The organism is Rhodococcus sp. CH91 (assembly GCF_022554085.1).
GTDB lineage: Bacteria > Actinomycetota > Actinomycetes > Mycobacteriales > Mycobacteriaceae > Rhodococcus.
In genome coordinates this window covers 230,687-345,749 of record NZ_JAKFYR010000001.1, presented here as the reverse complement: position 1 = coordinate 345,749, position 115,063 = coordinate 230,687, and the positions used below count along the sequence as shown (strand labels likewise).

Sequence of the window (115,063 nt, the reverse complement as noted above, 5' to 3'; positions counted from 1 at the left end):
GCGCGAAGCCGGTGACCGAGAAGCCCGGGTTGCTGTAGAAGTCGCGGTCCTCGGCGGCAAGCACAGCGTTGCGGACATGCTCGGGGATCGCGTCGAGTTCGACCTCGGAGCGATTGCCCTCGGGAGGGATCACCTTGGTGATGACGCCCTGACCGTCGGAGTTGTAGATGGTCGCGGCCTGGTTCGTCTGCAGCTCACCGGGACGCGGCACGTCCTGCACGATGTACGCCAGCATGAACGCGAGGACGGGAACGAGGATGCCTGCGGCGACCACGCCGTAACCGATCCGCCGGATCGCGCGCCAGCGGGTGCTCTTGCCGCCGTTCCTTCCACCACCGGCGCCACCGCCCTTTCCGCCACCGCCGGCACCGCCTCCGGGCGGGACGGTGGGCGGCCCGCCCGCGGGTGGGCCGGCGGCGACACGGCTCGTGGCCGGGGCGTCGGATCCCGGGCGCATCGCGACCGTCGGCTCCGACTGCGGAGAGCGCTGGACCGGGGGAACCACACCGGGGGGCAACGTGCCGGGACGCTGAGGCGGAACCGGCTGGTTCGGATTCCGGGGCGGGTTCATACCCCGTGGGTTCGCGCCCGGAGCGGGCGGTGGGTTCACGCCCGGAGCGGGCGGTGGGTTCACGCCCGGAGCGGGCATCGGCCCACGCGGAGGAAAGGGTTGCGGCGGACGGCCCTGCGGCGGACGCGGCCCCTGACCGGGAGCCTGAGGCGGAAACGGCGGCCGGTTGCCGGGGCGCGGCTGCTGGCCGGCCGGCCCACCCGGCATTCCCGGTTGTCCCTGGCCCCCCGGCTGACCCTGCGGTCGCGGTTGCGGTGGCAGCGGACGACCCTGCATCGGTCCCGGTGCAGGACGCTGCTGTCCCGGGCCTGCGGGAGGGGCGGGGCGCTGCACCGGCGGCGGACCCGCGGGCCCGTTGCGGTGGGGCGGGACGGCCTTGTTGTCCTCTGGTTCGTTGTCGGGGGAACTCACGTACTCATCTCCAACTGTTCTCGCGACGCATCACGCCGCGGCCTCGACACTGCTCCACTGCAATCGATCGACACCCGTGCAAGGGCTGCCGTTCGACGACGTGAGCAGCCGTCGACGCGACGATCAGGTCGTGCGGGTCGGACGCAGGAGCGAACTCCACGGGAAAGCGTACGGTCACGTCGCAGGTGCCCGTTCACTCGCTGGCGGTACGACGGCTCGATCCCGTCGACCGGCGACGCGGGCTCTTCGGGGCAGGTTGCGATCCCAGGACGTACGACTGGACCAGGTGGTTCCAGCTGCAGGTACGGCACACCTCGACCACGTGGACCGAGAATTCCTCCTGGCTGGCGGCCAGGCGCACCAGCTCCTCGGGAGTGCGCGCCGACCCGGACACCGGGCCCAGCTTGTCTCCGAAGACCCACGAGACGAGGGTCAACTGTTCCTTCCGGCAGATGGGGCACACGACGTCGCTGCCCCGTCCGTGGAATTTCGCCGCCCGCAGCAGGTAGGGGCTCGCGTCACAGACCTCGCTGACTCCGCGCCGCCCCGAGTAGACCTCGGCGAGCAGCGAGCGCCGCTGCAACGCGTAGTCCACCACCTGCCGCTGAATTCGCACGGCTCCAGAGTACGTGCGGGCGACTGCGGCAGGGGCGTGGAGTGGCCCACTGACCCACACGGAAGTGACCCGAGGGGTCGTACGAGAAGATATCCACCCCGTACCCCGCGTGACATATATCGCGTGCAGCGTATCGTCGTATATATCGGCGCGATATAGTTGCGCGTCGTATCAGTCGGTTGGTTCGAACGGACACAGGAGGTGACCCGTGCTGGAACTGGCGATACTCGGGCTCCTCCTCGAATCGCCCATGCACGGCTATGAGCTGCGCAAGCGTCTCACCGGGCTTCTCGGTGCATTCCGCGCCTTCTCCTACGGGTCGCTCTATCCGACCCTGCGGAGAATGCAGGCGGATGGGCTCATCGAAGAGGATTCGGGAGCTCCCGGTCCCGTGAAGCGTCGTGCTCGCCGCGTGTACCAGCTCACACCGAAGGGTCGAGAACGCTTCACCGAGCTGGTCGCCGACACGGGGCCGCAGAACTACACCGATGACGGATTCGGCGTGCACCTCGCCTTCTTCGGTCGCACTCCCGCCGAAGCGCGGATGCGAATTCTCGAAGGCAGGCGCCGCCAGGTCGAGGAGCGCAGGGAAGCGCTCCGCGATGCGATCGGACGGGCCAGCGGCACTCTCGATCGTTACACCCGTCAGCTCCACCAGCTCGGCCTCGAGTCCAGTGAACGCGAAGTGCGCTGGCTCAACGAACTGATCGCCGCCGAGCAGTCGTCAGCAGCACGCAACAAAGAAGGAGAACCCGACCATGGGTGAGAACAGCACCGCGGTGCGCGTGGCCATTGTGGGCGTGGGGAACTGTGCCTCTTCCCTGGTCCAGGGCGTCGAGTACTACAAGGATGCGGACGCCGCGACCACCGTTCCCGGCTTGATGCACGTCGAATTCGGTCCCTACCACGTGCGCGACGTCAAGTTCGTCGCCGCCTTCGACGTGGACGCCAAGAAGGTCGGCTTCGACCTGTCCGAGGCGATCCTCGCAAGCGAGAACAACACGATCAAGATCGCCGACGTGCCGCCCCTCGGCGTGCCCGTCCAGCGCGGTCACACGCTCGACGGCATCGGCAAGTACTACTCCGAGACCATCGAGGTCTCCGACGCCGAGCCCGTCGACGTCGTCCAGGCCCTCAAGGACGCCGAGGTCGACGTTCTCGTCTCCTACCTGCCCGTCGGCTCCGAAGAGGCGGACAAGTTCTACGCGCAGTGCGCCATCGACGCGGGCGTCGCCTTCGTCAACGCCCTTCCCGTCTTCATCGCCTCCGACCCCGAGTGGGCACAGAAGTTCGCCGATGCCGGTGTTCCGATCGTCGGCGACGACATCAAGTCGCAGGTCGGCGCCACCATCACCCACCGCGTGATGGCGAAGCTCTTCGAGGACCGCGGTGTCGTGCTCGACCGTACGTACCAGCTCAACGTCGGCGGCAACATGGACTTCAAGAACATGCTCGAGCGGGAGCGTCTCGAGTCGAAGAAGGTCTCGAAGACCCAGGCGGTCACGTCGAACCTCACCGGGCCCCTCGCCGGCAAGGTCCACGACCGCGATGTGCACATCGGCCCCTCCGACTACGTGCAGTGGCTCGACGACCGCAAGTGGGCGTACGTCCGCCTCGAGGGTCGCGCCTTCGGCGATGCACCGCTCAACCTGGAGTACAAGCTCGAGGTCTGGGACTCCCCGAACTCGGCCGGCATCATCATCGACGCCATCCGTGCGGCGAAGATCGCCAAGGACCGCGGCATCGGCGGCCCGATCCTCCCGGCTTCCGCATACCTGATGAAGTCCCCGCCGGTCCAGATGGCCGACGACGACGCGCGCGCTCAGCTCGAGGCGTTCATCATCGGTGCGGACGCGTAACGGTCGTATCGGTTACGCACACACACGAAGACGGCGAAGGCCGCGCCCCTCTGCGGGGCGCGGCCTTCGCCGTGCGGCGGCCCGCCTACGCCATCTTCCGGATCACCGACAGCGGTAGCACCCTCATCGCGTAGGCCAGTGGAATCCACGGCCAGCCCGGCACATACGCCTTCGCGGGTTCCTTCTCGATCGCAGCAGCCAATGCGCGACAACCCGTTTCGGTGTCCACGATGAACGGCACCTTCTTCACCTTCTCGTTGATCTCCGACCGGATGTAGCCCGGGAAGATCGTGCTCACCCGGATGTCCGTGCCGGCGAGATCCGCGCGCATCCCCTCACCGAGCGAGGCGACGGCGGCCTTCGACGCCGCGTAGGTCGTCATGTTCCGCGGCATGCCGCGCAGGGCGCTCATCGACGAGATGAGCACGACATGACCGCGTCCGCGGGGCCGCATCAGTTCGAGCGCAGCTTCGCTCTGCGCCAGCGCCCCGAGAAAGTTCGTGTTCGCGGTCTCGGCGTTGGCACGGAAGTAACCGGTGCCCAGCGGTTGTCCCTTGCCGAGGCCGGCGTTCACGACGACCCTGTCGAGACCGCCGAGCTCGTCGTCGAATTCCCGGAAGACCTCGAACACGTCGTCGTGCCGGTTCACGTCGAGGGCACGCACGCTCACGGTGATATCCGGATGCGCGGCGAGCAGTTCCGAGCGCAGTTCCTCCAGTCGCTCGACCCGCCGTGCAGCGAGCGCCAGATTGCTTCCGCGTGCGGCGAATTCACGTGCCATCCCGGCCCCGAGTCCGGAACTCGCTCCGGTGACGAGGATGTTCCGTCTCTGCGGGCGGCTCATCGGTTCTCCTTCTGGTATCGATCGATCAGTGTGCTGCAACGAGATTCGAGATATCCGACCACGACCCAGAAATCCTTGAAGGCCGGGTTCGTGGTGTGGCCGTGGTGGTAGCGGTAGTAGATCTGCTGGGCGATCACGGCGAGGCGGAACAGGCCGAACACCTCGTAGAATCCCCAATTGCCGACCGGCAGTCCGGTTCTCTCGGAGTAGTATTCGACGATCTCTCGCCGGGTCGGCATGCCGGGAAGATCGGAGGGTTGCCTCTTGGTGAGCAGCATCATCGGTTCGTCGTCCGCCTGCACCCAATAGGCCAGCGACGAACCCAGATCCATGAGCGGATCACCGATGGTCGCGAGTTCCCAGTCGAGCACCGCGACCGGTTTCAGCGGATCGTCGTCGTCGAGAACGATGTTGTCGAGCCGGAAGTCGCCGTGGATGACGGTCTGCGCGACATCCTGCGGCTGGGCACCGGCCAGCCATTCCGTGACCTTCGCGAAGTCGGGGACGTTGTCGGTGCGGGCTTTGGCGTAGCGGTCGGTCCAGCCCGCGACCTGCCGCGCGACGTATCCCGGCCCACGTCCGAGCTCGGACAACCCGGCGGCTTCCGGGTCGATACCGTGCAGCTCGACGAGCAGGTCGACGATCCGGAGGGAGAGCGTGCGGGTGTCCGCCTCGGTGAGAGGGAGATCCGTGGGCGGATTCGTCCGCAGGATCGTGCCCGGCACCCGGTCCATGACGTAGAAATCGCTGCCGAGCACGGCGTGGTCGGTGCACAGACCCACCATCCCGGGAACGTACGGATAGACCGGCGCGAGCAGCGACTGGATACGGTACTCGCGGGCCATGTCGTGACCCGACGACGGTTTCGCCCCCGCAGGAGGGCGACGCAGCACGAGATCGCGATCGGGATAACGCAGCAGGTAGGTGAGATTTGATGCGCCGCCGGAGAACTGGCGGACGTCCGGGATTCCGCGGAGTCCGGCGGTCTCGGTGAGCCACGCGGCGACCGCCTCGACGTCGAATGCGTCCTCGTCGCGGACCTCGCGGGCGTTGCCGGGAAGTGTGGTCACGGTCGGAAACTCCTGTCTCACGCGTACTTGCCGAGTTCGAATCGCGCGACGAGCCCCTGGTGCACTTCGTCGGGCCCGTCGGCCAGTCGCAGCGCACGTGCCGCGGTCCAGGCGCCGGCGAAGGGGAAGTCCTCGGACAGTCCCCCACCACCGTGGATCTGGATCGCGAAGTCGACGATCTGCTGAGTGACGCGGGGAGCGACGACCTTGATCTCCGAGACCGCCGAGCGCGCACCGGCGAGTCCTTGCGTGTCGAGCAGCCATGCGGCGTGCAGGACCAGCAGCCGCAACTGGTTGACGGCGATCCGCGCGTCGGCGATCCGTTCGCGGTTACCGCCGAGGTCGACGAGCCGTTTGCCGAAGGCGGTGCGTTCGAGACCGCGGCGACATGCGAGTTCGAGTGTGCGCTCGGCGAGGCCGACGAGGCGCATGCAGTGGTGGATGCGGCCCGGGCCGAGGCGGCCCTGCGCGATCTCGAATCCCCGCCCGGGGCCCGCGATGACGGCGTCGAGCGGCAGGCGCACGTCGGTGAAGGACACTTCGCCGTGGCCTCCCGGTTCGTCGAAGAAACCCATGGTGGGCAGCATGCGCTCGATCTTCACGCCCGGTGTGTCGATGGGCACGAGGACCATCGAATGCCGTTGGTATTTGTGGGCTTCCGGATCGGTGAGCCCCATGAAGATGAGAACCTTGCAGTCGGGATGCCCGATACCGGTGCTCCACCACTTGCGTCCGTCGAGCACGATCTCGTCACCGTCGACCACGGCGGTCGCGGCCATGTTGGTGGCATCCGACGACGCGACGTCGGGTTCGGTCATGCAGAAGGCGGAGCGGATCTCCCCGTCGAGCAGAGGGCGCAGCCACTGTTCCTTCTGGGCTTCGCTGCCGTAGTGGTAGAGCACCTCCATGTTGCCGGTGTCCGGGGCGTCGCAGTTGAACACCGCGGAAGCGAACGGGGAGCGCCCCATCTCCTCGGCGAGCGGCGCGTATTCGACGTTCGACAGGCCGGCACCGAGTTCGGCGTCCGGCAGGAAGAGATTCCACAGGCCCGCCTCACGGGCCTTGCGCTGCAGGTCGCGGAATTCGGAGGAGACCGCCCATCTCTCGGCTGCGGTCACGTCGCGGCGTCCTTCACCGGGTGCGCGCCGGGCGGTGCGCAACCGCTGTTCGACGGGTTCGACCTCGGTGGCGATGAAGGCGCGGAGTCTGTCGAGATAGTCGCGACTGCGCTCGGACTGTGCGAAATCCATCGGATGCCTTCCGTCGAGTACGACCGGGCGTTCCCGGTCGAGCGGCTGCAACTGAGCAATGCTCAGTTAGGCTATCGAGGTGAGCACCTCACCACAAGAGTCCGCCGGAGGCCGGCGTCGTCTGCCGCCGGAGGAACGTCGCCGTCAACTGGTGGCCATCGGCCTGCAGGAACTCGCGACCCGCCCCATCCACGCCCTCTCGATCGACCGGGTGGCCGAGATCGCCGGGATCTCCCGGGGTCTGCTGTTCCGTTATTTCCCCACCAAGCAGGACTTCTACGTCGCGGTCGTCGGTGCCGCCTCCCGCCGGATGCTCCGCGCGGCGAATCCCGACCCGGGGGAGGACGATCCGCTCCGTGCCGTGCTGCAGGCCTTCGTGTCCTTCATCGACCGGCACGGTGACAACTACCAGGCGTTCTTCCACAGCGGGTTCGGCTCCGACCCCCAGATCCGTGCCATCCACGATTCGATGCGCGACACCATGGTCGAACGCATCATCGTGGCGACGTCCGGGGAGGACGGGGCACTCACCCGCATCCGGCTCCGAGCGTGGTGGGCGTTCGTGGAGTCGCTGGCGATCGACCGGTTCCGCGACCGCATCCTGAGCGTGGACGAGGTGGTCGACTACGCCGCCGCGCTGCTGCCGGCCGTATTGGACGGGCCGGTCACAAACCCGGAATCTGGATCGTGACCCCGGGGAACACCTCGATCTGAGACGGAACCTCGACCGGCAGATCGACCGGCGGCGCGGGGATCGTGATGGGCGGCAGCTCGGGCAGCCGGAAGGACGGGGGCGGCGGCGGGGGAGTAGTGGTCCCGATACCGGCATCCTCCGGAACACCGGCCTGCCCGTCGATCGGCTCCGGCCACGGGAAGCTCTCGACCGGTGTGCCCTCGAGCGCACCGTCCATCGTGCTCTTCCAGATGTCCGAGGGCAGGCTCGAACCGTAGATCGAGCCGCCCCAGCTGTTGGTGATGGGTCCGCCGTCGGGGGTTCCGATCCACACGGCCGTCGACAGCGACGGGGTGTAACCGACCATCCACGCGTCCTTGTTCAGACCGGTGTCGCCGAGCTGAGTGGTACCGGTCTTCGCCGCGGAGGGCCTGCCACCGGCGAGCGCGTGCCCCCGCGAATACCCGGCGATCGGCATCATGGCCTGGGTAGCGTTGTCCGCCACCGCGGCATCCAGACGCCATTCCCCGGGCGACGGTGGGCGCTCGAACAGCACCACCCCGTCGGCCGTGACCACCTTCTGCACGAAGTACGGCTCGTGGAAGATCCCGGAGGCGGCGATCGTCGCGTACGCCGACGCCATGTCGATCACCCGCGACTGGTATTGACCGAGGACGATGCCGCCTTCGGGAGACCCACCGTTCTCGCTCAAGGTCTGCCCCTCGACCCCGGGGATCGTCTTCGGAATGCCCGCCGCGTGCGCGGCGTCGGCGATCTTCTGCGGCCCGTTCGACATCGACATCATGAGCCGGTAGAAGCTGGTGTTCAGCGAACGTTTGAGAGCCTCGGCGATCGTGCAGCGCCCGCACGACTCGCCTTCGACGTTGCCGATCCGGACGTTGCCCACCGTCAACGGAGAACTGTCGAACCGGGCGTTCAGGCCGATGCCGTCGTCGAGCGCGGCGAGCAGTCCGAAGACCTTGAACGCCGAACCTGTCTGCAGGGGCGCTTGCGCGTAGTCGAAGCCGGCTCCGTCCTCCCCGCCGTAATAGGCGCGCACCGCTCCCGAGCGAGGATCGACGGACACCACCGCGGTCCGCAGGTTCTCGGGCTCTCCTGCCAGGGTGGACCGGGCGGCTTCGATCGCCGCCTGCTGCGCCTTCGGGTCGATGGTCGTGATGATGCGCAGTCCCTCGGTGTTGAGGACCTGTTCGCTGATCCCCGCCGCCGACAACTCGCGCAGCACCTGCGAACGGATCAGCCCTTCCGGTCCGGTCGCCTCCGTGGCCCGTGCGAGGGTGTCGGACGGCACCGTCTCGGGAAAGACCTGCGCGGATCGCTCCGACGAGTCGAGAACGCCCATGTCGGTCATGCCGTCGAGCACATAGTTCCACCGCTCTTCGATCGCCGGCCGGTTGTACTCGGGATCGAGCGAGGAGGGTGTCTGGATCACCCCGGCCAGGACGGCTCCCTCGGACAGCGTCAGTTCCTCGACGGGCTTACCGAAATACGCCTGCGAGGCCGCCGCGATGCCGTAGGCGCCACGACCGAAGTAGATGGTGTTGAGATACGCCTCGAGGATCTCGTCCTTCGACCACTGCCGGGCCATCTTGGTGGAGATCACGAGTTCGCGCATCTTGCGTTCGAGCGTGCGGTCGGCGCCGACCAGCACGTTCTTGACGTATTGCTGGGTGATCGTGGAGCCACCTCCGGCGGTCTCCTTACCCAGGACGTTGTCGCGGGCCGCACGCGCGAAACCGGTGATCGAGAAGCCCGGATTGCTGTAGAAGTTGCGGTCCTCCGCGGACAGCACGGCATTGCGGACGTGCTCGGGAACCTGCGCCAGCCCGACCTCGAGCCGGTTGCCCTCCGGCGGGACGACGCGAGTGATCTCGGTTGCGTCGTCGGCCGCGTAGACACGCGCGATCTGATTCGTCTTCATGTCCGACGGTGTGGGCACCTCCACCGAGACGTACGCGGTGGCGAAGACACCGAGCGGTACGAGTACGAGGAGGAGCAGACCGACGAGCACGGTGTAGCGGACGATGCGCCCCCGGCGATTCTTCGCCGCGGCCGCGGCGGCGCGTGAGGGGGTCGACCTCTTCGGGCTAGTCACTCGTTCCACTTTCTCGGTGCCGGAAATCCGGGTGGGAGGATCCCCCGCCCACCGTATGGTACGGAAACGACCGACAGACGCGCCGGATCGAGGCCCCGGCCGGCTGCTGCCCGCTCCCTCACCCCGATCGACGCCAGGCGCGGAAGGCGAACCCCCACCCCACGACGAACCCGAGGAGTACGAGGGACGGCACGATGCCGGGTTGCGGCGACGTCAGCTCGGCGACGGCTCCGATCACGGCCATCACCGTGAACACTGTGAGGAAACCGAGGAGCATCTCCAGCCTGTTCCGGTGCGGAACCTTCCTCACGACTTGACGCCGCCCGCGGTCAGACCCGAGATGATGCGCCGCTGGAAGACCAGCACCATCACCACGAGCGGCACCATGACGAGGGTGCCACCCGCCATGATCGACGCGTACGGGGTGACGTACGGATCGGTGCCGGTGAACCGTGCCATCGCGACCGTCACGGGGGCGGTGCGCTCGCTCGACAGCTGCGACATCAGCAGATATTCGTTGACGGTCGCGATGAACGCCAGGATCGCCGTGGTGAACAACGCCGGTGCTGCCAGCGGCAGCATGACCAGACGGAAGGCCTGACCGCGCGTCGCACCGTCCATGCGGGCGGCTTCCTCGAGTTCCCACGGCAGTTCCGAGAAGAACGACGTGAGCGTGTACACCGTCAGGGGCAGCACGAACGAGATGTTCGGGATGATGAGTGCCTGATAGCTGCCGATCCAGCCGATGTCGGTGAACAGCTGGAACAGCGGGGTCACCAGCGCGACGACGGGGAACATCGACGCGCCGAGGATGATGCCCGTGACGAAGTACCTACCGCGGAACTCGAATCGCGACAGGGCGTAGGCCGTGAACACGCCGAGCAGGAGAGCCACCAGGGTGGTCGCGCCGGCGATGATGACGCTGTTGAGCAGCGCCCGGGAGAAGTTGACCTTCGCGTCGGGGTCGAGTGCGTCGGCGAAGTTCTGCAGGGTCGGATTCGACGGCCACAACGTCGTACTGAACGTCTCGGACGGATCCCGCAGGGCCGTGACGATCATCCAGTAGCACGGGGCCAGGCCCCAGACGACGATCAGCGCGACACCCACATATGTGCCGACCGTGCGCAGTCGGCGCTGCAGCGGCACCTTGCGGACCGTCACCGGCCGCGATTCGGTGCGTTCCGCTTCGGCGGTGGCGGTCATACTGTTTCACCCTTCCGCTGCTTCTCCTGCGTACTCACGGCGTTGGCGCCGAGGAACCGAACCAGCACGAATGCGACTGCGAAGATGAGAAGGAAGGTGATCGTCGACAGCGCGGACGCCGAATTCGTACCCTGCCGCATCTGGTCGACGACGAGTACCGAGATCGTCGAGGTGGCCGGGTTCGAGCCCATCATGATCGCGGGCAGGTCGTACATGCGCAGCGCGTCCATGGTGCGGAACAGGATCGCCACCATCAACGCCGGTTTGACCAGCGGCAGGGTGATCATCTTGAAACGCTGCCACGCATTGGCCCCGTCGACCTTCGCCGCCTCGTAGACGTCCTGCGGGATCATCTGCAGTCCCGCCAGGATCAGCAGCGCCATGAACGGTGCGGTCTTCCACACGTCCGCGATGATGATCGCGAACCGCGCCGGCCACGGATCGGCCGTCCACAGGTAGTCGGTGCCGAGCAACTTGTTGGCGGCACCGTCGTTGGCGAAGATGAAGAACCAGAGCTTGGCGGTGACGGCGGTGGGGATCGCCCACGGTACGAGAACCGAGGCGCGCAGCAGCCCGCGGCCACGGAACGACTTGGCCATCACGACCGCCATCGCGAAGCCGATCACCGTCTCGAGTCCCACCGTGACGACGGTGAAGAAGAAGGTGTTGAAAATCGACTGCCAGAACTGGGAGCCGAGGGTACCGGGAGGACACGGAATCGATCCGGTCGCCGTTCCGCAGGTCTGGGTGATCCAGCGGGTGTAGTTCTCGATCCCGACGAAACCGCCGGTGACGAATCTCCCCGTCTCGGGATCGAGGGTCTTCGCGTCACCGTGCAGCGACATCCACACCGCTCGGCCGAGCGGATACAGGATGATCACGGCGAGGACGAGCATCGACGGCGCGATGAACATCCACACGGGGATCGTGCGCCGCTTCTTCACCTCCGGGGCCGGGATTCCGGGCACGCGGTGACGTCCGCCGACACGTCCGCGGTCGGGACCGGACACGGTCCCGACCGCGGGGGCGTGTGGCGGATCCGCGGGATTGTCGACCTGCGGGTCAGCCATGTACTGCTCCTAGAGCATCAGTTGCCGGCGGTCTCGATGCCGGCCTCGGTGTCGTCCAGCGCCTGCTGGACGGTCTTCTCGCCGCGGATGGCAGCGTAGGCGTTGTCGGCGATCGCCTTCGAGACGGTCGAGTAGTACGGCGATGCCGGACGCGGCTTCGCTGCCTCGAGCGCTTCCTTCAGGGTCGAGAAGTAGGGGTACTGCTCGAGGATCGTCGCATCGTCGTAGATCTCGGCCAGGACCGGCGCTCCGCCCGCCTCGGCGTAGTACATCTGCGACTGGCGGTTCTGCATGAACTCGAGGAAGTCGCGCGCGGTGGCCGGGGCGTCGGAGAACGCGCTGATACCGACGTTGTAACCACCCAGCGTGGACACGCCCGGTCCGTCGACACCCGGGAGGACCGCGATGTCGTACTTACCGGCGACCGAGGAGGCCTCGCCGTCGGTGTAGAAGCCGGGCCAGGTGCGCATGAACAGTGCGTCACCGTTGCCGAAGGCCGTCTGCGACTCGCCCTCGGAGTAGGTCTGCGCAGCGGCCGGGATGGTGTTGTCCGCGAACGCGTCGACGACGAACTGCAGGCCTTCGGCGGTCTTCTCGTCGATGGCCGCCGTCAGGCCGTCCGCGGACACGAAGCTTCCGCCGAATCCGTTGACGATCTCGGTGACGTTGACCGTCAGACCCTCGTAGTTCTTGAACTGCCCGATGTAGCAGGCGATGCCCGCCTCTTCGGCCTTGGGGCACTCGGCCTTCAGTTCGTCCCAGGTCGTGGGCGCCGTGTCGACGAGATCGGAGCGGTAGTAGAGGAACGCGCCGTTGGTGTTCTTCGGCGCCGCGTAGAGCGTGCCGTTGTAGGTCCCCGATTCGACGGTCGCCGGGAGCAGGCCCTCTGTGTCGATGGCGAACTCGTCCTCGAGGGGGAGCAGCCAGCCGTTCGCGGCGAACTCGGCGGTGTTGGTGACGTCGACGGCGATGAGGTCGTACTCGTCGCTGCGAGCCTGCATACGCTGGGCGATGTCGTCGTACTGGTCGTTCGCCTCGGCGGCGAGCGGCTTGAAGGTCACCTGCTCGTCGGGATGCTCGGCGTTCCAGTCCGCGATGATGCTCTCGAGCGCCGTGTTCAGGGGATCCTGCCCCTCGACGATCGTGATCGGGCCGCGGCCGTCACCGCCGTTGCCCTCGCCGCCGGCCGCGGTGTCGCTGCCACCGTCGTCCGACGAACAACCCGCGAGAACGAGTGCGGTCGCGGCCGTTGCGGCGACCGCGGCCCTCCGCATCGCCTTCGTATTCAGAACCATCAACAACTCCCCATTCGAGGTCGAAAACACTCGTCGGTGACCAGGCGCACCGACACCGGCCACCACTGTGGCATGCAACACCGGTAAAAGTCGGCATTCCGCCCATCCTGAATCGGTCGAGTGTCGGGTCGGCGACCGATTCCGGGGTGCCTCTCAGCCGATCCGACGCCCGTCGGACATCCCGAAGACGTGCACGTATTCGGGGTCGAATCGCAGGTACAGCCGATCACCCTTCTGCGGCGGATTGCGCCAGTCGCTGCGTGCGACGATCTGATGGTCGAGGCCGCCCACGTCGGCGCGGCCGTAGACATAGGCCTCGGAGCCGAGTTCCTCGACGACGTCGACGTCCATCGCCAGACCGTCGTTCGAGATCTCGAGATGTTCGGGCCGGATACCGAGCACGACCTCGGTCTCGGAGACCTGACCGAGGACGTCGCGGGGAATGGGCACGTAGGTGTCGCCGATCATGGCCCCGCGTTCGAAGACGGGCAGACGGAACAGATTCATCGCAGGCGAACCCATGAAGCCGGCGACGAAGACGTTCGCGGGCCGGTTGTAGAGCACGCGCGGAGAGGCGCACTGCTGGAGGATGCCCTTCTCGAGCACGGCGACGCGGTCGCCCATCGTCATCGCCTCGACCTGATCGTGCGTGACGTACACCGTGGTGGTGCCGAGGCGACGCTGCAGTTGTGCGATCTGCGTGCGGGTCTGCACGCGCAGTTTGGCGTCGAGGTTCGACAACGGCTCGTCCATCAGGAAGACCTGCGGCTGGCGGACGATGGCCCGGCCCATGGCGACACGCTGGCGCTGGCCACCGGACAGCGCCTTGGGCTTGCGGTCGAGGAAGGGCTCGAGGTCGAGCATCTTCGCGACCTCGACGACCCGCTCCCGGATCTCGTGCTTGGGGGTCTTGGCCAGTTTCAGCGCGAAGCCCATGTTCTCCGCGACCGACATGTGCGGGTAGAGGGCGTAGTTCTGGAACACCATCGCGATGTCGCGTTCCTTCGGATCCTCGGCGGTGACGTCCGCGTCGCCGATGAGGATGCGCCCGCTGTGCACCTCCTCGAGTCCTGCGAGCATGCGCAGCGAGGTCGACTTGCCACAGCCGGAGGGCCCGACGAGGACGAGGAACTCACCGTCCTCGATCTCGAGGTCCAGCGCGTCCACCGCGGGCGTGCTCGAGCCGGGGAACAGACACGTGGCCCTGTCGAAGGTCACCGACGCCATCTCGCAGATCCTTTCCGAAGCGGAACACGCTCGTGCGGTAGGGGAATCTACCGTGCCGGGCGCTCATCGCGGTCGAACCCCGCAAGGTCCTCGTCGGTCCACACCTGGATTCCGCGTATTCCGGGTACGTCACCGGCGCGGAAGACGGGATCACGGCCCTGTTTGCGCTGCGCTGTGTAGTTGTGGAAGAGGGCGTACGCGATGCCCGACAGCGGGATCAGTGCGATGAGGTTCACCGTGGCCATGATTCCCATGGCGAGGTCGGCCAGCGCCCACACGAGAGGAAGCGAGCCGACGGCTCCGAGGAACACGCACACCACGACCGCCGTCCGCAGGTAGGGGAGGATTCGGCGCGAACCGGTGAGGAACTCCATGTTCGATTCGCTGTAGTAGTAGTTGCCGATCACGGAGGTGAACGCGAGGAAGAAGATCAACACCGCCAGGAAGTGGACCGTCCAGTCGCCGAGTTGCAGAGCGAGCGCGTTCTGCGTCAGGGCGGCCCCTTCGAGGCCGCTGCCGAACTCGGGGTCGGACAACAGGATGATGAACGCGGTGATCGAGCAGACCAGCCAGGTATCGAAGTAGACACCGAGGCTCTGGACGAGACCCTGCTTCACGGGATGCGACACCGCGGCGGTGGCGCCCGCGTTGGGAGCCGAGCCCATGCCGGCCTCGTTGGAGAACAGACCTCGTCGAATGCCGTTCATGAAGGCCGCCGCGAATCCGCCGCCGACGATCTCCTCCACGCCGAATGCGTTCGCCACGATCAGCCGGAACATCTCCGGAACCTCGCCGATGTTGAGGGCGACGACGATGATGCCGATCACCAGATAGGCGAGCGCCATGACCGGCACCACGATCTGGGACACCGCAGAGATCCGCCGGACACCACCGAAGATCACCACACCCACGAGCAGGGAGACGACGAGACCGACGCCCACCTGCACTCCCGTGGTCTTCTCACCCACGGAACTCGACACGGCGTCGACGATGGAGTTGGTCTGTACCGCGTTGAACACGAAGCCGTAGGTGATCGTGATGATGACCGCGAAGATCATCCCCATCCATCGTTTCCCGAGGCCGAACTGCATGTAGTAGGCGGGCCCGCCGCGGAAGGCGCCTTTGTCCCGCACCTTGTACAGCTGGGCGAGTGTGGACTCGAGGAACGCCGTGGCTGCGCCGATCAGTGCCATCACCCACATCCAGAACACCGCTCCCGGCCCGCCGAGGCTGATCGCGATCGCGACCCCCGCCACGTTGCCGGTGCCCACACGTGAGGCCGCCGACACGGAGAAGGCCCGGAACGCCGAGATGCCCTTCTCTCCGTCGGGCATCGTGGCCGGTTTCTCCACGACCGAACGCAGCATGTCCGGCACGAGCCGGATCTGTATGAACCGCGACCGCACGCTGTAGTACAGACCCGAACCGATGAGCAACGCGATGACGGCGTACCAGAAGGTGTCGTTGATCTCGGTGACGAAATCGACTGCAGTGTCCATCTTCACGATCTTGGTGGGTGGTGGGTGGTTCCGCAGGAGATTCGGCCGTGTTCTCGCTCTCGTGGGCGCGGCGGTCCCGTGTGCGGTGTCGGTGTGACGCTCTACGCTCTCGGAGTGAGTTCGGAGAAGATGCTGAGCCGTATCGGGGGGCTGCTCCGCCAGGCGGAGTCCACCGACAACGCGCACGAGGCCGACGCCTTCCTCGCCGCGGCACAAAGGCTCGCGACGTCCGCCTCGATCGATCTGGCGGTGGCGCGCAGTCACACTGCGGCGAAGGAACGGCGCGCCGCACCGGTGCAGCGGTTGATCACCATCGGTGAGACAGGAAAGAAGGGACTGCGCACCTATGCGCAGTTGTTCCTCGCCATCGCCGCGGCCAACGACGTCCAGTGCGACATCACCGCGACCTCCACGGTCGTCTACGCCTACGGCTTCGCCGACGACATCGATGTCTGCGAGGCCCTGTACTCCTCGCTGCTCGTACAGATGGTGCGTGCGTCCGACGCGTACCTGCGCCAGGGCACCTACCGGACCGAGACCACCGTGCGCACGGTGGTCGAGGAGCGCGGTGGCCGGCGCGTGCGCACCCGTGTGCGCAGACCGGTCGCCGCGGTGACCGCTCGCCTGAACTTCCAGTCGGCCTTCGCGGCCCGGATCGGTGCCCGACTGACCGAGGCCAAACAGGAGATCGAACGCGAGGTCGAGACGTCCGCGCCGGGCACGACGTTGGTGTTGCGAGGGAAGAGCATGGAACTGCAGGACTTCTACCGCAGCACCTCGCAGGCGCGGGGCAGTTGGCGAGGTAGCCGGGCACCATCGGCCCGGTCGACCGACGCGCGACGTGCGGGCGACCGCGCCGGACGGGCGGCACGACTGGGAACTGCGCCCGAACTGCCCTCGGCACCGAGGAGACTGGAACCGTGAGCAAGGTGCGCGATACCCGCAGAAACGCTGTCTACGAAGCGGAATCGATCGTGCGGAAGATGCTCGACCGGGCCGACGAACGCGGATTGCGGACCGTGGAGGTCGCCGGATCCCACGTGACCCTGCCGGTCGAGAGACGTTTCGCATCCATCGAATCGGTTCACGACTACGTCGCTGCCGTCCTCGCCCTCGACTGGGTGCGCTCCCGCTGGGAACGCGCGGCAGTGCCGGTGCACGTGCGGGCCCGGGCAGGAAACGCCGCCGCCCATTACGAACGCGACTGCGCGACGATCGCCCTGCCGGAGCATCGTGCCAACACCGCGTGGGCCTTCCGCGAGATGGTCGTACTGCACGAACTCGCGCATCACCTCGATCCTCGGGAGCCGGACGATGCCACCGAAGGTGCACACGGCCCGGCGTTCGTCGACCGCTTCCTCGCCCTGATCGGCGGAATCGTCGGTCCCGAGGCCGCATTCGTCCTGCAGGCGTCGGGAATCGCCGATCCGGCAGGTCCGCAACGATAGCCCCGCTTCCGGACCCGATTCCAGGCGAAGCTCGCACCGAATCCGTTCGCCCCCACCGGATCGGTTGTGTAGCAAACCTCGTATTCCCCTGCAGAACATACTGATTGGTACTTTTATCACTCGGCCGATCACTCTCACGACCACACGGCGACGAAGCGTGGGAATCACGGACCGAAGTGCCGTACTGTGGTTTGCATCACACCATATGCGCGTCGATTGCGTGCCGCACCGAGACCTTCCGGCCCCTTCCGAGCACGCCTGGATGCGCCGCACACGAAGGAGCACGGTGATGAAACCCGGAGCACGAGTCGCCCTCGGGGTGGGCATCGGATATTTCCTCGGACGCACGAAGAAGATGCGGCTGGCCATGATGCTCGCCGGTGCCGGAGTCACCGGCAAACTGCCCGCCAATCCTCAGGAACTTCTGCAGCGAGGGTCTTCGATGATCGGCTCGTCTCCCGAGATCACCAAGATCACCGACTCCGTTCGCGGAGAACTCGTCAACGCGGCTCGTGCCGCAGCGGTGACTGCGGTCAGCAGCCGCATCGACGCCCTCAACGATCGTCTCCAGACCCGCACAGACGGTGACAGCGCGGAAACCCGGTCCGACGAGGAAACCGAACAGCCCGACTACGAAGACGAATACGACGAAAGCCCTGAGACGGACGAGGATCGGGACGACCAGGACCGCGACGAAGAACCGGAGTACGACGAGACGGACGAAGAGGATTCCGGCGCCGAGGAAGAAGCCGAGGAAGAAGCCGACGAGGAACCCGAGGAAGAACCCGAGGAGGAAGCCGAGGAGGAACCGGAACGTCCCGCACCCCGGCGCCGCGCCGCCCGCACGACCTCCCGTCCTCGCGCTTCCCGTAGCAAGAAGGCGCCGGCGGCAGAAGAAGCGGACGACAAGGAGGAAGCACCTCCCAAGCCCCGCAAGCGGGCCGCACGCAGCAGTACGTCGTCTTCCGGCCGTGCTCCTGTACGTCGAAAAGGACGGTGAGAACGATGGCCAAGACGTTGAAGGACCTCCCGGGTGAGGCCGCCGACGCAGTCGGCAAGGCAGGAAAGAGCGCGACCGGCAGTGTGCAACAGTCGTTGCAGGGCTTGGCAGGAACGGTTGCGCAGAACGCGCTGTCGAAACTGTCCGACAGAGTCACCGGCACGACAGGCCGCCTACAGGATTACTCCGAAGGCAAGGGTGGGAGTCTGGCAAGTGCGCTGACGGGTGTCGAGAAACTCGCCCAGGGTGAATCGCCGCTGAAGGCCGCGGCCAGCTCGGGATTCGACCATCTCAAGAACACCGCGAAGGACAAGTTCGGCGATGTGAAGGAGTCGATCACCGGAGGGGAGAAGGGCAAGGGCGGTGGCGGCAACAAGAAACTCAAGCTCACCAACATCGTCGAATACATCGACGTAGGGGTGCCGGCCGACCTGGCCTACGACCAGTGGACACAATTCGCCGACTGGCCGAAATTCATGAAGAAGGTCGAACAGGTCGAACAGGTCGAAGACGAGAAACTCCACTGGACCGGCAAGGTGTTCTGGTCTCGCCGGAACTGGGAATCCACCATCCTCGAACAGGTTCCGTTCGAACGGATCATCTGGCGGTCCACGGGAGGGAAGGGATACATCGACGGTGCCGTCACCTTCCACGAACTCACACCCGATCTCACCCGGATCATCATGGTCCTCGAATATCACCCTCGTGGCCTGTTCGAACGCACCGCCAACCTCTGGCGCGCCGTCGGGCGTCGAGCACGACTGGAACTCAAGCACTTCCAGCGTCACCTCATGACGGACGCAGTCCTGCATCCCGACGACATCGTGGGCTGGCACGGGGAGATCCACGAGAGTGAGGTCGTCAAGGACGACGAGACGGCACGAAGGGAAGAGGAAGAGCAGGACACCGATGAGAGCGCCGAAGAGGACGGCGACGACGAAGAACTCCGGGACGAAGACGAAGACGAAGACGAGGATTCGGACGAGGACGAGGACGAGGAGGAAGACGAGGACGAGGAGGAAGACGAGGACTCGGACGGCGAAGAGATGTCCGACGAGGATTCGGACGACGAAGGTGACGAGGCCGACCGGGAACCTGCCCCGGCGAAGCGGTCCCGGGCGAAGACGAGCACCGGCACTCGCACGACACGGTCGAGAGGATCCCGATCATGAGCATCCAGCCCGCCGGAGGAGGAGGAGGTGGCGGCGGCGGGATGGCTCGCCCGAACTCCTCCGGCCTGGCCGACGTCATCGACACCATCCTGGACAAGGGACTCGTCATCGACGCGTTCGTACGGGTGTCGCTCGTCGGTATCGAACTTCTCACCATCGATGCGCGCGTCGTCGTCGCCAGTGTGGACACCTACCTCCGGTTCGCGGAAGCGGTGAATCGGCTGGAGATCTCCGACAACGAACCCAAGGGTCTGCCGGATCTCGTCGGTGACATCACCTCCGGTGGTGCCAAGCACAAGACCAAAGGGGCGCTCGAGGCGGCAGGGGAGAAGGTCGGCGACTTCCTCGGGGAGGTGCAGGAGCAGCGACAGACTGCTCGCCGCCCACGCAAGGGGGAGGATTGATGTCCACGGAGCAGACGGAACGACCGGAACAGGGCGACGACGACACCGTCACGGCCACTGCGATATACGTCTACGGCATCGTCCCCTCCGATGTGGAGCCGGAAGAGCACGCCGAGGGTGTGGGAAATCCACCCGCGGAGATCTCGGTCGTCCGTTCGGGCGACATCGCCGCTCTGGTGAGCGAGATCCCGATCGATCGCGCCCTCGGCACACCCGACGACCTCAAGGCGCACGCCGAACTGCTCGACGGGACGGCGACCGTCGCGCCCGTGCTCCCGCTCAGGTTCGGTGCGGTCCTCACCGACCGCAATGCCGTAGCAGAAGAACTGCTCGAGGGGCACGAGGACGAACTCGCAGCGGCACTCGAGCAACTCGAAGGCCTCGCCCAGTTCGTCGTCAAGGGGCGATATGTGGAGAGGACCGTCCTGCAGGAGATCCTGGACGAGAACCCCGAGGCCGCACAGTTGCGAGAACAGATCCGCGGACAGTCCGAGGACGCTACCCGCGAAACGCGGATGGCACTCGGAGAGATCATCGAAGCGACGATCGAAGCCAAACGTGGTGAGGACACCCGCCGCACGATCGAGGCACTGACCTCGCTCGATCCCATGGTCAACGAACGGCAACCCACCCACGAACAGGATGCGGTCCATATCGCCGTCCTCGTCGAACTCGACAGGCAGGACGAACTCGAGCGCATTCTCCGCGAACTGGGTGACGAATGGGACGACCGGGTGGAGATCTCGCTGCTCGGTCCGATGGCGGCCTACGACTTCGTGGCGAAATCCGATTCGGGCGAGGAGGATTGACCGATGGGACTGTTGACAACACTGGTCACCCTGCCACTCGCTCCTGTCAAGGGAGTGATGTGGCTCGGGGAGATCATCGAGGAACAGGTCGACCAGCAACTGCACGACCCGGCGAACGTGCGTCGCGAACTCGAGGAGATCGAGGAAGCTGCGGCTGCGGGCGCACTGTCACCGGAGGAGAAGGACGAGGCGCAGCAGGCCGTGCTCAACCGCATGATCTCGCGTGGCAGCGCCGGCGCCGACAGGACGAAGGAGTGACCTCGTGGCGAGAGACACCGGCCCGCCGCCGATCTCGGCAGCCGAGGCTGCGTCGGCGGCTCTCACGCACCTCGGGGAACTGACCTCGAAGGAAGCCCAGGGTGTCACCTCGATAGAACCCACCGAGGACGGCTGGGTCGTCGAAGTGGAAGTGGTGGAGGACAGGCGGATCCCCTCGTCGGCGGACATGCTTGCGCTCTACGAGGTGGAGATCGATCTGGACGCGAATCTGCTCGCGTACCGGCGGACCCGGCGTTACGGTCGCGGTAGCAGTGACATCGGGGCGAGGACCGGGACATGACGGTCGTGGGCGGAGGAGGCACCTCGTCGCCGCAACCCTACGGGGGCGGCAACCGGTCGACGAATCTCGGCGACATCCTCGAACGGGTGCTCGACAAGGGTCTCGTGATCGCCGGTGACATCCAGGTGAACCTGCTCGACATCGAACTCCTCACCATCAAACTCCGTCTCGTCATCGCGTCGCTCGAGACGGCGAAAGCCGTCGGAATCGATTGGTGGGAGAACGATCCGTGGCTGACGAGCAAGGCGCGCGCACCCGAGGTCGACACGAGCCGGGCAGAACTCGAGTTGGAGAATCGGCGGCTGCGCGAGCGGCTGGCCGCACTCGAGGCGGCGGGGTCGGCGGAACCCGCGGAGATCGTGGACGAGGAGGAACGTGACTGACACGACCGGGGTCTGGATGTACGCGGTGACCGACGAGCCTCTCGCCGACCGCGAGGCGGAGGCCGCATCCGGCGTGGCCGGCGAACGGACCCGTACGGTACACGAGGGCGGATTGACCGCCGTGGTGGGAACGGTACCCCTGGACGGTTTCGGCGAGGCCGCCCTGGCCCGCAACCTGGAGGACCTGGACTGGCTCGAAAGAATCGCTCGCGCACACGATTCGGTGGTCGCCGATCTATCCCGGCAGGTACCCGTTGTGCCGCTGCGACTGGCGACCGTCTGCCTCGACGACGAACGGGTGAGAGAACTCCTGACCGAGCACGGGGAACAGTTCTCGTCGGCACTCGCGCTGGTGAGGGGACGCACGGAGTGGGGCGTCAAGGCATTCGCGGACAGGAAGGAACTGAAGCAGGCCTCGGCCGAATCACGCACGGAGGAATCCGGTTCCGGAAGCGGGACCGCCTATCTGTTGCGGCGCCGCGCGCAATTGGCAGCACAGGAGAACGTCGAGCGAGATGCCGCTGCCCGTGCGGACGACATCCACGACCGGCTGCTGCGCAAGGCCGCTGCGGGGCGCCGCGGCGCACCGACCGATCCGGCGCTGAGCGGCAGTCACGAATGGATGCTGCTCAACGGAACGTATCTCGTCGACGACGACCGGGCAGGCGAATTCCGTGGCGAGGTGGACGAACTCGGAGCACGGTTTCCGGGGATACGGCTCGAGATGAGCGGTCCGTGGCCACCCTATTCGTTCGCCGGTGCCGAACGGATCTCGCCGTGAGGTACGCGGACGGCTCGGTGGACGAGGAGCGGCGGATCGCACTGATCGATCTGCTGGATCGGGTGCTGTCGGGGGGTGTGGTCATCACCGGCGACATCACGTTGTCGATCGCGGAGATCGACCTGGTGCGGATCTCGCTGCGCGCGCTCATCTCGTCGATCAGCACCCTGTCCGCTCAGGGAATCGATGCCCCCGTTCCCCGTGGGGTCCGGGAGGGGCCATGAGCGAGTCCGCGAGCTTTCCCCCACGTATCGACGCCGATCCCGAATCCGTGGAGCGGGGATTGGTGACGCTCGTGCTCACCCTGGTCGAGTTGCTCCGGCAACTCATGGAGCGGCAGGCCCTGCACCGTGTCGATGCGGGCGATCTCAGCGACGAGCAGGTCGAACGCCTCGGGACGACACTGATGCTGCTCGAAGAACGCATGGCGGAACTGCGCGACCATTTCGGGCTCACCCCCGAGGATCTCAACATCGACCTCGGTCCGCTGGGGACGCTGCTGCCCCGGGAGTGAGCCCGAACGTTCACATCCCGGTGATCTCCACCAGGTCGTAGTTTTTCACGCCGCCGGCGAGCACCCGCAGGTGGTCGTCCATCGTGCCGAGGGTGTGCTCGATCGCGGTCAGGCGGCTGAGGTAGTGACCGATGGAGTGCTCGGCGGTGACACCGATGCCGCCGTGCATCTGCACCGATTCCTGGCCGATCTTGCGTGCGGACCGGCCGACCTGCAGCTTGGCCCGCGATGCGATCGCCGGATCGACGATGCCGTCCGCGAGCGCCATCGTCGCGTACAGGCTCATGCTCGACGCGAGTTCGTACAGCACGTACATGTCGGCCGCGCGGTGGGTGAGCGCCTGGAACATCGACAGCGGAACACCGAACTGCTTGCGCTGCTTGAGATATCCGGTCGTCAGCTGCACCGAGGCATCGAGCGCGCCGACCGTTTCGGCGCACAGTGCCGCCTGGGCGTGTACCTGCGCCGCGGTGATCGCGGCGGACGCGTCGCCCGCCTCGCCGAGCGGTGCGGCCGCGACGTTCTCGAGCACGATCTGCGCGCCCCGACGTTCGTCGTTGGTGCGGTACGGCGTACGAGTGAGACCGTCCACGCCCGGATCGACGAGGAAAAGGCCGACGCCTCCCTCCGGCAGGCTCGCGGAGACGATCAGCGTGTCGGCGCAATCACCGTGCAGGACAGGGTTCTTGCGACCGGACAGTGTCCACCTGTCGCCGTCGCGCGCGGCGGTGGTACCGACGACGGCGTGCGGCCAGCGGCTGCCCGGCTCGTCGTGTGCGAACGCGAGGAGCAGGGTGCCCTCGGACAGTCGCGGGAGGATGTCGGATCGCTGCGCGTCGGTACCGACCTCGGCGACCAGCCGGCCGGGCAGGTAGACCGCATCGAGCACGGGTTCCGGCGCGAGGGCTCGGCCGATCTCGGTCATGACGGCCATGACCTCCACCGGCCCGGCACCCATGCCGCCGTGCTCCTCCGCGAAGGGCAGACCCAGCACGCCGAGTTCGGCGAGCTGCTTCCACACGTCACGGTTCCAGCCCAGGTCGCTCTCGGCTACCCGATTGCGTGCCTCGACGTCGTACACGCCCGAGAGGAGGTCGCGGACGGTAGCGCGGAGCATGTCCTGTTCGGTGTCGAGTTCGAAATTCATGTCCGGGGCCTCACAGTCCGAGAATCGAGGAAGCGATGATCGAACGCTGTACCTCGTTCGATCCGCCGTAGATGGTGACCTTGCGGTTGTTGAGGTAGGTCGGCGTCGTGAGCTGCGCCCACTCCGGCGAGTCGATGCCGGACGCCGCCGTGGGGAGCGAGTCGGGGCCCGCGATGTCGACGAGCAGTTCGGTCGCGGCCTGCTGGAGTTCGGAACCGCGCATCTTCAGCAGCGACGACGCCGGGTTGGGCTTACCGTCTGCGGAGCTCGCGACGACGCGGAGCTGCGTGAGCTCGAGAGCGAGCAGTTCGTTCTCGAGTTCCGCCAGGCGCGCGGCGAAGATCGGGTCGTCGAGCAGGGATCCGCTACCGTATCGGATCTCGGCGGCGAGAGACTTCGCCCGCGCGAGCTTGACCTTGGTCGCGCTGACGCGCGCGATACCGGTGCGTTCGTTGCCGAGCAGGAACTTGGCCTGCGTCCACCCGGTGTTCTCCTCACCGACGAGGTTCTCCGCGGGAACCCGCACGTCTTCGAAGAAGACCTCGTTGACCTCGTAGCCTCCGTCGATCAGCTTGATCGGACGACGGGTCACGCCCGGAGTGTCCATCGGGAAGAGCAGCATCGAGATACCGGCCTGCTTCTTCGCGTTCGGATCGGTGCGGACGAGGCAGAAGATCCAGTCGGCGTGCTGTGCGAGCGTCGTCCACGTCTTCTGCCCGTTGACGATGTAGTCGTCGCCGTCGCGCACCGCGCGGGTCTTGAGAGAAGCGAGGTCGGAACCGGCCTCGGGTTCGGAGAAGCCCTGGCACCACCAGATGTCGAGATTCGCGGTGGCGGGCAGGAAGCGTTCCTTCATCTCCTGCGAACCGAACTGGGCGATGACCGGGCCGATCATCGACGCATTGAACGGCAGCGGGTCGGGTACCGACGCGAGCTGCAGTTCGCTGAGCCAGATGTTGCGCTGCATCGGGGTCCAGTCCTGGCCGCCCCACTCGACGGGCCAGTTGGGGACCGCGAGGCCGCGGGAGTGGAGGATGCGCTGGGTGGCGACGTAGTCGTCCTTGCCCAGAGGGGTGCCGGATGCGACCTTCGCGCGCACCTCGGCGGGGATCTCGGTGGTGAAGAAGGTGCGCAGCTCGTCGCGGAACGCGCGCTCCTCCTCGGTGAGCTTCAAGTTCATGGAGAGGCCTTCCAGGGATGCCGGCGCCGTAGCGTTTCTCGCACGTCCAAACTAACCTTACATTGTTAGCTCGTCCAGGCCGGGCCGGAAGGAGGTCGACGGATGGCACGCCCACGCACGCCTCTGCTCAGTCGCGAACTCATCCGCGACGTCACGTTGCGGCTCGTCGACGAACACGGACTCGACGCCGTGTCGATGCGCCGGATCGCCGCCGAACTCGGTGTGCGCGCCCCCTCGCTGTACAGCCATTACTCCACCAAGGAGGAGTTGCTCGACGACATCGCCGACGCCATCGGCGAATCGGTCGACGTCAGCGGGTTCGCCGGCGACGACTGGCAGGAGGCACTACGACGCTGGGCCCGCACCTATCGCGACGCGCTCGCCGCACACCCGAACATGGTTCCGTTCCTCGCCGCGAGCCCCGGAACCCGGCCCGTCTCGCTGCAGGCGTCCGACGCGATCCACGGGGGTCTCACGCGGGCCGGCTGGCCGCCGCGGTTCGCGACGATGATCGGCGCCTCGATCAAATACATCGTCATCGGTTCCGCGATCACCTCGTTCGCGGGGGGATTCGACGATCACATCGACACCTACAACGAGCGTTATCCACATCTCTCGCAGGCACATCGGCTCCGCGAGTATGCGGCCGAGATCGACTCCGACAGCTTCGATCTCGTCCTCGAGTCCTTCCTGCGCGAACTCGCCCGACGATACGAGAGGCTCACCGCGGACCCCTCGTCCGCCTCCTCGCCCGACGGTGCGACGCAGGTCCGTGGAGGGGACGACGAGACATGACGACCGGCCCCGCCGTGCAGTCGGCGAGGCCGGTCGTGTCGGAGCCCGGGGCTTCAGGTATTGCGCCCGCCGTTCACACCGAGGATCTGGCCGGTGATGTACCCGGCTTCGCCGGAGGTGAGAAACGAGCACGCCGCCGCGATGTCTTCGGGACGGCCGGCCCTGCGGACCGGGGTGCGCAGGATGTGCTCGTCGACAGTTCCGCCGAGCAGTCCCTTGCCCTCTGCACGACGCAGCATCGGGGTGTCGACGAAGCCCGGCGGCACCGCATTGACAGTGATGCCGGACGGCCCGTACTCGAGTGCCAGTGATTTCGTGAGGCCGTTGACGCCGGTCTTCGCTGCGACGTAGGCCGACATGAACGGTTGCCCCGAATGGGTACTGGACGACGAGATGTTGACGATGCGCCCCCAGCCGGCATCGAGCATGTCCGGCAGTACCGCTTGGGTGCAATGGAATACACCGTGCAGATTGACGTCGAGTGCGCCTTCCCACTCTTCGAAGGTCAGGTTGAGGAAGCGCTTGTAGACCTCGACCCCGGCCCCGTTGACAAGGATGGTCACCGGGCCGAGCCGGTCGCGTACCTGCATGAGCGCTTCGTCGATCTGCGCACGGTCGGTGACGTCGACGGCGAACTCGAGTTCACCTCCGGAGGGCCGGATATCGAACACGGCCACCTGATGGCCGTCCTTACGCAGTCGCTCCGCAACCGCCTGCCCGATTCCGGACCCCCCTCCGGTGACGACAGCAGTCCTCACGACCATGCCTCGTCGCCGACGATCGTGGTGCGCTGCATCAACCTGGGGGAGTCGGCGTCGTAGCGCTGCGCGCGATGCAGCATCCCGGTGTTGTCCCACATGACGAAGTCTCCGACCTCCCAGTCGTGCAGATACGAGAACTGCTTCTGCGTGGTCCAGGCCAGTAGGTCGTCGAGCAAGGTGCGACTTTCGTCGGGATCCATGCCGACGATGTGATCGGCGGTAGCGCCGATGACGAGCGACCGCCGCCCGTCACGCCGCTTCCACACCAGCGACGATTCGTGCTCGGGCAGGGTGCGCCAGAACGCAACCTGCTCGTCGGTGGGATCCGGATAGACCGTCCTCTGCGCCGCCTCGAAAGAATGGACCACGCGGAGCCCCTCGTAACGCTTCTTCTCGTGCTCCGGCAGATATTCGTAGGCCGCGTAGGTACTGGCGAACTCCGTACCGCCTCCCTCCTCCGCCACCTGCCGCGCGGTGAGGGTGGTGGCCTTGGCCGGGATGTCGTTGGTCGTGTCGTCGATGTGCCAGCTGAAGGTTCCCTCGAGGTACTCTGCGGCAACCGTTTTCGCCGGGTCGAGCGAGACCGTCATGATCTCCTCGTTCGGCAATGGTGTGACGAGTTCCCCGAAGTGGCGGCTGAACGCGATCTGCGTCTCGTTGTCGAGGTTCGCTCCGCGGATGAGAACGACTCCGCGCCAGCGCAGTGCTTCGGCGATGCGAGCGACGGCGATCTCGTCGTCGAGGCTCTCGATTCCTCTGAACTCGGTGCCGAACAGGGGAGTGATTGCTACGGACTCCATGTCGGAGATGTCCTTTCGTGCAACACGAGAAGTCGGGTTTCGGCTCGGGGATGTCAGACGGTGACGCCGGCCCGCTCGAGACATGCGGTCAGGGCATCGAGGTACTCGGCATTGCCGTGGAACGGTCCGCTCCTGCCGATCGCGACGTCGAGGAACGGTCCGTACTCGTCGTTGACGTGCGTTTCCCAGCGGGTGATCTCACCGAGGTCGTTCGTTTCGATGAAGCTGTAGGAATAGAAGCCCATGACGGTTCCGTCGGTGGCGGTGCCCTGCCACCGCGTCTTCATCACCAGTCCGTTCGCGGCCGGCCAGTACTTGAAATCGGCCGGCTTCCAGTCGGGGAAGGTGAGGGAATACGCCTTGGCTTCCATCGTGGCCGCGCGACCGGTGTCGGCGAGGGCCTCCTTCATCAGGATGACCTCCTCACCCGTGAAGTAGGGGGAGGTGTAGATCGCGTCGTCCGCGAATTTCCAGGCATCCTGGCCACTTTCGTCGACGTACTCCTCACCTTCCTGTACGCCTTGACGCAGATAGGCGTTGCCGTACGCCTTCGCCATCCGAGTGTGGTGTGCGATGCGCTCGTCGATGTTCACCGATGTTCTCCTGAAGGGGTCGTGTGTGGGGGAGATCCGGCCCCCGACGAAGGGGGCCGGCCGAGAAGTCATTCCGAAATGCGTACGTCCTCGTAACTGCCGAGCATCGCGTTGTCGGGCAACGCCATCTGCAGGTAGACGTCGATGCGGCGGATCTTGTCCGCCTCGTCGAACTCGTAGACCGACACGGAGTTCACGACGTTGCTGAAATCACCGACACTGCTGCGTTCCTCCAGTTCGAGGAAGACCAGGTCGGGGGTTTCGGTGACGCGTTTGAAGACACCTTCCCACTGGGAGGCGGAGGCCCAGCCGGTCAGGAAGTCGACGTACTCGGTCCAGTTCATGACCTCTTTGAAATTGCCGACCCGAACGAATTCGTCGATGGCGACGAGTTCGGCGAGCGGCGCCCAGCTCTCGGTCGTGAAGCCGGGCTCCTTGGCACGATCGACCAGCGACTTCGTGATCAAACCGTACTCGAGTACCGTGCGTGCACGGCCTGTGTGATCGTCGATGACATCGGCGATGTCGCGCAGTTCCATTCGTATGTCTCCTTGAGCTGGTCAGGCGTCGTGAACAGGCAGATCACGAACGGGAGGATGCGGCGAGGTATCTGTCGAGAACCGAATGGAAGTGGGCCACGACTACTTCCTCGGACACGAGCATCATGTGATCGAGACGCTTGTTGCGCAGGCCTCGTTGCTGCCTGGGCATCTGTTCGTAATCCTGTTGCAGTGCCAGGAAGTACTTGAACTCGCCGGGTGCCTTCACCTCGATGGGTTCGGCACGGAGAGCGTCCTTCATCTCGTCCGGCAGCCACATCAGGCTGATGATCTGCCAGACACACCGGTTGGGATCGCCTCCGGGGTCGGGCTGCGCGAGGATGACGGTCGCTTCACCGGCACGAACGGTCATGAAGAAGTTGGGAAACAGGACCCAGCCGTGGTTGTCGCTCATCTGAGCGTCCGTGAGTCCACTGACGTCCAGGCCCGCTTCCGTCAGGACCTCGCGCGTGGCCTTCTGCAGGATCGTCCGCGCGGTGACCCCCTCGGGGAACGTGAGCGCCTGCCCTTCGACCCGGTATTCGTCGACGAGTTCGTCGAATCTGGGGAGTACACGCATGAGGGACGGGAAGGTCTCGGGAAGTTCGTGGATTCCGTCGACCTGTTCCTGTGGACCGTACTTCGCAGCGTTCGCGACCTCGAACGGCGAACAGGCGACCGAATGGCGATCCAGGAGCCGGTATCGGCTGGCTTCGGATTCGATAGTGATCGCCCGCAACAACTCCGGGTGGATTCCGGAGATGTGGTAACCCTCCGAGAAGGCGTCCACCACCACCTTCCAGTTGCAGTCGAGGGCTTCCCGCACGTCCATCACGGTGACCATCTCGTCGAGCCGATACGGCGCGAGCATCTCGAGTACCTCGGCCCCGAGGTAGTCGTCGAGGGGTTCGGCATCCGGGTCGGGGTTGAGGAAGACGAAGCCGGCGCAAGTGTCGACCGAGACCTGGAGCAGGGAGTTCTCGGATTTGTCGATGGGATCGAGGGCCTTCTCGTGCAGGATGCCCCGAAGAGTTCCGTCCAGGTCGTAGGACCAGAGGTGGTACTGGCACAGGAAGCGCTTGGAATTTCCGCTCCCGGTACACAGAGGATTGCCTCGGTGCCTGCACGCGTTGACGAAACCGCGTATGCGGTCGTCTTTTCCGCGAACGATGATGTACGACTGGTCGAAGAGCGTGAAGACCTTCCAGTCACCGGCTGCCGGGAGATCCGCCACCCGCCCGACGACCTGCCACACCTTCTCCCAGACGGCCTCGCGTTCGCGTTCGTGGATCTCCGGCGACACGTAACGGTCGGTCGGGATCTTCATGTTGTAGCGGCCCGGTTCGATGTCGGCGAGCCCTTCGGCGGTCTCGACCCAGCTTCCGGGCAACCCGGAAGGATCCCGCTCGGTGCGGGGTTGTGTGGACGTCATGATGCTCGTACTCCGTTCACGTGGACGACGCAGTGCTGTGAGTCAGAAGTGAGTCAGATGTGAAGCAGCAGGCAGAGTGTGGGCGTGAGTCGGCGGGACACCGTCGCGAAGACACCGATCGGGATCCGTTCGGCACGCGCCGCGGTCGATCCGGAACAAAATCAATCACGTGATTGATTCCATATGATGCAGCTCACACCGAGGCGTGTCAATGGGCCCTGCCGGCTATCTCGAATCCCGATTCCTCCTATGGAGAGCGCCGTTTCTGCCGTGCGCCGGAGACCGCACCCGGCACCTGCGGCCGAGACATGCCATGCTCGACAGCAACTACCAGCCCCTCGGAGGTGTCGTGCCGTCGACCTCAGCGCATCTGGGCAGGCCCGTCGGGGCCCGGAGCGACGAAACGCGGCGCCGCATCCTCGCCGCCACCATGCGCTGCGTCGCGGAGGTGGGGTACTCGGGAGCCACGATCCGAGAGATCGCGCGCACCGCCGATATCACCAGCGGCACTCTCTACCACTACTTCCCCAACAAGGGAGAGCTCGTCCGGGCGGCATTCGCGGAGATCGCCGATGTGGCGCTGCCCCGGCTCGCCGCCGCGGCCGACGGAGTCGACGGCGTTCTGGACAAACTGATGGCGGTACTCGACGAGGGCGCCGCGCTGGTGCAGGAGAACCCGTACGCAGTCGCCTTCGACCGTGCGCTCCGGAGCGAGGGTGCGGCCTCCCTCCGACTGGACGAGGACAGCGACATGATCTTCGTATCGTTGCGGCAGGTGGTCGCCGGGATCGTCGAGCAGGCCCGCAGCGAGGGCATGCTCCACACCGATGCGGACCCGAGCGGGACCACCGACGCGATCTTCGCCATGCTTCGAGGCCTGTACGACCACGCGGCCACCGCCACTCCGGATCAGTATGTCGCGACACACCACGCGATCGGCCTGCTGATCCGAGGTTCGTTGTTCGGCGGCGCCCGGCGGGCGTGACCCCATAACGTGGAATCCATGACACGCCCCATTCGCATCGGACTCCAACTGCAACCCCAGCAGCAACCCGACTACGGCGTCATCCGCGACACCGTGCTTCGCGCCGAGGACGCAGGCGTCGACATCGTGTTCAACTGGGACCACTTCTACCCGCTCTACGGCGACCCCGACGGCGCCCACTTCGAATGCTGGACGATGCTCGGAGCCTGGGCCGAGCAGACCGAACGCGTGGAGATCGGAGCCCTCGTCACCGGCGGCGGATACCGGAATCCCGATCTCCTCGCCGACATGGCACGCACCGTCGATCACATCAGCGGTGGCCGTCTCATCCTGGGGATCGGCTCGGGCTGGTTCGAACGGGATTACGACGAGTACGGCTACGAATTCGGTACCAAGGGCTCCCGGCTGGACCTGCTCGCGGAGTACATGCCCCGGATCACCGGTCGTCTCGGAAAACTGAATCCTCTGCCCACCCGGCACATTCCGATCCTCATCGGCGGTGGTGGCCCGAAGAAGACGCTGCCGCTGGTGGCAAAATACGCCGATATCTGGCACAGCTTCGGTGAGATGGACACCCATGCCGAGAAGTCCGAGATTCTCGCGCAACGATGCGCCGAGGTCGATCGTCGACCCGAGGACATCGAACGGTCCACCTCGTGGCCGGGGGTCGAGGCGGCACCGTCCTACGTCGAACTGGGCATCACGCAGTTCACCGTGGGCGCCGGTGGCCCCGACTACGACCTCGGGGAGTTGCGGGAAGCGATCGCATGGCGGGACGAGAACTCGGCGACGCCGTTGACGGGCCTCAGCTGATCGTCGTCGTCAGTACCATCGGTGGTGCATGTCGAACGCACCATGGCTTCCGCTCTGCACCGCCGGCGACTGGGACGACAGTCGCCGGCGGCAACGTCTCCGCGACACCCGGACCGGCCACGGATGGGTCCGGTTCGGGCGGCTCCGACGCGCCCTCGCGCGCACGGCGCTCGCCGCGCTCCCACTCCTCACCCTGTTCACTCAGTACTGGGCCTGGGACGTCGCGCCGGTCCGCGAGCGACTCGCTCTCACCCAGCCGCAGATCCATCCGATCTACGACGCGGCATCGAGGGCGGACCGCGACACGGCCGTCGTCGACCTCGTAGGACTCGGCAATCTCGACGCCACCGACACCGCCGCCGCACTGCCCGCACTGCGCGAACTCGGGCAGGTATGGGCTGTGGAATACGACAACAGCGGTCTCGACACCGCCGTCGTCAGCCGCCTGATCCAGGAACAGGCAGCCTGGTCCGGAATCGAGAACATCGTGCTCACCGGACACAGCATGGGCGGAATCGTCGCCCTCGAGGTCGCCCAGCATCTCTATCAGGACACCTCGCTCGAGGTGACGGGAGTGATCCTGGACTGCACTCCGCTCGACCTGCACGCCGTACGTGCCGACGCACGCGACACCGGTGAGGAGCTGCTGCGCTGGATCGGCTGGCTACCCGGCGCGCGGGAGAGTCGCACCCTGCGGGTGCTCGTCGAGGTCGCCGCCCGGAAGGATCGGTTCGTCGTGCCGTCCGACAGGTGGTACCGCCGAATCGACTCCGACGAGTTGCGGAAGGCCGGAAGCGAAGTACTGCACGACAAGATCTTCTCCACGAATGCCGCGAGCAACGGCCTGATCGAATCGCAGTTCCGGGCGATCGTCGCATCCGGTGCGGCCGACAACCTGAACGCCCTCTCCGAGGAACGCGACGACAAGATCCGTCCGGCCATGGTGTTCCTCCGGCCTCGGAATCCGCTTGCCGACAACGTCGTCGACGTCGAGTACAGTCGCCGGATCCTCGTCGAGAGGTCCGGCGGGGCCGACGGCACGCTCCTGGTGTCGAAACTCGACCGCACCGGACACGCGAATCCGATCCAGGCCGCGGAGTCGTACAACAGGGCGATCATCGACCGGGTGGTGCCCTTCGTCGACGCGAGACCGGGAGAGATCGACGAGGAGGATCGCTCGTCGGACGAGTCCCCCGACGAACGTCCCGGCGTGCGTCCCGTCGTGGACCTCGACCGCATCACCCCGGGCTGACGTACTCCCGTTCACGAACCTGCGTCCTACGGTCTCCGAATCCTCACCGCGTGTTCACCTTCTCGTTCCGATCGGCTCGCCTGCCACTCCTACGGTGCCGGTATCGATCCGATTCCGAGGAGTGACCGTGTCCCGTAGAACTCTGCCGTTGTTCGTCACGCACGACGGTATATCGTCCCGTTCCGACATCACCTGCAAGTACAAGTGCGGTGATGCCTGTTCGCACGCCGTCCCCAACACCTCGCCCGGCGAGTACTTCGGTGACATCGTGCGTACCGCCCTCTCGCGCCGCGGAGTTCTGCGTGGAGGCGCCATGGCGGTGCTCGCCGTGGGTGCAGGGGGCGTCCTGACGGCCTGTGCGAACGATTCGGCCGCCGCCCCGGTGAGCGACGGTGCCGCGGCCGGAGCCGGTGACCTCGGGCCGGTGCCCGACGGCACGAACTTCTCGCCGGTCGCGCCGAACACCGACGACGCGGTGACCGTGCCGGACGGCTACGAGCAGGAAGTCGTGATCCGGTGGGGCGATCCGGTACTACCCGATGCACCCGCCTTCGACATCGGCAACCAGACCGCGGCGGCGCAGGAGAAGCAGTTCGGATTCAACAACGATTTCGCCGGCCTGCTCCCGGTGGACGGATCGCCCGACACCCATCTGCTCGTCGTCAGCCACGAGTACACCACCGAGCCGTTCATGTTCGCCGGCTACGACGCGGACGATCCCACCGAGGAACAGGTACGTATCGGCATCGCCGGCCACGGCCTGTCCGTCGTCCAGGTGAGGGGTGAGCCCGGGACCGGGCGCCTCACACCGGAATTCGGACCGTACAACCGGCGGATCACCGGCACCACGGAGTTCCTCGTCACCGGCCCGGCCGCCGGTAGCGATCTACTGAAGACCACCGCCGACCCGACGGGCACACGGGTCGCGGGCACGTTGAACAACTGCGCCGGCGGCGTCACACCCTGGGGCACCGTGCTCTCGGGCGAGGAGAACTTCGACCAGTATTTCGCCAACGCCGACACCGTGACCGACCCTGTCCTCGCGGAACGTCTGGCCCGGTACGGAGTCGAGGGCACGGAAACCGAACGCAAGTGGGAACGCTTCGACCCGCGCTTCGACATCGCAGCGGAACCCAACGAGGTCAACCGATTCGGGTGGATCGTCGAGATCGACCCCTGGGACGCGACGTCGGTGCCGGTCAAGCACACGGCACTCGGGCGCTTCAAGCACGAAGCGGCCACCATCCACGTCACTGCGGACGGCACCGTCGTGGCCTACAGCGGCGACGACGAGCGTTTCGACTACATGTACAAATTCGTGTCGTCGAGGAAGATGCAGAACGGGAACTCCCGGGCTGCCGTGCGGCACAACATGACCCTTCTCGACGCCGGGACGCTCTACGTGGCGAAGCTCACCGGCGATCATCCGGACGCGATCGACGGATCCGGAAAGCTCCCCGAGGGCGGGAAGTTCTCCGGCACGGGGGAGTGGATCCCGTTGCTTCGCGCGAACGAGGACGGCAGTGCCGAGTCGCTGGTCGACGGCATGAGCGCGGAGGAAGTCGCGGTGTTCACGCGCCTCGCAGGCGACAGGGTCGGCGCGACCAAGATGGACCGGCCCGAAGACTTCGAACCCAATCCTGTCACCGGCAAGGTCTACGTCGCCCTCACCAACAACACCAAGCGCGGCGTCGACGGTGCCGCGCCGGCCGACGAAGCGAATCCGCGCGTGAACAACAAGAACGGACAGATCCTCGAGATCGACGACGACCACGCCGGTAGGTCGTTCACATGGACACTGCTGCTCGTGTGCGGAGACCCGGACGAGGCCGACACCTACTTCGGTGGATTCGACAAGTCGCAGGTCAGCCCGATCTCGTGCCCCGACAACCTCGCGTTCGACACACACGGCAACCTGTGGATCTCCACCGACGGCAATGCGCTCGGTTCCAACGACGGTCTGTTCAGCGTCGTCCTCGACGGACCTCGGCGCGGGGAGACGAAGCAGTTCCTCAGCGTGCCGGTCGGGGCGGAGACCTGCGGTCCGATCGTCCAGGACGATCGGGTCGTCGTGTGCGTACAGCACCCCGGCGAGACGGACGAGTCCTCCTGGGCGTCGCCTGCCTCGCACTGGCCCGACGGAGGTGCTTCCCAGCCCCGTCCCGCCGTGGTCGCGGTGTGGAAGTCGGGCGGCGGGCGGATCGGGATCTGACCCTCGCAGGCGGCGGCGCCTCCTATCCGAGCCAGTCCAACACCGATGCGGCAGTCCACGATTGCTGCATGCTGCCGAGCGGGTCGCCGGTGAACGGTTCGTAGTACTCGGCGAAGCTGCCGTCGCTGGCCTGCCGGAGTCCTTCCGCACGCAGGACGTTCGCCCGCTCGGCCCACCCACGGCGGGCGAACGCCCACGAGAACAACCAGGTCATCACCGGCCACACCGGCCCACGCCAGTACTCCCGAGACCGGAAGTCACCGGACACCGGCGAGGTCGACGGCGGCACTGCATAGCGCAGATCCGGATGCCCGCAGAACTTCGGGCCTTCGAAGGTGCGCAGCAGTGCCCGTTCGGCCTGCCGGTCCAGGCCACCGCACAGCAACGGCGCGAACATGGCGAGAGTGTCGGTGGCAACCCATTTTCCACTGCGCAGATCGAAATCCTTCGCAGCACCCGTACGGGGATCGGTCGTGTCGACGACCCCTCGCCGGAACCGTTCGGCCCACGAGTAGAGCTCGCGCACATCGGAGTTGGGGCGTGAATGCTCTTCTCCGATGGTCGCGAGCACATCGCACGACAGTGAGAAGACCGCACTGACGAAGACGTCCTCGACCGCGAAGCTCATGGCCTTCGCCAGCACACCGTCGTCGTAGCGGGCGCTCTTCATCTCTTCGAGCAGCCACAGATAACGCGCGTACTCGCGGTCGGTGGGCCGCTGGTCGGGATCGGCGACGTGCTCGAGATCCTCCCGGTGGAAGGCCGGTACGGGACCGGCGACGACATTGGCGTACGCCGCGTCCCAGCGCGGAGAATTGTCCATCCCCGATTCCCACCCGTGGTACAGCGCGATCCGGCCGTTACCGTCGAGGTCACGGGCGTGGGCGAGCCACCGGTGCCACCGCACCAGATCCGCCCATCTGCGATCCAGGAACTCCTCGGCGACGGCACGCGTCGACCGGCCGTGCCGTCGTGAATGCTCGAGAATCCGCTGCACCGCGATGGCGTGCACCGGCGGCTGGGTGATACCCGAGGTCCGTACCCGGGCGGGTGCATGCGCAGCCAGTTCGGACACCGCCCAGCGCGCCGGTCCGGGGAAGTATCCGTCGACCCCGTTGGCGAAGACGATGTGCGGGATCATCCCGTTCTTCCACTGCGCCGACAGCAGGGTGTCGAGTTCGACGACTGCACGTTCGACGCTCAGCGGAGCGAGCCCCACAGCGACGAAGGCCGCATCCCAGCTCCACATGTGCGGATAGAGCTTGGGAGCGGCACTCGTCATGGTGCCCAGGTCGTTGCCCCGCAACAGGTACGCCGCGCGCGCGGCGAGCTGTGTGGGCGTGAATCCTCGGTCCGGCATCGTCCCATTCTCGACCCTGCTGCCGAATCCGCACGGGAAGGACCGCAGCTGTAACAGCGACGACACATTCGGTGCGGTGCGGTGCGGTCGGTGTGCGCGACCGCGGTGCGGTCAGTGTGCGCGACCGCGGTGCGGTCAGTGTGCGCGACCGCGGTGCGGTCAGTGTGCAGAGGGTAGGAAAGCGGTCGAACCCGAGAGCTCGCCCGCGCTGGGGGCAGCCGGGGCGACGAGTCCTCGGCGTTCGAGAACGGGACGCACCCCCTCGCCGAAGCGGTACGCCTCCTCGAGGTGCGGGTAGCCCGAGAGCACGAAATGGTCGAGTCCGATCGCGGCGTACTCGGCGATACGATCGGCGACCTCCTCGTGGGAGCCGACGAGTGCGGTACCCGCACCGCCACGGACGAGACCGACACCCGCCCACAGATTGGGGGAGACCTCCAGGCTGCGGGCGTCCTTGCTGCCCTGATAGGCAGTGCCACCGCCGTGCAGCTCGACCATCCGCCGCTGCCCCTCCGAACCGGATCGGGCCAGACTCTGCTGGGCCTTCTCGATCGTCGCAGGATCGAGCGCGGAGAGCAGGCGATCGGCCTCGGCCCACGCCTCCTCCGAACTGTCGCGGCTGATGACGTGCAGGCGGATGCCGTAGTCGAGGGTGCGTCCCTGGATGTCGGCGAGGCCACGGATCCACGCGATCTTGTCGGCGACCGCGGCAGGTGGTTCGCCCCAGGTGAGATAGGTGTCGCAGAACTGCGAGGCGACGGTGCCGGCCGCAGGGGAGGAGCCGCCGAAGAACAGCGGCGGCAGCGGATCGGGGATGCGCTGGAGCTGTGCGTTCTCGACCCGGATGTACTCGCCCTCGAAATCGACGGGACCGTTGCCGGCCCACAGACGCTTCAGCACGTCGAGATATTCGCCGCAGCGCGCGTACCGCTGGTTCTTGTCGAGGAAGTCGCCGAAGGTGCGCTGTTCGTGGTCTTCCCCGCCGGTGACGACGTTGAGGAGCAGACGTCCCTGCGACTGCCACTGGAAGGTCGCAGCCATCTGCGCGGCCAGGGTGGGGCTGATCAGACCGGGACGCAGGGCCACGAGGAACTTGAGCGACTCCGTGGTGTCGATGAGCATCGCGGTGGTCAGCCATGCGTCCTCACACCACGCGCCGGTGGGGGTGAGGACCGATTCGAATCCGCTCGATTCCGCCGCCGCGGCGATCTGGTTCAGATACCGCAGGGTGGCCGGACGATCGCCCGCCATCGAACTGCCGTGACCGCCGGCCATCAGGTTTCGCGAGTCGCCGTAGGTGGGCAGGAACCAGTGCATATGCAGAGACAAGACGAAGTCCTCGCGTCGACGACAGGCAGAGCGTGGAGTCCACAACATCAGGCCTCGCGGGGACCGGGCAACGGTTGCGATCAGCATGATCCGAACCCGTGTGCCGGCGCGACCGAGGTGGTTAGCGTCGGCGGGTTACGAGCCGTCCACCACCGGGAATCGAATCATGACCACGCTGTCGCAGCCCAGTTCCGCGCCCGAATCCGATCTCGAGCGCCGCAAGAGATTACGCACTGTAGTCGCAGCCAGCCTGCTCGGAACCACGGTGGAGTGGTACGACTTCTTCCTCTATGCCACGGCCGCGAGCCTCGTCTTCAACCAGTTGTTCTTCCCTGACCAGAGTTCGTTCGTCGGGACGATGCTCGCATTCGCGACCTTCGCCGTCGGTTTCGTCGTCCGCCCGATCGGCGGTGTGGTCTTCGGCCACATCGGCGACCGCATCGGCCGTAAGAAGACCCTCGCTCTCACGATGTTCGTCATGGGCATCGCCACGGCACTGATGGGGGTGCTGCCCACTCACGCGCAGGTGGGTGTGATCGCACCGATCCTGCTTCTCCTCCTGCGCATTCTGCAGGGCTTCGCCCTCGGTGGCGAATGGGCCGGAGCCGTCCTGCTCGCGGTCGAGCACAGCCCGGAGAAGAAGCGCGGCCTGTTCGGCAGCATTCCCCAGGTCGGGCTCGCACTGGGTCTCGCGCTGGGCACCGCGGTCTTCGCGATACTGCAGGTGGTCTTCGACGAGGAACAGTTCCTGTCGTACGGCTGGCGGATCGCATTCCTGTTGAGCCTCGTCCTCGTCGCCGTCGGCTTCGTCGTGCGCTTGAAGGTCGACGAGACTCCCGCCTTCCGCGAGGTGCAGGAACTCGCGAAGAAGTCATCGGCTCCGCTCGTGGACGTGTTCCGTCCGGGGGTGCGCCGCAGCACGGCACTGGGGCTGCTGTCCCGGTGGGGTGAGGGCGCTGCGTTCAACACGTGGGGCGTGTTCGCCATCACCTACGCCACCCGGGACCTGGACTTCGAGAAGGTGCCGGTGCTCCTCGTCGTCACCTTCGCGGCGCTGGTCATGGCCGCATTGCTCCCTCTCTCGGGTCTGCTGGTGGATCGCTTCGGTGCGAAACAGGTCTACACGGTCGGCATCGCGGCCTACGGGGTCGCGGTGTTCCCGGCCTTCGCATTGTTCGGTACGAACGACCTGCTCTGGTTCACCGTCGCGATGGTCCTCGTGTTCGGTGTCGTCCACGCTCTCTTCTACGGGGCACAGGGAACGCTGTACGCGAGCCTGTACCCGGCGGAGATCCGGTACACGGGCCTGTCCGTCGTCTATCAGTTCTCGGGCATCTACGCGTCGGGTGTCACACCGATGATCCTCACCGCACTCATCGCCGTGGCCGGCGGTCCATGGCTCGCCTGCGGTTATCTCGTGGCCACCTCGGTGATCAGTGTGATCGCGACCTCCATGATCCGCACGCAGGATCTTCGGCTGTGACGGGACGGTACTAGGCTCGTCCGCATGAGCAGGCAACGAGGTGGCCGCGCCGCGTCGTCGCCGCGCAAGGACAGGCCGGGCGCATCGGGCGGTCCCGCCGAAGGGCTGTACGACATCGACACGGGTACGTGCGAGCTGGTCAAGGACGGCTATCTCGCCGACGGGTGGGTGCTCGAGATCAACGGAGTGCCCAGTTCGCACATCGATCTGAGCGATCCGGGACTGCTCGAGTTCGAGTACATGCGGTGGATCGCGATGCTCGTCGAGAGCAGGTTCGACGTCGACTCGCGGCTGCGGGTGCTGCATCTCGGTGGGGGTGCGTGCACGATGGCCCGCTACTTCGCAGCGGTCTACCCCGAGGCGCGGCAGGTGGTCGTCGAGATCGACGGCCGACTCGCCGAACTCGTGCGCCACTGGTTCGACCTTCCGCGAGCGCCGCTGCTCCGTATCCGGGTCGGGGAGGCCCGGCAGGTCCTCACGTCGCTCTCCGACGGTACGCGGGATGTGATCGTGCGGGATGTCTTCGCCTACAGCCGCACTCCCGTCGCGCTCACGACCGTCCAGTTCACGCGGCACGCACGACGTGTGCTCGCCCCCGGTGGTGTCTACGTGGTCAACTGCGGTGACTTCCGCGATCTGACCGTCGCCAAGCGCGAGGCCGCGACGATCGGCGAGGTCTTCGAGCACACCGCGATCATCGCCGATCCCGCGATGCTCAAGGGCCGCCGCTACGGCAACGTCGTCATCGCCGGCAGCGACCTGCCTCTCGGTGATTCGCCCGCACTGGCCCGCGACCTGCTCGGCGGCGCCGTACCCGCACAGATATGGCAGGGCGAGCAGGTGCTGAAGTTCGCCGCCGGAGCGCGCGTGCTCGACGACAGCGAAGCCACGACACCGCCCGGAACAAAGAGCACCGGCACGTAGTTGCACCGGTCATGACCTCTGCAGCCTCCACTCCGGTACTCCAGGTGTTCCGGCTCGGTTCGCCCTGGCAGACGATCGATCCGTTCCTGTTCGTCGCGCACCACCGCGATGCGTACCCGGCGGGCAACGACGACCTCGGACCCGCCGCATCGCTCGACGGCCGGCCGTTGGGGCAGGACTTCGGCAATCCGTCGGGTTGGAGCATGTACCACGGCACCACCGTCCCGGGCTTTCCCGGCCACCCGCATCGCGGTTTCGAGACGGTGACCTTCGTGCGGTCCGGATTCGTCGATCATTCCGATTCGGTGGGGGCCGCGGCACGTTTCGGCGACGGCGACACCCAGTGGCTCACCGCCGGCAACGGGATCGTCCACAGCGAGATGTTCCCTCTGCTGAACAAGGATTCCGGCAATCCACTCGAGTTGTTCCAGATCTGGCTGAATCTGCCGGCCGGATCGAAGACCGTCGAACCTCACTTCTCCATGCTGTGGAACGAGGACACCCCCATCGTGACCGCCGTGGACGGGGAGGGGAGGACGGTCTCCGTCCGAATCCTCGCAGGCGAGCTGGACGGCTCGAATCCTCCTCCGCCCCCACCGAATTCGTGGGCGTCCCGGCCCGACACCGATGTGGCGATCTGGAATGTCGATCTCACGCCGGGCGCCCGCTGGGAGCTTCCGGCCGCTCGTGGTGAGAACACGCAGCGGGTGCTCTACGTGTACAACGGTTCTCCGGTACGGATCGGCGACCGCACGATCGAGTCCGGGCACGGTGTCGTCGTCGACGCGTCGGTGCCGGTCGACATCACCGGTGGCGACACGGGAACGCAGATACTGATGCTGCAGGGACGCCCGATCGGCGAACCGGTCGTCTCCTACGGTCCGTTCGTGCTCAACGACGAGGCGGGTGTCCGCACAGCATTCGAGGACTACCGCCGCACCGGTTTCGGTGGATGGCCGTGGAACAGCGACGGGCCGGTGCACGATCGGGACGCGGGCCGGTTCGCACGCTATCCGGACGAGCGGCTCGAGGAACGCTGAGTCGCTACGCGTCCGGGAGGCGATAGTCGGACACCGCCGTCGAACGAATCCACCGGGCCTGATCGTCGTCGGGGCCGCTGCCGCGGAAGTCGTCGAGCTGCGCCTGCGACTCCCACCGTTCGTAGACGTAGATCCGGTCCGGTTCGAGCAGATCCGCGGTGACGGCGAAGTCGAGGCAGCCCGGCGTTCTGCGGGCCGCCTCGACGACGGCTTCGCAGTTCGTCAGGTAGGACTCGCGCCGTCCGACGTCGACGGTGAGATGCCCTGCAACGATGATCATGGTTTCCCCTACCGTGGTGCGTGGGTCGTTTCCGATACGACCTGCGAACGAGGCGGAATTCATCGCTCTCCGTCGTAGCATCGCGTGGTGACCCAGCCCGGATACGACGCTCTCGCCGATCTGTACGCCGAGATGTTCCCCGATCCGTACCTCACACCACTCGAGCGTCACGCCGTCGCCACGTTCGCCGAGACGGTCCGGCGCAGTGCGTTGCGCGGGATCGTTCTGGACGTGGGGTGCGGCACCGGGGGCGTGACGGCGGACCTCACCGGGGCCGGTCTCGAGGTCGTCGGTGTCGATCCCAGCGTCGAGATGCTGCGCATCGCCCGCGCCGGACATCCCTCACTGCGGTTCGTCCGGGACGATGCGCGGCTGCGCTCGGACGAGCTCCGCACCGCAACCCCGATCGCGATCATCGCGAGGTTCAGCTTGATCCACGTGCCCCCGTCCGAGCTCCGGACGGTGCTCGACGTCTGGTCCGAGAGGATCCCGCCGGGCGGGACGGTCCTGATCGCCTGCCAGACCACCGACACTCCGGGCGAAGCCGAATTCGACCATGCCGTCGCACCCGCCTGGCGCCGGCATCCCGACCATCTGTCCTCGATGCTGGCGGAATCCGGTTTCGACGAGGTGTGGCGGATGATCAGCCGTCCCGACGCCGACCATCGCTTCCCCGACGTCCATCTCGCGGCGCACCGCCGGCGCAGCTAAGGGGTGAACACCATCGACTCGTCGATACGCCCGAACCGCATCGTGGGGAGGTCGAGCAGATAGTTCTGCCGCATCAGCCAGGGACTGCGCGAACCCTGCTTGGGCAGTGAGCCTTCCGCCCGGTGGATGTAACCGGAGTCGAGACCCAGCAGCGGTCGCGTGCGCCCGTCTCCCGAATAGGACGGAACCGCCGATCGATACCCCCGGCGTCGCATGTGCCGGAGCACACGGCACACGTACAGGGACGCGAGGTCTGCGCGCAGCGTCCACGAGGCATTGGTGTAGCCCACGCACATCGCGGCATTGGGCACGCCCTCGAGCATCGTGCCCCGGTAGATGAATCTCTCCGAGAGGTCGACCTTCTCACCGTCGACGACGAACTCGACACCACCCGCAGGCACCAGCCTCAGACCGGTTGCCGGAATGAGTATCTCGGCCTCGAGTTCTCGACCGGATCCGAGCCGCACCCCCTTCTCGGTGACGGTGTCGATCCGGTCGGTGACGATCTCGGCCGACCCGCTGCGCAGGGTCCGGAATAAATCGGAGTCGGGCACCACACACAGCCTCTGGTCCCACGGGTCGTAGCGCGGGGTGAAATGCGGGTCCACCGGCACGGCACCTCGCAGCCTCCGCGCGGTGAGCGTCCTCAGCACCCGCCGCGCGAGGGACGGGAATCGTCGGCAGAACTGGAAGAAGCCGAGATTGGTCACCACGTTCTTCGTCCGCACGACACGATGGGCGAGATCGTCGGGAAGGACACCGCGTATCCGTGCGGCGATCGCATCGTGCTCCGGCAACGACATCACATAACCGGGGGAGCGCTGCAGCATCGTCACGTGCTCGGCCTTCTCCGCGAGTGCGGGCACGAGGGTCACCGCGGTGGCACCGCTGCCGATCACCACGATCTTCCTGCCCTCGTAATCGAGGTCGTCGGGCCAGAACTGCGGATGCACCACCCTGCCCGCGAAGTCCTGCAGACCGGGAATGTCGGGGAGGTAACCGGATTCGTAACTGTAGTACCCGCCGCACAGATAGAGGAAGGTGCAACCGAGCTCCTCGACACCGCCGGCGGTCGACACCCGCACGGTCCAGGATGCCCGCTCCGACGACCAGGACGCGTCGATCACCCTGTGACCGAATCGGATCCGTCGATCGATACCGAATTCGGAGGCGGTGTCGCGGATGTACTGCAGGATGTCGGCGCCGTCGGCGATGGACTTCTCCCCCCGCCAGGGCCTGAACGGATAACCGAGGGTGTACATGTCGCTGTCCGATCGAATTCCGGGATAGCGGAACAGATCCCACGTGCCGCCGATCGCGTCGCGACTCTCGAGAATGACGTAGTCGAGTTCCGGGCACTGCGTCTGCAGTCGATAACCGGCGCCGATACCGGACAGTCCGGCCCCGACGATCAGTACGTCGACGTGTTCCACGTGCATCCCCCTACCTGTCGGTCCACGCCAGCAGGTCGCCGACCTCCCAGGTGTTGATCACCTGCTCGGGTTCGACGCCCCGCTCGGCGGCGCGTTCGCAACCGTACCCGAGCCAGTCGAGCTGTCCGGGTGCGTGCGCGTCGGTGTCGATGGAGAACAGGCACCCGGTCGCGAGGGCGAGATCGATCAGACGTGACGGCGGGTCGCGTCGTTCCGGCCGGCAGTTGATCTCGACGGCGGTGTCGTGATCGCGGCACGCGGCGAAGACCGAGTCGGCATCGAACGTCGATTCGGGCCGGCTTCCACGGCCACCGGCGACGAGCCGTCCGGTGCAGTGCCCGAGTATGTCGACGTGTGGGTTCGCCACCGCACGGACCATCCGTCTCGTCATCGCCGATCGATCGGCCCGCAGGTCGGAGTGCACACTCGCGACCACGACATCGACCTCGGAGAGCAGGCCCTCGTCCTGATCGAGCGAACCGTCGTCGAGGATGTCGACCTCGATCCCGGTGAGAATCCTTGTGCCCTGGGCAGCCTCGTTGAGCGTCGCGACGATGTCGAGCTGGGAACGCAACCGCTCCGCACTCAGTCCGTTCGCGACCTTCAGCCGAGGGGAGTGGTCGGTGAGCGCGAAGTATTCGTGTCCGATCATCGTCGATGCGACTCGCTGCATCTCGTCGATGGGACTGCCACCGTCGGACCAGTTCGAATGGGTGTGCAGATCGCCGCGCAGCGCCTCGAGCAGATCCCGCGCACCGCGACCGATCGGTTCGGCCTCCTCACGCAACTGCACGAGATAGGCGGGTTCCCCGTCGAACGCCTCGCGGACGACGGACGCGGTCTTCTTACCGATGCCGGGCAGGTCGGTCCACGAGTCCGTTCTGCGCAACACCTCGCGCCGGGCGTCGCTCACCTCGGCGAGCACCTCGGCCGCACGTCGATAGGCCTGCACCCGATAGGTGTCGGCATGCTCGCGTTCGAGCCAGAAGGCGACTTCGCGCAGTGCGTCGACCGGGTCCACCCCTCCATTGTGGCCACCGGGCCTCCGTAGCCTGGGGCGCATGCGTAAATCCGTTCGACTCTCGCGCGTGCTCGGCGCGATTCCCCTGCTCGTCCTCGGCTCGGCCTCCGCGCTCGCTCTCGTCTCCTCGCGTGTGGCGGCGGAAGCGCAGGGCCGCATGTACGAGCTCGGCGATGCGCCCCCGGCACCCGTGGTGATCGTTCCGGGTGCGCGGGTGAAGGAGGGCCGGCCGATGCGGATACTACGCAGCCGTCTCGACGTCGCGATCGCACTGATGGAGCAGGGGCGGGCGCGGGCCGTGCTCGTCTCCGGGGACGCCCGGGGCACCTCCGGTGACGAGATCGACGCGATGATCACCTATCTCGTCGCGCGAGGAGTGAACAGGGAGCGGATCGTCGCCGATCCCTACGGTCTCGACACCTACGACACCGCCCGGCGGGCGGTGACCACCTACGGGGTGCGCCGGGCAGCGATCGTGACGCAGGCGTTCCACCTGCCGCGCGCGGTGGCGTTGTGCGGACGGGCGGGCATCGACATCGTGGGGGTGCGCGCTCCCGACGCGATGCGAGTGCGCACCCGGATCAGGAATCTGGCCCGCGAGTTCGTGTTGTCGCGGCCCAAAGCGTTTCTCGAGCTCCGATTCCCCCGCGACCCCGCGGTCTCGACGCCTCCGGACGACCGGCTGGCCGAGATCCTCGCCGATCTCGAACACGGCCGGGTGGCCGCTGCGCCGGTGGATTCCTAGGCTCGTGTCCATGCGTCCTACTGCTCTCGTCACCGGTGGTGGTCGTGGCCTGGGTGCCGCGATCGCCCGTGAATTCGCGCCCACCCACGATCTGCTCCTCGGCGGCCGCCGTCGCGAATCTCTCGACGCGATCCTCGAGGAGTTACCCGACGCCACGCCGTGGCCGGTGGATCTGCTCGATCACGAGGCCGTCGCGGCGGCCGTCGCGAACATCGAGCGTCTCGACGTCCTCGTCCACAATGCCGGTATCGCCGAATTGGGCACCGTCGCCGACAGCGAGCCCCGGCAGTGGAGGGAGACCTTCGAGGCCAACGTCGTCGCGGTCGTCGCCCTCACCCGCTTCCTGCTTCCGGCGCTACGTGCCGCCAACGGGCACGTGGTGCTCGTCAATTCGGGGGCGGGCCTGCGCGCCCGTCCGGGCTGGGGCGCCTACGCAGCGAGCAAGTTCGCCTTGCGCGCCTTCGGTGATGCGCTCCGGGAGGAGGAACCCTCCCTGCGTGTGACGTCGATCCATCCGGGGCGGATCGACACCGACATGCAGCGGGCGATCGTCGAGTCCGAGGGCCGCGAATACGACCCCTCGCAGTTCCTGACTCCCGGCTCGGTGGCCCGCGCGGTGCGGCAGGCGGTCGAGTCGCCGGGTGACAGCCATCCGACCGAGATCGTTCTGCGTCCCCGCTGACAGGTCGGTCCGCACCGGTCAGAAGGGTAGCGGGATCACCACCGGGGGAACGCCCGGAATCGGGATCCGGATCTGTGGTGGAGGTGGTGGGGGCGGCGGTGCAGGTGCCGGGGCGGGTGCGGGAGGCGGTTGCGGAGCCGGCGCGGGCAGAGGCGGCGGAGCGGGACGGGGAGCAGGCGGTGCCGGCAGGATCTGCGGGGCCGGTACCGGCGCGGGTGCAGGCAGCGGTTCCGGAGCAGAGATCGCCGGCGGTGGGGCAGCGGCCTCCGGTACCGGATCTCCTCGTGGAGCCTCGGGCGCCGAAGGCGCGTCGTTCTCCGGCGGTGATGCGTCGGCAGTGTCCTGCTCGTCCGGGACGGTCTTCGGCAGTGCCTCACCGACCGGGACGGGAACCATCGAGCCGGTCGTGATGTCGACGACCTTCAGTTCTCGCACGGGTACGACCGCAGGGTGCACGACGAACATCCGCTCGGCATCGAAGCCGGGCCACTTCGGCCCTTCGAGCTGGTCGTTCGCTGTGAGAACGGGCGCGGAGAGCGGGGTTCCCCGCACGCAACGGACGCGGGGTACACCGAGGTCGTCGACGAGCACGATCGTTCCGCGCTCGAGCAGCGACTGCACCGGCCGGGCCGCCCCGTCGCGGTATTCGTACATCGTGACCCGGGTGTCCGCGCGCAGCAGGACCGGCGACAGCGCCTCGGTGTATCCGCGGACATCGGGCACGTCCAGCACGTCGCGCCACGCCTCGGACTTGGCCCGGTCCCCGTCGAGATGACGTACGAGTGCTTCCTTGTCGCACAGCGGCCGCTCGAGGCTTCCCCCGTACAGCGCGGCGCGGTCGCCCGGAACGGCCGGAGTCCCGGCCGCAGCGACGACCGGGTCGCCCGCGTCGGCGACGGCATCGGGACGGGGTGGGGGGACGGTGACCGGAAGCTGAGGCGGTACCAGACGTGGCGTCCAGGGATCGTCCTGCGCGGTGGCCACCTGGAGTTGCACCGGGACGGACGTCTCGACGGGATCGGACGACGAGCAGGCACCCGCCCCCAGTGCCGTCAGCGCGAGTGCCAGACCGAATCCACGAACCGCGTCGCTGGCCACGCCGTCATGTTAGGTCGATGTTCGTGTGCGAAAGGGGTGTTCGGCGGTTTCCGGCGCCGGGAGCCGAACCGAACGGACCGGTCGCCGAGCAGCTCCCGTTCGGTCGGTGCGCGAAATGTCCGACTCCGTCGAGCCGGTGACGGGCGGACGGTTCTCGTGACGACGGATCGTTGCGAGGGGGCCCGCGCCGCGGTCCGGCCGGGTAGCGTCGACTCCTGAACCACGGGAGGCATCGTGAGCGAATCTTCGGACATCCCCGGTGAGGAGTGGCCGAGCCTGCGCGTGGCCGACTGGGCCGCGACGCGCGACAGCCTGCACATGTGGCTGCAGATCGTCGGGAAGATCCGGTTGATCAACTCACCGCCGGTCAATCACTGGTGGCAGACGACCCTGTACGTGACGCCACGTGGATTGGGCACATCGTCGATTCCCTACCGCGGAAGCATCTTCGACCTGGAATTCGACTTCCGCGACCATGCGCTGCGCATCCGCACGAGCGAGGGCGGCAGGAGTGCCGTCCCGCTCACTGCGCAATCCGTGGCGGACTTCCACTCCCGCACCTTCGAAGCCTTGGACGAGCTGGGCATCCACACCCGGATCCACGGGGCTCCCAACGAGGTGGAGCCCGCCGTCCCGTTCGCACAGGACGAGGAACACCGCACGTACGATCCCGATGCTGCACACCTCTTCTGGCGTCAGCTGCTCCGAGCCGACCATGTGATGCAGCAATTCCGGGCCGAATACCTGGGCAAAGTCAGTCCGGTCCATTTTTTCTGGGGAGCAATGGATCTGGCCTGCACCCGGTTCTCGGGGCGGGCCGCGCCACCGCATCCGGGTGGGATCCCCAACTGTCCCGACCGGGTGATGACCGAGGCGTATTCACACGAGCTGAGCAGCTGCGGGTTCTGGCCGGGCGGCAGCGACGAAGGTTCCTTCTACTCCTACGCGTATCCCGCGCCGGACGGCTATGCGGATCGGCCCGTCCGTCCGGACGCCGCGTATTACGCCGCCGAGCTCGGTGAGTTCGTGTTGCCGTACGAGGCGGTGCGTACCGCCGCCGACCCCGACGCGGAGCTGCTGGGATTCCTACGCAGCAGCTATGACGCCGCAGCCGACCTCGGACATTGGGATCGAGTCCACCTCGAGCGGCAGGACTAGCGTCCGGCCACCCCCGAGACGAAACGTACGAGCAGGTCGTTCACCCGATCCCACCGCTCCATCTGCACGAAGTGTCCGGCCCCCTCGAGCAGGTGGACACCCCGTAGATCGGGGACCGACGCACGCATGCGATCGAGTGCCGCAGCTCCCGCCATCGCGATCACGGGATCGCGGTCGCCGGCCACGAACAATGTGGGCACCTGCACCCGGGCCCCCTCGTAGGAGCGCGAGGCCTCCCAATTCGCGTCGTAGGCGCGATACCAGGACAGGCCCCCGCCGAATCCGGTCCGGGCGAACTCGGCCGCATAGTGCTCGAGTTCGTCCTCGGTGAGCCAGGACCACGGCAGGTCGGGAGCCTCGGGAAGGACGTCGAGATAACCGTGTCCCTCGGACGGATGAGTCCACACATCGAGATATCGGTATCCACCCGAGAGAGCGAAGAACAGTCGCTGCAGGAACTCTCGCGGCCGCGTGTCGAGTTCCGCTTCCGCGACCCCCGGCTCCTGGAAGTAGTGCAGGTGGAGGAAATGCTCGTCCGCGAGTGCGCGGAAGATCTCACTGGGCCGTGCCGGCATGCGATCGGGGGCGTACGGCACCGCGAGCAGGACGAGCCCTGCCACGCGATCCGGATGCCGCAGGGCTGTCGTCCACGCGACGGGCGCACCGAAATCGTGTCCGAGGAACACCGCGCGGTCGATCTCCAGCACGTCGAGCAGGCGGATGAGGCGGTCGGCCACCGCGACGTTCGTGTATTCCTCGATCGCACCGGGGCGGTCGGTACGCCCGTAGCCGGGCATGTCGGGAGCGACGGCGCGGTGCCCGGCGTCCGCGAGCGGGGTGAACTGATGCCGGAAGCTGTAGCCGAGGCCGGGGAATCCGTGACACAGGATCACGGCGGGACCGGCACCGTGATCGTGAATGTTCCACGTGAAACCGTCGATGTCGATGCGGCGGCCCCGCCGAGGGTCGGAGGCGGTCATTCGCCGGCCGGGGTGCTCTGCATGTCCTCCTCGCTCCAGAACGCCCTCATGCTCGTGATCTTCGCATCGTCGTCGAAGGTCATCACGTCGATGACCTCCATGACCAGATCCTGGTCGCCGAGGTGGGTGACCAGACGGAACAGAAAGGCGGCATTGTTCTGTGCGATCTTCAGGGTGACCACCCCGCCGGTCTGCGTGAGCGGTTCGACCATCCCGTAGAACTCGCGGATCTCGGCCTCGGTGGTGCGTACCGGCGTGCCGACGGGGTCCTCGACCGTCGCGCCCTCGGCGTACAGGGCGAGAACGTCGTCCACCGTGCCCGTGGCGATCGCTTTCACGTAGTTCTCGACGGTGGCGCGCACGGCCTCGCGACTCGGTGCCATGGATATCCCTTCGCTCGCTCGAATCTGGAACACGTTTCAATTCGAGGCTAGTGGACCGTATCCTGCGATGCACCCTCGATTTCCGCTCGCGGGACCGGTCGCCGGAGGACGATGACTACGCCATCACCTCGAACGACTGGAGAATCGATGATCGACGCCGTGGCCTTCACCCTCGACGGGCACATCGGTGCCCTCGCAGCCAGGAAACGGGAGGCCGATTCCCCTCGATATGTCGCCCTGGTGTGCCACGGCTACGGTGAGCACTCCGGGCGGTACGAGTACGTCGCGACGCGTCTCGTCGCGGACGGGGCAGCCGTCTACGCGGTGGACCACGCCGGTCACGGGCTCAGCGACGGCGAACGCGTCCTGATCGACGACTTCGAGAAGGTCGTCGACGATGTCCACCTGCTCGACCTCACCGCGCGACGCGAACATCCCGGCCTGCCCGTCGTGCTGATCGGCCACTCGATGGGCGGGATGATCGCCGCCCGGTACGCACAGCGATACGGATCGGAACTCGCCGCCGTCGTCCTGTCCGGACCGGTACTCGGCCACTGGGCGACCGTCGACTCGTTACTTGCGGCCGACGAGATGCCCGACACGCCGATCGATCCGTCGACCCTCTCCCGCGATCCCGAAGTGGGGCGCGCATACGTCGCCGACCCGCTCGTCTGGCACGGACCATTCGAACGGGCCACGGTGCAGGCCCTGAAGATCTGTCTCGACACGATCACCGCAGCAGGCAGCGTGGACAGCGTGCCCGTGCTGTGGCTGCACGGGGAGGACGACCGCCTCGTCCCACTCGACAGCACCGCGACGGGCTGGTCGTCGTTCGCAGGCCGCAGTTCGTCGTCGAAGTTCTATCCCGGAGCCCGGCACGAGATCTTCAACGAAACCGACCGCGACGAGGTCCTCGACGACGTCGTCGACTTCGTCGGCGCACACCTTCGCCCACTCGAGACTCTCGAGGATTGAAGTGCACCGCCTGCGGTTATCCCGTGCCAGGGGGAAGTCCCCTTCGTGTTCCGCCCGGAAGGAGTTGATCCTGTGGCCGAAGAGAACGCATCCGACAAGGCCCGCAGCGGACTGAAGAAGTCCGTCCTCGGCAAGGCGAAGGAGGTCGCCGGCGCCCTGACCCGAAACGACTCGCTGACCACCGAAGGGCGTCTCGAGCAGGAACAGGCGCGGCAGGCGAGGAAGGCCGACACCCTCAGCCACATGGCGGAGGCAGAGAGCGAAGAGGCGGCCGAACACCTCGACGCCGTGCGCCGGGCCGGGCAGCAGGAACGTGAGGAGTCGCAGCGCCGAGCCGAAACTACGGCGTCACAGGCCGAGCGCGAAGCGGAGATCCGCAAGCATGCTGCCGAATTGGAACGGCAGGAAGACGTGGTGCGGGGACAGGCCGGTGCCGCCCGTGAAGCGGCGGCCGCCGAGCAGGACGCACGACGCGAAGAGAACGCCGAGGTCGCAGATGCTGCCGCCGATGTGGCCGCTGCGCAGGAAGAACACCGCGATTCCGCTCGCGACGCCGAGCGCGCACGGCTCGAGGCCGAACAGGAACGGCGCAGAGCCGAAGTTCTCGACCGGACCCTGAACGACCGGGACCGCTGAGGTCACCCCACCGAATCTGGAGATGCGTACATGAACCTCATTGCACTTCCGAGAAATGTTCTGCGGCTGCAATATCGAATAGCCCGTTTCCCCCTCGGGCTGATCGAGCAGCAGTTGCGCTTCCTGCCCACCGATGCCCCGCCGCGCCTCGTGTACGAACGGGGACTGGGCATGCTGGACGGCATCGTCGGTAGCCTTCTCGACGACCGCGACATCGCGACCCGCGGCGCCCTCGCCACCGAACGCGCCGATGCCGTGCGCCGCGCGGACAAGCTCGATGCGCAGGCCGCCGCCGAGAAGCGAGCAGCGGACGCGGAGCTGCGGCGCACCCGCGAACGGGCCGCCGCCGAGCAGGAAGACGCGCGCCGGCAGCGGGAAGAAGAAGTCCGGCAGGCCCGGGAACGTGCTCAGGAACGTGCGCAGCAGGCGGAGAAGGAGGCCGAGCAGAAGAAGGCCGCCGAGACCGCGAAGGCCGAGCAGGAGGCCCAGGAACGACGCCGGGCCGCCGAGGCCGAGAAGAAGAAGGACGACGAACGCATCCGCGAGGCCGAGAAGGACGCCGCCGAGCCCGCCAAGATCTCCCTCAAGGATGCCGTGGCGAAACAACTCGAGGCGAAGGAAGCGGAAGAGCGCGCGCACGACGCGGGCGAACTCGTCGACTACGAAAAGATCGAACACAAGCACCACTGACCCGGCGCTCGGCGCGAGAACGAGCACAGGAATGTGAAACCCCGGTGCACAGGGTGCACCGGGGTTTCACGTGTGGAGGCGATCTCCTACTCCACGGTGTCTACTTCACGACGTTGACCATCTTGCCCGGCACCACGATCACCTTGCGGGGTGCTGCGCCACCGAGCAGGTCGGCGATCTTCTCGTCGGCGAGCGCGGCCGCCTCGATCGCATCCGGAGCAGCATCGGCCGGAACGGTGATGCGGCTGCGCACCTTGCCGTTGACCTGGATCGGATACTCCACGCTGTCCTCGACGAGCCACTTCTCGTCGGCGACCGGGAAGGGGCCGCGGGCGAGCGATTCCTCGTGCCCGAGCCTCGACCACAGCTCCTCCGCGAGGTGCGGGGCGACCGGCGCGAGCATCAGCACGAGCGGCTCGACGGCGCTGCGCGGCGCACCCGAGGGGTACTGCTTCGTCAGATGGTTCGTGTACTCGATGAGCTTGGCGATCGCCGTGTTGTCGCGCAGATGCGCGTAGTCGTCGGAGACACCCGCCACGGCCTTGTTGAGGGCGCGCAGAGTGTCGTCGACCGGCGTGTCGTCCGTGACGCGCACGGCGCCGGTCTCCTCGTCGACGACGAGGCGCCATGCCCGCTGCAGGAACCGCTGGGCACCGACGACGTCCTTGGTCGCCCACGGACGCGACTGGTCGAGCGGGCCCATCGACATCTCGTAGACACGGAGGGTGTCGGCACCGTAGTCGTCGCAGATCTGGTCGGGGGCAACGGAATTCTTGAGCGACTTGCCCATCTTGCCGTATTCGCGGGCGACTTCCTGCTCACCCTCGGGGCCCGTCCGGTAGAACCTGCCGTCGCGCTCGACGACCTCGTCCGCGGGCACGTAGACACCACGAGCATCGGTGTAGGCGTAGGCCTGGATGTAACCCTGGTTGAACAGGCGACGGTACGGCTCCGACGAGGTGACGTAGCCGAGATCGAACAGCACCTTGTGCCAGAAGCGCGCGTACAGCAGGTGCAGCACCGCGTGCTCGACACCGCCGACGTACAGGTCGACCCCGCCCGGATCGTTCGGGCCGTGCACGTCCGGGCGCGGGCCCGTCCAGTAGGCCTCGTTCTCCTTGTCGCAGAACGAATCCGAGTTGGTCGGATCGATGTAGCGCAGCTGGTACCACGAGCTTCCGGCCCACTGCGGCATGACGTTCGTGTCGCGCGTGTAGCGCTTCAGGCCGTCACCGAGGTCGAGCTCGACGTTCACCCAGTCGACCGCCTTCGCGAGCGGCGGCGACGGCTCGGAGTCGGCATCGTCCGGATCGAACGAGACGGGCGCGTAGTCCTCGACCTCCGGGAGCTCCACCGGCAGCGCGGATTCGGGCAGAGCGTGCGCCCGGCCCTGCTCGTCGTAGACGATCGGGAAGGGTTCGCCCCAGTATCGCTGCCGCGCGAACAGCCAGTCGCGGAGCTTGTACTGGATGGTGCCGCGACCGGCGCCGTCGGCCTCGAGCTTCGCGACGATCGTCTTCTTCGCCTCGGCGACGTCGAGACCGTCGAGCAGGCCGGAGTTCACCAGCACACCGTCGCCGGTGTAGGCCTCCGCCGTGACGTCACCCCCGGAGATGACCTCGCGGATCGGCAGACCGAAGGCGGTGGCGAACTCCCAGTCGCGCTGGTCGTGGCCGGGGACGGCCATGATCGCACCCGTGCCGTAACCCGTCAGCACGTAATCGGCGATGAAGATCGGCAGTTTCTCGCCGTTGACCGGATTCACGGCGTAGGCGCCGAGGAAGACTCCCGTCTTCTCCTTCGACTCCTGCCGTTCGAGATCGGACTTGGCGGCGATCGACGCCCGGTAGGCCGCGACGGCAGCAGCCGGATCGGCCGCGCCGCCGGTCCAGCGCTCGTCGACGCCCTCGGGCCAGGACGCACCGGCGATCCGGTCGACGAGTTCGTGCTCGGGAGCGAGGGTCACATAGCTGGCACCGAACAGGGTGTCGGGACGGGTGGTGAACACCTCGATCGCCGAATCATGATCGGCCACAGCGAACTTCACCTGAGCACCGTGCGAACGGCCGATCCAGTTGCGCTGCATCGACTTGACCTTCTCGGGCCAGTCCAGATACTCGAGATCGTCGATGAGGCGATCGGAGTATGCGGTGATGCGCATCATCCACTGCCGCAGGTTCTTCCGGAAGACAGGGAAGTTGCCGCGCTCGGACCGGCCGTCGGCCGTGACCTCCTCGTTCGCGAGCACCGTCCCCAGGCCGGGGCACCAGTTGACGAGCGAATCCGACCGGTACACCAGACGGTACGAATCGATGACGTCGGCACGTTCGGCATCCGACAGCGACGCCCAGTCGCGTCCGTCGTCGAGACTGCGGGTGCCGTCCGCGAACTCGGCCTCGAGTTCGGAGATGCGACGGGCGCGGCCGGCCTCGCGGTCGTACCAGGCGTTGTAGATCGTCAGGAAGATCCACTGCGTCCAGTGGTAGAAGTCCACGTCGGTCGTCGCGACGGAGCGGCGCTCGTCGTGCCCGAGTCCGAGGCGGCCGAGCTGGCGCTTCATGTTCGCGATGTTCGCCTCGGTGGTCGTGCGAGGGTGGGTCCCCGTCTGCACGGCGTACTGCTCGGCCGGCAGGCCGAAGGCGTCGTAGCCGAGGGCGTGCAGCACGTTGCGGCCCTGCATGCGATGGAACCGCGCGTACACGTCGGTGGCGATGTAGCCGAGCGGGTGCCCGACGTGCAGTCCGGACCCCGAGGGGTAGGGGAACATGTCCTGCACGAACAGCTTGTCGGCCGGAACGTCGCCGGCGAGATCGCCCACCGGGTTGGGGGCGTGGAAGGTGCCGCGCTCGCGCCACAGCTCCTGCCAGCGCTGCTCGATCCGCCCCGCGAGCTCGGCGGTGTACCGATGCTGTGGGGTGCTGCCGGGTTCCTGCTGGGAAGTCTGTACGGGACGGGTCACGATGATCACTATCTACTCGGCCGGGCGTGTGAGGGCTCCCACCAGGGTAGAACGTGCCCCCACCCGCACAGACCGGTGGCACCGCCCGGCGCGTATCCTGGTCGGGTGCTGATCGTCGCTGTCCTGCTCTTCGTGCTCGCTCTCGTCGTCGGCGCGGTGGGGGTCGCGGCACTGACCGGGAAGCTGCCTCGCAATCGCTGGGCCGGTGTGCGCACCCCGGAGTCCCTGCGGGACGACACCACCTTTGCGCTGGTCAACAAGGTCGCCGCACCCAGCATGCTCGGCGCTGCGGTGCTGCTCGCCGTCGGTGGCGTCGCATCGCTCACCCTGCCCACCGTCGCCGGGATCATCGCGGTCGTCGTCACCGTCGTGGCCGCCCTGGTCACGGCCGGTGCCGGTGGATCCGTCGCAGCGCGGGTCGCTGCAGCGACCAAGACCGAGGAGACGGCCGGCTGCGGCACCTCGTGCGGTGCGTGCAGCCTGCGCGGAGCGTGTGAGCCGACGGCCTGACCCGGCCCTCCGCACGTACCGGCGCGCCCACCCCCGGCGGAATGTGATCCGCGCCCTAGGCTGACCCCATGACGACGCGTCAGGTCGATCCTGTCGGCGCACTGCTCGGACTTGTCGTTCCGTTGCTGTGTGCCGGGGCTGTGCTGCTGCTCACCCGTTCGTGGTCGCTGCGACTGCCCGACGAGGTCGCCACCCACTGGTCGGGCACGACTGCCGACTCCTTCGGTTCACCGATGTCCTCGGCGTGGACCGCAGCCCTGTTGATCGTGCTGATCGGAGGTGGCTGCTGTGCCATCGCCGCGCTCGCTCAGGCACAGCTGCTCATGCGGCGCTCCATGCTCGCGATCGGTCTCGGGGTCACCGGAACCGTTACCGCGGTGTTCCTGGCGGGTCTCGCCGGCCAACTCGACACGACCGACGCCGCGCAGGCCTCGCTGCCGGCCTCGTCCGCGGTGGTGGGGATGTGGCTGGGAGTCGTGGCAGGCTGGGCCGGGGGATGGCTCCTGCGCGACGGCCGGGAACGGAAACCGGCGACCTCCCGGCCCGACCCGGCGCTGCCGCGTGGCCGTGTCGATCTTCCCGTCGTCGAACAGGTGGGCACCGGCACGGGTACGACGGCGGCACTGTCGGCGTTCGTCCTCGTTCCGGCCCTCGTCGTGTGTGCGGTGACGCGGAGCCTGTGGCCACTCGGCTTGATCGCGCCCGTCGGCCTTCTCGTGCTGGGTCTGTTGCGCTACACCGTGGTGGTCGACGCGAACGGGATCAGAGTGTCCAATCTGGGTTCCGCCGCGCTCGGATACGACCTCGACGAGATCGTCGGCGCGAAGGTCACCGAGACCCGGCCCTTCGCGGACTGGGGTGGCTGGGGCCTGCGGACGAAGGGACGCGGGCGCTACGGGCTGGTGACGCGGAGCGGGCCGGCCGTAGTGGTGACGACGGCATCGGGTCACGAATTGACCGTCACCGCAACGAAGGCCGCGGAGATGGCCGGCGCTCTCAACACACTCGCCGACGCGCGATAGCGCTCAGTTGCGTTCGACCTCGATGGGGTGGGTCGCCAGCAGCGCCAGCGGAAGAGGTTGACGACGCAGGACCTTCGCCCACAGGTCGACATGCGGAGACTCGAGCACATCGCGTGGGAGTGCGGACACCACCATCCAATCGTCGTTGCGCAGTTCACCCTCGAGTTGGCCGGCGCTCCATCCCGCATACCCTGCGAAGATCCGGATCGCCTCGACGTAACGTGCGATGTGGCCGGGGTCGGAGTCCAGATCGATCATCGCGATGCGCCCGTCGACGTGGCGGATACCCGGCACATCGGTGGTCCGGGCCCCGACTCGGAGGGTGCCGAGACACAACGCGGAACTGCGATGGACGGGGCCGCCCACGAACAGCGACCCGGGGTCGGCCGCGAGCCTCGACCACTGCGGAAGCATCGCGTCGACGGGGGTGTCGCTGATGCGGTTCAGCACGACACCGAAACTGCCCGATTCGTTGTGTTCGATGATGTAGACGACGGTGCGGCGGAAGGTCGGCTCGGTGAGATCGGTGGCCGAGACGAGCAGGCTGCCGGACCGCACCCTGGGTGTCGAGGGTGCGGTGCGGTCCTCGGGGTCGTCCTGGTGCTGCGCCACAGGAGCCATTCTGTCACCGCTCTCACCGGTGTGTGGGACGGAACCCGACGGTTCGTGCCAGGAGCGCGAGATGGTGTTCGAACAGGACTGCCCTGTCCGGGAAGGTATCGGGACCGTACTGCCCGAACACCTCGAAACTCACTGCTCCGAACAGGGAGGGCCACGCCCAGATCCCACGTGCGAGTATGTAATCCGGCGCGGCGATGGAGAATTCGGTTCTGATCCGGCCCAGAGGCTCGGCCAGCTCGTCCGGATGCGGGATATCGGGACTGTCGTGGAGGACACCCGCTGCGTAGGCCGCGTCCAGGATGCGGGCGAGCGCCAGGACGACACGGATACCGGGTGCGGTGGTGCGTTCGGCGGGCGCGGCGTAGCCGGGAACCGGACTGCCGAACAGCAGCCCGTAGCGTGCCGGCTCGGTGATCGCCCACTGCCGTACGGCCCGGCCGAGCGTGAGGAACCGCTCGCGATGTTCGGCGGGTGGCACGGCATCGACGGCGCGATCCACCGCGTCGCCGAGTTCGTCGTAGGCGTCGACGACGAGCAGGGTGAGCAATTCGTCCCTGCTCGAGACGTAGCGATAGACCGCTGAGGAGACCACGCCCAGGTCGCGGGCGACTGCCCGCAGGGACAGCGCCGCTGCCCCGTGGGTGCCGAGATGGTCACGGCCGATCCGGAGGATGTCGGCCATCGTCTGTGCGCGTGCCCGCTCTCGTGGTGTCGTCATCCGGCCATTCTGCCGCCGATTCGTGAGCACCGTCAACAAAAGAGAGCAGTGCTCTTGACAATGCCGCGAGCGGGGAGCATTGTCGGAACCGTCAGAGAGCAGTGCTCACACTTTCGGGAATCGAGACCGTCATGCCACATCTCCAGGTAGTCGCCGGGGCCGGACCCGTCGGATGGACCGTCGCAGAACAGATTGCCGCACAAGGATATCGAGTTCGCATCCTCACCCGATCCGGCAGCGGCCCCGACGATCGGGGCATCGAGCGGATGCGCGTGGACGTCAACGACAGTGAGGCCGTGGCCGCGGCGCTCGTCGACGGCGAGGGAACACCCGCAACAGCCGTGTACCTGTGCACCCACGGATCGGCCTACCGAGCCGAGACCTGGGCGCGCGAACTTCCCTCAGCCGAACGGACCGTCCTCGACGCGGTCGCAAACCTGTCGGAGAAGACCGTCGTGGTCTTCCCCGAGAGCCTCTACTCGTACAGCGAGCCGCACCGCGTCATGACCGAGGACTCCGCCCGGGAGGCATCCACCGGCAAGCGCGGTGTGCGGCGCCGGCTCCTCTCCGCACGCGCCGCACACCGCGCACCGACGGTGAGCGTCGTGGCGTCGGACTTCTTCGGGCCCCGGGTCCTCCAGGCCGCGGCCGGGGAGCGGATGGTGCCCGCCGTCCTCGCCGGGAAGAAGGTGCGGGTGCTCGGATCGGCCGACGTCCCGCACTCGTTCACCTATGTACCGGACCTCGCGGCCGCGATGATCGCTGCCGCCGGCGATCCGGCGGTGTGGAACACGATCGTGCACGCCCCGACCGGGCCGGCGCTGCCCCAGCGGGAGATGGTCGCGGCGCTGGCACGCGCCGCCGACCTTCCCGAACCTTCCGTGGGTGTGATCCCGTCCTGGATCGTGAAGGCGGGGGCATTCGTCGACCGCGACATGAAGGAGATCGCCGAGATGCTCTACCAGTTCACCGATCCCTTCGTCATGGACTCGGCCCGGACGGAACAGGTGCTCCGTCTCGTACCGACCCCCCTCGACGACGCTGCAGCCGCCACCGTCGAATGGTGGCGCAACCGATAGTGTCGTGTCCGTGCGGAACTCGGGACGACAGGCGTGGCGATCGACTGCGACCGCATTGAGACACTCACCCGGCCTCGTCCGGCTGACCGCGGTGCGGTTCGCGAGTCAGTTCGGTGACGGCCTGTTCCAGGCCGCACTGGGCGGGGCCGTCCTGTTCAACCCCGAGCGCCACACCGATCCCGTGGCGATCGCGGCCGGCTTCGCCGTCTTGCTGTTGCCGTACTCGGTGATCGGCCCGTTCGCCGGTGCACTCCTCGACCGCTGGGACCGGCGTCTCGTCCTCGTCTGGGCCAACCTGCTGCGCGGAGTGTTCATTGCTTCGGCTGCGGTCGTGCTGCTCGTCGGAGGGCCTCAGACCCCGCTCATGCTGCTCGCACTCGCAGCCGTCGGCGTGAGCCGATTCGTCCTGGCCGGGGTATCCGCCTCCCTGCCGCACGTCGTGTCGCAATCGTGGCTCGTCCCGGTGAATTCCGTTCTGGCGACGGTCGGTTCCGGAATATCGGCAGCCGGTGCGGCCGTGGCCGTCGCCACGATCGGCGTGGTCGGGGCAGGAGACACCGGGTCGGGTGTCGCCGTACTCCTCGGGGTGAGCGGTTCGATCCTGGGAGCGATCGCCGCCCGGGGTTTCGCGGCGAATGCGCTCGGGCCCGAGGGGATACGCCCCCGTGCCGTGATCCGCACCGTCCTGTCGGGTCTACGCACCGGCGCGGGTGCCGTTCTCGCCGCTCCCGGTGTCACGATCGCGATGATCGGAATCGGCACACACCGCATCGTGTTCGGCATCGACACGCTCATCATGGTTCTCGTCCTGCGCGCCACCGAGGACGACTCGGGCCTTCCCGCAGGGCTGGCCGGCTTCGGAGTCGCCGTCGCATCGACCGCGGCGGGCATGCTGGTCGCAGCCGTCCTGGCCCCCGTACTGATCCCGCGGCTCGGGCGCCCGCGCACCGTCACGGCCGGATTGATCGCCGCCACCGTCGTCCAGTTCGCGTTCGTCACCACGGTCGCGGCGGGACCACTGCTCGTCGCGGCCTTCCTGCTCGGCCTCGCCGGTCAGACCGTCAAACTCACGGGCGATGCGGCGATGCAGATCGACATCGACGACGCGCGCCGAGGCCGGGTCTTCGCGGTGCAGGACACGGTGTTCAACATCGCCTTCCTCGGCGCTATCGCCGTGGCCGCATTCGTGATCGCACCCGACGGGCGCACCCCGGAACTCGCCGTCGCAGGAGGGGTCGTCTACGTGCTCGGACTTCTCGCGGTACTGCTCGTGCGGCGGGCCCGCCTGTGATTCAGGTTCCGGACACGGCTGCGGTGGGATGCACGTCGACCTCGGTCGCCTTCACGACGAACCACACCGTCGCGCTCGGATGGATGTCCAGCTCGGTCAGCGCAGCGGTGGTGATCTCGGCGGCGATACCGCTGTGGGACCTCACGAGTACGGTCGCACCCCGGGACTCGAGTTCGGCCACCGTGATCCGCAGCGTGTTGCGGGGGCTCCCGTGCGGAGGGTCGGTGTAGACGGCGACCGCGGACGGGGCGAAGACCGCGACCGCCGGGAGTCCGGAGCGGCAGTCGGGATCGAGACGTCCGTGCACGACGCCTTCACCGGTCTCCAGCGTGCCGTCCCGCACGATTCCGGTGACCAGATTGGTCCCGGCGATACGTGCCGCGAAGACACTGCGCGGCCGGGTGAGCACCTGCCGCACCGTCCCGTCCTCGACGATACGGCCGTGCTCGATCACCACCACGCGATCGGCGAGAGCGATCACGTCGAGCGGATCGTGGGTGACGAGAAGAGCGGTGCGCTCGTCCTCGCGCAACACTCTGCGCAGCAGTGACCGGAGGGTGGGAGCGGCCGTGACGTCGAGGGCCGCCATGGGTTCGTCGAGGAGGAGAAGATGCGGGTCTGCGGCGAGGGCGCGTGCGAGCGCGACCCGCTGGGCCTGACCGCCGGACAATTCGTGCGGCCGGCGGCCGGCGAGTTCCGCCGTGTCCACTTCGCGGAGCCATCGCTCTGCCCTGGAACGGGATTCACGCCGGCCCGATCCTGCGCTGCGGGGCGCGAATTCGACGTTCCCCGCGACCGTCATGTGCGGGAACAGCAGCGGCTGCTGTGCCAGCAGCACCACCGCGCGATCGTGTGGTGCGACCGCGAGTCCCGACGTCGTATCGGTGAGAACACGTCCGGCGAGTTCGACACGGCCGGCGTCGGGGCGGAGCAGACCGGAGACGACACCGAGCAGGGACGACTTTCCGGCTCCGTTGGGGCCGAGGACCGCGACGACACTGCCCTGGGCCACATCGAGTTCGACGTCCAGTGCCCGGGCGTCGACCCGCGCCCGCACGCGCAGGCTCACCGGACCGGATCCGTCCGGCGTGAGTACACCGCCACGACGATGACGACGGCCACGGCAATCAGTACGAGCGACAGGGCTACCGCGGCACCGGGATCCGTCTCGCGTTGCAGGTAGATCTCGAGGGGCAGGGTGCGCGTCACCCCCTGCAGGCTGCCGGCGAACGTGAGGGTCGCCCCGAACTCACCCAGAGCCCGGGCGAAGGCGAGGACCGCACCGGACACGAGCGCCGGGAGGATCAACGGCACGGTGACACGGCGGAAGACCGTCGTGGGCCGGGCACCGAGAGTCGCCGCTATCTGTTCGTAATTCGAGCCGGAACTGCGCAGTGCCCCTTCCAGACTCATGACGAGGAAGGGGAGCGCCACGAAGGTCTGTGCGAGGACCACCGCTGTGGTGGTGAAGGCGATCTGTATCCCGAGCGCATCGAGATGCTCGCCGATCAGCCCGCGCCGGCCGAAGGTGTAGAGGAGGGCGAGTCCTCCCACGACGGGCGGCAGGACGAGGGGCAGCAGAACCAATCCACGGATCACGGAGACTCCACGGAAGGTGCTGCGTGCCAGTATCACTGCGATCGGCACACCGAGAATCACGCACAGGACGGTGGCGATCGCGGACGTGCGCAGGCTCAGTCCGAGTGCCTCGAGAGATGCCGGAGACGTCACGAGCGACGGAAATTCCGCCCAGTCGACCGTGAGCAACATCGACACCAGCGGTACGACGACGAACAACAGCCCCAGCGCCGCAGGGAGGAACAGCCACCGGGGCACGCCGGCGGCGTTCACGGCGTACCGAATCCGGCACCGCCGAGGACGGACCGGGCCTCGTCACCGGTGACGTAACGGACGAAGTCGGCGGCCGCCGCAGGGTTGCGCCCGTCCGCGAGAGTCGCGACGGGATACACGTTGACGATCTCCGCCGCTTCGGGCACGGCGACCGCGGTGACGTCGCCACCCGCGCCGACGGCGTCGGTGACGTAGACCAGTCCGGCGTCGGCCTGGCCGGACGCGACCTTGCCCAGGACGTCGGTCACCGAGGACTCCTCCGACACCGGCGTCAGATCGACGCCTGCGGCGTCCCCGAGTCGTGCGGCGGCCGCGCCGCACGGCACCTGCGGAGCACACACCACCACCGACATCCCGTCCACCGCCAGGTCGGCGACCGACCGGATGTTCTTCGGATTGCCGGCTTCGGTGACGATCGTGAGCGTGTTGGTCGCGAACGCGACGGGATCGGTCCCGAGGAGCCCATCCGCGACCGCGAGGTCCATCGTGCGGGTGTCGGCGGACGCGAAGACGTCCGCGGGGGCACCCTGTTCGAGTTGGGCGACGAGGTCGGACGATCCCGCGAAGGACAGTTCCACGGAGATCCCGGGGTTCGCCTCCTCGAAACGCTCGGCGATTTCCGTGAAGGGCGCCTTCAGCGATGCAGCGGCGTAGACCGTCAGGATGTCGGAGCCTGCGTCGGCGGACCCGCACGCCGAGACGACCGATGCCAGCGCCGCGACGGCCAGGGCGCTGCGCGCCTTCATTCGGATCCGCCCGGAGTTTCGACGATGACGGTGGTCGCCTTGACGACGGCCACGCCGATGCTGCCGGGCTCGAGACCGAGCTCGTTCACCGCCTCGGTGCTCATGAGCGAGACGATCCGGTGCGGACCACACTGCATCTCGACCTGCGACATGACGGCATCGGACACCACCCGGGTGACGAGCCCGACGAAACGATTGCGGGCGGAACTGCCGACTCCCAGTGGGTCGGGACCGGAACCGGCCTGGTTCCGTGCGAACTCCGCCAGTTCACGGCCGACGACGGCCTTGCGTCCGGAGGCATCCTTGGTGGCACGCAGCAACCCCTGGTCGATCCAGCGGCGAACCGTGTCGTCACTGACACCCAGCAGTGAAGCGGCCTCGCGGATGCGGATCGCGGTCACGAATTTCTCCGCAGATGCGTCATGAAGAACAGGTTATATCCGCGAATGCGGGACGTACAAGCGATCAGTAGACGTCGCGGACGTACCGCTTGTCCGCGGCGAGCTGGTCGACATACGCGGCGGCGGCATCGCGATCGAGACGTCCGTGAGCCTGCACCACCTCGCGCAGGGCGGCGTCGACGTCCTTCGCCATCCGGCCCGCATCACCGCACACGTAGAAGTGGGCACCGTCCTGCAGCCACTTCCACACCTGCGCACCGTGCTCACGCATGCGGTCCTGCACGTAGATCTTCTGACGCTGGTCACGCGAGAACGCGAGTGCGAGCTCGGTGAGGACCCCGTCGGCGTGCATCGACTCGATCTCGTCGCGATAGAGATAGTCGGTCTCGGCTCGCTGGTCGCCGAAGAACAACCAGTTGCGTCCCGTGTGCCCGGCTTCACGGCGCTCGTGGAGAAAGGCCCGGAACGGCGCGATTCCGGTGCCGGGGCCGACCATGATCATGTCGACGTCCGGGGGCGGGGGGCGGAAGTGCGCGTTGCGCTGGACGAAGATCGGGATGTCCACACCCTTGCTGTGATCGGCGAGAAAACTCGAGCACACACCGGCACGTGAGCGGCCCTCGAATTCGTACCGCACCACCGACACCGTCAAGTGCACCTCGCGCGGATTCGTCCGCGGACTCGACGAGATCGAGTACAAGCGTGGACGCAGGCGGGTGAGGAGCCCTCTCCATTCGTCCCAGGGGGCCTTGAAGGGATACTCGGCGATGACGTCCACGGCCTGGCGTCCCCACAGCCAGCGCTGCAGCTCGATCTTGTTGCCCGGACGCAGCAGCTTCGCGAGTTCCGGGCTACCGCTCTGCTTCTGGACGAATCGCAACAGTTCCGGTGTCACACGGGTGATGTCCAGATGACGGGTCGCGGCCTCCCGGAGCGGCACGGTGGGGAAGTCGCCGAGTTCGACGGCGGTCTCCGGATCGAGCGCCGTGACCTGCAACCATTCGTCGACGGCATCGGGACCGTTGGTGGGCATCACACCGAGCGCGTCACCGGCCTCGTACTCGAAAGCGGGATCGAAGATCTCGAAACCGAACTGCCGCACGTCCTTCGCCGACCCGGGGCCGCTCAGTGCGACATTGCGGGTGATCCTCGTGACCAGAGGCGAGGACCGCGAATAGGCCGGGGCGGCGAGCGCCGGCGCCGGGGCGATCGCGGTCGCCGAACCACCCAGCAACGGTACGAGGGTGCCGAGCCAGTGGTGCGCGAGCTCGTCCTCGCCCGGTTCGCAATCCACCCGCCCGGTCAGGGGAGTCGCGCCGAGTTCGGCCAGTCGTTCGTCGACGCGTCGCCCGAAACCACAGAAGTCGTCGTAACTCGAGTCTCCGAAAGCAAGTACCGCATAACGGAGTCCGGACAGAGAGGGAGCGGATTCGGCGATGAGTGAGCGCCAGAAGGAGCCGCCGTTGTCGGGCGGCTCCCCGTCACCGAAAGTGCTCGTGACGACGAGGAGTTCGCTCGCCTCGCGGAGTCCGGTGACGTCGAGTTCGTCGAGAACGACGAGTTGCACGGCACGCCCCGCGTCCTGGAGTCGCCGGGCACACGTGGCGGCAAAGGTCTCGGCGTTTCCGGTCTGGGATGCCCACGCCACCACCACTGCGGGACCTGCCGTACCGGCGGTGCCGACGATGCCGACGGTGTCGGCGGTGCCGGCGGTGCCGGGGTCCGTTGCGCCGGAGTACATGCCGGCGAACAGTCCGTCGATCCATGCGCGCTTGGCGGCGGGGAACGGAGCCGAAGGGGGAAGGGCAGGCGCCGCAGTGGTGTTCGTCGCGCGCAGACCGGCGAGCAGACCGGCGAGATAGTCGCGTTCGGTATCGTCGAAGTCCGGAGCCGGGACGTTCTCGAGACCCAGTGCGACCTCGAGACGACCGAGGACGGAACCGTCGGACGCACACGGCCCGTCTTCCGACGCGACCTTCTGCAACGACACCGCGCAGACCTTGAACTCGGGTTGCAGCGAGGCCGGATCGACCGCGTCGCTCGTCACGGCGTTGATCGCGAGATCGGTCCCGAACAGGTCGTTCCAGTGGAAGGGCGCGAAGCACGTTCCCGGGCCGACCCGGTCGGTGACGACAGCCGGGAGCACGGCTCGGCCGCGGCGCGAGACGATCTCTATCCGGTCACCGTCCGAAACCGAATATCGTTGTGCGTCATCGGGATTTATCTCGACGAACGATCCCGGATTCAGCTTGCGCAGTTTCTCGATGCGCCCGGTCTTGGTGAGGGTGTGCCAGTGATGCTGCACGCGTCCGGTGTTCAGGACGAACGGATACTCGTCGTCGGGCATCTCGGCGGCAGGCATGTGCGGCCGGGGCAGGAATCGGGCGCGGCCGTCGGGGGTGGCGAACGCCAGTCGCGGCCGGGAACCGTCCTGCCGCACCACCTGCGACCTGCTCGTCCCGTCGTTGAGATACCGGACCGGATGACGCGTCTCGGGCGAATCCGGCGGGCACGGCCACTGCACGGGCCCTTGCCGGAGTCGATCGTAGGTCACCCCACGCAGGTCGTAACCGGTCTGCGGGTTGCCGAATCCGGTGATCTCCTCGAAGACCTCCTCGGCACTCGAGTACGCGAAGGCCTCACCGAAACCCATCTCCTGCGCGACCCGCGCAATGATCTGCCAGTCGGGCAGCGACTCGCCGACAGGGTCCACGGCCTGCTGCAGGAGATTGACGGTGCGGTCGGATCCGACGGTGACGTACTCGGATTCGGCCCACAATGCCGCGGGCAGGAGAATGTCTGCGTGCGAGGCGGTTTCGGTCTCGAGGAAGACGTCCTGCACGACCACGAGTTCGGCGGCCCCGAGTGCCTCGAGGACGACCGCCCGGTTCGCGACCGACGCCACGGGATTGGTGCAGATGATCCAGCACGCCTTGATCTCTCCCGCGGCCATCCTGCCGAACATGTCGATCGTGCCGGCACCGCCCTCGGCACGGAGCGTGCCGCGCGGCAGCGACCAGCGGTCCTCGACGAAGGCGCGGTCGTCCTCGGAGAGCACGCTGCGCTGCCCCGGCAGGCCCGGCCCCATGTACCCCATCTCGCGGCCACCCATCGCATTGGGCTGACCTGTGAGGGAGAACGGGCCGCTACCGGTGCGGCAGATCGCTCCGGTCGCGAGATGCAGATTGCAGATCGCATTGGTGTTCCACGTGCCGTGGGTGCTCTGGTTCAAGCCCATGGTCCAGCAACTCATCCAGTCACCGGCCTCTCCGATCCACCCTGCGGCGGTCCGGATGTCGGCCTCGTCGAGACCGGTGATCTCGGCGACGAGGTGTGGCGGATAGTCGGCGAGGAAGGACTCCACCGCCTCCCACCCGTCGGTGTGTTCCTCGACGAAAGCCCGGTCGACGTGCCCGTTCTCGACGATCAGGTGCAACAGACCGTTGAGCAGCGCCAGATCGGTTCCCGGTGCGATCCGGAGGAACAGATCTGCCTTGTCGGCGGTCGCGGTACGTCGCGGGTCGACCACGATCAGCTTCGCCCCGGCCTTGACCCGCTCCATCATGCGCAGGAACAGGATCGGGTGACAGTCGGCCATGTTGGAACCGGACACGAAGAACACGTCGGCGTGGTCGAAGTCCTCGTACGAGCCGGGCGGGCCGTCCGATCCGAGCGACTGCTTGTATCCCGTGGCAGCACCGGCCATACACAGTCGCGAGTTCGACTCGAGGTACGAGGTGCGCAGATATCCCTTCGCCAGCTTGGTCGCGAGGTACTGGGCCTCGAGAGACATCTGGCCCGAGACGTAGAGGGCCACCGAGTCCGGGCCGTGGGCCGCGACGATCTCGCTCAGGCGCCGCGCGGTCTCGGTGATCGCGTCGTCCACGGGGGAGGGTATCGTCGCTGCGCCCCGCTCGGGACGCAGCCGGGCGGTCTCGAGACGGCCACCGGCCGCGAGCATCTCGGCGCTCGTCGCGCCCTTCGTGCACAACCGGCCCCGGTTGGTCGGGTGGTCCTTGTCCCCGTAGGCCTTGACCACCCGGCGCGTGCCGGTCGCGGAGTCGACTGCGACGTCCAGGAGCATCCCGCATCCCACCCCGCAGTAGGAGCAGGTGGACTTCACCGTGGTGATCTCGTCCTGCATCCCGCAACTCCTGCCCGGCACCCACCGACGCGCATGGGTGCGCGTCCTCGACACCGTCGTGACTACGCCGGTGTCCATGCTGTCCAAGAGGTGTTGCGGGCGCGTCACCCGCGGTGAGAACGCGGTGACATCCGGCTCACGCCGCCGTCACCGCGCTGTGAGGTCAGTCCTTCGGCTGCTGCGCCCACCATTCGAGCAGGGCGGCCTCCGCCTCGTCGCGCTCGAGTGGGCCACGATCGAGCCGCAGTTCCTTGAGGTGGTTCCACGCCTTTCCGACCATCGGGCCGGCAGGTATCCCCAGCAGTTCCATGATCGCGTTGCCGTCGAGATCGGGCCGCACGCGCGCGAGATCCTCCTCCGCGGCGATCCGGTCGATCCGCTGTTCCAGGTCGTCGTAGGTGGCCTGCAAGGCAGCGGCGCGACGCTTGTTCCGAGTCGTGCAGTCGGCGCGCACGAGTTTGTGAAGCCGGGGAAGCAGCGGGCCGGCGTCGTGCACGTACCGGCGGACCGCGGAGTCCGTCCACTCGCCCTTGCCGTAGCCGTGGAAGCGCAGGTGCAGGAAGACAAGGCGGCTCACGTCCTCGACCATCTGCTTCGAGTACTTGAGCGCCCGCATGCGTTTGCGTACGAGTTTCGCCCCGACCACCTCGTGGTGGTGGAAGCTGACGCCGCCGTGCGGCTCGTTGCGCTTGGTGTCCGGCTTACCGATGTCGTGCAGCAGCGCGGCCCACCTCAGGACGAGATCCGGGTCGCCGTCCTCGAGGTCGATGGCCTGCTTCAGGACGGTCAGCGAATGCCAGTACACGTCCTTGTGCTGGTGGTGTTCGTCGATCTCGAGTTTCATCGCGGGGATCTCGGGGATCACACGCTCCGCGAGACCCGTCTCGACCATCGTGTCGATGCCCTCGATCGGATAGTCGCCGAGGATCAGCTTGTCGAGCTCGACCTGCACTCGCTCCGCGCTGATCCGCAGGATCTCGTCGGCCATGGCGACGATGGCGGTATGCACCCGCTCGGTCAGGGTGAATCCGAGCTGGGAGACGAACCGGGCCGCGCGCAGCATCCGCAACGGGTCGTCGTGGAAGGAGTCCTCGGGCTTCGCGGGGGTGTCGAGCACGCCGGCGAGCAGGGCCTCCATGCCACCGAGCGGGTCGACGAACTCGCCCGCACCGTCCGGCCCGATGCGCACGGCCATCGCATTGACGGTGAAGTCGCGGCGCACGAGATCGTCCTCGAGACTCGTGCCGTACTCGACGATGGGGTGCCGGGTGACGCGGTCGTAGGCATCGCTGCGGAACGTGGTGATCTCGAGTTGCTCGAGTCCCTTCACCGCACTGACCGTGCCGAAGTCGATGCCGGTGTCCCACTGGTGGTCGACGAATCCACGCAGCAGCGCCTGGACCGTCTCCGGACGCGCGTCGGTGGTGAAGTCCAGATCGGTTCCGAGCCGACCGAGCAGTGCGTCCCGGACACTGCCGCCGACGAGGTACAGCTCGTGTCCGGCCTCGGTGAATCGCGCACCGAGCGGCGCGAGGACATCGGACAGATCGCGCAGAGTCGCCTCGGCTCCGGTGAGCAACCGGGTTCGACGGGCGGTGTCTGCGGTGGGGGAGTTCACGTCTTCGCACCTTACCGAGCAGCAGGTTCGTGTGGTTGAGCCGGGACCGACGTCGGTCCATCTACTATCTATGAGGTGTCGCCCGCCGAACGTGCCAACCGCAACCGCCGCAGCTCGCGGCGGCGTGGCGCGGGCGCAAAGAAGACCGCTCACGGTGCTTCGCCCGGATCGTCCGCTTCACCCGGCCCACGGATGCGGACCGTCCGCGAAACGTCCGCCGGTGGCCTGGTCGTCGACGGACTCGGTGGTCCGCCCGAGAAGCTGTGTGCCGCCCTGATCGGCCGGACCGACCGGCGGGGCCGGTTGCTGTGGTCGCTGCCGAAAGGCCACATCGAGCAGGGTGAGACGGCCGAGGAAACCGCGATGCGCGAGGTGCACGAGGAGACCGGGGTGCGCAGTTCGGTGCTCGCCGAGCTCGGCAGCATCGACTACTGGTTCGTCACCGAGGGTCGCCGCGTCCACAAGACCGTGCATCACTACCTGTTGCGTTATCTGGGGGGCGAACTCTCCGACGCCGACGTCGAGGTCACCGAGGTGGCATGGGTGCCACTGCGCGAACTGCGGACGCGCCTGGCCTACGCCGACGAACGCAAGCTCGCGGACATCGCCGATCAGCTCATCGCCGAGATGACCCCGAAGCGACTTCCCGACAGCGATCAACCGGGGGCCCAGCTCGGATGACGGTGCTGGTGTCCCGGGCGGGCGCCGCGGTGCTCGCCGTGCTCGTACTCGCCCTCGCTACGACAGGCATGGCGGTACTCGTTCCGGTTCTCACGCCCACGGCGGCGGCGAGCCCGGTCGTGGCACAGACCGATCCCGACCAACCGCGATTCCTCGAGTTGAGCATCGACGAGGTCACCCCGAGCACGGTCACTCTCACGAGTGAGTCCGTGGTCACGGTCCGCGGCACAGTGAAGAACATCGGCGACCGGGACGTCGAGGACGTCTGGGTGCGTCTGCAACGCGCACCCGTGATCTCCGACTCCGCCGCCCTGCGCACGTCGCTCTCCCTCGATCAAGCAGGATTCGACACCGTCGGGGAGTTCGAGGAGGTCGTCGGCCGGCTCGAACAGGGCGACACGACCGACTTCACGCTCGAGCTGCCGCTGCGATCCGACCTCGTCCCCTCCCTCGACATCGACACCCCCGGCGTCTACCCGCTCCTCGTGAACGTCAACGGGGTTCCCGAATACGGCGGACAGGCACGGCTCGACGACGCGCGATTCCTGCTGCCCGTGCTCGCCGTCCCCGCGAGCGACGAGGTCACCGAGGATGCCGACGCCGGGTCGCGCGGCACGACCCGCTCGCCCGAGGACGGGCTGCTCGACGGCGCAGAGAAATCGTTCCCGGCCGTACCGCCCGAGGCGTCCCGGCCCGCCGCGATCACGATGCTGTGGCCGCTGGCGGACCGGCCGCGGTTCGCCGCCGGTGTCCCCGGTTCCGGGACCGAGCCCGTACGCCTCGTGGACGACGAACTCGCGACGTCGCTCGCCGAAGGTGGGCGACTGGACGGATTGCTGCGTGCCGTCGAGGACACTGCGAGGAGCGAACCGCGCGTCCTCGAAGGAATGTGCCTGGCCGTCGACCCGGATCTCCTCGTGACCGTGACCAACATGACACGCGACTATCTGGTGGTCGACGATCCGGACGAACCGACAGGCGACGCGCAACCCGGGACGGGCACCGACGCAGCGGTGGCCTGGCTCGACCGCCTGCGCGCACTCGCCACGTCCACCTGCACGATCGCCTTGCCGTTCGCCCAGGTCGATCTGACCGCTCTCGCCGACCTGGCCGATTCGTCGCTCACCGCCTCGGCTCTCGAATCCCCCACGGCTCTCGTCGACTCCATCCTCGGTGTCACCTCCCTACCCGGGGTGGTGTGGCCCGATTCGGGCGTGCTCACCGAGAAGGCCGGATCGATGCTGGTGGCCGACGCTCCGGTGACCGCCCTGCTGGCCGACAACGCCGTCGAGGACGGCCGCACCCTGCTCGCGGGTGTCTCGGCGAACTCCACCGTTCCGGGCGGGAACGGCTTCCGGATCTCGGGGGTCCCCGGTCTCACCGCCGGCCTGTTCGACTCGGCCGCCTCCGCCGCGCTGGCGGGAATGGGCGACGACCCTCAGACCCCGTCCTTCGTCCCGGAGTCGGCGCGCTACGACCTGTCCCGCGACTCCTCGACGGCCCGCCTGCAGGACGCGCTCGGGGCGCTGGCCTGGCCCGCTCTGGTCCCGACCGTCCACGAGGCCACGGGAAGGGCACTGCCGGCGCCGGGCCGATCGGTCCTCTTCGCGCCCCCTCAGACATGGTCGGCCTCGCCGGAGGACGCCTCCGCCGTGCTGTCCATGCTCTCCACTCTGGTCCGTTCCGGTCTGGCCACGCCGCGTCCGCTGGCCGCGCTCGTCGACGCCGCGGCGGGCACGGCGAACGATTCGTCCGCTTCGCTGCTCGTCTATCCCGAACAGGCGATCACCGACGGTGCCTCCGCCGCGGTCGTCTCGGAGGCCGAGGAACAGATCGGCCGCCTCGACGCGATCCAGACCGCGCTGATCGAGGACCCCCAGGCCCAGCTCACACCCCAGCAGTTCACCGCCCCGCTGCGCGAGGACCTGTTGCGCGCGATGAGTTTGTCCGGTCGCCGGGGTGACGATGCCGACGGCGCGTTCGCGACCGCCGCACACCGTGCCACGGAAGTACGCGAGGCCGTCGACGACATCTACGAGGCTGTGACGGTGATCTCCACCGGAGGCGTCTACACCCTGACATCGGAACAGAGCCCCCTACTGTTGGTAGCGCGCAACGATCTGCCCGTGGGCATCACCGTGCGGTTGCACGTGGACGCGCCCGAGGCGACGGATGTCTCCGACATCGGGCCGACGCAGCTTCCGCCGCGCGGCAGCCGCACGCTCACGGTGCCCGCTCAGATCAGCGACTCGCGGAAGCTCGAGCTGGAGTTCGCACTCACCACCGAGTCCGGCCTGTCTCTCGGCAACCCGACGACGGTGACGGTACGTTCCAATGCGTACGGCCAGATCCTCGCCGTGGTCACGGGCTGTGCGGGAGCGCTCCTGCTCTTCCTGGCGGGCAGGCGGCTTCTGCACCGGTTCCGCGGCGAGCCGGACCCAGCCGACGAAGGGTATGAACGACCATGACCGGGAACTCCACCCGCGACGACGTGGAGGCGAACCGGACTCCGGACCGACCGGAGCCCGTCCCGACGTCGTTCGATGCCGCGTCGCCGACGACGTCACCCGACGTCACCGCGGGCGGTGCGGCCCGCAACAAGCCGCAGAGCCTGCTGGCCGCCACCGGCTCGATCGCCGTCGCGACCCTGGTCAGCCGGATCACCGGCTTCCTCAAGCAGCTGCTCATCCTGACCCTGCTCGGTGCGAGCGTCGCGTCGTCGTTCACCGTGGCGCACCAGATCCCCAACATGATCTCCGAGCTGGTGCTCGGTGCGGTCCTGACCTCGATCGTCGTGCCGGTACTGGTCCGCGCCGAACGGGAGGACCCCGACGGCGGTGAGGCCTTCGTCCGCCGCTTGTTCACCGCGGCGCTGGTGTTGCTCGGTACCGCCACGCTCCTCGCCGTCGCCGCCGCGCCGATCCTCACGACGCACGTCTTCCTCGACGATTCCGGCAAGGTGTCGACGTCGCTGACCACGGCGCTGTCCTATCTGCTCCTGCCCGCGATCATGTTCTACGGACTGTCGGGCCTGTTCACGGGCATCCTCAACACCCGGCAGGTGTTCAAACCCGGCGCGTGGGCACCGGTGTGCAACAACGTCGTGGTGCTCACCGTCCTGGTGATCTACTACCTGATGCCGGGTGAGATCACGCTGAATCCGGTGCAGATGAGCGATCCGAAGCTGCTCGTCCTCGGCATCGGTGTGCTCCTCGGTGTGGTCACACAAGCGATGTGCCTGGTCCCCGCGCTCCGGCGCGAGGGCATCAACCTCCGGCCGCTGTGGGGTCTCGACGACCGGCTGCGGCAGTTCGGTGGCATGGCCGCCGCGATCGTGCTGTACGTGCTGATAAGCCAGGCCGGCATGATCTTCGCGACGCGCGTGTCGTCGGGCGCCGACGAGGCCGGACCCGCGATCTACAACAATGCCTGGTTGCTGCTGCAGCTGCCCTACGGTGTCCTCGGCGTCACCGTGCTCACCGCGATCATGCCGCGCCTGAGCCGCAACGCCGCAGCCGACGACACCCCTGCCGTCGTCGACGACCTCTCCGTCGCGACCCGCCTGACGATGATCGCGCTGATCCCCATCGTCACCTTCCTGACGATCGCCGGTTCGCAGGTCGGGGCCGCTCTCTACGGCTACGGCAACTTCGGGGACGGCAACGCCGAACGTCTCGGTCAGGCGGTGAGCTGGTCTGCGTTCACCCTCATCCCGTACGCACTGGTACTCATCCACCTGCGTGTCTTCTACGCCCGGGAACAGGCCTGGACGCCCACGTGGATCATCCTCGGCATCACCGCCGTCAAGATCGCACTGTCGGCGCTGGCCCCCGTGGTCGCGACGGAGGACGACCAGGTGGTGCTCCTGCTCGGCGCAGCCACCGGAGTCGCGTTCACCGTCGGGGCGTTCATCGGCGGATATCTGTTGCACCGCACGCTCGGCGACCTGCGGATGGCGAACGTCGGACGCACCGTGTGGCATGTGGTGCTCGCGTCGCTCGCGGCAGCCATCATCGTCCTCGTCACGGATCGGCTCCTGCAACTCGATGCGCTCGCCGACCGCTTCGGTGGTCTCGGTTCGCTCGTACGGGTGGCGCTCAACGGTGTGCTGATGGTGCTCGTCGCCCTCGTCGGGATGTACCTGCTCAAGGTGCCCGAGATTCTCGCGATCGAGGCAGCGGTGCGACGGAAGGTCGCGGCGGTGCGCGGTACCGCACCGGTCGGCGAGGAGGCCGACGCAGCACGAACCGACACCGGCACCACCGCCGTCGAGGCTCCCGCCCCCGCCCGCGTCCCACGTGCGCGTTATCTCGAGTCCGATGCCGAGAAGACGGTCGTCCTGCCGCGGATCGATTACGGCGAATACGGCGTGGGCCCCTACGACGCCATCACCGAGGTCATGCCCGTCATCAGGGACGTGCCCCGTCGCGGCAATCCGGGCGGACAACTCCCGTACCCTGATCAGCAGCAGGGTCGGCCCGGGAGCCGTCGCCCACGGTTCTTCGCGGCCCCCAGCGGCGACCCGCGTCTGCACACCGGAAGTGGACGAGTCGACAACGAAGGAGTGAGGGTGAGCGACGACCACGCTGCCGGCAAGTCCACCATCGATGCCGCCACGCGGCAGGTGCCCACCGAGAAGGACGGCCGCCCCCCGCGCGATCCGCATCTCGACACCGGCGTCATCCCGGTCGGATCGCCGCAACTGCCGCCGATGCGTGTCGCAGGCCCTGCGCCCCAGGAACGCCGGCCGATGCGCGGACCCGATCTCATCGCCGGTGCCTCGGTCGCCGGTGGCCGTTACCGTCTGCTCGCGCCCCACGGCGGAGCACGCGGACTGCGCTTCTGGCAGGCGCTCGACGTCAAACTCGACCGGGAGGTCGCGCTGACCTTCGTCGACGCGGAGCAGCGTGCGGGTGAGAACACCGGACCGGACTCCCCGCAGGCCGTGCTCTCGCGCACACTGCGTCTCGGCCGTATCAATTCGCCCGGCCTCGCCCGCGTCCTCGATGTGGTGCGTGGCAGCTCCGGCGGAATCGTCGTGTCGGAGTGGACACCCGGACGTTCCCTGCGCGAGATGTCCACGACCGAGCCCTCTCCGATCGGCGCTGCCCGCGCGATCCGTGCGCTCGCCGCAGCGGCCGAGGCGACGCATCGCGCAGGCAGTGCACTGTCGATCGACCATCCGGACCGCATCCGCATCAGCGTCGCGGGCGACGCCGTTCTCGCCTTCCCTGCGACGTTCTCGGACGCCGACGCGATGTCCGACGTCCGTGGTCTCGGCGCGAGCCTGTACGGACTCATCACGGGACGGTGGCCGCTGGACGAACCTGCCGCTCCCGGTGCCGCTCCCGGCGCACATCACCGGGGCGCGACCATCGGCGGAATGCCGGCGGCCGAGCGCAACGCGGACGGTGTCCCCGTCGAACCGCGCGTCCTGCGTCCCGATGTTCCGTTCGAGATCTCGGCGGTCGCGGTGCGCGCTCTCTCCGAGAACGGCGGCATCCGCACCGCTGCGACCGTGCAGCACATCCTCGACCAGGCGTCGGTCGTCGACCAGAAGACCGAGATGATCCCGGCGCTGCGTATCGGACAGCGTGGCGCTGCGACCGAGTCGCATGCGCTCGCGGATCCCGAAGCCCTCGAACAGAAGAAGAAGCACTCGCAGCGGATGCTTCTGGCGCTCGCCGCCCTCGGGGTGACGACGGTGCTGCTGCTCGCACTCATCGGATGGTGGATCGCGAACCTGCTCGCCGGCGACACCGACGACGTTCCGCTCACGAGCCAGGAGTTCGGCCTCACCCCCACGGCCGAGGCACCCGCGGAGGACGGTCCGGCGGAGCCGGGTCAGGCCGCGGCGCCGAAGCCCGCGGCGACCGGCCCGGTGGCGGCGAGTTCCGTGTCGGTCTTCTCGCCGCAGGGGACACCCGACTCGCCGGCCACCGCGTCCCAGGCGATCGACGGCGATCCGTCCACCTCGTGGAGCACCGACGCCTACTTCGATCCGTTTCCGTCACTGAAGAACGGTGTGGGCCTGCTGGTCACGCTCGACGACGCCTCGACGCTCACGTCGGTGACGGTCACCAGCAACACTCCCGGCACGGGGCTCGAGGTCCGCAGCGCTCCGTCCGAGTCGACCTCGCTCGATCAGACGCAGGTCATCGGTACGGCCACACTGCAATCCGGTGAGACGACGATCCCGGTCGAGATGGACGGGCAGACCTCGCACGTGCTGTTGTGGATCACCGATCTCAGTGCGAGCGGGGGAAGCAACAAGAGCTCGATCTCCGAAGTGGAGTTCACCGCCACTCGCTGACCGCGACAACCGGGACGAACCGTCCGGATCGGCTACCATCCGCGCGTGCGAATTTTCGGGGGGATCGCAAAAGTCGCCGTGCCCGATGGTGTCGTGGCCGACGAGGGGGTGGTATCGGACGGAGAGGTCTCGGGTGGAGGGGCCTCGGACGCCGAGTTGCTCGCCGCACACGTCGCGGGCGACCGAAACGCCTTCTCGGTGTTGCTGACACGGCACTACGACTATCTGTGGCAGGTCGCGCGGCGGACCAGTTATTCGCACGAGGACGCCGGGGACGCTCTGCAGGAGGCCCTGCTGTCGGCGCATCGGCGGGCGTCGACCTTCCGGGAGGACGCTGCTGTACGCAGCTGGCTCCACTCGATCGTCGTCAACGCGTGCCTCGACCGTATCCGCCGCAATCGCGTACGCGCGACGGTCCCGTTGTTCGAGGACGATTCACGCGACATGCGCACCACGCGGGATCCCATCCACGACACCGAGATCACACTCGACGTCGAGTCCGCGCTGTTCGCCTTGCCACCGGAACAACGCGCAGCGGTCGTCGCGGTGGATGTGGAAGGTCTCTCGGTGAGGGAAGCGGCACAGCGACTCGGAATCCCGGAGGGGACGGTGAAGAGCCGGTGTGCCCGGGCGCGGAGCCGGCTCGCGATCCTTCTCGACGACCTTCGGGCCGACCGGAACCGAACGTGACCCACCCTCGTCTTAACCTGGTGAGAGAACCCGAATCGCGGAGGAGAGTCGCGCATGAACGAGGACGAACTGCGTCCGCCGTATTCTGCCGAACTGCGTCCGCCCTATCCTCCCGAGTTGATCGCCGACCTGCACGCCGGTGTCCTCGACGAGGCCCTTTCCGCCCGGTTGTGGCCGCTCGTGAAGGCCGACCCGAAATCCGCTGCCCATCTCGCGGAACTCGACGCGACCCGGGAGCGGCTCGCAGCGCTTCGTGATGCTCCGCCGACCGGAGCGATTCCACCCGAGATCGTGGCGCGTATCGAGTCCGCACTCGCGGAAGAGGAATCGGATCCCGCGCCCCCGTCGCCGCGACCGGCGACGTCTCGCCGATGGGCGGTGGGTGTCGGTGTCGCTGCCGCGGTCGCGGCGGTGTTCGTCATGGTGGTCCGCGGCCCGGCTTTCGAGAGCGACGGCCCGGCCGATGTTCCCGTCGCCGCAGAGGAGGACGACGAGTTGTTCGAACCCTCCACTCTGCGAACGCTGATCGGGCAGACCGATCCGGGTCTTCTCGGAAGCGATGCGCGAATCCGAGAATGCCTGGACGCGAACGGGTTCGAGGGAAGGTCACCGATCGGATCGGGTACGGTACGGTTCCGGGGCGAGGATGCCGTACTGATGGTGATGGGCAGCCAGGGGTCTCCGGCCCTGACCGCTCTGGTGGTCGGACCGGAATGCAGGGCAGGCGATCCCGCGACCCTCGCCCGGAAGACGATCGGTTAGCGTTCGGCGACGGTCGAGAGCAGTTCCAGTATCCGCGCGCGCAGGGCCGGCGTGTCGTCCTCGGCAGCGATGATCCCGGCGAACAGTGCCGCCCCCGCAGCCATCACGAGAACCGCCCGCGCGTCGGTCTCGGCGTCGGCGACATCCTCTGCGGAACGGCTCTCGTCCCGCCCGTCGGCGAACAACGCGGTGCTGGGACCGCTGAAGGTGCGCCAGAGCGTGTTACGGAGATCGTCGTGGTCGCGCAGGGCCGCGAGGAGCCCCGGTAGAGCCGCACGCACCTCGGGCCGCGAGAACAACTCGATACTCCCGGTGACCACCCATTCGATCCAGCCCTTGCGGTCGATGCCGTCGTACGGGGTCAGGTCCGGGGCGGAACCGAGAAGAGCGTCGAGCACCAGATGCGCCTTGGTGGGCCAACGTCGGGTGAGGGCCGCACGCCCGACGCCGGCTCGGGCGGCGATGGCGCGCAGGCTCAGACCGTCCCAGCCGTGGGTGCGGAGCATCTCGCGGGTGACGATGAGGACGTCGTTGTCTATCCGGGGGTCTCTGGGGCGCCCCTGAGCGGTGGTCGGCATGGGATCCGTGATTCGAGGTGTGCTGTGAGTGGGAACAGGACTGGCGGACGATGTGACGAGCGTTATAGTCGAAGTGCAATTACGGTACCACTGGCATCGAAAGTAGGGGCATGTCTTCGCCGCGACCCACCGTGTTCGAACCGGCCCGACTCGGGCCGCTCACCCTCCGCAACCGCATCGTGAAGGCGGCGACCTTCGAAGGCGTGATGCCTCACGGCGCAGTCACCGACGAACTCGTCGAGTTCCACGCCGAGGTCGCCCGGGGCGGAACCGCGCTCACGACCGTGGCGTACTGCTCGGTCTCGCCGTCGGGACGCGTCCATCGCGACACGCTCGTGCTCGATGCCGACTCCGTGCCCGGACTGGCACGGCTCACCGACGCCGTCCACACCGCCGGGGGACTGGCCTCCGCACAGATCGGGCACGCCGGACTCGTCGCCAACCAGATCTCCAACGGGATGAAGACGCTCGCGCCGTCCACCCGCATCAGCCCTCCCGCCATGGGTCTCGTCCGCGGCGCGACACTCGCACAACTCGATCAGGTCGTCGAGGACTACGCCGCTGCCGCGCGCTTCGCCGTCGAAGCCGGTTTCGACGCCGTCGAGGTCCATCTCGGCCACAACTATCTGCTCAGTTCGTTCATGAGCCCGAATCTCAACAAGCGCAAGGACCGTTACGGCGGCAGCATCGAAGCCCGTACCGCCTTCCCCCGGCGCGTCCTCGACGCCGTCCGCACGGCAGTGGGGGAGGGGGTCGCCGTCATCGCCAAGTTCAACATGACCGACGGGGTGCCCCGAGGCCTGTGGCTCGACGAGTCGCTGCCCATGGCCAAACTCATCGAATCCGACGGCACCATCGACGCGATGGAACTCACCGGCGGCAGCTCGCTGCTCAACGGCATGTACTTCTTCCGGGGCGACGTGCCCATGAAGGAATTCCAGGACTCGCAACCGAAGCTCGTCGGCTGGGGTCTGAAGGTCTACGGCCCGAGGATCTTCCCGAAGCTTCCGTTCGAGGAGGGGTTCTTCCTGCCGATGGCCCGGCAGTTCCGGTCCGAGCTGTCGCTGCCGCTGATCCTGCTCGGCGGAATCAACCGTCTCGACACCATCGAGACCGCACTCGACGAAGGCTTCGAGTTCGTCGCCATGGGCCGCGCACTGCTGCGTGATCCCTATCTCGTACGGAAATTCGAGGAGAACACGGCGCACGAAGGCCTCTGCATCCACTGCAACAAGTGCATGCCGACGATCTACACCGGCACCCACTGTGTGATCCGCGAAACACTCCGGGATGTACCCGGCGCGGTCTGAGGAACTCTCACCGGCCGAGTGCCGGCGGCTGTGGTGGGACGCACGGCGGGAGGGGAACAACACCGCTTACCCTGGTGTTGACAGTGTCTGTAGGCTGCCGTCCGGTTTCGGCCGGATCGCTGCCGCCCTGCGCCCCCGATCACTCAACCGGAAGGCTCCGCCGCATGACGACCTCGCCCACGATTCACGACCTCATCATCGTCGGTTCGGGACCGGCCGGATACACCGCTGCGATCTATGCGGCCCGCGCCGAACTCTCGCCGCTCGTCTTCGAGGGAACGCAGTTCGGCGGCGAGCTCATGACGACCACGGAGGTGGAGAACTTCCCGGGTTTCAAGGACGGGATCATGGGGCCGGAGCTCATGGACCAGATGCGCGAGCAGGCCTTGCGCTTCGGCGCCGAGCTGCGCACCGAGGACGTCGAGGAGATGGACCTGACCGGCTCGGTGAAGACGGTCGTCGCCAACGGTGAGACCTACCGCAGCCACGCGGTCATCCTCGCGATGGGTGCCGAACCCCGCTACCTCGGGGTCCCCGGCGAGTCGCGGCTGCTCGGCCGCGGCGTGTCCGCATGTGCCACCTGCGACGGCTTCTTCTTCCGCGACCAGGACATCGCCGTCGTCGGCGGTGGCGACTCCGCGATGGAGGAAGCGACCTTCCTCACCCGATTCGCCCGCAGCGTCACCCTCATTCACCGTCGCGACGAATTCCGTGCGTCGAAGATCATGCTCGAGCGCGCCCGCGAGAACGAGAAGATCCGCTTCGTCACCAACGCGCAGGTCGTCGAGGTGCGGGGTGAGAACAGCGTGACCGAGCTCGTGCTCGAGGACACCGTCACCGGTGAGCGCAGCGATCTCGCCGTCACGGGACTGTTCGTGGCAGTCGGACACGATCCGCGCAGCTCGCTCGTCGCGGGCCAGGTCGACCTCGACGACGAGGGCTACGTCAAGGTCGCGGCACCGTCCACGGCGACCTCCGTGCCGGGCGTGTTCGCCGCAGGCGACCTCGTCGACCACACCTACCGCCAGGCGATCACCGCCGCCGGCACCGGATGTTCGGCGTCCATCGACGCAGAGCGCTGGCTGGTCGCGAACCGCGAGGTTCCCGCCCCCACACTCGCCGAAGCCTGATCCACCCCTTCCTCATTCCACCTCGACATCCAGGAGACCTTCGTGGCCGACAAGAACTCCAACACCGTCACCATCACCGACTCGTCGTTCGTCGAGGACGTGCTCCAGTCCGACAAGCCTGTCCTCGTCGACTTCTGGGCGACCTGGTGCGGTCCGTGCAAGATGGTCGCTCCGGTCCTCGAGGAGATCGCGGCCGAGCACGGTGACAAGCTGACCGTCGCCAAGCTCGACATCGACGCCAATCCCTCGTCGGCACGCGACTATCAGGTCATGTCGATTCCCACGATGATCCTCTTCTCCGGCGGTAAGCCGACGAAGACGATCGTCGGCGCGAAGGGCAAGGCGGCGTTGCTTCGGGACCTCGCCGACGTCCTGTAGTACCGTCCCAGGATCAACTCTCGGATGTGCCCGTGAGTCCGTTCCACGGGCACATCCACATCCACCCCGTTCGATGCTGCCCAGCGCCCACGCCGGGCACCGATCCGGTCAGCACGGAAAGGCCCGATACATGCGCCCTCTTCGTCACGGCGACCACGGTCCCGCGATCGCCGAGATCCGGAGCACCCTGGCCGGTTTGGGTTTCCTGCACAATCAACCCGACGACTCGGGCGACTGGATGGGATCGGACGTCGTGTTCGACCGTGAACTCGACGGAGCGGTCCGCGCCTTCCAGCAGCAACGCGGCCTGCTGGTCGACGGGGTGGTGGGACCCGCGACCTATCGCTCCCTGAAGGAGGCGTCGTACCGGCTCGGTGCGCGCACCCTGATGTATCAGCTCTCCGCGCCGCTGTACGGAGACGACGTCGCGGCTCTGCAGACCCGTCTCCAGGATCTCGGCTTCTACGTCGACCGTGTGGACGGCTACTTCGGGCCGAAGACACACGAGGGCCTGTGTTCCTTCCAGCGTGAGATCGGACTTGCCTCCGACGGCATCTGCGGATCCGAAACGCTCCGTGCCCTCGAACTGCTCGGCACACGCGTGTCGGGCGGGTCGCCCCACGCGATCAGTGAGGAAGAGATCGTGCGGCGATCCGGTCCGCAGCTCAGCGGCAAGCGCATCGTCATCGATCCGGGTCGCGGCGGCAACGCTCATGGCATCATCGTCCCGAGTCCTCACGGCCCGATCTCCGAGGCCGACATCCTGTGGGATCTCGCGCGGCGCCTCGAAGGCCGGATGGCGGCGACGGGCATGGAGACCTTCCTGTCCCGGCCGTACCACGTGAACCCCACCGACATCGAACGCGCCGGCACCTCCAACGCGTTCGGCGCCGACCTGATGATCTCGTTGCGGTGCGACGCCAGCCGTAATCCTGCGGCGAGCGGCATCGCCAGCTTCCACTACGGCAATTCGCACGGCTCCGAATCGATGATCGGTCAGGTGCTGTCCGGCTACATCCAGCGCGAGATCGTGGCCCGCACGAGCCTGCAGGACTGCCGCAGCCACGGCCGCACGTGGGATCTGCTGCGCCTGACCAATATGCCCACGGTGCAGATCGATCTGGGTTATCTCACCAACGAGCACGACGCCGCACTGCTCGCCGATCCGCGCAGCCGCGACATCATCGCCGAGGCGATCCTCGTCGCGGTGAAGCGGCTGTATCTCCTCGGCCAGGACGATCAGCCCACCGGTACCTACACCTTCGCCGAACTGCTCGCCGAAGAGCTCTCGATCTCGGAGAGCCGCTGATCCGGTCCGGCTGCGGCACCGCCACATCCGAAGGCGGTCAGTGAGCGCCCACCGCCGAGCCGGCCGTCAGGTCCGCGACCGTGAGGGACGCCTCCTCGAGGAGCCTGTCGAGCGCCGCTTCCACAGCGACCTTCCATTCGTGGTCCCGGTCGAGTTCGAGACGAAGCCGCGGATAGCGATGGTGCGGCGCGACGACCTCGAACCCCATGTCCTCGAGGAAGTGGGCGTCGATCATGCATTCGCTGTCGGAACATCCGAGCGCAGCCGTCGCGAGAGGTACATCGCTCGGTGACGGTTCGCCGTCCTCGTTCCGGAGGCCGAATGCCTCGATCGCGCGCACGTTGCGCCGGACGAGGTCGGCGACGACCCCGCGGATGAGATCTGCTCCGACATCCAGGTCGGCCGCGTGCGGCTCGGTCCGCATCGACGTCAGCAGAATGGCGTCGGCGCTGACCGGTGCCGTCGGAAAGTCCCGGGCCCGGGGCACCATCCCCGGGGGAGCGTAGAGGGCGCACCCGGCCACCTTGTCGCCGACAGTCGCGATCTGGCCGCAGGAGCCCCATTCGAGAAGCACCATCGACAGCCATGCTTCCTTCTCGAACTCCGGATCGCAGAACCGCTGTACGTCGGACGTCGCCGCGGGGTCCATTTCCCAGAACACACACCGCCGGGCATGGGCGGGCAGCTGCTCGATCCCACTCAGGGTGAGTGGTGACACTCGAGTCGACACGGGATAGTTCGCCTCCACGTCTTTCGTCTACAGACTGTTGTCCTGCTCCGACGAGGAGTCAAGAGATCTCGGTCTGCGACTCCATCATCTTCACGATGCGTTCGAGGTCGTCGACCGAACCGAACTCCACCACGATCTTGCCCTTCCGTTTGCCCAAGCTCACGGTCACGCGGGTGTCGAACGAGTTCGACAGGCGTTCCGCGACGTCCTCGAGGCCGGGCATCCGAATAGGCTTCCGACGCTTCTGCTGAGGAGCATCCGGGGTGTCGCTGCGATTCGCGAGCACGACGGCTTCTTCCGTCGCACGCACGGACAGGCCCTCCGCGACGATGCGAGCGGCGAGTGCCTCCTGAGCATCCGCACCGGCTTCGAGCGCGAGCAGAGCACGCGCGTGACCGGCGGACAACACGCCTGCTGCCACACGCCGCTGGACGGCGACCGGGAGCTTGAGCAGGCGGATCATGTTGGTGATGACCGGGCGGGACCGTCCCAGTCGACTCGCGAGTTCCTCGTGGGTGACCTCGAACTCCTCGAGCAACTGCTGATAGGCCGCGGCTTCCTCCAGGGGGTTGAGTTGCACCCGGTGGATGTTCTCGAGCAGAGCATCGCGCAGCAGCGCCTGATCCTCGGTGTCGCGGACGATCGCGGGAATCGTCTCGAGACCGGCTTCCTGGACCGCGCGCCACCGACGCTCGCCCATGATGAGCTGGAAGCGATCGCCACCCTCGAGACGGCGGACGACGACGGGCTGCATGAGTCCGAACTCACGGATCGAATGCACGAGTTCGGCGAGCGCTTCCTCGTCGAACACCTGACGCGGTTGCTTCGGGTTCGGCTCGATCCGGTCTGTGGGGATCTCGAGATAGACCGCTCCGGTGGGGGAGGGGAGTGGGTCGCCCACCGTGGAGGCTCCGGCCGACTGGGCGGTGTCTGACGCAGGTTCCTTCACCGCAGGCTTTCCGTCGCCGATGATGACGTCGGCGGCTGCGCTACCCAGCCCGGACGACGGGAGGTTCAGAGCCGGGGAGCCCCCGCGGCGCGAAGCGGCCGGCTTCGTCGGTGCGGGGGCGACGGGCTGGGCCGATGCAGAGGCGGCAGCCTGGGCCGGTGCGGAGGACACCGGATCGGCCGAGGAGGCCGGTTTCTCCGGTGGATCGGCAGGGGAGGAAGCTGCCATCGGTTTCTTCTCCGCGCCCACCGGCGGACCGGTCGGGATCAGAGCTGCCAAACCTCGACCGAGCCCGCCTTTGCGTGTCGCGCTCATCCGTTCCCCTGATTCTCGTGTGCCCCGCGTGCCGCCAATTCCCGCCCGGCATCGAGGTAGCTCATAGCGCCGCGCGATCCAGGATCGTAGTCGAGAACTGTCATGCCGTAGCCGGGAGCTTCGGAAACCTTCACGCTGCGCGGGATGACGGAACGGAGCACCGCATCGCCGAAGTGTGCGCGAACCTCGGCAGCCACCTGATCGGCCAGTTTGGTACGCCCGTCGTACATCGTCAGGAGCACGGTCGAGACGTGCAGTTCGGGGTTGAGGTGCGACTGGACGAGCTCGATGTTGCGCAGGAGCTGGCCCACGCCTTCGAGCGCGTAGTACTCGCACTGGATCGGGATCAGGACTTCCCTGGCAGCGACGAGGGCGTTGACGGTGAGAAGGCCGAGGGAGGGCGGGCAGTCGATGATCACGTAGTCGAAGTCTCGATCTCCCAGAGCCTGCTTGGTGAGGGCGTTGCGCAGACGGTTCTCCCTCGCGACCATCGAGACGAGTTCGATCTCGGCACCCGCCAGATCGATCGTGGCGGGAATGCAGAACAGGCGTTCGTTGTGGGGGCTCTGTTGCACTGCCTCTGCCGCGCCGATCTCACCGAGGAGAATCTCGTAACTCGACGGCACACCGGAATGGTGGGGGACACCGAGCGCTGTGCTCGCGTTGCCCTGAGGGTCGAGATCGACGACGAGGACGGACAGTCCTTGCACGGCGAGCGCGGACGCGATGTTGACCGCCGTAGTGGTCTTACCTACCCCGCCCTTCTGGTTGGCAATCGTGAAGACGCGCCGTTCGCGAGGCTTCGGAAGCGCATTGGCCTCGCTGGGATGGAGAACCTGGGTGGCGCGATGAGCGGCGGCACCGATCGGCGTATCGATGGCGGAGAAACCGTCGAACGGCACGGGGGAGAAGTCATCTTCCACGCCTCCGGTTTCACGTGAAACAGCGGATTCAGATCCACCCGTCATAGAACACTCCTTACACGTAGATCCGCTCGGTTCGCACGCTACATCCTCGTCGCTTCCCGGCTGCGACTTCGGAGGCCGGGTCGAGGCGCCGACGCGAGAATGCGAACCTCGGGCCGGAGCCGTCCCGGGCATCCCAGCCGCGCGCACACATTCTCGGTTGGTTCAGTATTCCATCCACATTCTAAGTTCTGTCCACGACGTGGCCGGTCGACGTTTCACGTGAAACAGACGAGCGGTGTTTAACGTGAAACGTCGACGAGGCGCGGGTCCCCGTTTCACGTGAAACAGATGGGCAACAACTCGCAGGTAAGTCGAGAGCATCGCCCCAAACCGTTCCAGCACAACATGATTGGTTGCAGAATTATCCGAATATATTGGTGCAGTTGACATTACAAATGCGAATACCCTTTCGTCCGAAACATCACAGTGACGAAACTCCCTGGGGTCAATGGTTCGGATGAGAACACGACCGAAATGCCGGTTTCGGCCGTCTGGTGCTCGAGTACGTTCCTCGAGTCGATTCTCGACTCTCCCGCAGAACTCGTTCACTCCGGATAGAACAACACCCTCCCGCTCTCCGAGAGAGGGGAGGGTGCAGTGGCGAAGCCGGGGACTCGAGGCTTCCGCGTCACCGCTTCTTACGACGCCGGGCCGGCCGCGCAATTCGTTCGGCCTTCACCACGATGGTGGGCACCGGAAGAAGATCGCCTCCGCACTCGAGCACCTCGAGATTGCCGGCGCCCATCCGGGTGAGCTCGTCGCGGTCGCGGTCGATCTCCTCCTGTGCGGAAGAACCCTTCAGGGCCAGCATCCGGCCACCCTCGTGAACGAGGGGAAGCGACCACTTCGCGAGCTTGGCCAGGGGAGCGACAGCACGAGAGGTGACGACGTCGGCACCGCCCGCTTCCTGCAGCACGCTCGGCTGCTCTGCTCGGCCGCGGACGACGAGCACGTTCTCGATGCCGTTGGATTCGACGAACTCCGCCAGATACACGGTGCGGCGGAGCAGCGGCTCGACGAGAGTGACCTGGAGGTCGGGGCGAGCAAGAGCGAGGGGGATGCCGGGCAGCCCGGCACCGCTACCCACGTCGACGACCGTCTCACCCTCCTGAACGAGCTCCCCGATCACCGCGCAGTTGAGAATGTGCCGCTCCCACAAGCGCGGCACTTCGCGCGGTCCGATCAAACCTCGTTCGACCCCCGCAGTCGACAGCGAGTGGTGGTACCGCTCTGCGAGTTCGAGTCGATCCCCGAACACCTGCTGAGCGATCGCCGACAGTTCCGACTCGTGCTGTTCCACGTGAAACATCCTTTCCCGTCGGCTCACCCGAAGGCAATATCGGGGGCCGCAACCTGTTCATCCCGAAAAGGAAGGAGGGACTCCGACGACGCAGAGTCCCTCCGTGATCGGCACAGCCGACTCAGTCCTTGACGATCACCACACGCCGGTGAGGCTCCGCGCCCTCGCTCTCGCTGGAGACACCGTCGATCTTGGCCACGGCGTCGTGCACGATCTTGCGCTCGAAGGGTGTCATCGGCTCGAGTTCCTCGCGCTGTCCCGACTCGAGGACACGCTTCGCCGCCGTCGTACCCAGGGAGGAGAGCTCGGCCCGCTTGCCGGCGCGCCAGCCGGCGATATCCAGCATGAGCTTGCTGCGTTCACCCGTCGCCTGCTGTACCGCGAGGCGGGTGAGCTCCTGCAGCGCATCGAGAACCTCACCGTTACGACCCACGAGCTTGGTGAGATCCTTACCGCCGTCGATGCTCACGACCGCGCGGTCGCCCTCGACGTCGAGGTCGATGTCGCCGTCGAAATCGAGAACGTCGAGCAACTGCTCCAGATAGTCGCCGGCGATCTCACCTTCTTCGATGAGGTAGTCGTCGTCATCGAGATCGGCATCCGGCCGGGCATCGGACGCCTCGGGTGCCACAACGAGGTCGTCTTCCACCTTGTCCAGGTCACTGGCCATGTTCAGCTCTCTTCTACTTCGGTCAGCGCCGCTTGCGCTTGGAGTTCTTGGGGCGGCTCCCCGGCTTGGGAGCAGACGCACCGGACTTGGGAGCAGAGGAATCCTCGTTCGCCGAGTCCTTCTGCAACGACACCTCACCGGTCTCCTCGACCGCGCTGTTGTCGTCGGCCTCGGAAGCAGCGGTCGCCGCGGCGGCTGCGCCCTTCTTCTTGGACTTGTTCGGTCGAGCGCCCGGCTTCGGAGCGTTCTCATTCCGGCGGGCGAGAGCCGCGGCCTTCTTCTCCTCTTCCTCCTTGTCGATGCGGCGGAAGACGAGGTGCTGCTGCCCGTAGGTCCACACGTTGTTGCTCACCCAGTAGAGGATGATGGCGATCGGCAGGAACGGCCCGCCCACGAGCACACCGAGCGGGAAGACGTACAGCGCCAGCTTGTTCATGATCGCGGCCTGCGGATTCGCGGCTGCCTGAGCACTCTGACGGGCGACCGAGGCACGCGCGTTGAAGTGCGTGGCGATACCGGCGACGACCATCAACGGCACTGCCACCGCGGCGATCTCCCAGCGGGTCGGCAGATCACCGAACGGGGCGAAGGCTTCGAGCGACGCAGCCGGCTGCGTGATCCACGACGAGATCGGGGCGCCGAACAGACGAGCGCTGAGGAAGGACTCGACATCCTCCGGGCTGAAGGCATAGTTGCCTAGCTGCGCGTTCTCCTCCGGCGTCAGACCGAGCTGACCGAATCCGCTGCCGGTTCGGTTGAACGAACGCAGCACATGGAACAGACCGATGAACACCGGGACCTGCAGGAGGATGGGCAGACAGCCCATCAGGGGGTTGAAGCCGTGCTCCTTCTGGAGCTTCTGCATCTCCAGCGCCTGGCGTTGCCGGTCCTTGGCGTACTTCTTCTGGAGCGCCTTGATCTGCGGCTGCAGTTCCTGCATCTGGCGCGTGGTGCGGACCTGCTTGACGAACGGCTTGTAGAGGATCGCGCGCAGCGTGAACACGAGGAACACCACGGACAGCGCCCACGTCCAACCGCTGTCGGGTGCCAGCACGAACGAGAACAATTTGTGCCAGACCCACAGGATCCAGGACACGGGATAGTAGATGAAGTCGAGCACGGCTCTATGTACTCCTCTGGTCGTCCATGATCGCCACGAAGAGGCGTCTGTCTCGGGTCTCGGCTCCGGTCAGGTACCCACAGGGGACGACCGATGTTTCCGTTCGGGTACCGGATCCCACCCACCAGGGTGCCAGGGGCCACACTTGAGCAGTCTCACCGACGCCAGAGCCGAACCGATCACGACACCCCGTGTGCGCAAGGCCTCCACGGCGTACTCGCTGCAGGTGGGGGTGAATCGGCAGGTGGGCATCCGCGTCGGCGATACATAGGTGCGGTAGAGCTCGATACAGAAGATGAGGGCACGAGCAGGAGCGGACCGCACGGTCCGCCACCACGATCTCGGCTCCAGGTCGTTCATGGGTGAGTTCTTCCGGCCGAGACTGGAGCCGGGGAGTCGAGCACACCGAGCCTGGCGAGTCCGGATCTCACCTGCTTGTCGAGATCACGGGATTCCGCAGTGGCGGCACCCGGTAACGCACGCAGGACGATATCGGTATCGGCGGGAAGGTCGTCGACGAGCGCTGCACAGATATGACGAAGCCGGCGTGCGACTCGATGTCGAATCACCGCCGGCCCGACAGCCTTGCTCACGACGAGTCCGAAACGCGGACCGCCCACACTCACCAAGAAGTCCGATCGATCGCGTTCGAGAACGTGAACGACCAGATCCCGCCGTCCCTGACGACGCCCTCGGCGGACCGTGTCCGAGAAATCCGAGCGACGCCGCAGTCGATACGGCTCAGGTAACACCCCGAGCTCCCGTTAGGGAATCAGGCGGTGAGAGAAGCGCGGCCCTTACGGCGACGCGCCGAAACGATCGCGCGACCCGCACGGGTGCGCATCCGGAGACGGAAGCCGTGAACGCGCGCGCGGCGTCGGTTGTTCGGCTGGAACGTCCGCTTGCCCTTGGCCACGGTCGACACTCCTCGAAAATTCTGCGACGGCGGCGAGCACCGTCGACCCAACGTGTACGTGAATTCGCAGGACCCACTTGCTCAGGAGAGCAGGACAGACCCATCACCTCTGTATGAGTGACTGTTCGAGGCTACTCGGACGCGGGCGCGAAATCAAACCGCGAGCTCCACCGTCGCGCAACGCGACACGCCGCGAGATCGAGCGTAACCGGTCACCCCGAAGGTATGTGATCCGGAGCACTCCTCCGGTACTCTTTGGCCATGTCTTCGACGGAGCACCGCGACTACCAGTGCAGTCCCGCGTGTCGCTCCGCACGACGACGATGCGCCATCTGCCGTGCGATGCATTGACGGCCTACTGCACGACGCGTCACCGCGCAGGGTTCACGGACCACATGCTCGGATCGCGTCGCATCGTGTGCCACACTGATCCCCGCAGACCGCCCGGGACGAGACCCCCGTTGTGCGGATACACACCTCCCATCCCCATATCCACCGGGTGATTCCCCCGGTTGTCCACACCTGTGGATAATCGTGTGGACAACCGGTCGATCCGAGGGAGGAAGCTGCGTGAGCGACGAGCCGAACGCGCTGGCCGATGTGTGGGCGGACGTCGTATCCGAGCTGACCATCGACGAGGGAGGGCTGACGAAGAGCCAGAAGGCATGGCTCGCGTTGGTCAAACCGATCACACTCGCGCAGGGATTCGCCCTGCTCTCCGTACCGTCCACGCTGGCACAGCAATCGATCGAGCGCGATCTTCGCGAACCGATCCTCCGGACGCTCAACCGCCACCTGGGTCACCGGGTGGAAGGCCTCGGTGTGCGCGTGGAGCCCCGGGAGCGTGTGGATGATCCCGCCGAGGATCCCTACGCCGAACCCCGCGACACGCTGCCACTCGAAGGACTGCCGGTCGACGCGCAATCCCCGAGCCCGCGGTCCGGCGAGTCCCGCGGACGTGAACTGCGCCGCGACCCCGCGATCTCCCGGGACGGCGCCTTCCCACGCGACGCGTCGCTCGCCGGCGACGGTACGGGCCCGGTCCGCCGGCGCCTGATGCCCCCGCGCGACCACGACATGCTCGAGGTGGAGCACGGCGAACTCGAGGAGGTCGACGACGACCGGGAGGCGATGACCGCGGTACGCGAGTCGTGGCCCTCCTACTTCACACAACCGCCGCCACCCGAGACCCGGCCCATGGGCAGCAGCAGTCTCAATGCGAAGTACACCTTCGACACCTTCGTGATCGGAGCCTCGAACCGGTTCGCGCACGCGGCCGCGGTGGCGATCGCCGAAGCGCCGGCCCGTGCCTACAATCCCCTGTTCATCTGGGGTGCGTCCGGGCTGGGGAAGACCCATCTGCTCCATGCTGCGGGCCACTATGCCCAGAGACTCTTCCCCGGCATGCGGGTGAAGTACGTCTCGACCGAAGAGTTCACGAACGACTTCATCAACAGCCTCCGCGACGACCGTAAGGTCGCGTTCAAGCGGCGTTACCGCGAGACGGACATCCTCCTCGTCGACGACATCCAGTTCATCGAGGGCAAGGAAGGCATCCAGGAGGAGTTCTTCCACACGTTCAACACCCTCCACAACGCCAACAAGCAGATCGTCGTCTCGTCCGACCGGCCGCCCAAGCAGCTCGCGACGCTCGAGGAACGACTGCGGACCCGTTTCGAGTGGGGGCTCATCACCGACGTCCAGCCGCCGGAACTCGAGACCCGCATCGCCATCCTGTCCAAGAAGGCCCGGATGGACGGGCTCAACGTCCCGCACGACGTGCTCGAGCTCATCGCCAGCCGCATCGAACGGAACATCCGCGAACTCGAGGGTGCCCTGATCCGTGTGACGGCCTTCGCCTCGCTCAACCGCCAGCCGCTCGATCTCACCCTCGCCGAGGTGGTGCTGCGTGATCTCATGCCGGACTCCTCGGCTCTCGAGATCAACGCCGCCACGATCATGGCGGTGACGGCGGAGTACTTCGGAACCTCCATCGACGACCTGTGCGGACCCGGCAAGGCGCGTCCACTCGCGCAGGCCCGCCAGATCTCGATGTATCTGTGCCGTGAGCTCACCGACCTCTCGCTCCCGAAGATCGGGCAGACATTCGGCCGCGATCACACCACAGTCATGTACGCGGACAAGAAGATTCGCAAAGAGATGACCGAGCGCCGCAAGGTCTACGACCAGGTGCAGGAGCTCACCGCGCGCATCAAGCAGCGGTCCAAACGCTGATCTCCGGCCTCGAGAATCCATCCACAGGGAGCGTCCACAGGGCGCTCCCTGTCCCGTATTCCGAGAAATTTTCGACCCTCACACCTGTGGACAAGGGTGTGCAGAACGTGGGATCTTTGTGGACGAAAGGTGGACAGAGTTCGAACAGTCTCGAGGAATCCACATTCCTCCTCGAGAACTCCTCGAGTCCATCCTCGAGTTGGTCCCCCTCGAGAACCTCGCCTCACCAGCCTAGACGCTCGTTCGTCCACAGATTCCACAGGCCCTATTACTACTTCTGTGAGTTCTCTTCGGAAATCTTCTTTCAAAACAGGTGTGTGGAGAGCTTCGGTCCACAGGCCCTCGAGTGAGGCTCACGCCTCGAGCCTCCCGGCTTCCCAAGCAGCGAGGGAAGGCATAACGTGGATTCGCATCCCCCGGCTCCGACTCATCGGTGTCGGGGTTCTGTGACAGACTTCGTAGACTTGTCGAGACCGATCGAAGGGATCCACCGGGCGATGGAGCTGGGAAGTATGAAGTTTCGTGTGGCTCGCGAGGACTTCGCCGACTCCGTTGCGTGGGTTGCCCGAAGCCTCCCCTCGCGACCTCCCGTTCCCGTCCTGGGCGGTGTCCTCCTCGGAGCCGAGGAGCAGGGACTGACCGTCTCGGGATTCGACTACGAGGTGTCCGCGCAGGTCCACGTCGCGGCCGAGGTCATCACCCCGGGGCAGGTGCTCGTGTCGGGCAGGCTGCTCGCCGACATCACCCGCGCTCTTCCCCACAAGCCTGTGGATGTCGTGCTCGACGGCACCCGGGTACTCATCACGTGCGGTAGCGCGAAGTTCTCGCTCCCCACCATGCCGGTGGAGGACTATCCCCAGCTTCCCGAACTGCCGCAGCAGACCGGTTCGTTGCCCGGCGATCTCTTCGCCGAGGCGATCAGCCAGGTCGCCGTCGCTGCCGGGAAGGACGACACGCTGCCGATGCTCACGGGCATCCGTGTCGAGATCGAGGGCACCGACATGGTGCTCGCCGCCACCGACCGGTTCCGGCTCGCGGTTCGCAAACTCGAGTGGATGCCCACCTCGGAAACCACCAGTTCGGCCGTGCTCGTTCCCGCGAAGACCCTCTCCGAGGCAGCGAAAACTGTTGGGGGATCTTCGAACTCGCCGGTTCAGCTCGCTCTCGGCAGCGGTTCCTCCGTGGGGGCGGAAGGACTGCTCGGCATCGTCTCCGAAGGGCGCCGGACCACCACACGCCTGCTCGACGCCGAATTCCCCAAGTTCCGTCAGCTGCTCCCCAACGAGCACACCGCGATGGCGACGGTCGAGATCGCGCCCCTCGTGGACGCGATCAAGCGCGTCGCGCTCGTCGCCGAACGGGGTGCACAGGTCCGACTCGAGTTCACCGAGGGCAGCGTGATGTTGTCGGCCGGTGGCGACGACGCGGGCCGTGCCGAGGAATCCCATCCCGCGGAATTCTTCGGTGAACCGCTGATCATCGCGTTCAACCCCGGTTACCTGCTCGACGGATTGACCTCGCTGCACACCGACAAGGTCTCGTTCGGATTCACCACCTCGAGTCGGCCCGCGGTGCTGCGTCCCGCCCTCGACGAGGAGCCCGTGCCGGATTCCTCGGGTACCTTCGCGGCTCCGGACAGCGACTACACCTACCTGCTGATGCCGGTGCGCCTGCCGGGCTGACCGGCCCCGAGACTGGAAGCCCGTGTACGTTCGTACTTTCTCGTTGCGCGATTTCCGTTCGTGGCGAACGGTTTCCGCTGATCTGTCGCCGGGTGCGACGGTGTTCGTCGGACGTAACGGGCACGGGAAGACCAACCTGCTCGAGGCCCTCGGGTATCTGTCGACCCTCTCGTCGCACCGGGTGTCCTCCGACGCTCCGTTGCTGCGTGCCGGCACGTCACGGGCGTTCGCCGGGGCGGTCGTCGTCAACAACGGCCGTGAACTGGGCGTCGACATCGAGATCAACGAGGGTAAGCAGAATCGGGCGCGCATCAACCAGTCGCCGGCCCGCCGGCCGCGCGAGATCCTCGGCATCCTGCGCACAGTGCTGTTCGCTCCGGAGGATCTCTCCCTCGTCCGCGGCGACCCGGGAGACCGGCGGCGGTTCCTCGACGAACTCCTCAGTACACGATTTCCGCGGATGAGCGGAGTCCGCGCCGACTACGACAAGGTGCTGCGCCAGCGGTCCGCACTGCTCAAGACCGCGGGAGGCGCTCTTCGGCGCGGAAGTCGGTCGAGCGACGGTGCGAGCGCCCTGGCGACTCTCGACGTGTGGGACGGTCATCTCGCCGCACACGGAGCGGAGTTGCTCGCGGCGCGGATCGCGTTGCTCCACGAACTCGCTCCGCACGTGGCCGAGGCGTACCGGTCCATCGCACCCGAGTCGCGCCCGGCGAGCCTGCGTTATCGCAGCAGTCTCGGGGACGCGCTGCCCCCGGAGTTCTCCGATCCGGCCCGCACACCCGTCCCGGACGATCGGGAGTTTCTCGAGACGGTCTTCCTGCACCGTCTCGCGGAGGTGCGGTCCAGGGAGGTCGAGCGAGGAGTCTGCCTGGTCGGGCCGCACCGCGACGATCTCGACCTTCTTCTCGGAGATGAGCCTGCGAAAGGCTATGCGAGCCATGGCGAATCGTGGTCGTTCGCTCTCTCCCTGCGGCTCGGCGCCTTCGCGCTCCTGCGCGCCGACGGCACAGATCCGGTGCTCATGCTCGACGATGTCTTCGCCGAGCTCGATCGTCGCCGGCGGTCCGCTCTCGCCGAGGTGGCAGCGACCGCCGAGCAGGTGCTGATCACGGCAGCCGTACCCGAGGACGTGCCGGCCGAACTGAACGGAGCGCGGTTCCCCGTTCGTGCCGAAGACACCGAAGAAGGTCGTATCTCTGTGCTGGGATCGATACGACCGGAGACGGACCCGATCACCCGGGAGGTCGGATGAACGACGAACAACCAGGCCAGGACGGCGGCCCGGCCGCGGAAGGACCGGAACTCAAAGGAATCGACCTGGCTCGTCGCGCGCTCGAGGAAGCTCGAGCGGCGGCGAAGGCCAACGGCAAGTCCGTCGGTCAGGGACGGGCGTCCCGCGGACCGCTGCGACCGAAACGCCGGCGTCGAGGCTGGTCGGGGCCCGGGCCGGACGAACGCGACCCCCAACCGCTCGGCTCCCTCACACGCTCGGTGGCCAAGCAGCGCGGATGGTCGGCGCACGTCTCGGAGGGCACGGTTCTCGGGAGCTGGGCTCGTGTGGTGGGTGACGACATCGCCGGCCATGCCCGGCCGACCACGCTGCGCGAGGGTGTCCTGCACGTCTCGGCCGAGTCCACAGCGTGGGCGACGCAGTTGCGGATGATGCAGTCCCAGATCCTCGCGAAGATCGCCGCTGCGGTGGGGCACGGCGTCGTCAAGGAATTGAGGATCACCGGTCCGACGGCGCCGAGTTGGCGCAAGGGCGAACGGCACATCCGGGGTCGTGGCCCACGCGACACCTACGGCTGAGGCGCGAAGCGACGTCGCACCGCAGGGGCGACGATTTCCGGGCAGGATAGGAAATCACACAATGCGATGCGCGTCCGTCCCGCTACGGGGACGCCAGAGGTGTGAATCACTGCTTTCTGTGTCCTCCCGGGCAGTGGGTCACCGGACACGTAGGATGGACAGGAATGCGTCGCGCGCGTGCGCGGGGCCGAGGCGGAGAAGGAGAGCTACCCACCCGTGGCTGCCCAGAAGTCGAACAACAGCAACAGTGACTACGGTGCGTCGTCCATCACCGTCCTCGAGGGACTCGAGGCGGTACGTAAGCGCCCCGGTATGTACATCGGTTCCACCGGTGAGCGCGGTCTGCACCATCTCATCTGGGAAGTCGTCGACAACTCGGTCGACGAGGCCATGGCCGGTTACGCCTCCAAGGTGGAGGTCACCCTTCTCGCCGACGGTGGTGTCCAGGTCGTCGACGACGGCCGCGGTATCCCCGTCGCCATGCACGCCTCGGGTGTGCCCACCGTCGAGGTCGTTCTCACCCAGCTCCACGCGGGCGGCAAGTTCGACTCCGACGCGTACGCGGTCTCCGGTGGTCTGCACGGTGTCGGCATCTCGGTGGTCAACGCCCTGTCGACCACTCTCGAGGTCGAGATCGACCGCGACGGCTACCACTGGGAACAGACCTACACGAACTCCAAGCCCGGCGAACTGGTCAAGGGCGAGGCGAACAAGCGCACCGGTACCACCGTCCGCTTCTGGCCGGACCCGGACATCTTCGAGACCACGACGTTCAACTTCGAGACCGTCGCCCGTCGCCTGCAGGAGATGGCGTTCCTGAACAAGGGACTGACCATCACACTCACCGACGAGCGGGTCGCGCCCGAAGAGGTGACCGAGGAAGACGTTCCGGAGACTGCCGAGGCCCCCAAGACCGCCGAGGACGAGGCCGTCGAGGCCGCCGAACCCGAGGTCCACAAGGTCAAGGTCCGCACCTATCACTATCCGGGTGGTCTCGAGGACTACGTGCGGCACATCAACCGCACCAAGTCCCCGATCCACAACTCCGTCGTCGGCTTCACCGCCAAGGGCACCGGCCACGAACTCGAGGTCGCGATGCAGTGGAACTCGGGGTACTCCGAGTCCGTCCACACCTTCGCCAACACCATCAACACCCATGAGGGCGGCACGCACGAGGAAGGCTTCCGCGCGGCACTGACCACCGTCGTCAACCGCTACGCGAAGGAGAAGAAGCTCCTCAAGGAGAAGGATCCGAACCTCACCGGCGACGACATCCGCGAGGGCTTGGCAGCAATCATCTCCGTCAAGGTCGCCGAGCCGCAGTTCGAGGGCCAGACGAAGACCAAGCTCGGCAACACCGAGGTGAAGTCGTTCGTGCAGAAGGCCTGCAACGAGCACATCTCGCACTGGTTCGAGGCCAATCCGGCCGACGCGAAGACGATCGTCACCAAGGCCGTGTCGTCGGCCCACGCGCGGGTCGCTGCACGCAAGGCCCGCGAACTCGTCCGCCGCAAGAGCGCGACGGACATCGGCGGACTGCCCGGCAAGCTGGCCGACTGCCGCTCGAAGGATCCGAGCAAGTGCGAGATCTACATCGTGGAGGGCGACTCCGCGGGTGGTTCCGCCAAGTCGGGCCGCGACTCGATGTACCAGGCGATCCTCCCGCTGCGCGGCAAGATCATCAACGTCGAGAAGGCGCGCATCGACAAGGTGCTCAAGAACGCCGAGGTCCAGTCGATCATCACCGCGTTCGGCACCGGCATCCACGAAGAGTTCGACATCGCGAAGCTGCGCTATCACAAGATCGTGCTGATGGCCGACGCCGACGTCGACGGTCAGCACATCGCGACGCTCCTGCTGACGCTGTTGTTCCGCTTCATGCGCCCGCTCGTCGAGGAAGGTCACGTCTTCCTCGCACAGCCGCCGCTGTACAAGCTCAAGTGGCAGCGCAGCGAGCCGGAGTTCGCGTACTCGGACCGTGAGCGCGACGCCCTGCTCGAGGCGGGCCTGGCCGCGGGCAAGAAGATCAACAAGGACGACGGTATCCAGCGTTACAAGGGTCTCGGTGAGATGAACGCGAAGGAACTGTGGGAGACCACGATGGATCCGAGCGTCCGCGTCCTGCGCCAGGTGACCCTCGACGACGCCGCCGCGGCCGACGAGTTGTTCAGCGTCCTCATGGGCGAGGACGTCGCGGCACGACGAAGCTTCATCACCCGCAACGCGAAGGACGTTCGCTTCCTGGACGTCTGACGACCACCGCAGTGCGCACTGCTGTGCGTCTGCGAGAACGACCCGTGCGCCCCTGCTGTGTCAAATTTCACAGCGGGGGCGCACGGCCGTGAGAAGAAGGCTCCGAGACGCCGTTAGCCTTCCTCCTTACCCGTGAGTACACTCCTATCGGCCATTTGTATGTGTGGCTGCCGACCAGGGGGCCAGGGCAGCAGCACACGGAGGCGGAACAGAACCTCTCTTCCGTATCCGCTGTATGTCCCGCTATGGTGCCCTCACCCGAAACGTCTCGTTCGACTGCATTCGATCGAAAACGCGCTCATCGGAGTGCAGTGCCGGCTGGTGCTCGTCGCCTGGCGCGAACGGGGTGGAAGGAGAGCTGTAATCCATGAGTGACAAGTCGCCGCCTCGGCAGCGGTGGTGGAACATCGAGGGGTGGGGTCTTCGCAGGAAGGTCACTGCCGTTCTCGCTGTCCCTGTGACCGTGGCCATGGTCCTCGGTGGTCTCCGGGTCGAGAACGAACTCAGCAACGCTGTTCACTTCTCCTCGGCCGCCGACCAGGTCGCAGCCGTGCCGGACATCGTCGAGTTCTCGACGGCGTTCGCCACCGCTACGGCCAGCGCTGCCGCCGGAACGGTGACTCCCGAAGAGATGGCGCGGCTCGGTGACGCCTTCGGCACGATCGCCACGGTCACGGAGAACCCGGAGCTCGATCCGGCGGTGACCTCCGATCTGAGCCGTACCGCTGCCTCCGCGCAGTCGCTCTACGCCAAGATGCAGGCCGGTCCCGTGCCGATCGAGGAGATCAGCGGGGTCACCAGCGAGGTGCGCGAGAGCCTCAACCACATCGTCGAGGCGATCCTCGACGAGGTCGACGATCGCGAGATCCTCACCTACGGCGACCAGCTGATCAACGCCTGGTACTCGCAGCGTTACCTCTTCGGCCAGGTGATCGGCCTTCTCCAGCTCCTCGCCGATCCGACGCAGCCCGGCACGGCCCTCGTCTCCGCCTCCGGCGCCGAGCTCGCGATGCTCGATCTGCTCGCGCGGTCCTATCCGATGGCGGACACGCAGATCTCCGAACTGCGTGCCGGCGTCCAGGAACGCGCCGACATGGTGGCGGCAGCGGGGGAGGGCCCGATCCCGATCCTCAACCTCCGCGCGTCGCTGCTCAACAGCGTCGACATCTACGGCGGCATCATCGACGAGGCTTCCACCCGGGTCAGTACGTCGGTCCAGGACCGCGCAGCGGAAACCCGTTCGGCCGCGCTCCGAGACACTGCGATCGTGCTCGCTGCGCTGCTCGCGGCCCTCGTGCTCGCCCTGCTCGTCTCGCGTTCGCTCGTCGGCCCGATCCGTCGCCTCCGCTACGGCACCCTGAAGGTCGCCCGCCAGGAACTGCCCGAGGCGATCGACCGCATCAAGGTCGGCGACAACATCGAGGACATCGAGTTCACCCGAGTCCCCGTGCACACCACCGAGGAGATCGGTCAGCTCGCTCGTGCCGTCGACGACATGCACGGGCAGGCGCTGCGTCTCGCCGGCGAGCAGGCCCACCTGCGGCTGCAGATCAGCGACATGTTCGAGACGCTCGCGCGGCGTTCGAAGTCCCTCGTCGAGCAGCAACTCGGCCTCATCGAACGGCTCGAGTACGAGGAGAAGGATCCGGCTCGACTCGAGAGCCTGTTCCGCCTCGACCATCTCGCCGCTCGTATGCGCCGTAACGGCGACAACCTGCTGATTCTCTCCGGTACCCGGATGCGGCGTGGCCACTCGGCGCCCGTGCAGCTCGGCGACATCCTGCGTGCCGCGATGTCGGAGGTCGAGGACTACCAGCGCGTGCAGATCGGATCGACACCCGATGGTGCCCTCAGCGGCGCGGTCGCGACCGACATCGTGCACCTGCTCGCCGAACTGGTGGACAACTCGCTCCGGGCGTCCCCGCCGGACAGCAATGTCACCTTCAGCTTCGCTCGCGCCGTCGACGGTGGCCTGCTCGTCGAGATCGCCGATCGCGGTATCGGTATCCCGGCCGACGAACTCGATATCATCAACCAGCGTCTGGCCAAGGGTGGCGAGGTCGGACCGGACACCGCGCGTCACATGGGCCTGTTCGTGGTCTCGCGACTTGCGGAGCGGCACGGTCTCACCGTGCGCCTGCGCCCGACCTTCGACACCGCCCGAAACCCGGGTATCACTGCGAGCGTGCACATCCCGGACGTCTTGCTGGTCTCGCCGCTGGCGTTGTCGCACACCGGGCCGCAGCCTCGGATCGAAGCGGAGCCGGAGGAACACTCGGCCCCGCAGGCGCTCGCCGCGCCTGCCGCCCGGCCGAGCCTGCCGGCAGCGGAAGACGACCAGGACCATTTCTCGTCGTCGCCCGCCCGTCCGGAATGGGCCGAGCAGCCCCGCGTCGAGCAGCCCCGCGTCGAGCAGCCGCGCGTCGAGCAGCCGCGCGGCGAGCAGCCGCGCGTCGAGCAGCCGCGCGTCGAGCAGCCTGCAGAGATGTACGCGAACGATTACGGGAGTCGTTCCGGTGCCACCGAGGCGAAGCCGTCTTACGTGAGTGAGCGTCCGGAGGAGCCGAAGCGCGAGTCGGGACGAACGGAGTTCACGCCCCCGCCGGCGCCGGTCTCCCGCGATCTCGGCCCCTCGGGTCTTCCGCAGCGCCGCCCCGGCGGCACTCCGGGCCTGCCCACGCGTCAGCCCGGGGAGACGCCCGGGTTGCCCACCCCGCCGCCGCAGCAACCGCAACCGCGGCGGATCGAACCCGATGCCGCAGCGGCATTCGCCTCGGCCCTGCCGCCGCGAGGGGCACGACGAGCGCCGGAGGACACCCAGGGACACCACTCGTCGAGCGACGGCCGGAACGGATCCGCATCGCGACCGGACGCCGAGTCCGAACGCCAGGAAGGCTTCACGGGTCTTCCTCAGCGGCGACCCGGAACAACTCCGGGGATCTCGTCGCCGTCGACCGAGTCGACTCGGGCACCTCAGCACGATTCCGGATCGTTCCGTGCCCCGCAGCAGAGCTCGGCGCAGCAGGCTCCTGCCCCGCAGCAGCAGTCCGCACCGTCCGGTCTTCCGCAACGGCGACCGGGATCCACACCCGGCCTTCCGAATCGTGGTGCCGGTTCCTCACCGTCGATCCAGCACAATCGGCACCAGTCGCCGGCGGCACCGCCCGCGAATGGCGAGACTTCCGGTCGTTCGGATCTGCCGCAGCGCTCCGACCTGCCGCAGCGTTCGGATCTGCCGCAGCGTTCGGATCTGCCCCAGCGCGCACCGCAGCAGCGTCCGCACGGGGGAGAGCAGCCGCAGGGCGCCACACGAGGACTGCCACAACGTCGTCCGGGGAGTACACCGGGCCTGCCTCGACGGCAGCCGGGGAGTACGCCGGGCCTGCCCCCGCGCCCTGCCGCTGCGTCCACCGGTCCTGAGTCCGGCACGGCAGCAAGCGCGTCCGGTCCGAGCGTCGCCGATGGTGGATCGATCTCGCCACACAGCGATGCGCAGCAGGCAGCACGGCATCGTTACCGGACGAACTCGGCGAAGACGGCGTCGTTCTTCCAGCCCCGGCCCGATCTCGCGTCGGCCCGGCCGCAACCGGCGAACACACCGATCTTCACCACGATGATGTCGGATTGGCTCGTCGACCCGACGAGCCTTCCCGAGGACCGCAGGAAGCGTGAGTGGCGGTCCGTCGCGGATGCGGGCTGGGAAGCAGCGCAGCGTGCATCCGAAGCGCCTGTGGAGGAGCACACCACTGCTGGTCTTCCGCGGCGCGCCCCCGGCGAACGTCTCGTGCCGGGTGCCGTACGGGCACCGGCGACGGGTGAGTTGCAGACGACCATTCGACGTCGTGACCCGGAAGCCATCCGGGCCAACTTGAGTCGCCATCAGCAGGGCGTCCGTAACGGACGTGCCTCGGCGAATTTCAGCAATCGCGAGAACGATGAACAGGGAGTTCGATGAATATTGATCATGGATCCGACGCAGCTCGTCCATTGGACTGGTTGGTTTCCAACTTCGCGCGCGAAGTCCCAGGTGTCTCGCATGCCGTGCTCGTGTCCGCGGACGGCCTCCTCATGGCCGCCAGTGCCCACCTCCCGGTGGATCGTGCAGAGCAGCTCGCTGCGGTGACCTCGGGCCTGGCGAGCCTGTCCAACGGTGTGTCGCAGTTGTTCGACGGTGGCGGTGTGCTCCAGTCCGTCGTCGAGATGCAGCACGGTTACCTGTTGCTGATGAGCGTCGGTGACGGTTCCCACCTCGCGGCTCTGACCGCCTCCGAGTGCGATATCGGACAGGTCGGCTACGAGATGGCGCTCCTGGTCGATCGAGTGGGTGCTTCGGTCGAAGCCACTCCGCGGGTCGGTCTAGGGTCCTGACGTCGAGGTGGCCATGGAATCGCGGAAGCCGGAGTCGGTGCCGGACCAGCCCAGTCTGGTCCGGCCCTACTCCCTGACTTCGGGACGTACGAGTCCTGCGGTCGAACTGGCGTTGGAGGCCTTGATCCAGGCCATCCCGGGTACCGACGATCGGGCCCGGGACCTGGACAACATCAACGCCACGATCTTGGAGCTGTGCAAGGAATCTCCTTCCGTCGCGGAAATTGCCGCGCGGGTGGGAGTACCGATCGGCGTGGCACGTGTGCTCGTCGCCGATCTCGTCGAAGCCGGACACGTACAGATCCTGGCCACGCTGAAAGACGATTCGAGCGACGCGGAGCGTCGTGAGCTGATTGAAAGGGTCCTCAGTGGACTTCGCGAACTCTAACGCCACGAAGCGCGTGACCTCGACCAAGATCGTGATTGCCGGCGGCTTCGGTGTCGGCAAGACGACACTGGTCGGGGCGGTGTCGGAAATCGTGCCGCTTCGTACCGAAGCGCTCGTGACGAACGCCAGTGACGGCGTCGACAATCTTTCTGCGACACCGCAGAAGGCCACTACCACGGTTGCCATGGACTTCGGTCGTATCAGCCTGGCCGACGACCTCGTCCTCTATCTGTTCGGCACGCCGGGCCAGCACCGTTTCTGGTTCATGTGGGACGACCTCATCCGTGGTGCCATCGGCGCCATCGTGTTGATAGATACCCGTCGCCTGGACGAGAGTTTCGCCGCCGTCGACTTCTTCGAGGCGCGCAACCTCCCGTTCATCGTTGCCATCAACGAATTCGACGACGCTCCCCGATATCCCCTCGAGGACATCCGCCAGGCCATGGCGATCTCCGCGGACGTGCCGATCGTGTCGATCGACGCCCGCGCACGGGAGTCGGCCAAGCAGGCACTGGTCACCGTCACCGAATACGCGCTGCGGAAGTTGCACCAGCCGGTGACCCAGTAATGGGGGAGGGTCTCGAACTCTTCACCATGGGGTCGTGGGTCACGGCCCTCGCGTACCTGACCTCGACGATCGGGGTGTTCGTCGGGGGCACGGGTGCTCGACGGGTACGTACCACCTCCACCGAGCGATTGCGTTCGTACTGGATGATTCTCGCCGCGTTGGTGAGCGGCGGAGTGGGTGTCTGGCTCGCGATGTTCCTGCCGATGGCAGGTTTCACCGTCGAGGGCAGCGTGGTGAGGTACGACGCGGTCACCATCGGGTTCTCGATGGCCGTCGCCCTGGTGTCGGTCTACATCGCCTTGCTCGTGGCGATGCCTTCCGACGGGCCGGGGACTCTCGGTCGCACGGTCACCGGTGCCCTCGTCCTGGGCGCCGGCCTGGCGACCGTGCCGTTCACGATCCTGGGAGCGGTGCGGATCCAGGGGGATCTGTCGTTCGAGCCGGTGTGGATCGTTGCGGCCGTGCTTCTGGCGATCGTGACGGCCGTCGGCTTCCTGGCCCAGGTGAAGACAGCGGACTCGTGGCCCAAACGCTTTCTCGTCAGCGCACTTGCAGGCGCTGCGGTGATCGCGGTGCACTTTCTCGCCGCCGCGTCGGTGCGGGTGAGCATCGACCCCGCCGTCGTGGTGACGGGTGGGATCGAGGTGTTCTCGATTCTGTTCCCGCTCTTCGTCGTGGGTCTGCTGTTGCTGGCGGTGCCCATCGTCGTGGTGCTGCAGGCGCCGGATCGTGTCGCAGCCGCATTGGAGGCCGAGTCCGAACGCTGGGCGGAGGACAGTCCCGCCGATCCGGTCCAGGGTCGAATTTCTTCCTGAATATCTTGTTTCCCAACACATCTGGATAATGCGTCAGATGTGACGTAGGCTTACCCGAAGCGTCGGGGGTCGCTGTCGGTACATCCGGCACGACACGGACCGATGCGTCGTGCGTGCCGCCTGCTCTGGGAGACGCATGACGCACGAACTTCACCATTTCTCTATGGGGGCATGGGTTTTCGCCCTTGCTTATCTCACCTCGGTGATCGGCTCCTATGCCGGTCTGTCCTGCGCCCGCAAGGCCGTGAACGCGTGGACCCCGGTCGCCCGTACCCGATGGACTCTCATGGCCGCGCTGTCGATCGGCGGCGTCGGAATCTGGTTGATGCACTTCATCGGAATGATGGGCTTCGACGTACCCGGCTCCACCATCAGATACGACCTCGGATTGACGATGCTGTCGGTGGTCCTCGCCGTCGGGGCAACCCTGTTCGGGCTCTGGATCCTCGATGCCGACGTGTCGTGGTTACATGCGGCGCCGTCGTCCGTCCGACTCCTCGTCGGCGGCGTGACCATGGGATTCGCCGTCGCAGGTATGCATTACAGCGGGATGGCAGCGGTACGTATCCAGGGAGATCTCGAGCAGGGGCGGACGTACGTCGTCGCCTCGGTGACGATCGGTGTGGTGGCCTCCGTTGCGGCACTGTGGTTGTCCCGCGTGGCGGAGCGACCGGCTGTGCGGATCCCCGCGGCCGCGGTCATGGGCTGCGCGGTCGTCGCGCTGCACTACACGGGGATGGCGGGAGTCGCCGTGACCGTCGATCCGGCTGCTCCCAACCCGGAGGGCATGACCATCATGACCCTGTTGTTCCCCGGCTTCATCATCGGTGTCGTGTTGCTCGCCGTACCGGTGGTGGCCCTGATGGCAGCATCGAGCGACGGGGATCTCGCGCAGGAGCGGGAGATGGCAGGTTGGCTTGGCCGGGATCTTTCGGGGGAGCCCGAGGATCGTGCTGTACCACGAAGGGCGGCAGGAGGATCGCTGAAGTGATGTGATCCTGCCCAAATGCGATAAGGTGTCTTACGCTGCTTGACAGTCGGGGTGCAGCTCGCATCGGGTAGGTCGTGGCGCGCGCCCTCCGAGCGCGGAGGTGACAGCGCGCCGCTGTGAGGGCATCACGTGTCACACGACGTACACCACTTCTCGATGGGGTTGTGGGTCTTCTTCCTGTCCTACACCACCGCGGTCATGGGATCCTTCGTCGGATTGTCCTGTGTCCGTAGGTCGCTCGACGAGCCTCGGCGTAGCGGCAACTGGTGGTTGCTGATGGCCTCGCTCTCGATCGGCGGTGTGGGCATCTGGCTCATGCACTTCATCGGCATGATGGGTTTTGCGGTGCCGGGCACGACCATCCGGTACAGCCTGGCCCCGACCGTCTTCTCCGTGGTCCTCGCCGTCCTCGCGACCCTGCTGGGATTGAGGATCGTCGACGTTCACGCCGTCAGTACCCGCAGTGTGCCCGAATGGGTGCGGCTGCTCGTCGGTGGTCTGCTGATGGGCGCTGCTGTGAGCATGATGCACTACAGCGGGATGTACGCCATCCGTATCCAGGGCACGATCGAGCACGAGATCGGGTACGTCATCGCTTCGGTGATCATCGGTGTCGTGGCCTCCACGGTCGCGCTCGCACTCGCCCGGCGTACCCGCCGGATAGGGATCCGGGTTGCCGCGGCCTTCGTCATGGGGTGGGCCGTCGTGGCGCTGCACTACACGGGCATGGCCGGCGTGCGCGTCGAGCTCGATCCGAGCGTGCAGGCGCCGGAGGGCATGACCGTGATGTCGATGCTGTTCCCGGCCTTCGTTCTCGGCATCATCGTGCTGGCCGTACCGATCACCGCACTGCTGCTCGCACCGGATCCGGAGGACGCCGTTCGCGACGCCCGGCTCGAACAGTGGGCGTCGGAGGTGGAACGGCAGGTGGAACGCGACAGGGTGGCCGGATCGCAGATGTGAACGGTCCGTTCGGGGGAGAACTCGGCCTGTGAAGTGCCTGTCCTTCTCGGCACCAGCTGACCTGCACCTATAGACTCGTGTGGTTGCGAGACGTCCGTCGGGCCGAAGGCCGGATCCGGGCGTGCGAGCCGAGTAGAAGAAGGAGCTCATGACCGACACCACGTTGCCTCCGGAGGGGCCGGGGCACGACCGCATCGAGCCCGTCGACATCCAACAGGAGATGCAGAGCAGCTACATCGATTACGCGATGAGCGTGATCGTCGGCCGCGCCCTGCCGGACGTGCGTGACGGTCTCAAACCGGTGCACCGTCGCGTGCTCTACGCGATGTTCGACAACGGCTTCCGTCCCGATCGCGGGTACGTGAAGTCGGCGCGCGCGGTCGCCGAGACCATGGGCAACTATCACCCGCACGGTGACGCCTCGATCTACGACACGCTGGTGCGCCTGGCTCAGCCGTGGTCCATGCGCTACCCGCTCGTCGACGGCCAGGGCAACTTCGGTTCCCGCGGCAACGACGGCGCTGCCGCCATGCGGTACACCGAGTGCCGGCTCACGCCGCTCGCGATGGAGATGCTGCGGGAGATCGACCACGAGACGGTCGATTTCCAGCCCAACTACGACGGCCGCACGCAGGAACCGACGGTTCTCCCCAGTCGTATCCCCAACCTGTTGATCAACGGTTCGGGCGGCATCGCGGTCGGTATGGCCACCAACATCCCGCCCCACAATCTGCGTGAGGTGGCCGAGGCCATCTACTGGGCGCTCGAGAATTTCGAGGCCGACGAAGAGACCACCCTCGCCGCCGTGATGGAGCGGATCAAGGGACCGGACTTCCCGACGTCGGGATTGATCACCGGTACGCAGGGCATCCACGACGCGTACACGACCGGTCGCGGTTCGGTGAAGATGCGTGGTGTCGTGGAGATCGAAGAGGACTCCAAGGGCCGCGCCAGCATCGTCATCACCGAGCTGCCGTACATGGTCAACCCGGACAACCTCATCACGTCGATCGCCGAACAGGTGCGCGACGGGAAGATCGCGGGCATCTCCGACATCCACGACGAGTCGTCCGACCGAGTGGGCATGCGCATCGTCGTCACCGTGCGCCGCGATGCGGTGGCGAAGGTCGTTCTCAACAACCTCTACAAGCACACGCAGCTGCAGACCAGCTTCGGTTGCAACATGCTGTCGATCGTCGACGGGGTGCCGCGCACGCTGCGCCTCGACCAGATGATCCGGTTGTACGTCACCCACCAGATCGAGGTCATCGTCCGGCGCACGCGGTACCTGCTGCGCAAGGCGGAGGAACGCGCCCATATCCTGCGCGGCCTCGTCAAGGCTCTCGATGCGCTCGACGAGGTCATCGCCCTCATCCGCGCGTCGCAGACGGTCGACATCGCGCGGGCCGGCCTGATCGAGCTGCTGACGGTCGACGACATCCAGGCCGACGCGATCCTGGCGATGCAGCTGCGTCGCCTCGCCGCTCTCGAGCGTCAGAAGATCGTCGACGATCTCGCCGAGATCGAGCGCGAGATCGAGGACTACAAGGACATCCTGGCCAGGCCCGAGCGGCAGCGCGCCATCGTCCGCGACGAGCTGAAGGAGATCGTCGACAAGTACGGCGACGAACGCCGGACGCGGATCGTCGCGGCCGACGGCGACGTCAACGACGAAGACCTCATCGCGCGCGAGGACGTCGTCGTCACCATCACCGAGACCGGCTACGCGAAGCGCACCCGCACCGACCTGTACCGCTCGCAGAAGCGCGGCGGCAAGGGCGTCAAGGGTGCCGAGCTCAAGCAGGACGACATCGTCAAGCACTTCTTCGTGACGTCCACGCACGACTGGCTGCTGTTCTTCACCACGAAGGGCCGCGTCTACCGGGCGAAGGCGTACGAGCTGCCCGAGGCGAACCGTGCGGCACGCGGTCAGCACGTCGCGAACCTGCTCGCCTTCCAGCCGGACGAGCGCATCCAGGGTGTCATCCGCCTCAAGAGCTACGAGGACGCACCGTATCTGGTGCTCGCGACCCGCAACGGCCTGGTCAAGAAGTCGCGCCTGTCGGACTTCGACTCCAACCGGTCGGGCGGCATCGTCGCGATCAACCTGCGGGGCGACGACGAGCTCGTCGGTGCGGTGCTGTGCTCCGCCGAGGACGACCTGCTGCTCGTGTCGCAGCAGGGACAGTCGATCCGCTTCTCCGCGACCGACGAGGCGCTGCGTCCGATGGGCCGCGCGACGTCCGGTGTGCAGGGCATGCGGTTCAACGGCGAGGATTCACTGCTCTCCCTCAACGTGGTCAAGGAGGGCACCTACCTGCTGGTCGCGACGTCGGGTGGTTACGCCAAGCGGACGCCCATGGAGGACTATCCCGTCCAGGGCCGCGGTGGTAAGGGTGTTCTGACCATCCAGTACGACCGTAAGCGTGGCAATCTTGTCGGCGCGCGCATCGTCGAGGACGACGACGAGCTGTACGCCATCACCTCGAGCGGTGGTGTCATCCGCACCGCGGCGAAGCAGGTGCGCAGGGCGGGCCGTCAGACGAAGGGCGTGCGTCTGATGAACCTGGCCGAGGGAGATACATTGCTCGCGATCGCGCGCAACGCCGACGAACCGGACGAGGCCGACGCAGCCGGAGCTAAGGAGTCGTAAGTGAGCACTCCCCAGGGACCGAACGGGGCCGATCGTGGGCAACCCGGTCGGAAGCCGGAGGACCGCACAGAGCACGAGGTGAAGCCCGAGAGTTCGGGACAGCCGCAGGGGACGGGATCGCAACAGCAGCCGGCACCCCAGAACCCGTCGACGCAGAACCCGTCGCCCCAGACCTCGTCGGCGCAGGCACAGGTGTCGCAGCCGCAGGGGCAGTCCGGTCCTGTGGCGGGGGCGCCGCAGGACCAGCGCGGTGGAGAACCTGCGGCGAAGCCGGCGACCTCTCCGAGTTCGGCCGGGCAACCTGCGCAGGATCGGCCGGTCGCCGAGCCGACGTCGAAGGCTGCCCCGGCGAAACCGGCCCAGGGTGACTCCGGGAAGCCCGGCGCGTCCGGGGCCGGACCCGCGGCGGACGGCAACAGCGGCCGGACGGCGCCGGCGGAGAAGCCCTCCGCCGATGCCGGACAGTCCGGCCAGATGCCTCGTGCCGGTGGCCAGACCCCTCCGTGGCAGCGCGGCACGGCCGGAGGGCAGCAGTCCGGTATGCCGCAGAACGCCCCGCAGACGAACGTTCCCGGTGTAGGCCCGGGCCTCTCCAAGCCGGGCGCCGCTGCTGCTGCTCAGCGCCCCGGCGGTGCCTCCGCGGCGGGCAAGGGAGGCTCGACCGGGGGAACGAACCCGTCGACTCGCCCTGTCGTGACCGGCACGGCAGCGCCGGGGGCCGGAGCCGGTGCGCGGGCGGCAGCCGAACGCGCGGCTGCCGCGAAGGCGAAGTCCGCAGTGATCGACGGACCGACCCGGCACATCGAGCGCAAGGATCTCGCCAAGGACCTGCCGGATCTGTCCGCGGTGAAGCATCCGTCACCCTCTGCGCCGACCACGGGGGAGACCCCGCAGGTGGCTGCACCCGTCACCGCCGCTCCTACGGTGATCGCCCCCACCGGACCGTTGCGGGCTACCGTGCAGATCCGCCGTATCGACCCGTGGTCGATGCTGAAGGTCTCCTCGGTGATCTCGGTGTCCCTGTTCTTCGTGTGGATGATCGCGGTGGGTCTGCTCTACGGCGTCCTGGCGGGCATGGGGGTGTGGGAACGCCTCAACAGTGCGTTCACCGACATCGTCTCCGACGCCGGTAGCGGTGCGCTCATCTCGGCGGGGCAGGTGTTCGGATACGCGACGATCATCGGTGTGGCCAACACCGTGCTTCTCACCGCGCTCGCGACTCTCGGCGCGTTCATCTACAACCTCTGCACCGATCTCGTCGGTGGTGTTCAGGCCACCCTCGCAGACCCGGACTGACCTGAACGAATGTTGCCCCGCCGAGGCGATTTGTTTCTGGCTGCTTCGGTGGGGTAATGTTCCATCTCGGTTCGAGGGCCTATAGCTCAGGCGGTTAGAGCGCTTCGCTGATAACGAAGAGGTCGGAGGTTCAAGTCCTCCTAGGCCCACTCCCCGTGCCGGAAGGGTGATCGGAATGAGGGTTCTCGCACTCGTGGGAACCGGCTTTCTGATCGTTCTCGGACTCGCCCGGATGCTTCGGAGCGACGACGAATGGCACGCGGTTCCCAGCCGTTGATTCGGCGGACGGGGCCTTAGCTCAGTTGGTAGAGCGCTGCCTTTGCAAGGCAGATGTCAGGAGTTCGAATCTCCTAGGCTCCACAACACAATATGCAGTTGGAGGGCGTTTTCCGGGTAGCCGGGAAGCGCCCTTCGTTCTTTTCTGCTCGGCCTCCGAAGCATCGGGGGAGACTCGAGGGGTGACGTCTCGTCTCTCCCCACGGCTCGCCGAGATCGTCGCCGCGCTGCCCTTGCAGCCGCAGTCGCGGGTACTGGAGATCGGCTGCGGTCCCGGCGCTGCGGCACGCGCCGTCGCCGACCGGTTGTCCACAGGACACATCCTCGCGATCGACCGGTCCCGGAAGGCGATCGACCAGCTGACTGCCGCGTCCGGAGAGTTGATGGCGTCCGGCAGGTTGAGGGCGCGCTGTGTCGCCGTAGAGGACTTCGTGATGGCCGAGGGTGAGGAGCCGTTCGACCTCGTGTTCGCGATCAGGGTCGGCGCACTCGACGGTCGGCACCCCGTAGCGGGCAGGACCGCGATGGAACGGATCGCGGCTGCGACACATCCGGGTGCACGACTGTTCGTCGACGGCGGTGATCCGCTCCGGGAGCTTCCGATCCCGAGGCTGTCGTGAACGATCCCGAACCAAGATGCCGTTTCACGTGAAACATCAGGGCAGTGCGGTGGTGAGCACTCTGCGCACCGACGCGCGTACCTCGTCGAAACTGCGGCCGGCCTCGATCAACTCGGTGCCCTTGTGCACCAGCGCGGTGACGAGTTCCGCGTCGAGTTCGGGGTTGTCATTTCCTCGCGCCCGCAGCGCGTCGACGAGGGGGAGGACCAGATCCTGATGCATGGCATGCATGCTCTCGTCGCTGAAGGCCTGAGGGGTGAAGGTCGCCAGCGCGCCGACGATCGCGTGTTCGCCTTCGGCGACCAGCTGCAGATTGACGTCGATGTACGTCAGCACCCGCTCGGTCGGATCGGACACCTTCTCCATCGCCTCGACCACGCGCGCGTTCCATCGCGGGAACATGTCGACGACGACGGCGCGCAGCAGATCGTCGCGGGAGTCGAAGTAGTTGTAGACGCTCGAGCGGGCGAGGCCTGCCCGCTGCGCGACGTCGCCGAGGGAGGGCGCATGTTCGGGTGCCTCGGCGAGAAGTGCGAGCGCTGCATCGAGGAGGGCGCGGCGCTGCGCGGCACGATGTTGCGCCACCGTCGCTGCGGAAATCTTCGGCACCGCCGGCCCTCCTCGTTGAGCTGTCGACCTGTCAGGCGTGGGGTCGAAGTTTCCCGTCGATCATCTCGAGTACGCGGTCGCAATGCGGCAGCACTTCGTGGTCGTGGGTGACCATGATCGTAGCCACTCCGGACGCGTGGGTTTCCTTCGCCAGCAGTTCCACCACTTCGTGGCTGCGTTTGCGGTCGAGTGCCGCAGTGGGCTCGTCGACGAGCAGCAGCGACGGGCCGGCCATCAGCGCCCGCGCGATGCCGACGCGCTGACGCTCACCTCCGGAGAGTTGCCCCGGCCGGCGGTCGGCGCGGTGATCCATGCCCACCGACGCGAGCAGTTCGTCGGGATTCCGCATCTTCCGGCCGGTGATCTTCCCGATCAGCACCAGCTGGTCGCGTGCTGTGAGAGCGGGAAGGAGGTTGCCGGACTGGAACACGAAACCGATCCGTTCGCGGCGCAGTTTCGCCGTCGCGCGACGGTCGAGGGCCGTCAGGTCGGTGCCGTCGACCCGTACGGTGCCGGACGACGGGCGGCTCAGGCCACCGGCGACGGCGAGCAGCGTCGACTTTCCCGCACCGGACGGGCCGACGACGGCGACGAGCTCGCCCGGTGCGACCTCGAGGTCGACGTGGTCGAGGGCCTGGACCGTGCTGTCTCCGTCGCCGAAGGACAGGGAGACGTCGGACAGTTGGAGGCCGGTTGTGGTGGTGACGGTCATCGGTTCTCTCCCAGAGCAGCGAGTGGATCGACGCGGACGATGCGGACCACCGCAAGGGCGGCGCCGAGCAGGCCGAGGACGACGAGCAGGACGGCGCCCTGCAGGATCGGTCCGGATTCGAGGACGAACGGCATGCCGCTGCCTTCGAGCCCCGATCCCAGTCCGAGACCCACGAGCACGCCGAAGGCGACGGAGCCGACGAGCACGATCACCGCCTGCAGGAGTGCGTCGCGCAGCAGGAATCCGGTGGAGGCGCCCATCGCGCGCAGGACAGCGATCTCACGGCTGCGCTGCACGGTCCAGATCGTGAAGAACGCGCCCACGACCAGGGCGGAGATCGCGTAGAGGAAGGCGGTGATCATCGACATCGTCATCATCTCGGCGCTGTAGCCGGGCGACGAGTCGAAGGATTCCTCGAGAGTCTTCGAGTCCGTGCCGGCTGCCGAGTCTCCGGCAGCGAGGTCGGGCAGTGCTCCGTCCACACCCTGGACGGCCACCACGCTGGCTTCGGTGTAGGCGGAGGGGGGAACCGGTTCGCCGAGCCGGACTCCGGCGTGGATCTCCTGCCACGTTCTCAGGGGCAGATAGGCGACGTCGACGTGGCCGAAGGTGTGCTTGTCCGCGGTGAAACCGACGACGTCCAGTCGAGTGCCGAGGCGGTCGATGACGATGCTGTCGCCGATGGCGACGCCGCTGTCGCGTGCACTGTCGCTGAGGATGACGTCGGTGTCGCCGGCGAGCGGCGCTCCCTCCGCGGCGGCCGGTTCGAGGAAGGAGCCGGGCCGGATGCCGAACAGGGTGAGATCGACGGGGACGCCGCCGTCGGTCTTGGCGTTGACGATGGTGTTACCGAACAGTTCGGCCTGAGCGACGTCCGGGCGCTCGCGCCATGCGTCGGCCTGGTCCTCGGTGACGACGGAGCGTGAGAATGCCGAGTCGGTCTTGGTTCCCTGTGCGAAGGCGAAGGCCTGGACCGGGGTCCGCTGCAGGGCGGAGACACCGTCGACGAGGAGTCCCGACGACAGGCCGGACAGGATCACCATGAGGATCGAGATGAGCGCGACGACGGCGCCCATCAGCAGGAAACGTGTGCGCGCGAACCACAGTTCGCGCATCGCAAGAAACATGTGAAGTCCTTCGGGGGTTGGACGGGGCTGTGCATCCGTGCCGCCGATCTTCTCGACGGACTGTCGATATCTTACCGACACCGTGTCGATATCTTTCGTGATGGTTACTACATCGCGTAGTAACTCCAGGTGAGCGCAGTATTCTTGCCTCATGGCTGCTGACATGAAGACCGTGATGCGCATGCGCGCGGTGTTCGTGTCCGGAATCTCGGCCTCGCTGAGCATCGCGGCGCACGCTGTCGGAGGAGGCGCCGTTCCCCATCAGGACGCCCTGGTGCTCCTCCTCGGTGTCGCCCTCGTCGCAGGTGTCCTGGCGGCGGAGAGCCGGGTTCCTGTCCCGCTCCTGCTCGTGCTGGGCCAGATGGCGGGACATCTCGTCCTCGGCCTCCACGACGGCCACCTGCACACCCCCGGTCCCGGGATGCTCGTCGCCCACGCCGGCGCCGTCGTCGTGGCGGCACTTCTCGTACGCGCTGCGGAGAAGGGGTGCGGTGCAGCGCTCGCAGTGCTGCGGCGGCTGGTTCCTCAGGAGTACCGCGCGCTGCCGGTGGCGGTCGCCGAGCCCGTCCGCACGGTCTACCGGCCGCGGGTCGGGCCCGGGGCCCGGCTCGTCGGCGGCACCGGCAGCCGCGGACCTCCCGTCGTTCTCCGATAGACCGACCCACTCGGTCGCCGCCCTCGGCGACCGTTCCTTCCGCGTGCCCACCGGGCACCGCCATCTACGGAGAATGATGAAGAAGACCCTGTTCGGCGCCGCGGCCCTCGCGACGGCGCTGCTCGCCGCTGCCTGCGGATCCGGCTCCACCGACACCACCGACACCACGACCTCCGCGGACGTCGTCGTCGTCTCCGACGCCTGGGTCAAGGCCTCGGACACGGGGATGACCGGTGCCTTCGCCCGGATCGAGAACGCCGGCGACAGCGAGGTGCACGTCGTGGGCGCATCCAGTCCGGCGTCCGCCACCACGGAACTGCACGAGATGGTCTCCGCCGAAGGCACCTCGATGGTGATGCAGGAGATGGGCGACGGGCTCGTGATCCCCGCGGACACCACCCACAGCCTCGTACCCGGCGGCGATCACCTCATGCTCATGGACCTCACCGAGCCGCTGCGCCCCGGAAGCGAGGTGAGCTTCACGCTCGAGTTCGCCGACGGCTCGACGGAGGAGTTCACCGCGCAGGTCCGCGACTTCGCCGGGGCACAGGAGGAATACGTGCCGTCCGACGACGGAGCAGCGCACGGTGGCTAGCTTCAGTCGACGTACTCTGCTCGGCGGCGGTGTCGCCGCACTGGGCGCCGCCGGACTCGGTGCGGTCGGCGGTGGTGCCGCGGTCGCGGCCCGGGCACCCGAACCCACCGGCTCGCAGACCGTCGCGATCCACGGCGACCATCAGGCCGGCATCGAGACGCCCGCCCAGGCGTTCGCCGCGTTCGTCGCACTGGATCTCGTGGACGGCGTCGACCGGGACGGTCTCGTCGGGATCATGAAGGTCTGGGCCGAGGACTCCCGGCGGCTCACCACCGGCGTCCCGGCGCTGGGCGACACCGAACCCGAACTCGCCGTCGATCCGGCACGTCTGACGATCACCGTCGGGTACGGTCCTGCGGTGTTCGACGCCGCGGGCCTGACCGACCGGCGTCCCACGTGGCTGAAACCGCTCCCGGCCTTCTCCGTCGACCGTCTCGAAGATCGATGGTCCGGGGGCGACCTGCTACTGCAGGTGTGCGCGGACGACCCGGTAACCGTCTCCCACGCGGTTCGTACCCTCACGAAGAGCGTGCGATCGCTGGCGACGGTCCGCTGGACCCAGCGCGGATTCCGGTACGCATCGGGGACTCGGCCCGACGGGTCGACGATGCGCAATCTCATGGGGCAGGTGGACGGAACCGTCAACCCCACCCCGCAGAGCCCGGACTTCGACCGGCAGGTGTGGAATCCGGGTGATCCGGAGTGGATGGCCGGCGGATCGTCGCTGGTGCTCCGCCGCATTCGCATGGAGCTCGACACCTGGGACGAACTCGACCGCCCGGCACGGGAACTCGCCGTCGGCCGCAGACTGTCGAACGGAGCGCCCCTGACGGGCTCCGAAGAACACGACGATGCCGACTTCGAGGCCACCGACCGGTTCGGTATCCCGGTGATCCCACCGGAATCGCACATCGCGAGGGCCCGTCCCCGCACCGGCGACGAGCAGTTCCTGCGTCGCGGCTACAACTACGACGATCAGGACGGCGCGGGTCTGTTGTTCGCCGCCTACCAGGTGGACGTGGATCGCCAGTTCGTTCCGGTCCAGCAGCGTCTCGCGGATCACGATGCGCTCGCCCCGTGGATCACTCCCATCGGGTCGGCGGTCTTCCTGATCCCCCCGGGATTCGGCCCCGAGGGCTACCCCGGCGACACGCT

110 protein-coding genes and 2 tRNA genes (2 of these 112 cut by a window edge) are annotated in these 115,063 nt (G+C 67.0%); 63 read left to right on the top strand and 49 right to left on the bottom strand.

Annotation, left to right across the window (positions count from 1 at the left end):
- Positions 1–457, bottom strand: partial view of a transglycosylase domain-containing protein gene (locus MOM01_RS01615; RefSeq protein WP_241384030.1) — the 5' end (the start) only. 1,952 nt of this gene lie to the left of the window's left edge; only the first 457 of its 2,409 coding nucleotides appear in the window; its start codon is at positions 455–457; its stop codon lies beyond the left edge, outside the window.
- Between the two features lie 718 nt (positions 458–1,175).
- The gene (locus MOM01_RS01605; RefSeq protein WP_213933015.1) at positions 1,176–1,598 is read right to left on the bottom strand and encodes a DUF5318 domain-containing protein; all 423 of its coding nucleotides are present in this window, start codon (positions 1,596–1,598) and stop codon (positions 1,176–1,178) included.
- A gap of 208 nt (positions 1,599–1,806) precedes the next feature.
- Between MOM01_RS01605 and MOM01_RS01600 the strand changes: the two genes are divergently transcribed.
- Together MOM01_RS01600 and MOM01_RS01595 are read left to right on the top strand one after the other, a co-directional pair.
- Positions 1,807–2,364 carry a PadR family transcriptional regulator gene (locus tag MOM01_RS01600; RefSeq protein WP_241383634.1) on the top strand — a complete coding sequence of 186 codons (558 nt, stop codon included), beginning with the start codon at positions 1,807–1,809 and terminating at the stop codon, positions 2,362–2,364.
- Positions 2,357–3,457, top strand: a complete 1,101-nt coding sequence (locus MOM01_RS01595; RefSeq protein ID WP_241383633.1) for an inositol-3-phosphate synthase — start codon at positions 2,357–2,359, stop codon at positions 3,455–3,457. The genes MOM01_RS01600 and MOM01_RS01595 overlap by 8 nt, the downstream gene beginning before the upstream one ends.
- Before the next feature lie 85 nt (positions 3,458–3,542).
- On the opposite strand, the gene MOM01_RS01590 is transcribed toward MOM01_RS01595, so the two are convergent.
- Genes MOM01_RS01590 through MOM01_RS01580 form a run of 3 tightly spaced genes read right to left on the bottom strand, consistent with a single transcriptional unit; the run spans position 3,543 to position 6,621 of the window.
- Positions 3,543–4,301, bottom strand: a complete 759-nt coding sequence (locus MOM01_RS01590; RefSeq protein WP_241383632.1) for an SDR family oxidoreductase — start codon at positions 4,299–4,301, stop codon at positions 3,543–3,545.
- On the bottom strand, positions 4,298–5,371 hold the full coding sequence (locus MOM01_RS01585; protein WP_241383631.1) for a phosphotransferase family protein: 1,074 nt from the start codon (positions 5,369–5,371) through the stop codon (positions 4,298–4,300). Before MOM01_RS01585 ends, MOM01_RS01590 begins: the two co-directional genes overlap by 4 nt.
- Before the next feature lie 17 nt (positions 5,372–5,388).
- On the bottom strand, positions 5,389–6,621 hold the full coding sequence (locus MOM01_RS01580; protein ID WP_241383630.1) for an acyl-CoA dehydrogenase family protein: 1,233 nt from the start codon (positions 6,619–6,621) through the stop codon (positions 5,389–5,391).
- A 79-nt stretch (positions 6,622–6,700) separates the two neighbouring features.
- Here MOM01_RS01580 and MOM01_RS01575 point away from each other — a divergent pair, with 79 nt between their 5' ends.
- Positions 6,701–7,312 (top strand): TetR/AcrR family transcriptional regulator, encoded by a 612-nt coding sequence (locus tag MOM01_RS01575; protein WP_241383629.1) that lies wholly within the window; start codon positions 6,701–6,703, stop codon positions 7,310–7,312.
- Here the strand turns inward: MOM01_RS01575 and MOM01_RS01570 are convergent.
- From MOM01_RS01570 to MOM01_RS01540, 7 genes are all read right to left on the bottom strand, one after another.
- Positions 7,287–9,410 (bottom strand): transglycosylase domain-containing protein, encoded by a 2,124-nt coding sequence (locus MOM01_RS01570; RefSeq protein ID WP_241383628.1) that lies wholly within the window; start codon positions 9,408–9,410, stop codon positions 7,287–7,289. The genes MOM01_RS01575 and MOM01_RS01570 overlap by 26 nt on opposite strands.
- Before the next feature lie 118 nt (positions 9,411–9,528).
- Positions 9,529–9,720, bottom strand: coding sequence for a hypothetical protein (locus MOM01_RS01565; RefSeq protein WP_241383627.1), 192 nt, complete (start codon positions 9,718–9,720; stop codon positions 9,529–9,531).
- Positions 9,717–10,613, bottom strand: a complete 897-nt coding sequence (locus MOM01_RS01560) for a carbohydrate ABC transporter permease (protein WP_374112243.1) — start codon at positions 10,611–10,613, stop codon at positions 9,717–9,719. Before MOM01_RS01560 ends, MOM01_RS01565 begins: the two co-directional genes overlap by 4 nt.
- The gene (locus tag MOM01_RS01555) at positions 10,610–11,683 is read right to left on the bottom strand and encodes a carbohydrate ABC transporter permease (RefSeq protein ID WP_241383626.1); all 1,074 of its coding nucleotides are present in this window, start codon (positions 11,681–11,683) and stop codon (positions 10,610–10,612) included. Before MOM01_RS01555 ends, MOM01_RS01560 begins: the two co-directional genes overlap by 4 nt.
- 17 nt (positions 11,684–11,700) lie before the next feature.
- Entirely contained in the window at positions 11,701–12,978 is a 1,278-nt protein-coding gene (locus tag MOM01_RS01550) for an ABC transporter substrate-binding protein (protein WP_241383625.1), read from the bottom strand.
- Between the two features lie 153 nt (positions 12,979–13,131).
- Positions 13,132–14,205 (bottom strand): ABC transporter ATP-binding protein, encoded by a 1,074-nt coding sequence (locus MOM01_RS01545; RefSeq protein WP_241383624.1) that lies wholly within the window; start codon positions 14,203–14,205, stop codon positions 13,132–13,134.
- Positions 14,206–14,252: 47 nt separating this feature from the next.
- Entirely contained in the window at positions 14,253–15,704 is a 1,452-nt protein-coding gene (locus tag MOM01_RS01540; protein WP_241383623.1) for an alanine/glycine:cation symporter family protein, read from the bottom strand.
- Between the two features lie 114 nt (positions 15,705–15,818).
- Between MOM01_RS01540 and MOM01_RS01535 the strand changes: the two genes are divergently transcribed.
- From MOM01_RS01535 to MOM01_RS01480, 12 genes are all read left to right on the top strand, one after another.
- Positions 15,819–16,628 carry a DUF2786 domain-containing protein gene (locus MOM01_RS01535; RefSeq protein ID WP_241383622.1) on the top strand — a complete coding sequence of 270 codons (810 nt, stop codon included), beginning with the start codon at positions 15,819–15,821 and terminating at the stop codon, positions 16,626–16,628.
- Positions 16,625–17,152 (top strand): TIGR04338 family metallohydrolase, encoded by a 528-nt coding sequence (locus MOM01_RS01530; RefSeq protein ID WP_241383621.1) that lies wholly within the window; start codon positions 16,625–16,627, stop codon positions 17,150–17,152. The genes MOM01_RS01535 and MOM01_RS01530 overlap by 4 nt, the downstream gene beginning before the upstream one ends.
- 289 nt (positions 17,153–17,441) lie before the next feature.
- Positions 17,442–18,152, top strand: coding sequence for a hypothetical protein (locus MOM01_RS01525; protein ID WP_241383620.1), 711 nt, complete (start codon positions 17,442–17,444; stop codon positions 18,150–18,152).
- 5 nt (positions 18,153–18,157) lie between these two features.
- The gene (locus MOM01_RS01520) at positions 18,158–19,324 is read left to right on the top strand and encodes an SRPBCC family protein (RefSeq protein WP_241383619.1); all 1,167 of its coding nucleotides are present in this window, start codon (positions 18,158–18,160) and stop codon (positions 19,322–19,324) included.
- Positions 19,321–19,728, top strand: coding sequence for a gas vesicle protein GvpJ (gene gvpJ / locus MOM01_RS01515; protein ID WP_241383618.1), 408 nt, complete (start codon positions 19,321–19,323; stop codon positions 19,726–19,728). The genes MOM01_RS01520 and gvpJ (MOM01_RS01515) overlap by 4 nt, the downstream gene beginning before the upstream one ends.
- Positions 19,728–20,537: a GvpL/GvpF family gas vesicle protein gene (locus tag MOM01_RS01510; RefSeq protein ID WP_241383617.1), complete on the top strand. Its 810-nt coding sequence runs from the start codon at positions 19,728–19,730 to the stop codon at positions 20,535–20,537. The genes gvpJ (MOM01_RS01515) and MOM01_RS01510 overlap by 1 nt, the downstream gene beginning before the upstream one ends.
- A gap of 3 nt (positions 20,538–20,540) precedes the next feature.
- Positions 20,541–20,795, top strand: coding sequence for a gas vesicle protein GvpG (locus MOM01_RS01505; protein WP_241383616.1), 255 nt, complete (start codon positions 20,541–20,543; stop codon positions 20,793–20,795).
- A 4-nt stretch (positions 20,796–20,799) separates the two neighbouring features.
- Positions 20,800–21,096: a gas vesicle protein GvpO gene (gene gvpO, locus MOM01_RS01500; protein WP_241383615.1), complete on the top strand. Its 297-nt coding sequence runs from the start codon at positions 20,800–20,802 to the stop codon at positions 21,094–21,096.
- A complete protein-coding gene (gene gvpJ, locus MOM01_RS01495) occupies positions 21,093–21,479 on the top strand; it encodes a gas vesicle protein GvpJ (RefSeq protein WP_241383614.1) in 387 nt (128 codons plus the stop codon). Before gvpO ends, gvpJ (MOM01_RS01495) begins: the two co-directional genes overlap by 4 nt.
- Positions 21,472–22,260 carry a GvpL/GvpF family gas vesicle protein gene (locus MOM01_RS01490; RefSeq protein ID WP_241383613.1) on the top strand — a complete coding sequence of 263 codons (789 nt, stop codon included), beginning with the start codon at positions 21,472–21,474 and terminating at the stop codon, positions 22,258–22,260. Before gvpJ (MOM01_RS01495) ends, MOM01_RS01490 begins: the two co-directional genes overlap by 8 nt.
- Positions 22,257–22,484, top strand: coding sequence for a gas vesicle protein (locus MOM01_RS01485; RefSeq protein ID WP_241383612.1), 228 nt, complete (start codon positions 22,257–22,259; stop codon positions 22,482–22,484). The genes MOM01_RS01490 and MOM01_RS01485 overlap by 4 nt, the downstream gene beginning before the upstream one ends.
- On the top strand, positions 22,481–22,774 hold the full coding sequence (locus MOM01_RS01480; protein WP_241383611.1) for a gas vesicle protein K: 294 nt from the start codon (positions 22,481–22,483) through the stop codon (positions 22,772–22,774). Before MOM01_RS01485 ends, MOM01_RS01480 begins: the two co-directional genes overlap by 4 nt.
- Positions 22,775–22,784: 10 nt before the next feature.
- Here the strand turns inward: MOM01_RS01480 and MOM01_RS01475 are convergent, their stop codons facing one another.
- A complete protein-coding gene (locus MOM01_RS01475) occupies positions 22,785–23,921 on the bottom strand; it encodes an acyl-CoA dehydrogenase family protein (protein ID WP_241383610.1) in 1,137 nt (378 codons plus the stop codon).
- Positions 23,922–23,931: 10 nt separating this feature from the next.
- Positions 23,932–25,101 (bottom strand): acyl-CoA dehydrogenase family protein, encoded by a 1,170-nt coding sequence (locus MOM01_RS01470; protein WP_241383609.1) that lies wholly within the window; start codon positions 25,099–25,101, stop codon positions 23,932–23,934.
- 102 nt (positions 25,102–25,203) lie between these two features.
- Between MOM01_RS01470 and MOM01_RS01465 the strand changes: the two genes are divergently transcribed.
- A complete protein-coding gene (locus MOM01_RS01465; RefSeq protein ID WP_241383608.1) occupies positions 25,204–25,896 on the top strand; it encodes a TetR/AcrR family transcriptional regulator in 693 nt (230 codons plus the stop codon).
- A gap of 53 nt (positions 25,897–25,949) precedes the next feature.
- Here MOM01_RS01465 and MOM01_RS01460 read toward each other — a convergent pair whose 3' ends face one another.
- The 5 genes from MOM01_RS01460 to MOM01_RS01440 form a co-directional block, all read right to left on the bottom strand.
- Positions 25,950–26,654 carry an SDR family NAD(P)-dependent oxidoreductase gene (locus MOM01_RS01460; RefSeq protein ID WP_241383607.1) on the bottom strand — a complete coding sequence of 235 codons (705 nt, stop codon included), beginning with the start codon at positions 26,652–26,654 and terminating at the stop codon, positions 25,950–25,952.
- Positions 26,651–27,457 (bottom strand): TauD/TfdA dioxygenase family protein, encoded by an 807-nt coding sequence (locus MOM01_RS01455; RefSeq protein WP_241383606.1) that lies wholly within the window; start codon positions 27,455–27,457, stop codon positions 26,651–26,653. Before MOM01_RS01455 ends, MOM01_RS01460 begins: the two co-directional genes overlap by 4 nt.
- Before the next feature lie 53 nt (positions 27,458–27,510).
- Complete coding sequence (locus MOM01_RS01450) at positions 27,511–28,050, bottom strand: hypothetical protein (protein WP_241383605.1); 540 nt, start codon at positions 28,048–28,050, stop codon at positions 27,511–27,513.
- Positions 28,051–28,118: 68 nt separating this feature from the next.
- Positions 28,119–28,589, bottom strand: a complete 471-nt coding sequence (locus tag MOM01_RS01445; protein WP_241383604.1) for a hypothetical protein — start codon at positions 28,587–28,589, stop codon at positions 28,119–28,121.
- Between the two features lie 43 nt (positions 28,590–28,632).
- Entirely contained in the window at positions 28,633–30,021 is a 1,389-nt protein-coding gene (locus MOM01_RS01440; protein ID WP_241383603.1) for an aromatic ring-hydroxylating oxygenase subunit alpha, read from the bottom strand.
- Positions 30,022–30,370: 349 nt separating this feature from the next.
- Between MOM01_RS01440 and MOM01_RS01435 the strand changes: the two genes are divergently transcribed.
- The 4 genes from MOM01_RS01435 to MOM01_RS01420 all read left to right on the top strand — a co-directional run bounded on the left by MOM01_RS01435 (position 30,371) and on the right by MOM01_RS01420 (position 35,283).
- The gene (locus MOM01_RS01435; protein WP_241383602.1) at positions 30,371–31,006 is read left to right on the top strand and encodes a TetR/AcrR family transcriptional regulator; all 636 of its coding nucleotides are present in this window, start codon (positions 30,371–30,373) and stop codon (positions 31,004–31,006) included.
- Between the two features lie 18 nt (positions 31,007–31,024).
- Positions 31,025–31,819, top strand: a complete 795-nt coding sequence (locus MOM01_RS01430) for an LLM class F420-dependent oxidoreductase (protein WP_241383601.1) — start codon at positions 31,025–31,027, stop codon at positions 31,817–31,819.
- A 28-nt stretch (positions 31,820–31,847) separates the two neighbouring features.
- Positions 31,848–33,071 (top strand): alpha/beta fold hydrolase, encoded by a 1,224-nt coding sequence (locus MOM01_RS01425; protein ID WP_241383600.1) that lies wholly within the window; start codon positions 31,848–31,850, stop codon positions 33,069–33,071.
- Between the two features lie 127 nt (positions 33,072–33,198).
- A complete protein-coding gene (locus MOM01_RS01420; RefSeq protein ID WP_241383599.1) occupies positions 33,199–35,283 on the top strand; it encodes a PhoX family protein in 2,085 nt (694 codons plus the stop codon).
- A gap of 22 nt (positions 35,284–35,305) precedes the next feature.
- On the opposite strand, the gene ggh is transcribed toward MOM01_RS01420, so the two are convergent.
- Entirely contained in the window at positions 35,306–36,643 is a 1,338-nt protein-coding gene (ggh, locus tag MOM01_RS01415; RefSeq protein ID WP_241383598.1) for a glucosylglycerate hydrolase, read from the bottom strand.
- Between the two features lie 159 nt (positions 36,644–36,802).
- Entirely contained in the window at positions 36,803–37,972 is a 1,170-nt protein-coding gene (locus MOM01_RS01410; protein WP_241383597.1) for an LLM class flavin-dependent oxidoreductase, read from the bottom strand.
- A gap of 166 nt (positions 37,973–38,138) precedes the next feature.
- On the opposite strand from MOM01_RS01410, the gene MOM01_RS01405 reads away from it, so the two are divergent.
- Genes MOM01_RS01405 through MOM01_RS01395 form a run of 3 tightly spaced genes read left to right on the top strand, consistent with a single transcriptional unit; the run spans position 38,139 to position 41,419 of the window.
- The gene (locus tag MOM01_RS01405; protein WP_241383596.1) at positions 38,139–39,455 is read left to right on the top strand and encodes an MFS transporter; all 1,317 of its coding nucleotides are present in this window, start codon (positions 38,139–38,141) and stop codon (positions 39,453–39,455) included.
- Between the two features lie 24 nt (positions 39,456–39,479).
- Positions 39,480–40,379 carry a spermidine synthase gene (locus MOM01_RS01400; protein ID WP_241383595.1) on the top strand — a complete coding sequence of 300 codons (900 nt, stop codon included), beginning with the start codon at positions 39,480–39,482 and terminating at the stop codon, positions 40,377–40,379.
- Between the two features lie 11 nt (positions 40,380–40,390).
- Complete coding sequence (locus MOM01_RS01395; RefSeq protein WP_241383594.1) at positions 40,391–41,419, top strand: pirin family protein; 1,029 nt, start codon at positions 40,391–40,393, stop codon at positions 41,417–41,419.
- A 4-nt stretch (positions 41,420–41,423) separates the two neighbouring features.
- On the opposite strand, the gene MOM01_RS01390 is transcribed toward MOM01_RS01395, so the two are convergent.
- A complete protein-coding gene (locus MOM01_RS01390; RefSeq protein WP_241383593.1) occupies positions 41,424–41,699 on the bottom strand; it encodes a putative quinol monooxygenase in 276 nt (91 codons plus the stop codon).
- Between the two features lie 87 nt (positions 41,700–41,786).
- On the opposite strand from MOM01_RS01390, the gene MOM01_RS01385 reads away from it, so the two are divergent.
- Positions 41,787–42,410, top strand: a complete 624-nt coding sequence (locus MOM01_RS01385; RefSeq protein ID WP_241383592.1) for a class I SAM-dependent DNA methyltransferase — start codon at positions 41,787–41,789, stop codon at positions 42,408–42,410.
- Here MOM01_RS01385 and MOM01_RS01380 read toward each other — a convergent pair.
- Positions 42,407–43,849, bottom strand: a complete 1,443-nt coding sequence (locus tag MOM01_RS01380; RefSeq protein WP_241383591.1) for a flavin-containing monooxygenase — start codon at positions 43,847–43,849, stop codon at positions 42,407–42,409. The genes MOM01_RS01385 and MOM01_RS01380 overlap by 4 nt on opposite strands.
- 4 nt (positions 43,850–43,853) lie before the next feature.
- The gene (locus MOM01_RS01375; protein ID WP_241383590.1) at positions 43,854–44,864 is read right to left on the bottom strand and encodes a PHP domain-containing protein; all 1,011 of its coding nucleotides are present in this window, start codon (positions 44,862–44,864) and stop codon (positions 43,854–43,856) included.
- Between the two features lie 40 nt (positions 44,865–44,904).
- On the opposite strand from MOM01_RS01375, the gene MOM01_RS01370 reads away from it, so the two are divergent.
- Together MOM01_RS01370 and MOM01_RS01365 are read left to right on the top strand one after the other, a co-directional pair.
- Positions 44,905–45,609 carry a SanA/YdcF family protein gene (locus MOM01_RS01370; protein WP_241383589.1) on the top strand — a complete coding sequence of 235 codons (705 nt, stop codon included), beginning with the start codon at positions 44,905–44,907 and terminating at the stop codon, positions 45,607–45,609.
- A 10-nt stretch (positions 45,610–45,619) separates the two neighbouring features.
- Complete coding sequence (locus tag MOM01_RS01365; protein ID WP_241383588.1) at positions 45,620–46,291, top strand: SDR family oxidoreductase; 672 nt, start codon at positions 45,620–45,622, stop codon at positions 46,289–46,291.
- A gap of 18 nt (positions 46,292–46,309) precedes the next feature.
- On the opposite strand, the gene MOM01_RS01360 is transcribed toward MOM01_RS01365, so the two are convergent.
- On the bottom strand, positions 46,310–47,389 hold the full coding sequence (locus MOM01_RS01360; RefSeq protein ID WP_241383587.1) for a DUF6777 domain-containing protein: 1,080 nt from the start codon (positions 47,387–47,389) through the stop codon (positions 46,310–46,312).
- 231 nt (positions 47,390–47,620) lie between these two features.
- Between MOM01_RS01360 and MOM01_RS01355 the strand changes: the two genes are divergently transcribed.
- The gene (locus MOM01_RS01355) at positions 47,621–48,547 is read left to right on the top strand and encodes a DUF5996 family protein (protein WP_308196959.1); all 927 of its coding nucleotides are present in this window, start codon (positions 47,621–47,623) and stop codon (positions 48,545–48,547) included.
- Here MOM01_RS01355 and MOM01_RS01350 read toward each other — a convergent pair.
- Both MOM01_RS01350 and MOM01_RS01345 read right to left on the bottom strand, forming a co-directional pair.
- Positions 48,544–49,527 carry an alpha/beta fold hydrolase gene (locus MOM01_RS01350; protein WP_241383586.1) on the bottom strand — a complete coding sequence of 328 codons (984 nt, stop codon included), beginning with the start codon at positions 49,525–49,527 and terminating at the stop codon, positions 48,544–48,546. The genes MOM01_RS01355 and MOM01_RS01350 overlap by 4 nt on opposite strands.
- The gene (locus MOM01_RS01345) at positions 49,524–49,910 is read right to left on the bottom strand and encodes a nuclear transport factor 2 family protein (protein ID WP_241383585.1); all 387 of its coding nucleotides are present in this window, start codon (positions 49,908–49,910) and stop codon (positions 49,524–49,526) included. The genes MOM01_RS01350 and MOM01_RS01345 overlap by 4 nt, the downstream gene beginning before the upstream one ends.
- 147 nt (positions 49,911–50,057) lie before the next feature.
- On the opposite strand from MOM01_RS01345, the gene MOM01_RS01340 reads away from it, so the two are divergent.
- From MOM01_RS01340 to MOM01_RS01330, 3 genes are all read left to right on the top strand, one after another.
- On the top strand, positions 50,058–50,885 hold the full coding sequence (locus MOM01_RS01340; RefSeq protein ID WP_241383584.1) for an alpha/beta hydrolase: 828 nt from the start codon (positions 50,058–50,060) through the stop codon (positions 50,883–50,885).
- Positions 50,886–50,957: 72 nt separating this feature from the next.
- Entirely contained in the window at positions 50,958–51,521 is a 564-nt protein-coding gene (locus MOM01_RS01335; protein WP_241383583.1) for a CsbD family protein, read from the top strand.
- 30 nt (positions 51,522–51,551) lie between these two features.
- The gene (locus MOM01_RS01330; protein WP_241383582.1) at positions 51,552–52,211 is read left to right on the top strand and encodes an IF2 family translation initiation factor; all 660 of its coding nucleotides are present in this window, start codon (positions 51,552–51,554) and stop codon (positions 52,209–52,211) included.
- Between the two features lie 100 nt (positions 52,212–52,311).
- Here the strand turns inward: MOM01_RS01330 and leuS are convergent, their stop codons facing one another.
- A complete protein-coding gene (gene leuS, locus MOM01_RS01325) occupies positions 52,312–55,170 on the bottom strand; it encodes a leucine--tRNA ligase (protein ID WP_374112242.1) in 2,859 nt (952 codons plus the stop codon).
- Between the two features lie 105 nt (positions 55,171–55,275).
- On the opposite strand from leuS, the gene MOM01_RS01320 reads away from it, so the two are divergent.
- Together MOM01_RS01320 and MOM01_RS01315 are read left to right on the top strand one after the other, a co-directional pair.
- Positions 55,276–55,680 carry an SdpI family protein gene (locus MOM01_RS01320; RefSeq protein WP_241383580.1) on the top strand — a complete coding sequence of 135 codons (405 nt, stop codon included), beginning with the start codon at positions 55,276–55,278 and terminating at the stop codon, positions 55,678–55,680.
- 68 nt (positions 55,681–55,748) lie between these two features.
- Positions 55,749–56,702 (top strand): DUF1648 domain-containing protein, encoded by a 954-nt coding sequence (locus MOM01_RS01315; protein WP_241383579.1) that lies wholly within the window; start codon positions 55,749–55,751, stop codon positions 56,700–56,702.
- 3 nt (positions 56,703–56,705) lie between these two features.
- On the opposite strand, the gene MOM01_RS01310 is transcribed toward MOM01_RS01315, so the two are convergent.
- Both MOM01_RS01310 and MOM01_RS01305 read right to left on the bottom strand, forming a co-directional pair.
- Positions 56,706–57,323 carry a YqgE/AlgH family protein gene (locus MOM01_RS01310; protein WP_241383578.1) on the bottom strand — a complete coding sequence of 206 codons (618 nt, stop codon included), beginning with the start codon at positions 57,321–57,323 and terminating at the stop codon, positions 56,706–56,708.
- A 13-nt stretch (positions 57,324–57,336) separates the two neighbouring features.
- A complete protein-coding gene (locus MOM01_RS01305) occupies positions 57,337–58,041 on the bottom strand; it encodes a TetR/AcrR family transcriptional regulator (protein ID WP_241383577.1) in 705 nt (234 codons plus the stop codon).
- 131 nt (positions 58,042–58,172) lie between these two features.
- Here MOM01_RS01305 and MOM01_RS01300 point away from each other — a divergent pair, with 131 nt between their 5' ends.
- Together MOM01_RS01300 and MOM01_RS01295 are read left to right on the top strand one after the other, a co-directional pair.
- Complete coding sequence (locus MOM01_RS01300; protein ID WP_241383576.1) at positions 58,173–59,120, top strand: NAD-dependent epimerase/dehydratase family protein; 948 nt, start codon at positions 58,173–58,175, stop codon at positions 59,118–59,120.
- 4 nt (positions 59,121–59,124) lie between these two features.
- Entirely contained in the window at positions 59,125–60,411 is a 1,287-nt protein-coding gene (locus tag MOM01_RS01295; RefSeq protein ID WP_241383575.1) for an MFS transporter, read from the top strand.
- Between the two features lies 1 nt (position 60,412).
- Here MOM01_RS01295 and MOM01_RS01290 read toward each other — a convergent pair whose 3' ends face one another.
- The 6 genes from MOM01_RS01290 to MOM01_RS01265 all read right to left on the bottom strand — a co-directional run bounded on the left by MOM01_RS01290 (position 60,413) and on the right by MOM01_RS01265 (position 69,171).
- Complete coding sequence (locus MOM01_RS01290) at positions 60,413–61,480, bottom strand: sulfate/molybdate ABC transporter ATP-binding protein (RefSeq protein WP_241383574.1); 1,068 nt, start codon at positions 61,478–61,480, stop codon at positions 60,413–60,415.
- Positions 61,477–62,262, bottom strand: a complete 786-nt coding sequence (locus MOM01_RS01285; protein WP_241383573.1) for an ABC transporter permease — start codon at positions 62,260–62,262, stop codon at positions 61,477–61,479. The genes MOM01_RS01290 and MOM01_RS01285 overlap by 4 nt, the downstream gene beginning before the upstream one ends.
- Positions 62,259–63,008, bottom strand: a complete 750-nt coding sequence (gene modA, locus MOM01_RS01280) for a molybdate ABC transporter substrate-binding protein (RefSeq protein WP_241383572.1) — start codon at positions 63,006–63,008, stop codon at positions 62,259–62,261. Before modA ends, MOM01_RS01285 begins: the two co-directional genes overlap by 4 nt.
- Positions 63,005–63,409, bottom strand: a complete 405-nt coding sequence (locus MOM01_RS01275) for a TOBE domain-containing protein (protein WP_241383571.1) — start codon at positions 63,407–63,409, stop codon at positions 63,005–63,007. The genes modA and MOM01_RS01275 overlap by 4 nt, the downstream gene beginning before the upstream one ends.
- Positions 63,410–63,473: 64 nt before the next feature.
- Positions 63,474–67,553, bottom strand: a complete 4,080-nt coding sequence (locus MOM01_RS01270; protein WP_241383570.1) for a bifunctional nitrate reductase/sulfite reductase flavoprotein subunit alpha — start codon at positions 67,551–67,553, stop codon at positions 63,474–63,476.
- Positions 67,554–67,716: 163 nt separating this feature from the next.
- Positions 67,717–69,171, bottom strand: coding sequence for a CCA tRNA nucleotidyltransferase (locus tag MOM01_RS01265; RefSeq protein WP_241383569.1), 1,455 nt, complete (start codon positions 69,169–69,171; stop codon positions 67,717–67,719).
- A gap of 192 nt (positions 69,172–69,363) precedes the next feature.
- On the opposite strand from MOM01_RS01265, the gene MOM01_RS01260 reads away from it, so the two are divergent.
- The 5 genes from MOM01_RS01260 to MOM01_RS01240 all read left to right on the top strand — a co-directional run bounded on the left by MOM01_RS01260 (position 69,364) and on the right by MOM01_RS01240 (position 77,617).
- Positions 69,364–69,852, top strand: a complete 489-nt coding sequence (locus MOM01_RS01260) for an NUDIX hydrolase (protein ID WP_277609074.1) — start codon at positions 69,364–69,366, stop codon at positions 69,850–69,852.
- The gene (locus MOM01_RS01255; protein WP_241383567.1) at positions 69,849–72,320 is read left to right on the top strand and encodes a DUF6049 family protein; all 2,472 of its coding nucleotides are present in this window, start codon (positions 69,849–69,851) and stop codon (positions 72,318–72,320) included. The genes MOM01_RS01260 and MOM01_RS01255 overlap by 4 nt, the downstream gene beginning before the upstream one ends.
- Positions 72,317–76,165: a murein biosynthesis integral membrane protein MurJ gene (gene murJ / locus MOM01_RS01250; RefSeq protein ID WP_241383566.1), complete on the top strand. Its 3,849-nt coding sequence runs from the start codon at positions 72,317–72,319 to the stop codon at positions 76,163–76,165. Before MOM01_RS01255 ends, murJ begins: the two co-directional genes overlap by 4 nt.
- A 108-nt stretch (positions 76,166–76,273) precedes the next feature.
- Positions 76,274–76,855 (top strand): RNA polymerase sigma factor SigM, encoded by a 582-nt coding sequence (sigM, locus tag MOM01_RS01245; protein WP_241384026.1) that lies wholly within the window; start codon positions 76,274–76,276, stop codon positions 76,853–76,855.
- Positions 76,856–76,909: 54 nt separating this feature from the next.
- Positions 76,910–77,617: a hypothetical protein gene (locus MOM01_RS01240; RefSeq protein WP_241383565.1), complete on the top strand. Its 708-nt coding sequence runs from the start codon at positions 76,910–76,912 to the stop codon at positions 77,615–77,617.
- Here the strand turns inward: MOM01_RS01240 and MOM01_RS01235 are convergent.
- Complete coding sequence (locus tag MOM01_RS01235) at positions 77,614–78,195, bottom strand: TetR family transcriptional regulator (protein ID WP_241383564.1); 582 nt, start codon at positions 78,193–78,195, stop codon at positions 77,614–77,616. The genes MOM01_RS01240 and MOM01_RS01235 overlap by 4 nt on opposite strands.
- A gap of 110 nt (positions 78,196–78,305) precedes the next feature.
- Here MOM01_RS01235 and MOM01_RS01230 point away from each other — a divergent pair, with 110 nt between their 5' ends.
- From MOM01_RS01230 to MOM01_RS01215, 4 genes are all read left to right on the top strand, one after another.
- The gene (locus tag MOM01_RS01230) at positions 78,306–79,505 is read left to right on the top strand and encodes an NADH:flavin oxidoreductase (protein ID WP_241383563.1); all 1,200 of its coding nucleotides are present in this window, start codon (positions 78,306–78,308) and stop codon (positions 79,503–79,505) included.
- Positions 79,506–79,669: 164 nt separating this feature from the next.
- Positions 79,670–80,635, top strand: a complete 966-nt coding sequence (gene trxB, locus MOM01_RS01225; RefSeq protein WP_241383562.1) for a thioredoxin-disulfide reductase — start codon at positions 79,670–79,672, stop codon at positions 80,633–80,635.
- A gap of 42 nt (positions 80,636–80,677) precedes the next feature.
- On the top strand, positions 80,678–81,013 hold the full coding sequence (gene trxA, locus MOM01_RS01220) for a thioredoxin (RefSeq protein ID WP_241383561.1): 336 nt from the start codon (positions 80,678–80,680) through the stop codon (positions 81,011–81,013).
- Positions 81,014–81,143: 130 nt separating this feature from the next.
- Positions 81,144–82,322 (top strand): N-acetylmuramoyl-L-alanine amidase, encoded by a 1,179-nt coding sequence (locus tag MOM01_RS01215; protein ID WP_241383560.1) that lies wholly within the window; start codon positions 81,144–81,146, stop codon positions 82,320–82,322.
- A gap of 37 nt (positions 82,323–82,359) precedes the next feature.
- On the opposite strand, the gene MOM01_RS01210 is transcribed toward MOM01_RS01215, so the two are convergent.
- The 9 genes from MOM01_RS01210 to rpmH form a co-directional block, all read right to left on the bottom strand.
- Positions 82,360–83,052, bottom strand: coding sequence for a GNAT family N-acetyltransferase (locus MOM01_RS01210; protein WP_241383559.1), 693 nt, complete (start codon positions 83,050–83,052; stop codon positions 82,360–82,362).
- A gap of 58 nt (positions 83,053–83,110) precedes the next feature.
- Entirely contained in the window at positions 83,111–84,316 is a 1,206-nt protein-coding gene (locus tag MOM01_RS01205) for a ParB/RepB/Spo0J family partition protein (protein ID WP_241383558.1), read from the bottom strand.
- A complete protein-coding gene (locus MOM01_RS01200) occupies positions 84,313–85,284 on the bottom strand; it encodes a ParA family protein (protein ID WP_241383557.1) in 972 nt (323 codons plus the stop codon). Before MOM01_RS01200 ends, MOM01_RS01205 begins: the two co-directional genes overlap by 4 nt.
- Before the next feature lie 628 nt (positions 85,285–85,912).
- Positions 85,913–86,593, bottom strand: coding sequence for a 16S rRNA (guanine(527)-N(7))-methyltransferase RsmG (gene rsmG / locus MOM01_RS01195; RefSeq protein ID WP_241383556.1), 681 nt, complete (start codon positions 86,591–86,593; stop codon positions 85,913–85,915).
- A gap of 112 nt (positions 86,594–86,705) precedes the next feature.
- Positions 86,706–87,254, bottom strand: coding sequence for a Jag family protein (locus MOM01_RS01190; RefSeq protein WP_241383555.1), 549 nt, complete (start codon positions 87,252–87,254; stop codon positions 86,706–86,708).
- 22 nt (positions 87,255–87,276) lie between these two features.
- Positions 87,277–88,374, bottom strand: coding sequence for a membrane protein insertase YidC (gene yidC / locus MOM01_RS01185; protein WP_241383554.1), 1,098 nt, complete (start codon positions 88,372–88,374; stop codon positions 87,277–87,279).
- A 69-nt stretch (positions 88,375–88,443) separates the two neighbouring features.
- Positions 88,444–88,734, bottom strand: a complete 291-nt coding sequence (gene yidD, locus MOM01_RS01180; protein ID WP_241383553.1) for a membrane protein insertion efficiency factor YidD — start codon at positions 88,732–88,734, stop codon at positions 88,444–88,446.
- On the bottom strand, positions 88,731–89,126 hold the full coding sequence (gene rnpA, locus MOM01_RS01175) for a ribonuclease P protein component (protein WP_241383552.1): 396 nt from the start codon (positions 89,124–89,126) through the stop codon (positions 88,731–88,733). Before rnpA ends, yidD begins: the two co-directional genes overlap by 4 nt.
- Before the next feature lie 20 nt (positions 89,127–89,146).
- Positions 89,147–89,290, bottom strand: coding sequence for a 50S ribosomal protein L34 (gene rpmH, locus MOM01_RS01170; protein ID WP_006550910.1), 144 nt, complete (start codon positions 89,288–89,290; stop codon positions 89,147–89,149).
- A 570-nt stretch (positions 89,291–89,860) separates the two neighbouring features.
- Between rpmH and dnaA the strand changes: the two genes are divergently transcribed.
- The 17 genes from dnaA (at position 89,861) to MOM01_RS01085 (ending at position 110,210) form a co-directional block, all read left to right on the top strand.
- Positions 89,861–91,525 (top strand): chromosomal replication initiator protein DnaA, encoded by a 1,665-nt coding sequence (gene dnaA, locus MOM01_RS01165; protein WP_241383551.1) that lies wholly within the window; start codon positions 89,861–89,863, stop codon positions 91,523–91,525.
- Between the two features lie 497 nt (positions 91,526–92,022).
- Positions 92,023–93,207, top strand: a complete 1,185-nt coding sequence (dnaN, locus tag MOM01_RS01160; RefSeq protein WP_241383550.1) for a DNA polymerase III subunit beta — start codon at positions 92,023–92,025, stop codon at positions 93,205–93,207.
- A 22-nt stretch (positions 93,208–93,229) separates the two neighbouring features.
- Positions 93,230–94,462 carry a DNA replication/repair protein RecF gene (gene recF, locus MOM01_RS01155; protein ID WP_241383549.1) on the top strand — a complete coding sequence of 411 codons (1,233 nt, stop codon included), beginning with the start codon at positions 93,230–93,232 and terminating at the stop codon, positions 94,460–94,462.
- Complete coding sequence (locus MOM01_RS01150; protein ID WP_241383548.1) at positions 94,459–95,019, top strand: DUF721 family protein; 561 nt, start codon at positions 94,459–94,461, stop codon at positions 95,017–95,019. The genes recF and MOM01_RS01150 overlap by 4 nt, the downstream gene beginning before the upstream one ends.
- A gap of 216 nt (positions 95,020–95,235) precedes the next feature.
- Positions 95,236–97,272 carry a DNA topoisomerase (ATP-hydrolyzing) subunit B gene (gyrB, locus tag MOM01_RS01145; RefSeq protein ID WP_241383547.1) on the top strand — a complete coding sequence of 679 codons (2,037 nt, stop codon included), beginning with the start codon at positions 95,236–95,238 and terminating at the stop codon, positions 97,270–97,272.
- A gap of 367 nt (positions 97,273–97,639) precedes the next feature.
- Complete coding sequence (locus tag MOM01_RS01140) at positions 97,640–101,227, top strand: ATP-binding protein (protein WP_241383546.1); 3,588 nt, start codon at positions 97,640–97,642, stop codon at positions 101,225–101,227.
- Entirely contained in the window at positions 101,224–101,640 is a 417-nt protein-coding gene (locus tag MOM01_RS01135) for a roadblock/LC7 domain-containing protein (RefSeq protein WP_006550917.1), read from the top strand. The genes MOM01_RS01140 and MOM01_RS01135 overlap by 4 nt, the downstream gene beginning before the upstream one ends.
- A 13-nt stretch (positions 101,641–101,653) precedes the next feature.
- Positions 101,654–102,028 carry a DUF742 domain-containing protein gene (locus MOM01_RS01130; RefSeq protein WP_068159286.1) on the top strand — a complete coding sequence of 125 codons (375 nt, stop codon included), beginning with the start codon at positions 101,654–101,656 and terminating at the stop codon, positions 102,026–102,028.
- A 13-nt stretch (positions 102,029–102,041) separates the two neighbouring features.
- On the top strand, positions 102,042–102,596 hold the full coding sequence (locus tag MOM01_RS01125; protein WP_016691076.1) for a GTP-binding protein: 555 nt from the start codon (positions 102,042–102,044) through the stop codon (positions 102,594–102,596).
- A complete protein-coding gene (locus tag MOM01_RS01120; protein WP_241383545.1) occupies positions 102,596–103,411 on the top strand; it encodes an MHYT domain-containing protein in 816 nt (271 codons plus the stop codon). Before MOM01_RS01125 ends, MOM01_RS01120 begins: the two co-directional genes overlap by 1 nt.
- A 163-nt stretch (positions 103,412–103,574) precedes the next feature.
- Positions 103,575–104,402 carry an MHYT domain-containing protein gene (locus tag MOM01_RS01115; protein ID WP_374112241.1) on the top strand — a complete coding sequence of 276 codons (828 nt, stop codon included), beginning with the start codon at positions 103,575–103,577 and terminating at the stop codon, positions 104,400–104,402.
- A 129-nt stretch (positions 104,403–104,531) separates the two neighbouring features.
- Positions 104,532–105,365: an MHYT domain-containing protein gene (locus tag MOM01_RS01110; protein ID WP_241383543.1), complete on the top strand. Its 834-nt coding sequence runs from the start codon at positions 104,532–104,534 to the stop codon at positions 105,363–105,365.
- A gap of 148 nt (positions 105,366–105,513) precedes the next feature.
- Positions 105,514–108,018: a DNA gyrase subunit A gene (gyrA, locus tag MOM01_RS01105; protein WP_241383542.1), complete on the top strand. Its 2,505-nt coding sequence runs from the start codon at positions 105,514–105,516 to the stop codon at positions 108,016–108,018.
- The gene (locus tag MOM01_RS01100) at positions 108,019–109,314 is read left to right on the top strand and encodes a DUF3566 domain-containing protein (RefSeq protein ID WP_241383541.1); all 1,296 of its coding nucleotides are present in this window, start codon (positions 108,019–108,021) and stop codon (positions 109,312–109,314) included.
- Positions 109,315–109,389: 75 nt separating this feature from the next.
- A tRNA-Ile gene (locus tag MOM01_RS01095) sits at positions 109,390–109,463 on the top strand.
- Between the two features lie 138 nt (positions 109,464–109,601).
- Positions 109,602–109,674: transfer RNA gene (locus tag MOM01_RS01090), tRNA-Ala, on the top strand.
- Between the two features lie 98 nt (positions 109,675–109,772).
- Positions 109,773–110,210 carry an SAM-dependent methyltransferase gene (locus MOM01_RS01085; RefSeq protein ID WP_241383540.1) on the top strand — a complete coding sequence of 146 codons (438 nt, stop codon included), beginning with the start codon at positions 109,773–109,775 and terminating at the stop codon, positions 110,208–110,210.
- 36 nt (positions 110,211–110,246) lie between these two features.
- Here the strand turns inward: MOM01_RS01085 and MOM01_RS01080 are convergent, their stop codons facing one another.
- Genes MOM01_RS01080 through MOM01_RS01070 form a run of 3 tightly spaced genes read right to left on the bottom strand, consistent with a single transcriptional unit; the run spans position 110,247 to position 112,658 of the window.
- Complete coding sequence (locus MOM01_RS01080) at positions 110,247–110,819, bottom strand: TetR/AcrR family transcriptional regulator (RefSeq protein ID WP_374112240.1); 573 nt, start codon at positions 110,817–110,819, stop codon at positions 110,247–110,249.
- A 31-nt stretch (positions 110,820–110,850) separates the two neighbouring features.
- Positions 110,851–111,531, bottom strand: a complete 681-nt coding sequence (locus tag MOM01_RS01075) for an ABC transporter ATP-binding protein (RefSeq protein ID WP_241383539.1) — start codon at positions 111,529–111,531, stop codon at positions 110,851–110,853.
- Entirely contained in the window at positions 111,528–112,658 is a 1,131-nt protein-coding gene (locus tag MOM01_RS01070) for an ABC transporter permease (protein ID WP_241383538.1), read from the bottom strand. The genes MOM01_RS01075 and MOM01_RS01070 overlap by 4 nt, the downstream gene beginning before the upstream one ends.
- A gap of 151 nt (positions 112,659–112,809) precedes the next feature.
- Between MOM01_RS01070 and MOM01_RS01065 the strand changes: the two genes are divergently transcribed.
- From MOM01_RS01065 to MOM01_RS01055, 3 genes are all read left to right on the top strand, one after another.
- The gene (locus tag MOM01_RS01065) at positions 112,810–113,313 is read left to right on the top strand and encodes a hypothetical protein (protein WP_241383537.1); all 504 of its coding nucleotides are present in this window, start codon (positions 112,810–112,812) and stop codon (positions 113,311–113,313) included.
- A gap of 76 nt (positions 113,314–113,389) precedes the next feature.
- Entirely contained in the window at positions 113,390–113,908 is a 519-nt protein-coding gene (locus MOM01_RS01060) for a copper chaperone PCu(A)C (RefSeq protein ID WP_241384024.1), read from the top strand.
- Positions 113,901–115,063, top strand: partial view of a Dyp-type peroxidase gene (locus MOM01_RS01055; RefSeq protein ID WP_241383536.1) — the 5' portion only. The gene runs 13 nt beyond the window's last position; only the first 1,163 of its 1,176 coding nucleotides appear in the window; its start codon is at positions 113,901–113,903; its stop codon lies off the right edge, out of view. Before MOM01_RS01060 ends, MOM01_RS01055 begins: the two co-directional genes overlap by 8 nt.

Excerpts from the sequence above, each read along its gene's own strand:
- MOM01_RS01215 (WP_241383560.1), top strand. The coding sequence starts at position 81,144 with ATGCGCCCTCTTCGTCACGGCGACCACGGTCCCGCGATCGCCGAGATC.
- MOM01_RS01480 (WP_241383611.1), top strand. The coding sequence starts at position 22,481 with ATGAGCGAGTCCGCGAGCTTTCCCCCACGTATCGACGCCGATCCCGAA.
- MOM01_RS01370 (WP_241383589.1), top strand. The coding sequence starts at position 44,905 with ATGCGTAAATCCGTTCGACTCTCGCGCGTGCTCGGCGCGATTCCCCTG.
- gyrA (WP_241383542.1), top strand. The coding sequence starts at position 105,514 with ATGACCGACACCACGTTGCCTCCGGAGGGGCCGGGGCACGACCGCATC.
- MOM01_RS01065 (WP_241383537.1), top strand. The coding sequence starts at position 112,810 with ATGGCTGCTGACATGAAGACCGTGATGCGCATGCGCGCGGTGTTCGTG.
- MOM01_RS01545 (WP_241383624.1), bottom strand. The coding sequence starts at position 14,205 with ATGGCGTCGGTGACCTTCGACAGGGCCACGTGTCTGTTCCCCGGCTCG.
- MOM01_RS01540 (WP_241383623.1), bottom strand. The coding sequence starts at position 15,704 with ATGGACACTGCAGTCGATTTCGTCACCGAGATCAACGACACCTTCTGG.
- MOM01_RS01240 (WP_241383565.1), top strand. The coding sequence starts at position 76,910 with ATGAACGAGGACGAACTGCGTCCGCCGTATTCTGCCGAACTGCGTCCG.
- MOM01_RS01255 (WP_241383567.1), top strand. The coding sequence starts at position 69,849 with ATGACGGTGCTGGTGTCCCGGGCGGGCGCCGCGGTGCTCGCCGTGCTC.
- MOM01_RS01130 (WP_068159286.1), top strand. The coding sequence starts at position 101,654 with ATGGAATCGCGGAAGCCGGAGTCGGTGCCGGACCAGCCCAGTCTGGTC.
- MOM01_RS01560 (WP_374112243.1), bottom strand. The coding sequence starts at position 10,613 with ATGACCGCCACCGCCGAAGCGGAACGCACCGAATCGCGGCCGGTGACG.
- MOM01_RS01205 (WP_241383558.1), bottom strand. The coding sequence starts at position 84,316 with ATGAGCGCGACACGCAAAGGCGGGCTCGGTCGAGGTTTGGCAGCTCTG.
- modA (WP_241383572.1), bottom strand. The coding sequence starts at position 63,008 with ATGAAGGCGCGCAGCGCCCTGGCCGTCGCGGCGCTGGCATCGGTCGTC.
- MOM01_RS01380 (WP_241383591.1), bottom strand. The coding sequence starts at position 43,849 with ATGCACGTGGAACACGTCGACGTACTGATCGTCGGGGCCGGACTGTCC.
- MOM01_RS01465 (WP_241383608.1), top strand. The coding sequence starts at position 25,204 with ATGGCACGCCCACGCACGCCTCTGCTCAGTCGCGAACTCATCCGCGAC.
- gvpJ (WP_241383614.1), top strand. The coding sequence starts at position 21,093 with ATGACGGTCGTGGGCGGAGGAGGCACCTCGTCGCCGCAACCCTACGGG.
- MOM01_RS01120 (WP_241383545.1), top strand. The coding sequence starts at position 102,596 with ATGGGGGAGGGTCTCGAACTCTTCACCATGGGGTCGTGGGTCACGGCC.
- MOM01_RS01060 (WP_241384024.1), top strand. The coding sequence starts at position 113,390 with ATGAAGAAGACCCTGTTCGGCGCCGCGGCCCTCGCGACGGCGCTGCTC.
- MOM01_RS01455 (WP_241383606.1), bottom strand. The coding sequence starts at position 27,457 with ATGGAGTCCGTAGCAATCACTCCCCTGTTCGGCACCGAGTTCAGAGGA.
- MOM01_RS01150 (WP_241383548.1), top strand. The coding sequence starts at position 94,459 with ATGAACGACGAACAACCAGGCCAGGACGGCGGCCCGGCCGCGGAAGGA.
- murJ (WP_241383566.1), top strand. The coding sequence starts at position 72,317 with ATGACCGGGAACTCCACCCGCGACGACGTGGAGGCGAACCGGACTCCG.
- MOM01_RS01390 (WP_241383593.1), bottom strand. The coding sequence starts at position 41,699 with ATGATCATCGTTGCAGGGCATCTCACCGTCGACGTCGGACGGCGCGAG.
- MOM01_RS01405 (WP_241383596.1), top strand. The coding sequence starts at position 38,139 with ATGACCACGCTGTCGCAGCCCAGTTCCGCGCCCGAATCCGATCTCGAG.
- MOM01_RS01075 (WP_241383539.1), bottom strand. The coding sequence starts at position 111,531 with ATGACCGTCACCACCACAACCGGCCTCCAACTGTCCGACGTCTCCCTG.
- MOM01_RS01440 (WP_241383603.1), bottom strand. The coding sequence starts at position 30,021 with ATGACGTCCACACAACCCCGCACCGAGCGGGATCCTTCCGGGTTGCCC.
- MOM01_RS01555 (WP_241383626.1), bottom strand. The coding sequence starts at position 11,683 with ATGGCTGACCCGCAGGTCGACAATCCCGCGGATCCGCCACACGCCCCC.
- MOM01_RS01505 (WP_241383616.1), top strand. The coding sequence starts at position 20,541 with ATGGGACTGTTGACAACACTGGTCACCCTGCCACTCGCTCCTGTCAAG.
- MOM01_RS01395 (WP_241383594.1), top strand. The coding sequence starts at position 40,391 with ATGACCTCTGCAGCCTCCACTCCGGTACTCCAGGTGTTCCGGCTCGGT.
- MOM01_RS01345 (WP_241383585.1), bottom strand. The coding sequence starts at position 49,910 with ATGGCACCGAGTCGCGAGGCCGTGCGCGCCACCGTCGAGAACTACGTG.
- MOM01_RS01350 (WP_241383586.1), bottom strand. The coding sequence starts at position 49,527 with ATGACCGCCTCCGACCCTCGGCGGGGCCGCCGCATCGACATCGACGGT.
- trxB (WP_241383562.1), top strand. The coding sequence starts at position 79,670 with ATGACGACCTCGCCCACGATTCACGACCTCATCATCGTCGGTTCGGGA.
- MOM01_RS01550 (WP_241383625.1), bottom strand. The coding sequence starts at position 12,978 with ATGGTTCTGAATACGAAGGCGATGCGGAGGGCCGCGGTCGCCGCAACG.
- MOM01_RS01135 (WP_006550917.1), top strand. The coding sequence starts at position 101,224 with ATGAATATTGATCATGGATCCGACGCAGCTCGTCCATTGGACTGGTTG.
- MOM01_RS01475 (WP_241383610.1), bottom strand. The coding sequence starts at position 23,921 with ATGAATTTCGAACTCGACACCGAACAGGACATGCTCCGCGCTACCGTC.
- MOM01_RS01525 (WP_241383620.1), top strand. The coding sequence starts at position 17,442 with ATGAAACCCGGAGCACGAGTCGCCCTCGGGGTGGGCATCGGATATTTC.
- MOM01_RS01445 (WP_241383604.1), bottom strand. The coding sequence starts at position 28,589 with ATGGAACTGCGCGACATCGCCGATGTCATCGACGATCACACAGGCCGT.
- MOM01_RS01340 (WP_241383584.1), top strand. The coding sequence starts at position 50,058 with ATGATCGACGCCGTGGCCTTCACCCTCGACGGGCACATCGGTGCCCTC.
- MOM01_RS01270 (WP_241383570.1), bottom strand. The coding sequence starts at position 67,553 with ATGCAGGACGAGATCACCACGGTGAAGTCCACCTGCTCCTACTGCGGG.
- MOM01_RS01315 (WP_241383579.1), top strand. The coding sequence starts at position 55,749 with ATGACGACGCGTCAGGTCGATCCTGTCGGCGCACTGCTCGGACTTGTC.
- MOM01_RS01510 (WP_241383617.1), top strand. The coding sequence starts at position 19,728 with ATGTCCACGGAGCAGACGGAACGACCGGAACAGGGCGACGACGACACC.
- MOM01_RS01330 (WP_241383582.1), top strand. The coding sequence starts at position 51,552 with ATGAACCTCATTGCACTTCCGAGAAATGTTCTGCGGCTGCAATATCGA.
- MOM01_RS01430 (WP_241383601.1), top strand. The coding sequence starts at position 31,025 with ATGACACGCCCCATTCGCATCGGACTCCAACTGCAACCCCAGCAGCAA.
- ggh (WP_241383598.1), bottom strand. The coding sequence starts at position 36,643 with ATGCCGGACCGAGGATTCACGCCCACACAGCTCGCCGCGCGCGCGGCG.
- MOM01_RS01310 (WP_241383578.1), bottom strand. The coding sequence starts at position 57,323 with ATGGCTCCTGTGGCGCAGCACCAGGACGACCCCGAGGACCGCACCGCA.
- MOM01_RS01235 (WP_241383564.1), bottom strand. The coding sequence starts at position 78,195 with ATGCCGACCACCGCTCAGGGGCGCCCCAGAGACCCCCGGATAGACAAC.
- MOM01_RS01590 (WP_241383632.1), bottom strand. The coding sequence starts at position 4,301 with ATGAGCCGCCCGCAGAGACGGAACATCCTCGTCACCGGAGCGAGTTCC.
- MOM01_RS01260 (WP_277609074.1), top strand. The coding sequence starts at position 69,364 with ATGCGGACCGTCCGCGAAACGTCCGCCGGTGGCCTGGTCGTCGACGGA.
- MOM01_RS01070 (WP_241383538.1), bottom strand. The coding sequence starts at position 112,658 with ATGTTTCTTGCGATGCGCGAACTGTGGTTCGCGCGCACACGTTTCCTG.
- MOM01_RS01470 (WP_241383609.1), bottom strand. The coding sequence starts at position 25,101 with ATGAACTTGAAGCTCACCGAGGAGGAGCGCGCGTTCCGCGACGAGCTG.
- MOM01_RS01115 (WP_374112241.1), top strand. The coding sequence starts at position 103,575 with ATGGGGGCATGGGTTTTCGCCCTTGCTTATCTCACCTCGGTGATCGGC.
- rsmG (WP_241383556.1), bottom strand. The coding sequence starts at position 86,593 with ATGTTTCACGTGGAACAGCACGAGTCGGAACTGTCGGCGATCGCTCAG.
- MOM01_RS01595 (WP_241383633.1), top strand. The coding sequence starts at position 2,357 with ATGGGTGAGAACAGCACCGCGGTGCGCGTGGCCATTGTGGGCGTGGGG.
- MOM01_RS01400 (WP_241383595.1), top strand. The coding sequence starts at position 39,480 with ATGAGCAGGCAACGAGGTGGCCGCGCCGCGTCGTCGCCGCGCAAGGAC.
- MOM01_RS01230 (WP_241383563.1), top strand. The coding sequence starts at position 78,306 with ATGTCTTCGCCGCGACCCACCGTGTTCGAACCGGCCCGACTCGGGCCG.
- MOM01_RS01200 (WP_241383557.1), bottom strand. The coding sequence starts at position 85,284 with ATGACGGGTGGATCTGAATCCGCTGTTTCACGTGAAACCGGAGGCGTG.
- dnaN (WP_241383550.1), top strand. The coding sequence starts at position 92,023 with ATGGAGCTGGGAAGTATGAAGTTTCGTGTGGCTCGCGAGGACTTCGCC.
- MOM01_RS01300 (WP_241383576.1), top strand. The coding sequence starts at position 58,173 with ATGCCACATCTCCAGGTAGTCGCCGGGGCCGGACCCGTCGGATGGACC.
- MOM01_RS01425 (WP_241383600.1), top strand. The coding sequence starts at position 31,848 with ATGTCGAACGCACCATGGCTTCCGCTCTGCACCGCCGGCGACTGGGAC.
- MOM01_RS01190 (WP_241383555.1), bottom strand. The coding sequence starts at position 87,254 with ATGGCCAGTGACCTGGACAAGGTGGAAGACGACCTCGTTGTGGCACCC.
- MOM01_RS01580 (WP_241383630.1), bottom strand. The coding sequence starts at position 6,621 with ATGGATTTCGCACAGTCCGAGCGCAGTCGCGACTATCTCGACAGACTC.
- MOM01_RS01305 (WP_241383577.1), bottom strand. The coding sequence starts at position 58,041 with ATGACGACACCACGAGAGCGGGCACGCGCACAGACGATGGCCGACATC.
- MOM01_RS01520 (WP_241383619.1), top strand. The coding sequence starts at position 18,158 with ATGGCCAAGACGTTGAAGGACCTCCCGGGTGAGGCCGCCGACGCAGTC.
- gvpJ (WP_241383618.1), top strand. The coding sequence starts at position 19,321 with ATGAGCATCCAGCCCGCCGGAGGAGGAGGAGGTGGCGGCGGCGGGATG.
- yidD (WP_241383553.1), bottom strand. The coding sequence starts at position 88,734 with ATGAACGACCTGGAGCCGAGATCGTGGTGGCGGACCGTGCGGTCCGCT.
- MOM01_RS01365 (WP_241383588.1), top strand. The coding sequence starts at position 45,620 with ATGCGTCCTACTGCTCTCGTCACCGGTGGTGGTCGTGGCCTGGGTGCC.
- MOM01_RS01140 (WP_241383546.1), top strand. The coding sequence starts at position 97,640 with ATGAGTGACAAGTCGCCGCCTCGGCAGCGGTGGTGGAACATCGAGGGG.